Below are 85,096 nucleotides of genomic sequence, written 5' to 3' on the forward strand. Positions count from 1 at the left end.
CGGGTCCGCCACGGCCACCACCGCGACGGCCGGGGGCGCCGCGGGCACGGGTGCCCCCGCTGCGGGCTTGGGCCACCAGATGGTGATGCCCATGTCCTGCAGCATGGCGCGTTGGCGGGTGTCGAGGTTCAGGGCCATAGGGACATGCTCATCAAGATGGCGGTTTCACGTTCGCCATGGTGCACCGGATAGTACTTCTTGCGCGCCCCCACCTGGGCAAATCCATAGTGTTCATACAAACGGCGCGCGCGCTGGTTGCTTTCGCGCACCTCCAGCCACAGCCACTGGGCGTGGGCGGTGTGGCGGCTCCAGTCGCACAGGGCCCCCAGCAGCGTGCGGGCCAGGCCCTGGCCCTGGTGCAGCGGCGAGACCGTGAGGTTCAGCAGGTGCACCTCGTCCAGGATCTGCATGGCGACAAAGTAACCCAGCACGGTGTCCCCGTCCAGCAGCACCTGCGCGTGGTAGCCGCTGCGCAGCGCATCGGCAAAGTTGCCGCGGGACCACGGGTGGGTGAAGGCCACGTTCTCGATGGTCAGGATGCTGTCCAGCAGCTCCTCGGTCATGGGCTGCAGCGCGCAGGGCGGGGCCAGCGGCGGCACCGCAGGCGTGGGGAGCGGCGAGGGCTGGCGGTGCATCATGCGTGCGGGGCGGGTTGGCTGGCGGCCCGTGCGGCTTCGCGCTCGGCCGTGGTCAGGGCCACCTTATCGCGGATGTACAACGGCAGGGCGTAGGAAGCGTCCACCAAGTGACCGTCGGCTATCAGCCGTGGCGCCAGGCGCAGCAGGGCGGTGGCCGTGGGCAGGGCCACCCGGTGTGCCGACTGGGGTGCCAGGCGCTCGGCATAGGCGGCCTGGGCGTTGCCCACCACGCTCAGCCCTTCGGGCACCTGCAGGGCCTCGGGGGCGCACAGGCCCAGGGCGTGCGTGGCGTGCCAAAGGCCCTCGGCCCAGCGGTAGCCGGCGTGGTAAACCTCGGACATGCGCGCGTCCAGCACCGCCATGACGTCGGTCAGGCCATGCTGCTCGCGGGCCTCTTCGGCAACGGCCAGCAGGGTGTCGACGGGCAGCAGCGGCTTGCCGGCCCCCAGGGCCAGCCCCTGGGCAATCGCGCAGGCGGTGCGCAGGCCGGTGAAGGACCCCGGCCCACGGCCAAAGACGATGGCATCCAGGTCCGCGAACTGCAGGCCCAGTGCTTGCAGGCCTTGCTGGATGCTGGGCAGCAGGGTGGCCGAGGAGTTGGCGCCGCCGGCCGCCTGGTGCTGCCACAGCGCTGTCCCGCGCTGCAGGGCGATGAACAAGGTGTCGGTGCTGGTGTCGAAGGCAAGCAGATTCATGGGGTGGGCGGCCAGGGCAGAGGGCGCACGCGGTGGCGCCAAAGCTGCGAATTATCGGCCGGTGGCGGCGCGCGCGTGCGGGCCCTGGCGCAAACCCGCGTGGCGCACGCTGGCCGGTGCAGCCCCTACACTTTGCGGCTATGTCTGAACGTATGTGGTGGCGCAGCATGCGCCTGGGGGTGGCGGGCGGGGTGCTCGCCGCCGGTGGTGGGGCGCTGGCCCAGTCCTTGCCGGCGCCGGTCGAGGCCGCGCTGGCGCGGGCGCAGATTCCGCGCGAGGCCGTGTCCATCTATGCCGCGCCGGTGGAGGCGCAGCGGCCGGTGCGCCTGGCGTGGCAGACCCGCACGGCGATGAACCCGGCCTCGGTCATGAAGCTGGTGACCACCTATGCCGCCCTGGAGCAACTGGGCCCGGCCTATGTCTGGCGCACGCCGGTCTATCTGGACGGCGTGGTGGACCAGGGCGCATTCCGGGGCACGGTCTACATCCAGGGCGCTGGCGACCCCAAGCTGGTGTCCGAGCGGCTGTGGCTGCTGCTGGGGCGCCTGCAGGGCATGGGGGTCAAGGTCATCGTCGGCGATGTGGTGCTGGACCACAGCGCGTTCCAGGTGGCTGGCCACGATGCGGCGGCCTTTGACAATGAACCCTTTAGGCCCTACAACGCCGGGCCCGACGCCCTGCTGATCAACTACAAGACCCAGGTGCTGGGCTTCATCCCGGACCCGGCCGCGGGCGTGGCGCGCATCCATTACGAGCTGCCGATGGCGGGCGTGCAGGCGCCGGCCAGTGTGCCCCTGGCCCCGGCCGGCACGGCCTGCGGCGACTGGCGCGCCCAGTTGCAGGCCGACTGGAGCGACCCGCAGCGCATCCAGCTGCTGGGCCGCTACCCGGCCAGCTGTGGCGACAAAAATTGGCCCGTGGCCCTGGCTGGCCCCGAGCGCTTTGCCGCGCGGGCCATAGAGGGCATGTGGCGCAGCATGGGCGGGCAGATCACCGGCCGCGTGCGCGATGGCCAGGTGCCGCCGGGCCTGAAACCTGCCTGGGACAGCGTCTCGCCCGCGCTGGGTGAGGTGGTGCGCGACATCAACAAGTTCAGCAACAACGTGATGACGCAGCAGCTGCTGCTGACCCTGGGCAAGGAGCGCATGGGCGTGGGCAGCTTTGATGCCGGGCGCACGGCCCTGTCCCAGTGGTGGCAGCTGCGCTGGGCGGCGGCCGAGATGCCGGTGGTGGACAACGGCGCGGGCCTGAGCCGTGGCGCCCGCATCAGCGCCCAGGCCTTGGGGCGCATGCTGCAGGCGGCCTGGCATTCGGCGGTGATGCCGGAGTTTGTGGCCTCGCTGCCGATTTCCGGCACGGATGGCACCTTGCGCCGCAGCAAGGCCAGCGCCAACGCCCACCTGAAGACCGGCTCGTTGCGCGATGTGAACAGCCTGGCGGGCTATGTGCATGGCTACAGCGGCCAGCGCTATGTGCTGGTGGCCATGGTCAACCACCCGAATGCCGGGGCCGCCCGACCGGTGCTGGATGCCCTGGTGGACTGGGTGGCCCAGGACGGAGCGGCCGTGGCACAACGCTGAGCCGTGGACCCGGGATAGAAAAAAACGGCCCCAGGCCGGTTTTTTTGTGGCTCCACAGCCTTGGGGGGCGTCAGCCGGCCGCAGCGGCGCGCTGCAGGCGGTCGCGCACGCCTTCCCAGTCGGCGCTGTCGGGCGGGGTCTCGATCCAGATCAGCCGCACGCCCAGTTCGTCAAAGTCGCGCAGCGTGCCAAACAGCTCGCGTGCCGTGGCCAAGGCGTCGCCGGGCATGGCGCGCAGGTGGATGGCGCGGCTGGCGGACCGCAGCGGGCTGCGGTGGTAGACGGCGATGTGCCGGCCCTCGGGGCCCAGCAGGTCCAGGGCGGACTGCAACTGCCCGGCGTCCATCAGGCGCACCTTGGCATTCGGTGCGTAATGGGCCAAAAGTGTGCCTGACGCTCGTGGGGTCTGCGCAGGCAGCTCTTCTTTCGAGAGTGGCCGGGTGCCGCACGCACGTTCAATGTCGTCGCGCGTGATGGCGCCGGGGCGCAGCAGCACGGGCACGCCGCGCGTGCAGTCGACGATGGTCGATTCAATGCCGACCTCGCAGGCGCCACCGTCCAGCACCAGCAGCGCGTCGCCAAACTCGGCGGCCACGTGCTGGGCGGTGGTGGGGCTGACGCGGCCGAACTTGTTGGCGCTGGGGGCGGAGACGCCCCAGACCGGCGGATCCAGCTGCTGGCAGGCCTGCAGCACCGCATGCGCCACGGGGTGGCTGGGGCAGCGCAGGCCCACGCTGTCCTGGCCGCCGGTGGATGCCTTGGCTGCCTGCGGCAGGCGCGGCAGGATCAGGGTCAGTGGCCCCGGCCAGAACGCGTCGATCAGCTGCTGGGCAAACACCGGCACGGCCTGGGCATAGCGGGTGATGGCCGCAGCGTCGGCCACGTGCACGATCAGCGGATGGTTGGCCGGGCGCCCCTTGGCGGCAAAGATCTGCGCCACGGCGGCGTCGTTGTCGCTGTCGGCGGCCAGGCCGTAGACCGTTTCGGTGGGCAGGCCCAACAGCTGGCCTTGTTGCAGGGCCCGCGCGGCGGCTTGCACCGAGGCGTCCAGCGTTCCATCCAGAATCACGTCAGTTCCTTAAAACGCCGGGATGCCGAGGATGTCGGCGGCCTTCAGCGCAGTGGCGCGGGCCTGCTCGGGCGTGGCCGCGGTGATGTTCAGGTGGCCCATCTTGCGGGCGCGCTTGGCATCGACCTTGCCGTACAGGTGCAGGTGGGCGCCGGGCAGGGCCAGAATCTGCTCCCAGGCGGGCGTCTGGGGGCTGTCGCCGTGCTTGAACCACAGGTCGCCCAGCAGGTTCAGCATGACGGTGGCGCTGTGCTGGCGCGGCTGCACCAGGGGCAGGTTGGTCATGCAGCGCACCTGCAGCTCGAACTGCGACACATCCAGCGCGTTCTGGCTGTAGTGGCCGCTGTTGTGCGGGCGCGGGGCGATCTCGTTGACCACCAGCTGGCCGTTGTCCAGCACAAAGAATTCCACGCACAGCACGCCCACGTAGTCGAGGCCGATAGCTACGGATTTCGCAGCAGCTACCGCTTGCTCCGCCTGCGCTGCGGGCAGATTGCCTTCATACACCTCGGTCACGGCCAGGATGCCGTCGCGGTGCAGGTTGCGCTGCACGGGCAGGTGGACGATGTCCCCATGGCGGCCACGCGCCACGATGACCGAGCATTCGTGCGCCAGCGGCAGCATTTTCTCGAGCACGCAGGCCACCTGGCCCAGTTCGTTCCAGCCCGCCACCAGCTCGTCGCGGGTCTTGACGCGGATCTGGCCCTTGCCGTCGTAGCCCATGCGCGCGGTCTTCAGGATGCCGGGCAGCAGCGCGTCGTTGACGGCCGCCAGTTGCTCGGCCGTCTCGATCACGGCGTAGGGCGCGCAGGGCACGCCGCACTTCACGAAGTGGGCCTTCTCGGCCGCACGGTCCTGGGCGATCGCCACGGCCGCGCCGGCGGGCGACACGGGCAGGCGCTCGGCCAGCTGGTTCAGCGACCCCGCAGGCACGTTCTCGAATTCGGTGGTCACGGCGGCGCACAGCTGGGCCAGCTCGGCCAGGCCCTGCGCGTCTGCGTAGCCGGTGCGCACATGGTGGTGGCTGACCAGCCCGGCGGGGCTTGTGGCGTCGGGGTCCAGCACGGCGGTGAAGTAGCCCATGGCCTGGGCGGCGTGGGCAAACATGCGGCCCAGCTGGCCGCCGCCCAGCACGCCCAGCGTGGCACCGGGCAGGATCACGGCGCGATCGTCGGCGTGGCTCATGCGTTCACCGGCAGGGTCATGGCGCGCGCAGCGTCGGTCTGCTCGGCGCGGAAGGCGTTGAGCTGGGCGCGCAGCGCGGGGTCTTCGTTGGCCAGCAGGGCCACGGCAAACAGGGCCGCGTTGGCGGCACCGGCGTTGCCGATGGCAAACGTCGCCACGGGCACGCCCTTGGGCATCTGCACGATGGAGTGCAGCGAATCCACGCCCTGCAGGTGGCGGCTGGCCACGGGCACGCCCAGCACGGGCACGGGGGTCTTGGCGGCAATCATGCCGGGCAGGTGGGCGGCGCCGCCGGCCCCAGCGATGATGGCCTTCAGACCACGCTCGGCCGCAGCTTCGGCGTAGCGGAACATGTCATCCGGCATGCGGTGGGCGGAGACCACCTGCGCTTCGAAAGCGATACCGAACTGCTGGAGGATGGCTACTGCGTGCTGCATCGTGTCCCAGTCGCTGCTGGAACCCATGACGACGCCGATCTGGATGGGGTTCATGTTCTCTGTGGGGCGGCTGTGGCCCGGCCTAGTGGAACCCGCGATTTTACTTTTATGGGGGCGCCCGCGCGCGTGCAGGGTCGTGCGGGGGCGGTGCAGCCCGCCCAGGCTTGAAATTGCGCCGCCTCCCCCCACGTCTGAAGGCATCTGCACCCAGAGATGGCGGGGCCGTGATTTGCTGGAGAATCGACGGGTCCGCGCCATGGGTGCGCTAACACGGAGGGCGCTGGGCGCGCTCCGCCACAGGGTTGCCAACATGATTGACGTCACCATTGAGAATTTTGAAGCCGAGGTGGTCACCGCCTCCATGACCACCCCGGTGCTGGTGGACTTCTGGGCCACCTGGTGCGGCCCCTGCAAGACCCTGGTGCCGACGCTGGAGAAGCTGGAGACCGAGTACGCCGGCCGCTTCACGCTGGCCAAGGTGGATGTGGATGCCAACCAGCAGATCGCCGGCATGTTCGGTATCCGCAGCGTGCCCACCTGCGTGCTGATGGTCGGTGGACGTCCCGTGGACGGCTTCATGGGCGCCCAGACCGAAGGCCAGGTGCGCGAATTCCTGGACAAGCACCTGCCCAGCGCCGGTGAGCTGCAGGCCGAGGCCGAAGTGGACGAAGCCCAGCAGATGCTGGAGTCCGGCGACACCCAGGCCGCGCTGCAGAAGCTGGCCGAGGCCCTTGCGGCCGATCCCGCCAACGACGATGCACGCTTTGACTATGTGCGCCTGCTGATCGCCACCGGGGGCTACGAGGAAGCGGCCGGCCTGCTGGTCGAGCCGCTCAAGCGCATTCCCCAGGCGCTGCGCTTCGAGGCGCTGCACCAGTGGCTGCAGTGCATGCAGTTCGTGCAGCAGGACGAGCGCGGCAACTGGCCGCTGGAGCAGTTCGATGCGGCCATCGCCCAGAACAAGCGCGATTTCGACACCCGCTTTGCCAAGGCCCAGGTGCTGGCGGCCGAAGGCCAGTGGACCGCGTCCATGGACGAACTGCTGGAAATCATCCTGCGCGACAAGGAATGGAACGGCCAGGCGGCGCGCAAGCTGCTGGTCGGCATCCTGGAGCTGCTGACCCCGCCCAAGCCCAAGAAGCAGGACGCGGTGCCCGGCAAGAGCGCCGGCGGCATCGAGCTGCTGGGCAAAGGCGCGGGCGAGCAGGACGCGGCCACGGCCCTGGTCAACAGCTACCGCCGCAAGCTGAGCATGGCGCTGAACTGAGCGCCCTGGCGCCCGTTGGTCGAGGAGCCCTTGTGGCTCCTTTTTTGTGCCCGTTATGCTGGGCGCCGCAACAACAGCAGGAGGCGGGCATGGCGGCGATGTGGCAACAACTTCACGGCGTGATGGGGCTTTGGCTGCTGCTGGCCGTGGGCCTGGCGCTGTTGTCCGGCGTGCTGCGCTCCGCACGCTTCAAGGGCTGGCTGGGCGAGCGCCTGGTGCGCCGCTGGCTGGCGCAGGGGCTGGACCCGCAGCACTACCACGCGCTGCACGACATGACGCTGCGGCTGCCCGATGGCAGCACCACGCAGATCGACCATGTGGTGGTCTCGGTGCACGGCGTGTTTGTGCTGGAGACCAAGCACCTGCAGGGCTGGATCTTTGGTGCGGAACGGCAGCAGGAGTGGACGCAGACCTTTTATCGCCATCGCGTGCGCTTCCAAAACCCGCTGCGCCAGAACTGGCGCCACCTCAAGGCCCTGGAGACGCTGCTGGACGTGCCGCTGGCCCACCTGCATTCGGTGGTGGTGCTGACGGGCAGGCCCAGTTCAAGACCGCGATGCCGGCCCAGGTGGTGCAGGGCGCGGCGGTCGTGCCCTATGTGCGCAGCTTCAACGCCCAGCTGCTGGCGCCCGAGGCGGTGCAGCGCATCCTGCAGCAGCTGGACGCGCAGCGCCTGGCTCCGACCCGCGCCACGCACCGTGCCCATGTGGCGCACCTGCGCCAGCGCCACGCGCGGGCCGAGGGGGCGTCGCCGCTTCCACTCCCGTTCCGGCGACCGTGCCTGCAACGGCAACGGCAACGGCAACGGCAACGGCAACGGCGCCTGCGGTGGCCCCGCGGCCACCACGCCCGCTGGCGACGCGGTGGAGCCGCCATCCCGGGCGGACGGAGCCGGTGCTGCACCCGGAGCCTGTGCCCACAACACCGCAGGCCACCGAACCCTGCCCGCGCTGTGCGGCGCCCCTGGTGGCCCGCAGCGTGTCGCGCGACGACGGGGCCTGGCTGCACTTCTGGCGCTGCCAGCGCTTTCCCGAGTGCCGCCACATGCAGCCGCGCACGGTGGAGGTCTTGCCGCTGGAGGAATGAGAGCGCCCAGCGCTCACTGGATATGGACTAGAGGCCAAAAAGGCACTCAATGGCGCAGGGCCGCGGTAGGCACCGAGGCCTGCGCGCTGGGGCCCAGGCTGCGCACGGAGATGCTGCGGTCCTGCGGAATCTCGCCCGACAGCTGCAGCGCCAGATAGCGCGTGCAGCACACGCGCAGGAAGGAGGCGAAGTTGTCGATGGTGCCGCGCTCGGCCAGCAGTTCGTCGTAGAGCTTGGTGCACAGCTGCGGCACGGTGTAGCCGTCGCGGCTGGCGATCTCCTCCAGCACCTGCCAGAACAGGTTTTCCAGGCGGATGCTGGTGGCCACACCGTGCAGGCGCAGCGAGCGCGCGCGGTGGGCGTAGAGCTGCGGGTCCGCGCTGATGAAGACTTGGCACATGGTGGGGCTCCCGGAGGACGGTCAGGCCGCCATGGTGGGCGCGCGGGCGGTCCGCGTCAATGCGGGTTTGCCGTCGCAAAAAGAGAAGCTGCTGGCGCAGGCCAGCAGCGCCTTGCACGCATTTTTCACGCAGAACGTTCGCCAGACTCAGTGGCTGATGCGGGTGCCCAGCAGCGCCAGGAACTGCGCCAGCCAGGCCGGGTGGGCGGGCCAGGCCGGGGCGCTGACCAGGTTGCCCTCGGTGTGGGCCTGGTCCACGGGGATGTCGGCGTAGGTGCCGCCGGCCAGTTCGACCTCGGCGCGGCAGGCGGGTAGCCGAGCAGGTGCGCCCCGCAGCACGCCGGCGCCGGCCAGCAGCTGGGCGCCATGGCAGACCGCCGCCACGGGCTTGTGGGTGTCGAAGAAATGGCGCACGGCCGCGCAGACGGCGGGGTCGTTGCGCAGGTATTCGGGGCCGCGACCGCCGGGGATGACCAGGGCGTCGTACTGGGCGACCTGCAGGTCGGCAAAGCTGGCGTTCAGCGTGAAGTTGTGGCCCGGCTTCTCGCTGTAGGTCTGCGCCCCTTCGAAGTCGTGGATGGCGGTCTTGATGTGGTCGCCGGCCTGCTTGCCGGGGCAGACCGCGTGCACGGTGTGGCCCACGGCCAGCAGCGTCTGGAAGGGGACCATGGTTTCATAGTCCTCGCAGTAGTCGCCGCAGATCATCAGAATTTTCTTGGCTGCCATGGTGTCTCCTGGAATGGTTGTGGTGGCCATTCATTGTGGAAGTCACGGGCAGGTCGGGGGTATTAATGGGTTACTACAGCGGACCGCGGCGCACCCATCCCCCTGGGGTGCGCCACCGCTGCCGGGCCGTGCCGGTCTACAGGCGGGCCAGCAGGTCCTGGGTGTGTTCGGTGGGCTGGGGCACCGAGTAGATGCTGGGGTCGGCCTGGATCAGGCGGGCGTCGAAGCGCTGTCCCGCCAGGTAGTCGCGCACGGACTGCAGCACCACGGGGCTGCGGTGCAGGTGGGCCGTGGCCTGCAGCTCCTCCAGCGACAGCCACACGGTGCGCACGATGCCCTGGTCCAGCACGCGGTGGGCGTGGTGCTGGCCCAGCTCGCTGGTGAAGGCAAAGCGCATGTAGGTGATGTCCGAACCGGTGCGGGTGCGGATGAAGCGGTTCATGTAGATGCCGACCAGGGCCGTAGGCTCAAAGCTGTAGGCGGTCTCTTCCAGCACCTCGCGCGTGCAGGCCTGCAGCGGGGTCTCGGCGGGGTCCAGGTGACCGGCGGGGGTGTTCAGGCGCAGACCGTCGGCCGTGTTTTCTTCCACCAGCAAGAAGCGCTGGTCACGCTCGATCACGGCCGAGACCGTGACATTGGGTTTCCATCGGTTAGGCATGCGGGCATTATCGCGAGCCCGTCGGGCTGGCCTGTCAGCTAAATCCGCATCTGTCAGAAATCAGAGCGCTGCCGTCATGTACATGGCGCCCGGACCGTAGGTTTCGAGGTGCATGGACTGTTGTGCATCCAGCACGGGTTTTACAGAAAAACCTTGACGTTCCCAGTACGTCTGTGAGCCCTGGACCGACACCAGGGCCGCCTGCTGCACGCCGCGCTGGCGCGCCGCGGCAAACAGGTGCTGCACCAGATGGCGGGCCACGCCCTGGCCGCTCAGCTCCGGCAGGACCGACATGTCGTGCAGGTACAGCACGTGGGGGCCGGGTGCGGGGGCGCTGAAGTCGCCATCGAGCGGCGTGATCTTGCCGGGGTTGGACCAGTAGGCCGCCAGGTAGGCCAGCAGCGCGGTCTGGCCCGGGCGCACCACACCGATGGAGCACTGGTGGGGGCAGGCCAGCCGGCGTGCGAACACCGCCTGGCTTTCCAGGAAGCTGTCGCCGTAGCAGACCGTCTGCACGTGCAGCAGGCTGTCGATGTCGTGCGCGCCCAGCGGGCGCAGCGTCCAGGAGGCAGGCAGGGTGGGCGCGGTCATGGGGGCGATTATCAGAGACAGTCCTCGATGGCGGGCTTGGGCACCTCGTCTCGCCAGCGCTGGCGTATGGCTTCCAGTTCGTGGCGCAAGCCTATGAAGACCGGCACCAGGTCGGGGTCGAAATGCCGGCCCGACTGGTCCGCGATGTGTGCCAGGGCCTCGTCCACCGACCAGGCGCGCTTGTAGGGGCGGACCGAGGTCAGGGCATCGAACACATCGGCGATCGCCACCATGCGTGCGGCCAGCGGAATGGCCGTGCCGCGCAGGCCCAGCGGGTAACCGCTGCCGTCCCACTTCTCGTGGTGGGCCAGGGCGATGGTGCGTGCCAGCTGCAGGACGCCGTCCTCGTGCGCACCGATGATCTCGGCGCCAATCGCCGGGTGCTGGCGCATGATCTGCCATTCGCTGTCGTTCAGCGGCCCGGGCTTGAGCAGCACCGCATCGGGCACACCGATCTTGCCCACGTCGTGCATGGGGGCCGCGTGCAGCAGCTCGTCGGCCCATTCCGGGCTGCAGCCGATGGCCAGGGCCAGGGCCTGGGCAAAGTGGCTCATGCGCAGCACGTGCATGCCGGTCTCGTTGTCCTTGTACTCGGCCGCGCGGCCCAGGCACTGCACGATCTGCAGCCGCGACTGGCGCAGCGCCTCGGCACGCACCAGGGACAGGTGGGTGCGGATGCGTGCGCGCACCACGGGCGCGCGCACGGGTTTGATGATGTAGTCCACGCCACCGGCTTCGAAGCCCTCGGCCTCGTCGCCCATGTCGGACAGGGCCGAGACGAAGATCACCGGGATGCTGCGGGTCTCGGGCCGGGCCTTGAGCTGGCGGCAAACGTCGTAGCCGTTGAGCTGCGGCATCATGATGTCCAGCAGGATCAGGTCCGGGGGCTGCTGCCGTGCCAGCTGCAGCGCCCGGGTGCCGTCGGTGGCAAATTGCAGGCGGTAGTCATCGCCCAGGATCTGCCGCAGCACGTGCAGGTTGGTGGGCTCATCGTCGACCAGCAGCAGGCGGGGCCGGCGGTCGTCATGGCTGGGGGGTGAGGTGGGCATGGGGTTCGTCATCGGCACAGGTTTCCAGGCGGGTGGACAGGGTACGCACGCATTCCAGCGCCCGTTCAAATTCAAACAGATCCAGGGCCTCCAGCAGGGCCGCCAGTTCCGGCGCGGGCAGCAACTGCTGCAGGGTCTGCAGGGCCGGGCTGGCGATTTCGCCCTGCTGCAGGGCCTCGCCCAGCGCGCGCAGCGCGGTCAGGGCCTGGGATTGCTGCGCGGAAGACAGTGTGGCAGCAGCCCGTGCTGGTGCGGCGGGCGTGGCGGCCGGTGCGCTGGCGCGCAGCAAGGCCTCTACCTGGGCCAGGGCCGTGGCCAGTTGCGGCAGCTGGGGCTCCAGCGCGGCGCGGTCCTGGTGCTGGGCATCGTGCTCCATCTGGGCCAGCAGGGCCTGCAGGGGCTGCAGACCCAGGTTGCCGGCGGCGCCGCGCATGCGGTGCACGGTGCTGCGGATGGCGCCCCAGTCGCCCAGTTGCACCAGCTGGCGCAGCTCCTGGGTGCGGCCTTGTTGCTCGCCCAGAAAGCGGGTCCAGGCGGCGCGCAGGGGCTCGACCCCGCCCCAGAGCGCCAGCCCCGCGTCCCAGTCGGCCACGCTGCCGTCCAGCGGGTAGGCCGAGGCGGTCACGGGGGCAGCCGCCTGCAGGGCTGCGCCGGCAGGTGTGGCGGGGGGGTGTTCGGACAGCACGCGCGCCATTTCGGCCATCAGCTTGGGCAGCTCCAGCGGCTTGGTCGCAAAGCCGTCCATGCCGGCCGCGTCGGAGTTCTGCCGGTCCTGGGCCAGCACGCTGGCTGACAGGGCGATGATGGGTATGTGGCGCTGGCCGTGTGTGGCCTCCCAGTGGCGGATGCTGCGGGCGGCCTCCAGGCCATCCATGTGGGGCATCTGCAGGTCCATCAGGATCAGGTCGAAGTCCTGGGTCTGGCGCAGTCGCACGGCTTCGTGCCCGTCGTGGGCCAGGGCCACGCTGTGGCCGTAGCGCTGCATCACGACCTGCAGCAGCTCCAGGTTCTGCGGCACGTCGTCGACCGCCAGGATGCGCAGGGCGGGCAGCGTGGCGCTGTGGGCCGCGGGGAGGCGGCGCTCCGGCGCCTGCCCGGCCGGCAGCGGCAGCTGCACCAGGAATTCCGTGCCGGCGCCCAGCTGGCTGCGCACGCTGATCTGGCCGCCCATCAGCTGGGTCAGCTGGCGCGAGATGGTGGTTCCCAGGCCCGTGCCGCCGTAATGGCGGGTGGTGGACGCATCAGCCTGCGCAAACGGGTCGAAGATGTGCGACAGCTTTTCCTGGGCGATGCCGATGCCCGTGTCCTGCACGCGCAGCTGCAGCATGCCCTGGTGGTAGCCGACCTCCAGCAGCACGTTGCCGCGCTCGGTGAACTTCACGGCATTGCCCATCAGGTTGGTCAGCACCTGCTGGATGCGCATCGCATCGCCGCGCAGGTAGGCCGGCACCTGCGGCTGGATATCCAGCAGCAGGTGCAGCCCCTTCTTTTCCGCCTGGATGCGCAGGGTGCCGACCACCAGGTGGCAGACGTCGGCCACCACGAAGTCCTCTTCCTCCAATTGCACCGCGCCCTTGTCCAGCTTGGCGGTGTCCAGGATGTCGTTGAGCAGGCGCAGCATGGAGCGTGCCGAGCGGTAGACGGTCTCCACGTAACGCTGCTGGGTGGCGCCCAGCGGGGTGTCCAGCAGGGTCTCGGAGAAGCCGATGATGGCGTTCATCGGCGTGCGGATTTCGTGGCTCATGTTGGCCAGGAAGGTGCTGCGCGCGGCGGCGGCTGCCTCGGCCTTTTCCTTGGCTTGCAGCAAGGCCTCGGACAGGGTGCGGCTGGCGGTGATGTCGGTCAGCAGCTGGGTGATGCGCAAGGTCTTGCCACAGGCGTCCAGGATGGGGCTGAAGGTGGTCTGCACCCACAGCAGCTCGCCGTGCTTGACGCGCGCCTGGCATTCGAGGCTGACAAAGTCCCCGCGCTGCAGCTGTTGCCACATCAGGGAGGTCTCGGCGTGGCACTGCGGGGTGTCCAGGCAGAACAGGTGGTAATGCTCGCCCTGCACCTCGTCCAGGCTGTAGCCGAACATGTCGAGGAAGTTCTGGTTGGCGTGCAGCACGTGGCCGTCCAGGCTGTATTCGACGACCGCCACCGCACGGTTGATGGCGGTCACCGTGCCTTCGAATTCGGCGTTGCGCGCCTTGGCCTCGGTGTGGTCGATGAGCACGCCGTCGATCCAGCGCAGCTGCCCGTCCTCGTCGTACACACCGCGCCCGCTTTCGCGCACCCAGCGCACGCTGCCATCGCGGTGGCGCAGCCGGTACTCGTGGCTGTAGGCCAGGCCGGCATCGATGGCGCTGTACACGGCCTCGGTCAGCCCGGGGATGTCCTGGGGCAGCACCAGCGCCTCCATGCGCTGGGGCTGCGACAGCAGGGCCTCGGCGGGCCAGCCGGTGAGCGTTTCCACCGGCTTGCTCAGGAACATCGGCTGCCAGATGCCACCACCCGCGCGACGAAAGGTGACGCCGGGTATGTTGCTGATCAGGGTGCGGTGCTTTTCCTCGCTGTGGCGCAGCGAGGCCTCCATGGCGCGGCGCTGGCGGATGTCGGTCAGAAAGCCGACGAACAGGGGTGGCCCCTCGGTCTGCACGCGGCCCACGGCCAGGCGCACGGCGACCTGTTCGCCCTCCTTGTGCAGGGCGTGCACCTCACGCCCGGAGCCGATGATGCTGGTGGCCCCCGTGCGCAGGTGGCGCTGCAGGTAGCCGTCGTGCGCCTGCTGGTCGGGCGGCGGCATCAGCATGCTGACGTTGCGGCCCAGGACTTCCGCGGCGGACCAGCCCAGCAGGCGCTCGGCCGCCGGGTTGAAGGCGCAGATGCGGCCATCGCCCTCGATCATGATGATGCCGTCCACTGCGGTGTCGACCACGGCGCGCAGGCGTGCTTCGCTGCGGCGGATTTGGGCAAACAGCTGGTTTCTGCGCACACCCAGGTTGACCCCCAGCACCAGCAGGCACAGGGCCAGACAAACCGCGGCTGTGACGATGACCACCGGCCAGTAATTGGGGGCCGTGGGGTCGGGAGCCACCTCCAGTCCGGCGGGCAGGTAGATGGCGCCCATGGTGGCGTAGTGCATGCCTGCCGCCGACAGGCCTAGCAAGCTGCCACTGAGCAGGGTGGCGTAGAGGACGCGGGCGCCAGATTGCAGCAGCCGCTGATGGACTGCCAGCGCCAGGGTGGCCAGGCCGACTCCGACGACGATGGCCAACACCAAGCCTTGCGGGGCGTAGTAGGTGTAGCTGGCGGTGTCCGAAGCGGTCATGCCGCCGAAGTGCATGGCAGCGACGCCAATTGCAAACAGGCTGCCACCGCCCAACAGGCGCAGGCCACGGGTGGCGGGGCGCTGCAACTCGTGCATCACCCACCAGGCTCCCAGCAGGCTGGGCGTGACCGACAGGGCGCTGTACAAGGGCGAAAAAATGCCATTGGCACAAGGTGCAAACGCCAGCATGCCAATAAAGTGCATGCTCCAAATGCCACCGCCCAGAGAACAAGCCCCCGATGTCCGCGCCAGCACGCGTGTGAAGCGCTGGCTGGCACTGCGCGTCAGTGCGGACATGTGCAGTGCCATGAAGGCGCTGCAAATAGCGACTCCAACTGAAATGGCAACCAGCCAAGGGTTCATCCAGGCCCATTGCATGGGTACGTAGAGATCTGGGTCAGGCAGAAGGCGTATCCACATGGTTGCGCACGGTGAGAGCGTAAAGCGCACATCATGCCCGCTTTGGGCAAGCGGATGGAATTGACGCACAAACCGTCACGCTTTAGGGCGGCGTCCTGCCCACAGCCTGCGAGGTGTGGCATAGGGACGGTGTATGGCAGGCATTGAAACTATCGAATTCAATTTTTAATTGGTAACAGCTATCATTTCTGCATTGTGATCTGACCGAGGAGCCGCTATGTCCCCCCTGCACCACCTGCTGCGCCAGCACGCCACCGCCTTGTTGAAGGCGGGTAGCTACTACGGCGTGCACATCGTGGTGGCCGCCGCCGTGGCCTATGCCGTCACCGGCAACTGGCTGGCGGCCCTGACGCTGAGCCTGCTGGAGCCCTCGGTCCAGGTGGTAGCCTACTTCCTGCACGACAAGGCCTGGGCCCGGGTGCCGATGGCACGCTACCGCACCCTGCTGAAGACGGTCAGCTACTACGGGGTGCACCTGGTGGTGGCGGCGGGTGTGGCCTATGCGGTCACCGGCGACTGGGTGGCCGCCCTGACGCTGAGCCTGCTGGAGCCCACGGTGCAGATGCTGTTCTTCTACCTGCACGAGACGCTGTGGGAGCGCCAGGCGCAGCGCCGTCCGTCCGCGGCAGGGCCGTGCGCTGCGGCGGCAGCCGGCCCCCAGCTGCCGGTCTGCGGCCACCGCAGCGTGCTGCAGCACAGCGCTTGAACCCCCGGGAGCCCACGATGCCTATCTCAACATGGACCCGGTTTGCCCAATGGCTGGTGCAGCGGCTGGCCGGCCTGGCGCCTTGCCACGGCTAAAAAAGGAAGCGCGCAGCGCTTGATGAATCAGGCTTTACGATACAAAACTACCGCAAATCCTTTCAGATTGAGCGTAACCTGCTCATAAAAAAACCCTGCACACCAGGGCGTGCAGGGTGGATGGGCGCGCGGGCGGCGCAGCCTCAGTCCAGCGTGATCTTGGCGGTCTTGATCACTTCGCGCCACTTGCTGATTTCGCTGTTCAGGAACACCGCCGACTCCTTGGGCGACAGGCCCGAAGGCAGCACGCCCACGGCGTCCAGCTTGGCCTTCACATCCTCCTGGGGCAGGATCTTGGCGATCTCGCGGTACAGGCGGTCGATGATGGGCTGGGGGGTGCCGGCCGGCACGGCGGCCATGAACCAGGCGTCGGCGGTGAAGCCCTTGAGGCCGGCCTCATCCATGGTGGGCACCTCGGGCATGGCGGGCAGGCGCGTGTTGTGCGCCACGGCCAGGGCGCGCACATTGCCGGCCTTGAGCTGCGAGTTGATGGTCACGGCCGTCAGGAAACCGAAATCGGTTTCCCCCGCCACCAGCGACACCACGGACGGGGCGCTGCCCTTGTAGGGCACGTGCGTCACGTTGACCTGCGCCTGGATGGCGTACAGCGCCCCGCCCAGGTGGTTGGGGCCGCCCGTGCCGGACGAGGGGTAGTTCAGCTTGCCGGGGTTGGCCTTGGCCGTGCCGGTCAGGTCGGCCAGCGACTTCAGCGGGCTGTTGTGACCCACCGTCAGCACCAGTGGGCTGCGGCCCACCAGGCTGATGGGGGCCAGGTCCTTGAGCGGGTTGTAGGGCAGCTTGGGGTACAGGCCGGGGGCCATGGACATGCCGCCCACATCGCCCAGCACGATGGTGTAGCCATCGGGTGCGGACTTGGCCACGCGGTCCACGCCGATCGTGCCGTTGGCGCCGGGCTTGTTCTCCACCACCACCGAAGTGTTCAGGCTCTCGCTCAGCTTCTGCGCCAGCAGGCGGCCCAGGATGTCGGTCGACCCCCCGGGCGAGAACGGGATCACCAGCGTGATCGGTTTGCTGGGGTAGGCATCGGCCGCGTGGGCGGCGCCCGTCCAGGCGGTGGCCGCCAGTGCCACCGCGCCCAGGGCTGCGCGCCAGCCGCCCGCCAAAGAGTGAGCCAAGTGAGGCATTAGTTCTCCTAATTCGTGGTTAGTGTTGTTAATGGTGGCCAGCATATCGGCAAAACGCGCCGTGGCGGCCGGTCAGGCCGTCTGTTTGCACGCATGCGGGGCTGCTGGATTGGGCATGTTCTGGTTGCAGGTGTTTGACCCGCCCCCAGTACTGGATAAGCCGTGGTTTTGATAGCAACCACCTACAATGGATCGCTCAATTCCAAAGATTGAACACGGCCAGCCGCCGGAGTGCAATCAATTTATCAGCGTCCTGGGAGACGAGACGACATGTCCGAGAACACCACCCCCGCCCTGCCCGACAAGCGCGCGCTGCTGCGCCAGTCCGCCCTTGAGTACCACCAGTTCCCCAAGCCCGGCAAGGTCGCCATCGCGGCCACCAAGCCCATGGCCAACCAGCACGACCTGGCGCTGGCCTATTCGCCCGGTGTGGCGGCCCCCTGTGAAGAGATCGTCAAGGACCCTGCGGCCGCGTTCAAGTACACCAGCCGCGGCAACCTGGTGGCGGTGATCTCCAACGGCACAGCGGTGCTGGGCCTGGGCGACATCGGCGCGCTGGCGTCCAAGCCAGTGATGGAAGGCAAGGGCGTGCTGTTCAAGAAGTTCGCCGGCGTGGATGTGTTCGACATCGAGATCAACGAGAAAGACCCGCAAAAGCTGGTCGACGTGATCGCCGCGCTGGAGCCCACCTTCGGCGCCATCAACCTCGAAGACATCAAGGCGCCCGAGTGCTTCTTCGTGGAGCGCGAACTGCGCAAGCGCATGAACATCCCCGTCTTCCACGACGACCAGCACGGCACGGCCATCACCGTGGCGGCGGCCATGGTCAATGCACTGAAGGTCGCGGGCAAGAACATCGGCGAGATCAAGCTGGTGGCCTCGGGCGCCGGTGCGGCCGCCCTGGCTTGCCTGAACCTGCTGCTGGAAGTCGGCCTGAAGCGCGAGAACGTGTTCGTCACCGACATCGCCGGTGTGGTCTACGAAGGCCGTACCGAGCTGATGGACGAAGACAAGGCGCTGTTTGCGCAAAAGACCGACCTGCGTACCCTGTCAGAAGTGATCGCAGGCGCGGACGCCTTCCTGGGCCTGTCCGCCGGCAACGTGCTGAAGAAGGACATGGTCGCCAAGATGGCGGCCAGGCCCATCATCTTCGCCCTGGCCAACCCCAACCCCGAAATCCTGCCGGAAGACGTCAAGGCCGTGCGCGACGACGCCATCATCGCCACCGGCCGCACGGACTACCCCAACCAGGTCAACAACGTCCTGTGCTTCCCCTACATCTTCCGTGGGGCCCTGGATTGCGGCGCCACCACCATCACCACCGAGATGGAAATCGCCGCCGTGCACGCGATTGCCACCCTGGCCGAGGCCGAGCAGTCGGAAGAGGTGGCGGCTGCCTACGTCGGGCAGAGCCTGAGCTTTGGTGCCGAGTACCTGATTCCCAAGCCCTTCGATCCGCGCCTGATGCTGGTCGTGGCACCCGCCGTGGCCAAGGCCGCGGCCGAGTGCGGCGTGGCCCAGCGCCCGATCCAGGACATGGATGCCTACCGCGAGCACCTCAAGACCTTCGTTTATGCCTCCGGCACCGTGATGAAGCCCATCTTCACCGCCGCCAAGAAGGCCGCCAAGAAGCGCGTGGCCTACTCGGAAGGCGAAGAGGAGCGCGTGCTGCGCGCGGCCCAGATCGTGGTCGATGAACGCATCGCCCGCCCCACGCTGATCGGTCGCCCGGCCATCATTGCCCAGCGCATCGAGAAGTTCGGCCTGCGCCTGGAAGAAGGGCGCGATTACGACGTGGTGAACGTCGAGCACGACGAGCGCTACCGCGACTTCTGGCAGACCTACCACCGTATGACCGAGCGCAAAGGTATCACCGCCCCGATCGCCAAGATCGAGATGCGCCGCCGCCTGACGCTGATCGGCTCCATGCTGCTGCACAAGGGCGAGGTCGACGGCCTGATCTGCGGCACCTGGAACAACACTGCCATCCACCTGCACTACATCGACCAGGTGATCGGCAAGAAGGCCGGTGCCACCACCTACGCCTGCATGAACGGCCTGATGCTGCCCGAGCGCCAGGTGTTCCTGGTCGACACGCACGTCAACTACGACCCCTCGGCCGAGCAACTGGCCGAGATCACCGTGATGGCCGCCGAGGAAATGATGCGCTTCGGCATCAAGCCCAAGGTGGCGCTGCTGAGCCACTCCAACTTCGGCTCCAGCAACCAGCCCAGCGCCATCAAGATGCGCCAGACCCTGGAGCTCCTGCGCGTGCAGGCGCCCTGGTTGGAAGTGGATGGCGAGATGCACGGCGATGTGGCGCTGGACGGCGAGGCGCGCGCCAAGCTCATGCCCAACAGCTCGTTGACGGGTTCCGCCAACCTGTTGGTGCTGCCCAACATCGATGCCGCCAACATCTCCTACAACCTGCTCAAGCAGGCGGCCGGCGGTGGTATCGCCATCGGTCCGGTGCTGCTGGGTGCCAGCCAGCCCGTGCATGTGTTGACCCCCAGCACCACGGTGCGCCGCATCGTGAACATGACGGCGCTGACCGTTGCGGACGCGAACGCCGCACGCTGAGCCGGTCTGCATCAAGAAAGGGCTGATTGCTGGTGGCAATCGGCCCTTTTTTCTTGCAATTTGCAGGGGGCTGGGTCACACTTGCGGTCGATTTTCTGGGCGGAGCCAGGACTTCTGAAAGGTGTTGCGTAATGCGGGATGCGACCATCCGGCGCGTGTTGCGGGCCGTTGGGGCCATGGCGGTGGGTCTGGCGCTGGCCGGGGGGATGCCACTGGCGCAGGCCAGGGGGGCATTGCCCTTGGAGTCGGTGGCTCTGGCAGAGCTGCCTTCGCAAGCGCGCACCACCTATCGCTTGATTTTCCAGGGCGGCCCTTTTCCCTACGACAAGGATGGCTCGGTGTTTGGCAATCGGGAGCGCCTGCTGCCGGCCTCCCCGCGGGGGTATTACCGGGAATACACCGTCAAGACACCCTGGGCCCGCGACCGCGGCGCGCGGCGCATCGTCTGCGGTGGCACGCCCCCAAACCAGCCCGAAGCCTGCTACTACACCAGCGACCACTACAACAGTTTTCGGAAGATCACGCCATGAGTTCACTTGACTTGGACTGGAATCGCAGCCATCCCGCGTTGGGGAACTTGTGGGTTAGCGCGCTCTCCATCACACCTTCTGCCCCAACTTTGTGTGGGCACCTACGATCGATAGAAAGAACTCCGGAGATGGACACTTCGTCTTGTCCCGAACCTCAAAACCTCTTGCGTGGTGTGCGCAGCAACATCGTGCAGTCCATCCGTGCGTTCCGCATCAGCGACCTGCAGCAGGCCGCCCAGGCCACCGGCCAGCATTTCCTCTACGCCAACCTGGCCCACGCACAGACCAAGCAGGACGCCCTGGACCTGATTGCGGTGCAATTCCACTTTCCCGCCCACTTTGGCAAGAACTTTGACGCCCTGTACGACTGCCTGACCGATCCGCTGCACAAGGCTGGACCCCAGCCTGGGTTTGTGGTGGTGCTGGACCAGTTGCCGATCGCGCACAAGTTCGACAAGGAGGTGCGCGAGCAGTTTCTGGACTGCTTCCGCGATGCGGCGGATTACTGGGCTGAGCGCAAGATTGCCTTCCGCTGCTTCTACTCCTTCCTTTGAGGCGTGATGCCCACAAAAAAGCGCCCTTACGGGGCGCTTTTTTATGCCTCGCATCGGCCTTGGAGGCAGGTGGCGTATGCGTTGTCAGCTCTCTTTTTGAGAGAGCTGTGCGGCCAGCGCCTCGTACTCGGCCACGGGCACTTCTTCGGCGCGGCGCTGCAGGTCGAAGCTCCCGGCAAAGCCTTGGTCCTCCAGCCATTTGCCCAGCGTGTTGCGCAGGATCTTGCGGCGCTGGCTGAAGGCCACACGCACCAGCTCTTCCAGCAGCTGCGGGTTCAGCGCCGCAGGTTGGGCCCTGGGCACCATGCGCACCACGGCGCTGTTGACCTTGGGTGGCGGATCAAAGCTCTCGGGTGGCACGAACAGCACGTTCTCCATGGCGTAACGCCACTGCAGCATCACGGACAGGCGGCCGTAGTCCGAGGAACCGGCGTCGGCCACCATGCGGTCGATCACTTCCTTTTGCAGCATGAAGTGCTGGTCCTGCACCACGTCCACATGCTCGAGCAGGTGGAACAGGATGGGCGAGGAAATGTTGTAGGGCAGGTTGCCGGCGATGCGCAGCTTGGGCGCGCCCAGTTCGGCTGCCAGGGCGGTGAAATCCACCTTGAGCACGTCGGACTCGATCACGCGCAGCTGTGGCTTGCTGCGCAGGCGTGCGGCCAGGTCACGGTCCAGCTCGATCACGGTCAGCTGGCCAGTGCGCTCCACCAGGGGCTGGGTCAGCGCCATCAGGCCGGGCCCAATCTCGACCAGGGGCTGGCCGGGCTTGGGATCGATCGCGGCCACGATGGAGTCGATGATGCCGTGGTCGGTCAGGAAGTTCTGACCGAAGCGTTTACGGGGAATGTGTTTCACGCAGAGAAAAGTTTATTGCGGTGGCTCGCGGTATTCCACATAGGCCTGGCCGCGCAACTCCTGCAGCCAGGTGGCCTGCGCTTTCTCGAGCTTTTGTTCGCGCACCACGTCGCGCAGCATTTCGCGCTGCTCGCGTGGGGTCAATGTGGCTTGGCGACGTTCCACCAGTTGGATCAGGTGCACGCCAAAGCGTGACACCACCGGTTGGCTGACTTGTCCGGGCTGCAGGGCGTTCAGGGCTTGTTCAAACTCCGGAACATAGCGGCCTGGGCCTGCCCAGCCCAGGTCACCACCACTGGCCGCGCTGCCGTCTTCGGAGTATTGGCGGGCCAGGTCCTCGAAGCGGGCGCCACGGTCCAGGCGCTGGCGCAGCTCCAGCAGTTGCTGGGCAGCTTCACGTTCACCCAATTGTGGCGAAGTGCGCAGCAGGATGTGGCGTGCATGGTTTTGTGTCACCACGGCAGCCACGCCGTTGGCGCTCTTGTCCACGACCTTCAGGATGTGGAAGCCTGCGGCCGAGCGGATCGGGCCGACGACGCCACCCACGGGCGTGGTGCCCACGGCCTCGATGAACAGGCTGGGATAGCGGTTGGCCGGGCGCATGCCCAGGATGGCCTGCCCGCCCTCGGAGAAACGGCGCGCCACGGAGGCAAAGTCGGTTTCGCTGCGGGCGGCCTGCAGGGCCTGTTCGGCCAGGGCCTGGCGTTGTGCCACTTCGGACGGGCTGGCGCGCTCGGGCACGGTGATCAGGATGTGCCCCAGGTTGATGGTGCTGTTGGCCATGTCGGTCTGGCCGCCCTGGCTGCGTTGCTCGGCCATGTAGCGGTCGATGTCCTGCTCGGACACGCGCACGCGGCCATCCACTTCGCGTTCCTGCAGGCGCTGCATCAGCATCTGGTTGCGAATCTCGTCGCGGAACATCTTCTCGGTCACACCCTGACCGGCCATTTCGCGGCGCATGGCGTCGGCACTCATGCCATTTTGGCGGGCCAGGTTCTGGATGGCCTGGTCCACGGCGTAGTCGTCGACCTTGATGCCGGTTTCCTTGGCCGTCTGGATCTGGGCCTTCTCCACAATCAGGCGTTCGAGAACCTCACGGGCGAGTTCGTCCTGGTCCGGGGTCTGGCGGGCACCCTGGGCCTGCATGGCTTGCAGGACCCGGCGCATGCGGGCGCGGACCTCGTTGTTGGTCACAGGCTCCGAATTGACGATGGCCACGATGTAGTCGGCCGAGCGCAGCCCGGCTGCCTCGGGCGCGCGGGGAGCAGGCTGGATGGAGCTGGACAGGGCGCGGGACAGGTCCTGTGCACCAGGCTGGCGCATGCCTTGTGCATGGACTCCCCCCGCGGACACAGCGGCCGCACAGACAAGCCCAAGGGCGAAATGGCGTGGCATAGAAATCAGGTGACGCATGGGGGAAACAGGTTAGTCGTAATTGCTGAAACGGCTGGGGACCGGACCGGAGCGGTCGCGCAACGGGCGATAGCCAGGGACATTCTCTTGGAGGCTGCGCAGGGGGTCGGCACCCAGGCTCAGGCGCGAGAAACCGACAAACTCCAGCTGGAACAGCAAGCGGGTGTTGGAGTCGCTGCGGCTATTTTGCATGCGCTCGACCACCACGCGGCCGATCCAGCAGCAGCTGTCGTATTCGAAGCCGACGATGGCATCGACCAGCTTCTTATCGTACATGCTGTAGTTGAGGCGGCCGACGCTGTACCAGCGCCCGCCACTGGGGGCTGCACCGAACGTGTCCTTGCGGCCACCGCTCAGTGGCCATTGCCAGCCGAAGTCAATCTGCTCGCTGCCCTGGTTGGCGACCTGCAAGCTGTTTTCGCGCTGGTAGCGGTAAGCCGCGCTCAGGGTCTTGTAGGGCCCCGGGGTGTAGCGGCCACTGATGGCAGAGCGGGCGGTGCGCTGGGTGTCGCGGTTGTATTGCACCAGGGCATCGGTGCTCCACCTGGAGTTCCAGTTGACGCCTGCGCCGATCAGGATGTCGGACCAGCCCTTCTGACCCAGCGTGTCGTAGCCCAGGCCGACGCGCTGGTCGGCAAAGCGCAGGCGCTGGGCCACCCCGAAGCGGGCGACTTCGGCACCATCGGTTGGGTTCAGGTAGCGGGTGGTCAGGCCCAGCGTCACCATGTGGTTATCGGCAATCCGATCACGCCCGGTGTAGCTGTTCTCACTGTAGATGGAGCCAAAGTTGAAGTCCGCCAGTGCCGTGTCGTACAGCGGCAGCATGCTTTGGTCGCGGTAGGGTGTGTAGGTGTAGAACGCCCGGGGCTCCAGCGTCTGGACATAGTTCTGGCTCAGCGCGAGGGTGTCCCGTTCGAAGACCAGGCCGCTGTCCAGGCTGAACGTGGGGATGGCCAAGGATTTGTTGTTGGGGCGCGAGGCCGAAAAGTCGTCGAACTGGTAGTTGGCCGCATGCAGCTGGACTTTCGGGGTGATGAAGCCACCTGGCAGCAGGAAGGGCCGGCTGAGCGAGGTCAGGCTGTAGCTGCGCTGGCCGTTGTCGGGGTTGTTGCGCTGGTCCCAGGTGTCGGCTTCGAACCGCGTGGTCTCGGCCATCAGGGTGACGTCCCAGCCCTGAGCGGCCCAATCGTTGGTGTTGTAGTTCCAGCGCAACTGGGGCATGCGGTTGAAGGGCGGGGCAATGGGCGCATCCACGTCCTGCAGCACCTGCCAGCGCTTGGCTGACAAAGACAGCTCGTGGCGACCGGTTGTCCACGACAGCGCGGCATCGCTGCCGATCAGCCGTTGCTGGTAGCTGCTGCGGCTGCCGCTCAGGCTGGAAAAATCGCGCCAGTAGTTGTCGTCGCTGACGCGGTTCAGGTTCAGCTTCAGTCCCAGATCGCCGAGGGGTGCGTTCAGGCTGCCCTGGTGCTTGAAGCCATAGGCCCAGCGCGCGCGGTCGCGCAGCTTGTCATCGGGCATGTACTGCAGATCGAGCTCGCCGTTGTAGCCAGGCTCCAGGTAGCGGAACTGTGTCCCCAGGCTCACGCCGCGCTTGGTCATCAGCGTCGGGGTGATGGTGGCATCGCGGTTGGGGGCAATGTTCCAGTAGTAAGGCTGGCTGTACTCCACCCCGCTTTTGCTGTCGATGCCGATGGTCGGTGGCAGCAGCCCCGACTTGCGCTTGTCGGACAGCGGGAAGCTGATGGCGGGCACGGGCAGGATGGGCACGCCCTTGAACTCCAGTGCTCCCCCATAGGCGACCCCCACGTCTTCCACATGGTCCAGCTCGATGCGGTCGGCGCGGATCATCCAGTCGGGGGTCCAGCTGGCGCTGTCATCGCGCAGGCAGGTGGTGTAGGTGGCACGGTAGACCACGGAGTGGTCCCGGTCGAGGAACTGCACCCGGTCGGCGTCACCATGGCCCTGGGTGGCCAGGAACTGGTAGGTGGCGTTGTTGAAATCGCCCTGGAAAGCATCGACCTGCATTTTCAGTGCCGTGCCCTGGTAGACGTTGCCGGCGCGGTTGATATGGACGTTGCCCTGGGCATGCACGGTGTCGTCGGCCAGGGTGTATTCCACGCGGTCGGCGCGGATCACGGTGTCGGCGCGCCGCAGTTCGGCACCGCCTTCCAGCACGGCGTTGATGTCCGCCTGGCCCGTGATTTGTTCGGCCCGGATGTACGAGGGCAGCTGGCCGCGCAGCGTGGGGTCCACGGCTTCCTGCAGCTGGGCGCTGGGCTTGAGTTGCGGTGCGGGCAGGGCACTGTGCCACAGGCTGTGCCCGGTCTGGCCTTGCGCGTGGGCGGTCCAGGGGGTCGTGGCAGCCCAGACCAGCGCCAGGGACGCGGCCAGCGGGCGCAGACGGTGGGGCAAGGGCTGCGATGTCAAGGCGGGGGCGTGGGAACTCACAGGCGCATGTAGTCGGTGCGGGGATGGAGGGCAAGCCCAGAGGTCATCCGAGCCGTTTGTAGAATCGGATTATCCATGAGCGATCCTATCCTCCCTCCATCTTCCGTTGTTTGGACCGATGCCGGTCGTCAAACTTTGTTTGCACACTGGCTGTCCGGCTTGGTGCAGCCGCATGCGCTGCGCCCGGAAAGTCTACGCCCCGCCTCGGCCGATGCCAGCTTTCGCCGTTACCTGCGCATCGACACGCAGCAGGGCGACAGCCTGATCATCATGGATGCCCCACCGGACAAGGAGGACTGCCAGCCCTTCGTGCGCGTGCAGGCGCTGATGCAGGCGGCCGGCCTGCCCGTGCCCCAGGTGCTGGCCTGGGCGCAGACCGAAGGCTTCATGCTGCTGACCGACGTGGGCCAGCGCACGCTGATCGAGATCCTGCACCCGGACCAGCCCCGCGAGGCCGAGCCCTGGTACCGCGAGGCCACCGACCTGCTGCTGCGCTGGCAGCTGGCGTCCCAGCCCGGCGTGCTACCAGCCTACGACGAGGCCCTGCTGCGCCGCGAGTTGCAACTGTTTCCGGATTGGTACATCGGCCAGCACCGCCAGTGTGCGCTGGATGACAAGCAGCAGTCGGTATTGAGCAAAACCTTTGACACCATCGTGGCGCACAACCTTGCCGTGCCCAGCGTCTATGTGCACCGCGACTTCATGGCGCGCAACCTGATGCTGCCCACGCAGTCCGGTGGCGGCCTGTCGGTGCTGGACTTCCAGGACGCGGTGTACGGTCCGGTCACCTACGACATCGCCAGCCTGCTGCGCGATGCCTTCCTGACCTGGGAGGAAGACTTCGTCATCGACATCACCGTGCGCTACTGGGAAAAGGCGCGCAAGGCCGGCCTGGTCGGCGCCAAGAGCGCCAGCGGCTGGGGCGACGACTTCGGTGAGTTCTACCGCGCCGTGGAATGGATGGGCCTGCAGCGCCACCTCAAGGTGGCCGGCATCTTCGCGCGGCTGACGCTGCGCGACGGCAAGCCCAAGTACCTGGCCGACACGCCGCGCTTCATCCACTACCTGCGCTCCACCTGCAGCCGCTACCGTGAGCTGGGGCCGCTGCTGCGCCTGATCGACCAGATCGAGAACATCCAGCCCCAGGTGGGCTACGCCTACGGGCGCATGTAAAACCATAGCTGTTGGCGCTTGATGTTGCTGGTTTTCAAATTGAAAAGTATTTGAAACCTAGGCTTGTCGAGCGCAGGCAGCTTCTTTTTTTGAGGCTGCCATGCCACGCTTTCACTGCCCCTTGCCGCTGTCCGCGGGCCTGGACGTCGACCTGCCCGCCGGCGCGGCGCGCCATGTGCAGGTGCTGCGCCTGCAGCCCGGCGACACCATCACCCTGTTCGAAGGGGCGCAGGGCGGCCCCGGCGGTGAGTGGCAGGCCACCATCGTGCGCATGGGCCGCAGCGATGTGCAGGTGCGCGTGGACCAGCACCACCCCACCGAACGCGAAAACCCGCGCCCCGTGCACCTGCTGGCCGGCATCACCGCCAACGAACGCATGGACTGGCTGGTGGAAAAGGCCACGGAACTGGGTGTGACCAGCATCACCCCGCTGCTGGCCGAACGCAGCGTGCTCAAACTCAAGGGCGAGCGCGGTGACAAGAAGCGCGCCCACTGGCAGGCCGTGGCCGTGGCCGCCTGCGAGCAGTGCGGTCGCAACCGCGTGCCCGTGGTCCACGAGGCCGTGACGCTGGCGCAGTGGCTGCAGTCACAGCCGCAGGCCCACGGCGCCCTGCGTGCCGTGCTGTCGCTGGCCGACGGCACCCAGCCCCTGCCCAGCCTGCTGGGCGCGGCCGATGCCGGCCCCACCCAGCCGGTCTACTTCCTGTCCGGCCCGGAAGGCGGGCTGACGGCGGCGGAAGAGGCGTTGGCGCGCAGCCACGGATTCGCCCCGGTGACGTTGGGGTCACGCGTGCTGCGGGCCGAAACCGCCCCCCTGGCCGCCCTGGTGCTGGCCACGGCCTGAGTGGCGCCCACTGACCGGTGCCCGGCGGCGTCCGTTCAGCCGGTGGGGCAAAACAACATTTATTGAACATTGATAAGTAGAAACCCTGGGTTTCTCTTTTTAGACCCTGTCCAAAATGCTTGTAACTAATTTTTACAAACATTGAAGTCTGGCGGCACGACCCCTGGGCTTGGAAAGGGGTGCTGACTTGGGCAGCTTGGTGCGGCGGGGCGCAGACATACTCTTTTCGACCGACCCCATGCTGCGGGTGCGGGCCAGCATGGCCATGCTGGCTGTCTGGCTCATGGTCTGCAGCAGTGGCGTCATGCTGTGGCTGGCGCACGCCGGCTATGCCTCGGTGGCGGCCATGACCTGGTGGGCCCTGGTGGCCACGGGCGGGCTGGTGGTGATGGCCGCCCTGGTGCGCCTGGACCTCACGGCGACCTGGCGCGATCCGGCGCTGACCTTTCCGCAAATCCTCTGGGCCGTGACCAGCAGCGCCGTGGCCTATGTGCTGATCGGGGAGGTCAAGGGCGTGATCCACGGCCTGCTGGCGCTGACGCTGCTGTTCGCGGCGCTGAACCTCAAGGCCAAGCAGATCGTGGCCGTGTCGCTGTATGCGCTGGGCACCTTCTCGCTGGCGGTGCTGTTCTCCATCCACCTGAGCCACGAAAGTGCGCCGGAGATCGCCTATGCGGCCGTGCTGCTGATCATGCTGCTGGGCTGCATGCTGCTGAGCCTGCAGCTGTACCAGCTGCGCGTGCGGCTGCGCCGCCAGCGCCAGGAGCTGGTGCTGGCCCTGGCCGAGAATCGCGAACTGGCCTCGCGCGATCCGCTGACCGGCGTGCTCAACCGCCGCCACATGCTGGAGCTGATGCACCTGGAGCAGCGCCGCTGCCTGCGCGGGCAGCGCACCATGCTGCTGGCGCAGATGGACATCGACCACTTCAAGCAGATCAACGACACCCATGGCCATGGCGTGGGTGATCTGGCGCTGATGACCTTCACCCAGGTGGTGCGCGAGAACATCCGCAGCTCCGACGTGCTGGCGCGCTGGGGGGGCGAGGAGTTCGTGCTGCTGCTCAGCGACACCCACCTGGACGGCGCCCTGCTGACGCTGGAGCGGGTGCGTGCGGCGGTCGAGGCCGCCGAGGTCGAGGGCGGGCCGCCGGGCTTGCGCATGACCGTGTCCATGGGCCTGGCCGAGCACCAGCCCGGCGAGGCGGTGGAGCTGACGCTGGACCGGGCCGACAAGGCCTTGTATGCGGCCAAGCACGCCGGGCGCAACCGCGTGGCGCTGGGCGAGGGCATGCGGCCACCGCCTGCGACGCCGGCCGCTTCAGGGCCGGACCCTGCCCGTGTGCCGGCCGAGGTGCTGGAAGATATGTGAGCGGCCAGCGCGCGTCTGCCGGGCATTTCAGGTTTTTAATACGCTGAAAACAAGAAAGCACCTGCTCCAGGTGCTTTCTTTTTGGGAGTGCCTTGCGGGCGCTGCGCAGGGGTCAGTCGCTGCTGGCCGCCGCGGCCGGCATGGGCATGGCGGCGATCACCTGGGCCACGGCCGCCGTCAGCTTTTTGGCGTAGGGCACGTGCAGGAATTCGTTGGGGCCGTGGGCATTGCTCTTGGGGCCGAGCACGCCGCAGACCATCATCTGCGCCGTGGGGAAGCCCTGGCTGAGCATGTTCATCAGCGGGATGGTGCCGCCCTGGCCGATGTAGCCGCAGTCCGCGCCAAAGTGGGCGCGGCTGGCGGCGTTCAGCGCGTTCTCGAACCAGTGGGTCATGGGCGGCGCATTCCAGCCGCTGGAGCTGGACAGGCCTTCCCAGGTCACCTTGGCCTGGTAGGGGGCGTTGTCCTCCAGCAGTGTCTTCATCTCCTGCACGCAGGTGGCGGCATCCACCAGGGGCGGCAGGCGCAGGCTGAGCTTGAAGGCGGTGTAGGGCCGCAGCACGTTGCCGGCGTTCTGCAGCGTGGGGAAGCCTTCCGCGCCGGTGACGGACAGCGTGGGCTCCCAGGTGCGCTTGAGCAGGGCCTGCACCGGGTCGGTGGTGGTGGGCAGGGCCACCAGGGTGGAGCCGCCGCAGTCGTGGTGCGCCCAGGGGAAGCGCCGGTAAGTCTCGTCGCCCAGGATGGCGGCGGTGGCGCGGGCCTGGGCCAGGCGTTCGGCGGGCACCTCGCAGTGGAAGCTGGCGGGCAGCATGCGGCCGGTGGCGCTGTCTTCCAGGCGGTCCAGCACCTGGCGCATGATGCGGAAGGACGAGGGCACCAGGCCCGAGGCGTCGCCCGAGTGGATGCCTTCGGTCAGGATCTCCACCTTCAGCGTGCCGCTGGCCATGCCGCGCAGGCTGGTGGTCAGCCACAGCTGGTCGTAGTTGCCCGCGCCGCTGTCCAGGCAGATCACCAGTTCCACCTCGCCCAGGCGGGGGCGCAGGGCGTCGATGTAGGGCAGCAGATCGCGCGAGCCGCTTTCCTCGGCCGTCTCGATCAGACCGACGATGCGCGGGTGGGGCACGTTCTGGCTCTTGAGCGCCTGCACGGCGGCCACGCTGGCGTAGACCGCGTAGCCATCGTCGGCCCCGCCGCGGCCATACAGCTTGCCGTCCTCGTACTTCGGCGTCCAGGGGCCCAGGTCGCTGCGCCAGCCTTCGAATTCGGGCTGCTTGTCCAGGTGGCCGTACATCAGCACCGTGGGCGCACCGGGGGCGTTGGCGCCGGGCTGGGTGCCTTCCACTTCAAAGAACAGCACCGGGGTGCGGCCTTCCAGGCGCACGATCTCCAGCTTCAGGCCGGCCACCTTCTGCGCGTCCACCCAGGTGGCGGCGTTGCGCAGCACCGTGTCCAGCAGGCCCTGGGCCGCCCAGTCGGGGGCGAACATGGGCGACTTGGCGGGGATGGCGATGTAGTCCTTGAGCTGGGTGACGATGTCGCGGTCCCACTGCTGGCTGACCTGCGCCAGCGCCTGGGTGGTGTCCAGCGCGGTGGGGGGAATGCGTGCGTTCATGGCGGTCTCCTGAAAGGCGTGGCGGCGCGGGGCCGCTGAGGGCTCCGATTGTGCGCCAACCACCGCGGTGGCCGGGCGATGGCGCACGGGTTGTGGGTCAACCGCGGGGCAGCAGGGCCTGCGGGGCTGCCGGGCTGTCGCCGGAGAGCTTGAACACGGCCACCGAGGCTTCCAGCCCCTGGGCCTGCTGGCGCATGCTTTGCGAGGCGGCGGCCGACTCTTCCACCAGCGCGGCGTTCTGCTGGGTCATCTGGTCCAGCGCCATGACGTCCTGGTTCACCTGGCTGATGCGTGTGGACTGCTCGGAGGCCGAGGCCGCGATGTCGCCGATGATGTCCCCCACGCGCTGCACGGAGCCCACGATCTCGTCCATGGTCTGGCCCGCGTCCTGCACCAGGCGGGCCCCGGAGGCCACCTTGTCGACCGAGGTGTGGATCAGCGCCTTGATCTCCCGCGCCGCTTCGGCGCTGCGCTGGGCCAGGGTGCGCACCTCGCCAGCCACCACGGCGAAGCCGCGGCCCTGTTCGCCGGCGCGCGCGGCTTCCACCGCCGCATTCAGCGCCAGGATGTTGGTCTGGAAGGCGATGCTGTCGATCACCCCGATGATGTCGCCGATCTTGCGGCTGCTGGCATCGATCTCGCCCATGGTGGCCACCACGTCGCCCACCACCTGGCCGCCGCGCGCCGCAATTTCGGCCGCCGAGGTGGACAGCGTGTGCGCTTGGCGTGCCGCATCGGCCGACTGGTGCACCCCCTGGGTGACGTCCTCGATGCTCTGCACGGTGCGCGCCAGGCTCTGGGCCGTGTGCTCGGTGCGCTCGGACAGGTCGGCATTGCCCTGGGCAATCTGGCTGCTGGCGCTGGCAATGCTGTGCGCGGCCGTGTCCACCTGCCGCAGCATGGCCACGTAGCGCTGGCGCATGCCTTCGACCTCGTGCACCAGGGCGCCCACCTCATCGCGGCGCCGGCTGTGGAAGGGCTGGGTCAGGTCGCCCTGGGCAATGCGGGTGATGGCCTGGGTCAGCTCGCGCAGCGGGGCGGTGATGCCGCGCTGCAGGGTCCACAGCAGCCCCAGGGCGAGCACGATCAGGGCGGCGCCCATGGCGGCCCACAGGCCCCACAGCGCCTGGCGCTGGGTGGCCATGGCTTCGCGGTCGGAGACTTCGGTGATCACCCACCAGCCATTTTGGGCGGGGCGCATGATGGCCCAGGGGGCCTGGCCCTGGTCGGGCAACAGGGGCGTTACCTGGGGCAAGAAGCCATCGCTGTCGCTGGCCATCTTTTCCAGCGAGGCCCGGGCCTGGGGGAAGACGTCCAGCACCTTGCGGCCGGTGTGGCTGCTGTGCGCCACGAACACGGCCTCGTCCAGGCGCTTGCCGGGGGCGATCACCATGGCCCCGCCGTGTTCGAACAGGCGGGTGCTGGTCACCTGCTGCTGCATCGCGGCCTGGAAGGCGCTCAGGTCCGTGCCCACAAACAGGATGCCGACCACTTGGCCGGCCGCGTCGCGCAGCGGCACATAGGCCGTCATATAGGGTTTGCCGAACAGGTTGGCGCGGCCCACGTACGACTGGCCGGCACGCACCAGCGCATAGGCCGGGTGCTGGTGGTCCAGCAGGGTGTGCATCACGCGTTCGCCCTGGGCGTTGCGCAAGGACGTGGCGATGCGCACAAAGTCCTCCCCCCGTCGGGCAAACACCGTGGCCACGCCGCCGGTGTCGTTGCTGAACTTGTCGACGGTGGCAAAGTTGTCGTGCAGCGAGTGGCCATCCAGGCTGAGGGTGCCCGTCGCAGCGTCCAGTGCGACCGTGCCGCGGTAGTACTGGCCAAAGGCCTGCGAGGCGCGCTCCACCATCTGCCGGTTGGCCTGCTCCACGGTGTCGATGGAGGCCACCAGCCCCTGGGTGGCGTGCTGAGCGCTGTTGCGCAGCTGGGTGCGTGCGGTGTCGGTGCTGAGGTGGGTGATCACGCCGCCCAGCACCAGCAGCACGAGGGCGAGCATGCCGATGCCCAGGGCAGTCACCTGGCGGGCGAGGGAGCGGTGGTAGGTCGGGGCAGAGGGGGCCTGGGGTTGCATGACTTCGGAGGGCAAAGACGGTGGGGGCATCACAAAGAAAAGCGCCAAGCCTCGATACAAATCAATGGCTTGGCGCATGTTCGGATTGTAGGGATGCCACCCGGTCAGTCAGTGATTACACCTAGATACCTTCCGGAGATGGGGCGTGTGACGTTGCAGGCGGGCTACAGGCGGGCGTGTGCGAGCAGGTGGTCCACCATGTGCAGGGCGTAGCGGCTGGCGATGCGCTCCACGAACGCGGGGAAGTCCACGTGGGCGCTGTCGTCGGCCCGGTCGGAAATGGTGCGGATGGCGGCAAATGGCAGGCCGTAGTCGGCGCAGACCTGGGCGATGGCCGCGCCTTCCATTTCCACGGCCAGCGGGGCGTGCGCGGCCGTCTGCAGATCGTCCACGATGCGCTGCGAGGCTTCGGCCGTGGCGATGAACTGGTCGCCACTGACCACCAGGCCCGCGTGGGCGCGCGGTGCGCGTGTGCCCAGCAGGGGATCTTGCCAGGTCGCGGCCTGGGCCGTGCAGGCCTGCGCGGCCTGCTGCAGGCGCTGCACCAGGGCCGGGTCGCAGCCAAAGGCCGCCGCCCCATAGCCCGGCACCTGCCAGCGCGGGAACAGGGGGCGCACATCCATGTCGTGCTGCAAGAATGCCTGGGCCACGACCACGTCGCCTACCTGCACCCCGGCGCCAATGCCGCCGGCCACGCCGGTGAAGACCAGCTGCTGCACGTCCAGGTGCTCGATCAGTGTGGTGGTGGTGGTGGCCGCCGCCACCTTGCCGATACCGGTCAGGCCCAGCACCAGGGGCTGACCGTGCAGGTGGCCGCGCACAAAGCGCCGGCCGGCGCGGGCCACGACCTGGGTGTCTTCCAGCAGGGCGGCCAGGCCGTGTTGTTCTTCGGGAAGGGCGCTCAGGATGGCGAGGGTCATGGCACGGCTTTCGGGCATGCAAAACGGCCCCGCAGGGCCGTTGGGGGGGACACAAAGGTCCGCCAGTGTACGGGCAGCGCTCAGCGTAGCTCGCGGCGCAGGATTTTGCCCACCGGGGTCTTGGGCAGCTCGGTGCGGAACTCGATCACGCGCGGCTGCTTGTAGCCGGTGAGGTTGTCGCGGCAGAACTTGCGCAGCGTCTCTTCGGTCAGGCCGGCGTCCTTCTTGACGACCACCAGCTTCACCGCCTCGCCGGTCTTCTCATCGGGCACGCCGACCACGGCGCACTCCAGCACGCCGGGGCACATGGCCACCACTTCCTCCACCTCGTTGGGGTAGACGTTGAAGCCGCTGACCAGCACCATGTCCTTCTTGCGGTCCACGATCTTGATGTAGCCGCGCTCGTCCATGGTGCCGATGTCCCCGGTCAGGAAGAAACCGTCGGTGGTGGTGACCTTGGCGGTCTCGTCGGGGCGCTGCCAGTAACCAGCCATCACCTGCGGGCCCTTGACCGCGATCTCGCCGGTCTTGCCCAGCTCGGTCACGGTCTGGCCGTCCTCGCCGACCAGCTTCACCTCGGTGCTGGGCACGGGCATGCCGATGGTGCCGGTGAATTCCTTGGCGGTCACCGGGTTGCAGCTGACCACGGGGCTGGTTTCGGACAGGCCGTAGCCTTCCACGACCGGGCAGCCGGTCTTTTCCAGCCACAGCTTGGCCACGGCGCCCTGCACGGCCATCCCGCCGCCCACCGAGACCTTCAGGTGGCTCCAGTCCACGCTGTTGAAATCCGGGTGGTGGGCCAGGCCGTTGAACAAGGTGTTCACCGCCGGGAAGTTGTGGAACTGGTGTCGCGACAGTTCCTTGAGCGTGCCCGCCAGGTCGCGCGGATTGGTGATTAGGATGTTCTTGCCGCCGGTGTGCATGGCCAGCATCATGTTCACCGTGAACGCGAAGATGTGGTACAGCGGCAGGGCGCAGACGCTGGTCACCTGCTCGCCGCTCTTGCGGATGTTCTGCAGCACGGGGTTGAACCAGGCTTCGCACTGCAAGGTGTTGGCGATGATGTTGCGGTGCAGCAGCACGGCCCCCTTGCTCACGCCGGTGGTGCCACCGGTGTACTGCAGCACGGCGATGTCGTTGGGCCCGATGGCGGGGCGCTTGAAGGGCGCGCGCGTGCCCTGGCGCAGGGCGTCCTTGTAGCGCACGGCCTTGGGCAGGTCGAAGGCGGGCACCAGCTTCTTGACGTTGCGCACCACGTAGTTGACCAGGGCGCCCTTGAGCGTGCCCAGCGTGTCGCCCATGGCGCACAGCACCACATGCTCGACGGCGGTCTTGGCGATGCACTGCTGCAGGGTGTGGGCGAAGTTCTCGATGATGACGATGGCCTTGGCGCCGGAGTCCTTGAGCTGGTGCTCCAGCTCGCGGGCGGTGTACAGCGGGTTCACGTTCACCACCACGTAGCCGGCGCGCAGGATGGCCGCCACCGCCACGGGGTACTGGGTCACGTTGGGCATCATGATGGCGATGCGCTCGCCCTGCTGCAGCCCCAGCGACTGGAAGTAGTTGGCCAGGGATTGGCTTTGCCGGTCAATCTCGCCGAAGCTGCTGTCCTTGCCCATGAAGGAATACGCAGCGCGCGGGGCATAGGCCTTGAAAGCCTGCTCCATCAACTCTACGAGAGAGTGGTAGCTGCTGGGATCAATTTCGGTGGGTACGCCTTCGGGATAGGCCGCCAGCCAAGGACGCTCGCTCATGCTGTTGTCTCCGCTCATTGTTGTGATGCCGAATCGGCAGACATGGCGGTGTATGGCACCCTCCCCATGCCCAGGGTCCAGGCCCTTTGTCAGGATTGTGGTGGGAGGATTTCCGGGGGCATCTCTGTGCTAACCCTAGGTTTTTAGCGTATCGAATATCTTCTACGTAAAAAAACGAACGACAGTGCGTTTTTTGCGACAACGGTTGATCTCCATCAGCCGCGGCAGCCATGAAAAAAGCCCGCGCTGCGGGCAAGCAGGGCGGGCGGTGCGGGGTGCCGGTGGGGCGTCGCGTCAGGCGGCCTGGGCCGCGCGGTTCAGCGTGTCCCGGGTGTCCAGGGCGGCTTGGCGTGCGGCAGCGGCAAAGTCATCCCCGGAAGAGGCGTACAGGATGGCGCGCGAGGAATTGATGATGATGGGGCCGCCGCCGATGCGGGCAGCCTTCACGGTGGCCACGGCATCGCCGCCCTGCGCACCCACGCCGGGGATCAGCAGGGGCAGGCTGGGGGCCACGGCGCGCACGCGCTCAATCTCGTGCGGGCGGGTGGCGCCCACCACCAGACCGAGCTGGCCGTTGGTGTTCCAGGGGCCCTGGGCCAGCTTGGCCACGTGCTCGAACATCTGGGGCTGGCCGGGCAGGTCGGCCAGGGTCTGGGCCTGCAGATCGTCACCGCCGGGGTTGGAGGTGCGGCACAGCAGGAAGGCGCCCTTGCCCGCGTACTTCAGGTAGGGCGTGATGGAGTCGAAGCCCATGAAGGGCGACAGGGTCACGGCATCGGCGCCGTAGCGCTCGAAGGCTTCCTTGGCGTACTGCTCGGCGGTCGAGCCGATATCGCCGCGCTTGGCGTCCAGGATCACGGGTACGTGCGGCGCCACCTTGCGCATGTGGTCCATCAGCTTTTCCAGCTGGTCTTCGGCGCGGTGGGCGGCAAAGTAGGCGATCTGGGGCTTGAAGCTGTTCACCAGATCGGCGGTGGCATCGACAATCGCGGCGCAGAAGTCGTAGATCTTGGAAGCGTCGCCACGCAGGGCGGCGGGGAACTTGGAGGGCTCTGGGTCCAGTCCCACGCACAGCATGGAGTTGTTGCGCGTGGACGCGTCGCGCAGCATGTCGAGAAAAGTCATGAGCAGCAATTGTAGGTGGCGGGCACAATCTACGCCCTATGCCTGCCTTTACCCCCCGACAACTGACTCTTCTGGTGCTCTTGACGCTGATCTGGGGGGTGAACTGGCCCGTCATGAAGCTGGGCGTGATGCACTTTCCTCCGCTGAGCTTCCGCGCCCTGTCCATGTGGATCGGCGTGGCCGTGGTGCTGGTGGTGCTGCGCCTGCAGAACCAGCCGCTGGGCATTGCCCGGGCGCACTGGGGCACGCTGGCGCGGCTGACGCTGTTCAACATGGTGATCTGGCACTGCCTGGTGATCGTGGCCATGCCCATGGTGTCCAGCGGGCGCGCGGCCATCCTGGGCTACACCATGCCGATCTTCTCCGCCGTGCTCGGCAGCCTGGTCTGGCGCGACCGCCTGGCGGGCCGTGCCTGGTGCGGGGTGGGGGCGGCCTTCCTGGGGGTGTTGCTGCTGCTGTGGCACGAGTTCGGTGCCCTGGGCAGCCGGCCCACGGGCGCGCTCATGATCCTGTTTGCCGCGTTCTGCTGGGCCATCGGCACGCAGATGATGCGCCGCGCCGCCATGCCCGTGCCGGTGCTGACCATGGCCTTCTGGATGATGCTGGTCACCGCGCTGGTGCTGTCGCTGGGGGCCTTCACGCTGGAGCGGGCGCAGTGGCAGAGGCCGGACGACGTGGCCCTGGGCACCATCCTGTTCAACGGTCTGCTGGTCGTGGGTTTTGCCCAGGTGGTGTGGTTTGTGCTGGCGCGCAGCCTGCCGCCCGTGGCGTCGACGCTGAGCGTGATGTTCATCCCGGTGCTGGGCGTGTTCAGCGGCGCCTGGTGGCTGGGCGAGGTGCTGCACTGGCAGGACTGGACGGCCGTGGGCCTGATGGTGCTGGCAATCGCCTCGGTGCTGTGGCCGGCGCGCAAAGCGGGCTGAGGCGACGCGGGCCTGCCAACACCCGCGGCCGCAGGGCCTGCATCGACGGTGCTGCATGCGGGCGGCCGCATTTTGTGTGACCATGCCGGCGCAGCCTGCGGTCGGGTGCAACTTTTGCCGTCCGGCGCACTCCCACTGCGCTCGGCCGGCACCGCCGCCCGGGTTGGACTTTTTCAGGCTTTACAAAGGATTCCATGCTGAGCCACCTGCTCACCTCCATCATCAACGACATCCACGGCGACACCATCACGCTGCGCAAGCTGCTGGAGCGCTGCGGCCGTGAAGGCATGCTGCTGGTCTGCGCCATCGCCTGCCTGCCGTTCCTGATTCCCGTCTCCATCCCCGGCGTGTCCACGGTGTTCGGCGCGGCCATCGTGCTGCTGTCGACGGCGCTGTTCCTGGACCGCCTGCCGTGGCTGCCGCAGCGCATCCTGGACAAGGACCTGGACGCCAACAAGCTCAAACCCGTGCTGCACAAGGGTGTGGGCATGGTCGGCAAGCTGGACCGCTGGCTGCAGCCGCGTTGGTCGGGCCTGACCACATCGCCCATGCAGCGCGTCAACAGCGCCGTGCTGGTGTTTGGCGGCCTGCTGCTGATGGCGCCGCTGGGGCTGATTCCGTTCTCCAACACCGTGCCGGCCGTGGGCATCCTGCTGCTGACCGTGGGCATGATGCAGCGCGATGGCGTGTTCGTGCTGCTGGGCTACCTGGGCCACGTGCTCACGGTGGTGTACTTTGGCGTGCTGGCCTACCTGGCCTGGGTGGGCGGCAATTTCGTGCTCAGTTGAAGCGGCACGGTCGTATCGATTGCCCCCATGCAAAAAGCCACCGCAAGGTGGCTTTTGCATAGCTGCCAGCGCAGGCAGGGCAAGCGCTGGAGGCCAATTTGGCCATGAACGGGTTTAGCCGTTGGCGCGCTTTTCCAGGATTTCGAAGGCCGGCAGGGTCTTGCCTTCCAGCACTTCCAGGAAGGCGCCGCCGCCGGTGGAGATGTAGCCCACCTTGTCCTCGATGCCGTACTTGGCGATCGCGGCCAGGGTGTCGCCGCCACCGGCAATGCTGAAGGCGGGGGATTCGGCAATCGCCTGGGCCACGACCTTGGTGCCGTTGGCGAACTGGTCGAACTCGAACACGCCCACAGGGCCGTTCCAGACGATGGTGCCGGCGCTCTTGAGCATCCCGGCCAGCTTGGCGGCGGTTTCGGGGCCAATGTCCAGGATCATGTCGTCGTCGGCGACTTCGGTGGCTTTCTTGACGGTGGCCACGGCGTCGGGCGCGAAGGCCTTGGCGGTCACCACGTCGGTGGGCACGGGCACGGCGGCGCCGCGCGCGGCCATGGCGTCGATCACGGCCTTGGCTTCACCGACCAGGTCGGGCTCGGCCAGCGACTTGCCGATCTTCAGGCCGGCGGCCAGCATGAAGGTGTTGGCGATGCCGCCGCCGACGATCAGCTGGTCCACGTTCTTGGCCAGGGACTGCAGGATGGTCAGCTTGGTCGACACCTTGGATCCGGCCACGATGGCGGCCAGGGGGCGTGCAGGTGCGGCCAGGGCCTTGCTGATGGCGTCGATCTCGGCCGACAGCAGCGGGCCGGCGCAGGCCACGGGTGCGAACTGGGCGATGCCGTAGGTCGTGCCTTCGGCGCGGTGGGCGGTGCCGAACGCGTCGTGCACGAAGATGTCGCACAGGGCGGCCAGCTTGCGGGCCAGTTCTTCCTTGTTCTTCTTCTCGCCCACGTTCACGCGGCAGTTCTCCAGCAGCACCACCTGGCCGGGCGCCACCTGCACGCCGTCCACCCAGTTGGCGACCAGGGGCACGTCGCGGCCCAGCAGCTCGGACAGGCGCTTGGCGACGGGGGCCAGCGAATCGGCGGGCTTGAATTCGCCTTCGGTGGGGCGGCCCAGGTGGCTGGTCACCATCACGGCGGCGCCGGCCTTCAGGGCCATCTCGATGGCGGGCACCGAGGCGCGCACGCGGGTGTCTTCGGTGATGTCACCGGCGTCGTTCAGGGGCACGTTCAGGTCGGCGCGGATGAAAACGCGCTGGCCCTGGACTTTGCCTTGGGCGCACAGGTCGGAGAAGCGAAGGATGTTCATGGCAGCAACCGTGGAAGTCTTGTAGAAGAGTGGAATACGAACTGGGGCGCATTGTAGGTGCGCGCCCCTCGAAAACGCCTTATTTCCAGCGTTCGGGCTCGACAAACACCGTGCCCTTGTCGCTGGACAGGGTCAGCTGGCCTTCCTGGATGGTGGCCTGCAGCTGCATGCTGCGCTCGGCCAGGTTGCCCAACTCTTGCGCCACCTCGGAGGGGATGAAGTGCACCTGCAGCTTGCTCTGGCGGCCCACCTTGCCCTCCAGGCCCTTCCACCAGACGTTGGCCGCGTGGTTGAAGGGGTAGACGATGACGTGGTCCGACTTGTTGCAGGCCTTGGTGATGGGCTTTTCCTCGGGCTGGCCGACTTCGATCCACAGGCGCTTGGCGCCGGTGAAGTCGGTGATGTGCACGTCCGGATCGTCCGGGTCGGACAGGCCCACGCCAAAGCCCAGGGTGCCGTCGCCGTTGCACAGGTCTTGCAGCTGCCAGGCATTGATGGCCAGCGCGACCAGGCGGATCATCATGCGGTCGTCGGTCTCGCTGGGGTGGCGCGCCAGGGTCAGGTTGTGGTCGGCGTAGTAGTTGTGGTCGATGTCGGCGATCGACAGGTTGGCTTTGTAAACCGTGGATTTCAGGGCCATGGCGGGCGTTCTCGCTGTGCGTGCCCGCGGGCGGGCTGAAAAGATTTTTTCAAAAACAAGAGCTGCCTGCGCAGGTGTTTCCTCGCTTTGGCAGCTCTTGAAGGCTGAAACGCTTGTTTGGCAAGCGCTGTCAGCTATGGTTTTGCGTTACACGCGGCGGGCCAGCTCGGCCGCCTTGCCGATGTAGGAGGCCGGTGTCATGGCCAGCAGGCGGTCCTTGTCGGCCTGGGGAATGTCCAGGCTGCGGATCAGGTGGTGCAGATCGGCCGCCTGCACGGTCTTGCCGCGCGTGACTTCCTTGAGCTTTTCGTAGGCACCGGCCACACCGTAACGGCGCATCACGGTCTGGATGGGCTCGGCCAGCACTTCCCAGGCGTGGTCCAGGTCTTCCTGCAGGCGCTCCTCGTTCAGTTCCAGCTTGTTCAGGCCGGTCATCAGCGAGGTGTAGGCCAGGGTGGCGTAACCCAGGGCCACGCCGATGTTGCGCAGCACGGTGGAGTCGGTCAGGTCGCGCTGCCAGCGGCTGACGGGCAGCTTTTCCGACAGGTGCTTGAGCAGTGCGTTGGCCAGGCCCAGGTTGCCTTCGGCGTTCTCGAAGTCGATGGGGTTGACCTTGTGCGGCATGGTGGACGAGCCGATTTCGCCCGCCTTCAGCTTTTGCTTGAAGTAGCCCAGCGAGACATAGCCCCAGACGTCGCGCGAGAAGTCCACCAGGATGGTGTTGGCGCGGGCCACGGCGTCGAAGAACTCGGCCATGTAGTCGTGGGGTTCGATCTGGATCGAATAGGGCTGGAAGTTCAGGCCCAGGCCCTGGGGTTCGGGCGTCTCGATGACCTTCTTGGCGAAGGCTTCCCAGTCGAAGTCGGGCCAGGCCGACAGGTGGGCGTTGTAGTTGCCCACGGCGCCGTTCATCTTGCCCAGCACCTTGACGTTGGCGATCTGCTCCGTGGCCTTTTGCAGGCGCACCAGCACGTTGGCGATTTCCTTGCCCACGGTGGTGGGGCTGGCGGTCTGGCCGTGCGTGCGGCTGAGCATGGGCACATCGGCGAACTGGTGCGCCATCTCGCGCAGCTTCAGCGTGATGCGGTCCAGCGCCGGCAGCACCACCATGTCACGGCCCACGCGGATCTGCAGGGCGTGGCTGGTGTTGTTGATGTCCTCGCTGGTGCAGGCAAAGTGCACGAATTCCGCAGCCTTCTGCAGCTCGGGGCGGCCATCGAACTTGCCCTTGATCCAGTACTCCACGGCCTTCACGTCGTGGTTGGTCGTCTTCTCGATCTCCTTGATCGCCGCTGCGTCGGCTTCGGAGAAGTTGCTCACCAGACCGTGCAGGTAGGTGCGTGCACCTTCCGACAGCGGGGCAAACTCCGCAAAGCCAGCATCCGACAGCGCGATGAACCAGGTGATTTCCACCTGCACGCGGCGGTGCATGTAACCCTGCTCGCTCATGATGGGGCGCAGGGCAGAAAGTTTGGCGGCGTAGCGGCCGTCGAGCGGGGAGAGGGCGGAGATGGTGGACAGACTCATGGGGCGTGATTGTAGGTGGCCCGGCTTTGATCTGCACTGCCGGGTCTCCACATCCCATGGACGCGGCCCCGGAAAAAACAAGGGCACCGCGGCGGGTGCCCTTCGTCGAAATAAAAAGGTTGCGAAGCGTCCTGAAGCGAATTAAGAGAGGGAGGGAGGAGATGCACCCCAAGACGGACAGCCACCGCTCAAGTCGGGGCAGGCTTCGCAACACTAAAACTGGCAGGATCCAATCCCTGTCAAGCAGTCAGAGCAGGCAGTTCGGGGAAAGTTCCCAAAATTTTTCTGCCTGGGTCTTGCTTCAGGCCATCATAGAGCCAGCAGTTTTTCCAGTGGTAGGCGAACACGCACTTCTTTGTGTGCGACGGGGCTGACAATCTTCCAGGCCGCCTGGGCGGTATCGCGCGGGATCGGTTCTCCGGTGGCCATGCCATCGCGATTGAGCAGCACCGCCACGCGCGGCGTGGCCGCCGAGGCACCGCGGCGGATGACCACGCCGGTCTCCCCGCTGGCCAGCCGGACCCAGGCGCCGGGTGGGTAGATGCCCAGGGCCTTGACCAGGGCGGCGCCGGCTTCGTCCATGGACTTGGTCTCGTCGTAGTAGCTGGCCTGCATGGCCGAGGTGACGGACATGGGGTCGCGGTTGGCGCGCGGGGCGATCCGGGCGCCGAAGATGTCGGCGCGCTGGATCAGCCGGGCCATCTGCTGCCCCAGGGTCTTTTCCGCCAGCTTGCCGGGCGCGCGGTGGTGGTGGGCGCGGATGGCGTCCAGCCACAGCGGGTCGCTGATGCCCATGCGGCGCAGGATGGCGACCGAGCTGTCCGAGTGGGTGTCGATCTCCTGGGCCTGCTGCGGGCTCAGCGGCGCGGTCTGCTGCGCCAGGTCATCCTGCAACTGGGCCATGCCGATGTTCATGCTCAGGGCGGCACGCCCCAACGGCAGCACCCGGTTGTCCGGCCAGCGCAGGGTTTCGCGGGCGGCCGTCATGCAGACCACGGCCGTCAGCATGGCATGCGTGGCGCTGTAGTAGCGCGTTTCCTCGGCCGACATCTGCATCAGGGCCAGCAAGGTGCCGTCCGTGGTTTTGAGCAGGTACTGGTTCAGTGCGCTGAACAGGTCTTCAAAGCGCTGGGCAAAGTCGCCGGGCTGGGGGTTGCGCAGCAGCTGGGTCAGGCCCAGCTGCCACTCACGCCAGGCCGGAGGCCCGGAATCACGCAGACTTTCCACGGGGGCCGCGGTGGTCTGCATGGTCATGTTGGCGATCTGGTTCAGCGGCTTGTCCGACAGCAGCAGCGACTGGATCTGGGCCAGAAAGGCACGGTAGCTGTCGCCGGACTCGTCGGTGTCGACGAACAAGGTTTGCCCGCGGGCCAGCAGGATGCGCAGATCCTCGGCCGAGCGGATGACGAAGCCCTTGTTGGCCAGCAGGCTGCCGCCAACGCCCCGCAGTGCGAACGGGATGGGCTGACCAAAAGGAATGGTCGCTAAATTGAGTTCAACGAGTTTCATTGCAACAACAAACAGGGTTGAACATATTTTTACATTTTTGGCCGGGTGTCTTTAGCGGACAGACCCCGCAATGCCAGGTTTCAACGCTGGAAGACGGCATGCCACAGCGCCAGGATGGCGTCACGGTGCTGGGCCACGGTGGCCTCGGGGACCTGGCCATTGCCCTCATCCAGGCGCGATTTGTGCTGGATGCGGCGCAGTTCGCGGTATGCGGTGGCGGCGTGCTGGCCCACCCCTTCGGGCAGCAGCCCGGCTGCTTCGGCGCGCTGCAACAAGGCAATATTGCCGACGTTGCCGATCAATTCAGGGTGTTGGCACGACTGGGACAGCACCAAGTATTGCACGGCAAATTCCGCATCCACCATGCCACCCGGGCTGTGCTTGACATCGAACAGGGCGCTGCGCACCGGGTGGGCACCGCGCACGCGTTCGCGCATGCTGACAATTTCTTCCTGCAGCGACTGGGGGTCGCGAGGGGCCGTGATCACGGCCTCGCGCACGGCATCGAAGCGCTGGCGCAGGTCATCGCTGCCCAGCACGAAACGCGCGCGGGTCATGGCCTGGTGCTCCCAGGTCCAGGCGGTGTTGCTGCCGCGCTGCTGCTGGTAGTCGGAATAGGACTGGAAGCTGCTGACCAGCAGGCCGGAATTGCCGTTGGGGCGCAGCGCCGTGTCGATCTCGAACAGGTCGCCCTCGCCGGTCTTGACGGTCAGCCAGTTGATCAGCTTGCGCACCCAGGCGGTGTAGATCTCGGGGGCGTTCTCATCGGCATCATCGAAGATGAAGACGATGTCCAGGTCGCTGCCGTAGCCCAGCTCCTTGCCGCCCAGCTTGCCGTAGCCCACGATGGCGAAGTTGGGGCTGTCGCGGTGGCGCTGCTTGAGGCGCTTCCAGCACCACTGGGCGGTCACGCGCAGCACGCTGTCGGCCAGGGCGCTGAGGTCGTCGGCCACCTGCTCCACCGTGATGGCGCCTTCCACGTCGCGGGCCAGGGTGCGGAAGGTTTCCGCATGGTGGGCGCGGCGCAGCAGGTTCAGCAGGTTCTCGTCGTCGTCCTCGCCGGTGCTCTCCAGGGCGGCCAGGCGCAGCGCCATCTCGTGCTCGAAGTCGGCGGCGACAAAGCGTTCGGTGAACAGCTGCTCGCTGGCCAGCTCGTCGATCACCCCGGGGTGCTGCAGCAGGTAGCGCGCCGGCCATTTGGCGGCCCCCAGCAGGTGCAGCAGCCGGTCGATGACGGACGGGCGCTCGAGCAGCAGTGCCAGGTAGCTTTCGCGGCGCAGCAAGGGCTCCAGCCAGTTGATGAAGCGGATGGCGGACGTTTCCTCCAGCTGCCCCTGGGTGACGCGCTGGGCGGTTTGTTGCACCAGGCGGAACAGGCGGCTGCGGGCTTCGTCACGCAGGCCCCGCACCTTGGGGTGCTCGCGCCATTCGGCCACGCGCGCGGCCATCAGCGGCGGAATCTGTTCGATCAGGGTGTCCAGCTCGGGGGCAGGGGTCTTCTGTGGCGCGCGCGGCCCGCCGCACATGCCGCTGCTGCAGCCGTCGGACTGGTTGCTGCCCAGCAGGGTGTCGAACTCCTGGGCCACCAGTTCCCGGTGGGCATCCAGCTGCAGCAGGAAGCTGCGGGTGTCGGCATAGCCCATGGTGTGGGCGATCCATTCCAGGTCTTCGTCCCGCGTCGGCAGCACGTGGGTCTGCTGGTCGTCCAGGTACTGGATGCGGTGCTCCACGTTGCGCAGGAAGGTGTAGGCCTGGGCCAACTGGTCGGCGGTGTCCTGCGGCATCAGGTTGGCGCGGGCCAGGCGCTGCAGCGCTTCAAGGGTGGGGCGGCAGCGCAGTTCCGGGAACTGTCCGCCGCGCACTACCTGCAGCAGCTGGACCGTGAATTCGATCTCCCGGATGCCTCCGCGCGAAAGCTTGACGTCGTTGGCACGCTCCGGGTGTCCGGCACTGCGGCGGGCCGCATGTTCGCGGATCTGGCGGTGCAGGCTGCGCAGCGCGTCAAAGACGTTGTAGTCCAGGTAGCGGCGGAACACGAAGGGCAGGACCACGGAGCGCAGGGCCTGGACATTGGGTGCCTTGATGCTGGCGGTCGGCGCCACGACGCGGCTCTTGAGCCAGGCAAAGCGCTCCCACTCGCGGCCATGGACCTGGAGGTAGTCTTCCAGGGCCGACAGGCTGATGGCGGCTGGGCCGGAGTTGCCGTGGGGCCGCAGTGCCAAGTCCACACGGAAGACGAAGCCATGTTCCGTGGTGTCGCCGATCAGGCTGTAGATCGCCTTGACGGCCTTGCCGAAGTATTCATGGCTGCTGATCTTGCCGCGCCCATCGGGCTGGCCCTGGGTCTCGCCTTCGTGCTCGTAGACGTAGATCAGGTCGATGTCGCTGGAGACATTCAGCTCGCGGGCGCCAAACTTGCCCATGCCGATGATCCAAAGGGGCACGGCCTGGCCGTCGGCGCCCAGCAGCGGGCCATGGCGTTCGTCGAGTTCCTGGCGCGTCTGCTGGCAGGCGTGGTCCAGCGCCAGTTCGGCCAGGGCGGTGACCCCCTGGGTGATGGTGGCCAGGTCGGCCTGCTGGCTGCAGTCCAGTTCCATGAGACGTTCCATCGCCAGTTGTCGCAGCATGCGCAGGGCCGCTGACAATGGGTGTCCCTGGGCTTGCAGGGCCTGGAGCGCCTGTTCCAGGGTCTGCCGTGTGGGCGGTCCGGGGGGCAGCAACGCCAGGACGTCGCCATAGCGGCGGTGGAGGCGCTGCCAGAAGCGCGAATGGGCGGCGGGGCTTGTCGCGGGCGTCGGAATAGGGTCTGCGATCTGCATGCTTGGCGCTGGTTGTGCGAGTTCACGGCGTCCTGTGGACGTTACCCGGGATGTCGTGCCCTGGTCTGAGCAAGCGGGCGATAATTCCAGCCACTGGTGAACCCACGAATGATCGATCTGAGCCCTCCCCCTCCTTCAAGAAAGCTGCATCTCGTGGCCCGCGTGGCGCGTTGGACCTTGGGACTGGTGCTGGCGTTCTGGTTGGTGCTGATGGGCGTATGGGGGGCTCTGCACGGATTCATTGTGCCGCGAATTGGGGAGTGGCGCGTGCAAGTGGAGCGTTTGGCGACGCAGGCCCTGGGGGCTCCGGTGCGCATTGATGCCCTCACGGCGCGCTCGGAAGGCCTGTTCCCGACCATAGAGCTGTCCGGTGTGTCCATCCTGGACCCGCAGCAACGCCAGGCTTTGATGTTGCAAAGGGTGGTGGTGACGGTGTCGGCGCGCTCGGTGCTGCGCCTGGGGCTGGAGCAGCTGTATATCGATGCCCCCGAGCTGGATGTGCGCCGTCTGCAGGACGGGCGCTGGCAGGTCGCGGGCCTGGACGTGGTGTCCAGCGACGCCACGCAGGACAACCGGGCCCTGGAGTGGCTGCTGGAGCAGCCCGAGCTGGTGATCCAGCGTGGCGTGGTGCAGTTCACCGATGAACAGCAGTCCCCCGAGGCCACGCAATGGCGCGATGTGGAGGTGGTGGTGCGCAACCGCCACTGGCACCACGTGCTGCGCATGGACGCCACTCCCGTCGCAGGCGAGGGTGAGCGCATGCAGGTGGTGGGCGAATTCCGCCAGCCGCTGCTGCCTTCGTCCCTGCCCCCGTGGCAGCGCTGGAATGGCCAGTGGTATGCCGCCTTGCAGATGCGCCAGGTACCGGCCTTGCCCTGGCCCCAGGCCTGGGGCATCCAGGCGATCGAGGCCCGCGGCGCGGTGCGCGTCTGGGTCGATGTGGCCCGCGGGCAACCGGTGGGCGTGTCGGCCGACGTGGCCCTGCCACAGGCCGAGATCCAGTGGCACGACCGCCAGGTGCCGGCCTTGCAGCTGCAGCAGTTGCACGGCCGGCTGCAGGCCGACTGGCAGGACCAGGCCTGGCGGCTGTCCGGCCAGAACTTCAGCTTTGTCCAGGTGGATGGCCAGCACTGGCCCAGCAGCAACTGGGAGGTGCGCACTTCGGGGCCTGCGGCACAACCGCGCACCCAGGTGTCCCTGGACTACGCCGACATCGCCATGGCCGCGCAGGTGGTCCAGGCCTTGCCGGTGCCGGCCGAGGTGCTGGCCCCTTTGCAGCGCTGGAAGCCCGAAGGCGCCGTGCGGCAACTGCAGCTGGAATGGGCCTCGCCCACCGACTACCAGGCGCGTGGACGTGTCAGCGGCCTGGTGGTCCAGCCGCAGCCGGCCGAGCACGGGACCGGATTGCCCGGGGTCGAGGGCTTGAATGCCACCTTTGAGCTGGACGAGCGCGGTGGCAAGGCCAGTCTGGATCTGCAATCCGGGGTGTTGCACTTCCCCGGGGTGTTTGAGGAGCCGGCGATCCCGATGGACACGCTGCAGGCGCAGGTGCGCTGGCGGGTGGACCGTGGCCACCTCCGGCTGGATGTGCCCACCCTCCGCTTTGCGAATGCCGATGCCCAGGGCCAGGCGCAAGGCAGCTGGCGCATGGGCGAGACGTCGGAAGACCGCCTGCCCGGCTACCTGCAGCTGAATGGGGAGTTGGAGCGGGCCGACGGCGCGCGCGTGCACCGCTATCTGCCGCTGGAGGTGCCGGAGCTGGCGCGCCACTATGTGCGCGACAGCGTGCGCCAGGGCGAGGGCCGCAAGGTCCAGTTCGAGGTGCGCGGCAACCTGCACGACATGCCGTTCGAGCAGCCGGGCAGCGGGCGCTTCTACATCCAGGCGCCGGTGCGCAACGTGGTCTACGACTTCGCCCCGCAGCGGCTGCTGGGGGCTGGCCACCTTCCGTGGCCGGTGCTGCAGGACCTGAGCGGCACGCTGGTGTTCGAGGGCAACAGCATGGTGGTGCAACAGGCGCGCACCGGCTTCCAGGGGCAGGGCGCCTTGCGCATGGACAGCATCGAGGCGCGCATTCCCGATCTGAACCACCCGCACCTGACGCTCAAGGTCGCGGGCCAGGCACCGCTGCAGGCGCTGCTGGGGGTGGTGCAGACCTCGCCCCTGGCCGCCATGACCGAGCATGCGCTGGACACGGCCAAGGCCCAGGGTCCGGCCAGCCTGGCGTTTGAGCTGGACCTGCCGATTGACCACCTGGAGCGCACCCGGGTGCAGGGGCGCCTGGGCTTGCGCGGCAACAGCCTGCAATTGACCGCCTCCACGCCGCTGTTGCAGCAGTTGGGGGGCGAGGTGCGCTTCAGCGACCAGGGCTTTGCCCTGGCCGGGGTGCAGGGGCAGTCATTGGGTGGACCGATCAAGCTGGACGGCGGCATGGCCTCCGTGAAGGATGGGGTGCGCATCCAGGCCCAGGGGCAGGCCACGGCCCTGGGACTGAAGAAGGATGGCAGCTTGCCGGTGGCCACGCAGCTGGCGGAGCATGCCGAGGGCCGGGCCGCCTACAGCGTCAGCGTGGTGGCCAGGCAGGGGCAGCAGACGGTGGTGGTGCGTTCGGACCTGCGCGGCCTGGCCCTGCGCCTGCCGGCCCCGCTGAACAAGCCTGCCGAGGACAGCCTGGGGCTGGAAGTGACGCAGACGCTGGATGCCGCCCATCGCCATGAGTTGCGGGTGGAGGTGGCCGGGCGCGGCCAGGTGGTGTATGCCCAGGATGTGTCCGTCGAACCGGCGCGGGTGCTTGCCGGGCGCATCGTGCTGGGCGACTGGCCCAAGCAGGGCCTGCCCGACAGCGGGGTGGTGGCGCAGGTGCAGTGGCCCACGCTGGATGCCGATGCCTGGCTGGCGGTGCTGGACGCGGGCGGCGGCAGTGGCGCCAGCGCCGTGCCGGCGCAGGTCCAGAGCTACCTGCCCCAGCGCCTGGAGCTGCGCGTGCCGCGCCTGCTGCTGCGCCAGCGCGAGCTGGTCGGTGTTCAGGCCGACCTGGTGCACAGCGGCGACACCTGGCGCGGTCAATTGCAGGCCCAGCAGTTTGGCGGCTATGTCGAATACCGCTCCGCCAGTGCGGGCGGCAGCACGGGGCGCCTGTTTGCGCGCCTGTCCCACTTGTCGATCCCCAAGGCCGAGGCGCAGCGCCTGGACCAGGCACCGCCCGACGATGTGGACCCGGACAGCCTGCCGGCCCTGGACATCCAGGTGGAGCGCCTGGAGATTGCGGGCAAGGCGCTGGGGCAGTTGTCGCTGCAGGCCCGCAACCGCGCCGGCGAGGCGGGGCGGGAGTGGTTGCTGGAGCAATTCCAGCTCACCACCAAGGAGGCCCGCTGGAAGGCGAATGGCTATTGGGGCGCAGCACGCCCGGGTGCTGCGCGTACCACGCACCTGAGTTTCCTGCTGGACATGGACAGCGCCGGGCAACTGCTGGACCGCTTCGGCATGGAGGGCGTGATCCGCGATGGCCGTGGCCAGTTGAGTGGCCATATCGCCTGGCGCGGCTCGCCCATCACGCCGCATTGGCCGAGCATGGACGGGGCGGTGCACCTGCAGGTGGACAAGGGGCAGTTCCTGAAGGCGGAGCCCGGCATGGGCAAGCTGCTCAGCGTGCTCAGCCTGCAGTCGCTGTCGCGCCGGGTGACCCTGGATTTCCGCGATGTCTTCAGCCAGGGCTTTGCCTTTGACTTCATCCGCGGCGACGTGAACGTGGTCCAGGGCGTGGCGCGCACCAACAACCTGCAGATGAAGGGCTTGAACGCCGCCGTGCTGATGGAAGGCCAGGCCAGCCTGGTGGACGAGACGCAGGACGTGACCGTGGTGGTGGTGCCCGAGATCAACGCCATGACGGCGTCGCTGGCGGCCACGGCCATCAACCCGGTGATCGGTCTGGGCAGCTTCCTGGCCCAGGTCTTCTTGCGCGGGCCGCTGATGGAGGCGGCCACGCGCACCTTCCACCTGCACGGCACCTGGAGCGACCCCGTGGTCGATCCCGTGCGCAAACGCCCGGCCGCCGCCCCGGCGGCCAGTGAGGCCCCTACCACCCCACCCGGAGGACGCCCATGAAAGTCGCGGTCTTGCAAATGGTCTCCACTCCCGACGTCGCGGAGAACCTGCGTGCTGCGCAGCAACTGGTGGCCCAGGCCAGCAGCGAAGGGGCCGAGCTGCTGGTGCTGCCCGAGTATTTTTGCGGCATGGGCTGGCGCGACACCGACAAGCTGGCATGGGCCGAGCCGCTGGGCACCGGGCCGGTCCAGCAGGCGCTGGGGCAGATGGCCGCCACGCACGGCGTGTGGCTGGTGGCCGGCACGGTGCCGATCCGCGGCGCGGACGCCCGCAAGGTACGCAACACCAGCCTGCTGTACGACCCGCAAGGCCGGCAGGTGGCGCATTACGACAAGATCCACCTGTTCCGCTTTGCGACGGACAGCGAGCGCTACGACGAGACCGCCGTGATCGAGCCCGGGGCCACGCCCGTGGTGGCGGCGATCACGGACCGCAGCGGCCAGACCTGGAAGCTGGGGCTGAGCGTGTGCTACGACCTGCGCTTCCCCGAGCTGTACCGCCAGCATGCGGCCCTGGGGGCCGACATTCTGCTGGTGCCGGCGGCCTTCACCCACACCACGGGCCAGGCGCACTGGGAGGTGCTGCTGCGCGCGCGCGCGATTGAAAACCAGTGCTGGCTGCTGGCGGCCGCCCAGGGCGGCAAGCACCCGAACGGGCGCCAGACCTGGGGCCAGAGCATGGTGGTCGACCCCTGGGGGCAGATCGTGGCCCAGCAGGAACAAGCCGGGCCGGGCATCAGCTACGCTGTCCTGGAACTCTCATTTTTGCAGCAGGTGCGCCAGCGCCTGCCTGCCCTGGAGCACCGTTGTTTGTAAATCCGCTGCAACCTTGGCCCTGGCAGCGCTGGCACAGCGCCTGGCGCCGCTGGTCCCTGTGGACCCTGTTGGTCGTGCTGGTGGCCGGCATGCTCATCATCATGGTCTGGCTGGCCGGGCGCTACGAAGCCTCGCAGGTGCAGGACAAGCTGGAGCGCGATGCCGCGCAGGCGGTGGTCGAGATCCGCTCCGCGCTGGGGCGCAACCTGCAGGACCTTCAGGCGGTGAACGCCCTGCACGTCACGCCCGAGCAGTGGAGTGTGCGTGTGGCCGAGATGCTGCAGGTGCGCCGTGAACTGCTGCGCGTGGAGTGGCGCGGCGAGGACATGGACATCCGCCAGGTGGCGGAAACACCCTACCGCTCGGTGGTGTGGGACACCGACCTGCGCGAGGAATCCTTCAGCCACGCGGTGACGGCCTGCGCCAACGCCAAGCGCACCAGCAGCCCGTCGTATTCGCCCAGCTACTTCCAGATCCTGGGCGAGGCCATGGGCGCCGAGCTGATGGAGGTGTGTCTGCCGCAGATGGAGGCCGGCCATATCAAGGGCTACATGGTGGGCACCTATTCGCTGCAGAACATCCTGACCACCCAGGTCAGCAAGAACCTCACGCAGAGCCAGGAAGTCTCGTTCACCGAGCCCGACGGCACGCGCCTGGCCCTGGTCGGCGCGGCCTGGCGCGGCTCGCGCGTGTTCACGGCCCAGCACCTGCTGGACCTGCCGGGCAACACCATGGTGCTGCGCATGGACAGCTGGCACCGCGCGCCCAGCGTGTTCCCGAACGTGCTGACGGCCCTGGTCACCGGCATGGCGATTGCGCTGGGCTCGGTGCTGGTGGTGCTGGTGCGCGACAACCGCCGCCGCCTGCGCGCCGAGCGCGACCTGGGCGACGCCCTGGCCTTCCGCAAGGCGATGGAGGACTCGCTCATCACCGGGCTGCGCGCGCGCGACCTGCAGGGCCGCATCAGCTACGTCAACCCGGCGTTCTGCGCCATGGTGGGCTTCAGCGCTGAAGAGCTGCTGGGGCAAAGCTTTGCCCCCTACTGGCCGCCCGAGCTGGCTGAGGAATACGTGCGCCGGCAGGCGCGGCGCCTGGCCGGGGCCATTCCGGCGGCGCGCGAAGGCCATGAGTCGGTGTTCATGCGCAAGGATGGCACGCGTTTTCCGGTACTGATCTTCGAAGCCCCGCTGATCAATGCCCAGGGCCAGCAGACCGGCTGGATGAGTGCCTTCATCGACATCACCGAGCAGCGCCGCATGGAGGAGCTGACCCGGGCCTCGCACGAACGCCTGCAGGCCACGGCGCGCCTGGCCACGGTGGGGGAAATGGCCTCCCTGCTCAGCCACGAGCTGACCCAGCCGCTGATGGCCATGTCCAGCTACGCCAATGGTTCGCTGAACCTGCTGGCGCAGGATGGCGACCTGGAGCGGCTGGAGGCTGGGGCCCTGCGCCAGCGCCTGCACGAGCTGCGCTCGGCCATGCAGCGCATCGCCTTCCAGGCCGACCGTGCGGGCAAGGTCATCAAGAGCGTGCGCGACTTTGTGCGCCGCCGCAGCCAGACGCACGAAGGCATCACCGCCACCGAGCTGCTGGATGCCGTCATGCCCCTGGTGCGCATGCAGGCCAGCAAGCTGGGCGTGCAGGTGCAGGTGGACATCGAGCCGCGCCTGCCCCCCGTGGTCTGCGACGCCACCATGATCGAGCAGGTGCTGCTGAACCTGGCGCGCAACGCCATGCAGGCCATGGAGCAGGCGCCGCCGGCGCACAAGGCGCTGCACATGCGCGCCTTGTGGGACGACGCCGCGCAGCGCGTGGTGTTCGCGGTCGAGGACCAGGGCTGCGGCATTCCGCCCGAGGTGGCCGAGCAGCTGTTCACCCCCTTCTTCACCACCAAGGACGAGGGCATGGGCCTGGGGTTGAGCATGTGCCGCACCGTGCTGGAGCAGCACGGTGGAGAATTGCGCCATGCCGCGAATGCCCCACGGGGCACGGTGTTTACCTTCAGCCTGCCGGTGGCGGGCCTTCAAGACCAGTTAAGCTGATTCCCATGGAACCTGTGACCAATGCCACGGTGTATATCGTGGATGACGATGCGGATGTGCGTGACGCCCTGGCGTGGCTGCTGCGTTCGCGGCGCCTGTACAGCGAGAGCTTTGCCAGCGCCGAAGACTTTCTGTCCATGCTGGCTGAGCGCCCTGTGCCCCGCCATCCCCAGTGCCTGCTGCTGGACGTGCGCATGACGGGCATGACCGGCCTGTCGCTGTTCGACCTGCTCAAGCAGCGCGAGGGCCTGATCCAGACCGTGCCCGTGATCTTTCTGACCGGCCACGCCGATGTGCCGACCGCTGTACAGACCGTCAAGCAGGGCGCCTTCGACTTCTGTGAAAAACCGTTTTCGGACAATGTGCTGGTCGACCGCATCGAGCAGGCGCTGCAGCAGTCGGCCCAGTACCTGGAGGCCACGGCCCTGCGCCATGTGCTGCTCAGCCGTCTGGGCGAGCTGACCGACCGCGAGCGCGGCGTGATGCAGCTGGTGGTCGAGGGCGTGCCCAACAAGCTGATTGCCGACCAGCTGGACATCAGCGTGCGCACGGTGGAAGTGCACCGCGCCCGCGTGTTCGACAAGATGCAGGTCAAATCGGCCGTGGAACTGGCCAACCTGCTGCGTGCGCACGGCCAGCTGTAACGCGGCCCGGAGGCGCCCCTGCGCACCTCGCGTGCGGAGAGGTGCCCCTGGCGTCAGGCGGGGGTGATTGTGCACCCCGCCATCAAAAAAGGCTCTGAATAAATTCAGAGCCTTTTTGCTGTCAGGCGCTTGTCTGTCAAGCGCCAATAGCTATGCTTTTTGGTGTGTTACTGCGCGCGCTCGCCGACAAAGATTTCCACGCGGCGGTTGCGGGCGCGGCCTTCGTTCGTGCTGTTGGAGGCAATCGGCTGGTAGGAGCCGCGGCCCTCGGTGTGGATGCGGCTGCCGCTGACGCCACGCATCATCAGGTAGTCGCGCGTGCTGTTGGCACGGTTGAGGGACAGCGGGTTGTTGATGGCGTCCGAGCCGGTGCTGTCGGTGTGGCCGACGATGCGCACTTCGGCATTCGGGCTGGTGCGCAGGCCTTCGGCAAAGCGGTCCAGGATGGGGGCGAAGTTGGTCTTGATGTCGTAGCGGCCGGTGTCGAACGAGATGTCGCTGGGGATTTCCAGCTTCAGCTGGTTATCCGCGGTCTGCACCACATTCACGCCGGTGCCCTGGGTGGCCGCTTGCATTTCCTGCTTGCGCTTTTCCTGGTTCTGCGACCAGATGTAGGTGCCGATACCACCCACGGCGGCACCAGCCACGGCGCCGACACCGGCCTTGCCCCCGGTGGCCGCGCTGATGGCAGCGCCGGCGAGTGCGCCCACCCCGGTGCCGATGGCGGTGCGTTTCTGGGTGTCACTCATGCCCGAGGTGCCGTCCGCGGCACAGCCGGAGAGGATGAGGGCGGCCGCCACGGTGGCGGCCAGGGTCAGATTCTTGCGCATGGTTGTATTCCTTTTCATGGTGGCACGGCGGTGTCGCGCCGTGCGTGGGACCATTGTGTGAATCGCCACGACCAGGTCTATCGGTCACGCCAGATGCCGGGCGTAGGAATTTGCCTTTGCGGCGCGGCCTCAGTGCGGGTCGCGGGGTTCGTCCTGGGGGGGGAGTTCCCCCTTGCTGCGACCCTGGAACATGGTCCACCAGACAATGCCCAGCAAAATCACCAAAGCCAGCAAAGCTTCAAGCAAAATCAGGCCCATGACCGTATCTCTCCTGCTTCGTGTGTCGATGGCGCTGATTGTAGGCACCCTCGCCGCCTGCTCCTCCGGCCCCCGGGTTCCCCCTGCCACCTCCTCCCAAGACGGTCCGAGCACCAGTTTCCCCACGGGGGCGGTCATTGATACGGCCCCGCTGGGCCCGCCCTCGCTGCGCGCCAAGAGCCGTTGGCTGCCGGTGCGCTGGGCCGAGCTGCCAGGCTTTGACGACGACGCCCTGCACGAAGCCTGGAACGCCTGGCTGCGCAACTGCGAGCGGCCCCACGCCGCCCTGGCGGGCCTGTGCAAGGACGTGCGCCGCCTGAGCATTGCCAGCCCGGCCGAGCAGCGCCACTGGCTGCAGACGCAGCTGCAGCCGTACCGCGTGGAGTCGCTGGATGGCCGCTCGGAAGGCATGCTGACCTCGTACTACGAGCCCGAGATGGTCGGCTCGCGCGTGCGCACGGCCGAGTTCAATATCCCGCTGTACCGCACGCCGCAGAGCTTGGGCACACGCAAGCCCTGGTACACGCGCCAGCAGATCGAGACGTTGCCGGAGGCCCAGGCCGCGCTGGCCGGGCGCGAGATCGCCTGGCTGAATGACCCGGTCGAGGCCCTGGTGCTGCACATCCAGGGCTCGGGCCGGCTGCGCATCACCGAGCCCGATGGCAGCGTGCGCCAGATCCGTCTGGCGTATGCGGGCACCAACGACCAGCCCTACAAGAGCGTGGGCCGCTGGCTGCTGGACCGGGGCCTGATCACCGACGCCAGCTGGCCCGGCATCAGTGCCTGGATTGCTGCGAACCCGGGGCGGGTGCAGGAAATGCTGTGGAGCAACCCGCGCTATGTGTTCTTCAAGGAAGAGCCGCTGGAAGGCCTGGACGCGGCCTTCGGCCCCAAGGGCGCGCAGGGCGTGCCGCTGACGCCGGGGCGCTCCATCGCGGTGGACCGCGGCAGCATCCCCTATGGCACGCCGGTGTGGCTGTATTCCAAGGGCATGGAGGTGGAATACAAGCGCCTGGTGATGGCGCAGGACACGGGCAGCGCCATCGTGGGCGCGGTGCGGGCCGACTATTTCATGGGTTGGGGCAAGAGCGCCGGGGATCTGGCCGGGCGCATCAAGCAGCCGCTGCGGCTGTGGGCGCTGTGGCCCAAGGGCCTGCCGGTGCCGCAGCAATAAACAGAGCGGCTGGTGCTCGTCTGCTGACGCTTTCAAGGTGTTTTTTCGGGATTGCGCATGAGGTATGGAGATGGCGCCAAGCGCTATATTCCCTGCCTTTTACGTTTCGCCATGCAATGCCCTCGCTGCAATCACCATCACACACAAAAGATTGGCCTGAGCCGCCACAAACGACAAAGATGGATGTGCATGGGATGTCGCCGAACCTTTGGTGACAAGGACTTGCGCCTCATCGATCCAAAGACCAAAGCTCTGGCCTTGGCGATGTATGCCGAAGGTATTGCCGCAAGAAAAATCGAACGTCTATTGCACGTGAGCCACAACGCAGTGTTGGGTTGGGTGCGCAAAGAAGTTGCTGGCAAAGCACTTCAAGCGCCAACAGCCAAAGATCTAGCGGTCATTGAGGCCGATGAGATGTGGAGTTATGTGGGCTCAAAAAACAGCCCATCTGGCTGTGGTGGGCAATAGACAGGGCAAGTCACCAGATCGTCGGTTTCGCACTTGGGGAGCGAGGAGCGAAAACAGCCAAAGTGCTGCAGCCTCAACTACCTATGGATGCGCATATCCATTACTGCACGGATGCACATCGGCCTTATAAGGCCATCATCAAGGTTGAGCAGCACACGGTAGGCAAGGCTCATACCCATCACATTGAGAGTCTGAACAATAAGTTGCGTTGGTACTTGGCTCGGCTTGGGAGAAAGACGCATGCATATAGCAAGAGCGCTACCGCGCTCTTGCATTCGCTGCTATTTGTCTGGCAGCGCAAGTTTGGGGCATCGTTGAAGCCCCAAACAGGGTACTTGCTGAGCAAACGATTGTGGGATCACGATATTCAAATACCTATTTAGCAATCCCGTTTTTTCTTTGAAAGCATGGTGGGATGAGCGCTGCCAGCTCTCATTTCTGCGAATCTTTCCTCCTCCGCACCCAGGCTGCTTCGGCAGCCTTTTTTTGTGCCGCGCCAGCGTGGCGCATGGTCGCGTACACCGCAGGACGGTGGTCACGATGGCGCCGCAAGCCGCAAGCCGCAAGCCGCAAGCCGCAAGCCGCAAGCCGCAAGCCGCAAGCCGTATGCCGTATGCCGTATGCCGTATGCAGGCGGGGCCGTACGAGCCGGCGGTCCAGCCACGCAGCGCGGGGGCGTCTTGCAGGCCCCTTCAGCGCTTCCCGGGCCGCCACGCGCGACCGGGTGCGCTTCAGTCGGTTTCGAAAAAGCGGCTCACGCGCGGCGGCTGGTCCAGCACATGGAAGGCCAGCTTGCGTTCGCGCAGGGCCACGTCGGCGGCCGTGACGCGTTCGAAGCGGCGCAGGTGCTCGGTCCAGGATTCGTCCACGATCTGTTCCACATAGCGCTCGGGCTGCTCCATGCTGTGCAGCAGGCTCCAGCCCACGGCGCCCTGGCGCAGGCGGCTGCGGCGGCTTTCCTGCATCAGCGTGCGAAAGCGTTTGGCCTTGGCCGGGTTGATGCGGTATTCGATCTGCACCACCACGCGGCCGCTTTCGGGTTGGTCGTGCGTGGGCGGTGTCCAGGCCTTGGAGGGGCTCAGGTCTTCCAGCGCCTGGCGCTCGGTCACCAGGCGCTGCACCAGCAGCATCACCAGCACGCCGGTGGCCGCGGCGCACAGCAGGCTGGTGGGCACGCTGGTCAGCGAGGCCACCTTGCCCCACAGTGCCGCGCCGATGGCCGTGCCGCCCATGATGGACATCTGGTAGGCGGCCATGCCGCGCGCCCGCACCCAGTTGGGCAGGGCCATCTGGGCCTTCACGCCCAGGCTGTTGGCGGTGGAGATCAGCGCCATGCCCGCGACCATCATGCAGGCGATGGCCAGCAGCAGGTGCGGCACCAGGGCGATGCCCACGGTGGCCAGCGCCATGGTGCAGGTGCCGACGATGACCAGCTTCTCGCCCAGCGCCTGGCGCAGGCGCGGCAGGAACATGGCGCTGACGATGGCCCCCGCGCCCATGGAGGCCAGCAGGATGGTGAAGGTACCGGCGCCGCCGACGAAGTGCCCCTCGAAGCGCTGGGCCGTCAACGGCAGCAGCGCCATGATGGCCGTAGACATGAAGAAGAAGGCCACGGTGCGCGCGATCACGGCGCGCATGCGCGGCGATTCCTTGACGAACTGCAGGCCCACGCGCATCGCGCTGTGCAGGCGCTCGCGGCCCAGCGGGTTCTCGGGCTGGTGGCGCTTCCAGCGCACCAGCACGATGCCCGAGATGATGGACAGCACGGCATTCAGCACAAACACCCAGGCGCTGCCCAGGCTGGCGATGATGCCGCCGGCCACCAGCGGGCCGATGATGCGCGAGGCGTTCATGGCCACGCCGTTGAGGGCCATGGCCGAGGGCAGGTGGGACTTGCTGACCATCTCCGGCAGCAGGGCCGAGAACACCGGCCAGCGCATGGCCGTACCAATGCCGTTGGCAAACGTGAGGGCCAGCAGCAGCGGCGCCGTCATCCAGCCCATGGCCACGGTGATGCACAGCAGCACCGCCACCGTGGCCACCAGGAACTGCGTGGCAATCACGTAGCGGCGGCGGTCCAGGATGTCGGCCAGCGCGCCGCTGGGCAGGCCCAGCAAAAAGACCGGCAGGGTGGACGCCGTCTGCACCAGGGCCACCAGCACCGGCGAGGTGGTCAGTGAGGTCATCATCCAGGCTGCGGCCACATCGTTCATCCACATGCAGATGTTGGCGGCCAGCGTGACGCCCCAGAGCATGCGGAAGCTGGGCGAGGCCGCCAGCGGTGCCCAGGTAGACACGGGCTTGGCAGCCTGCGTGCTGGGCGTGGCACCCGGTTCTTCAAGAATCCGCCCCGGCTGGGGCGTGTGTGACGGGGGGGCTTGGTGGTCTGGCATCACCGGCGATTGTCGCGGCAGCGGCATTTTCTTGCAGTCCAGGTTTGGACAGGGTCCAAGCCCTGGGGCGCTATAGCCCGGAGGGCACGGGGGGCATTGGCCAGACGGGGCTGGCCTTGACCTCGCCCAGCGAAAAGCTGGTGTGCATGTCCTTCACGTTCGGCAGGTTCAGCAGCACGCGGCGCGTGAACTGCGAAAAGCTCTCCAGGTCCTTGGCCACCACCTGCAGCTCGAACATGCCCTTGCCGCTGATGTAGTGGCAGGTCACCACCTCCGGGATGGCGCGGATGGCCTCTTCCATTTCACGCGTGCGGGCGCCGGAGCTGATTTCCGCATCGATGCGCACAAAGGCCAGCACGCCCAGGCCGATCTTGTGGCGATCGATGGCAGCGTGGTAGCCCAGGATGTAGCCGGCCGCCTCCAGCGCCCGCACACGGCGCCAGCAGGGGGCGGCGGACAGGCCGACGCGCTGCGCCAGCTCGGCGTTGGTGAGGCGTCCGTCGGCCTGCAGGTGGGTCAGGATGGCCAGGTCAAATTTGTCCAATTGATTCACGTTAACCCTTGTTTGAGCAAGATTCTTGCTCAATAGTGGATTTGAAGGGCAAAAAAAGCAATCACTTACCCGAACGGGACTTCTACACTTGATTCACGTCATCGACACAGACACAAGAAGAGGCCGGTCATGAGCCAGGCCTCACACCAGGAGACACAAGATGAAGGCCCCACGCAATGACGTCGCGCTGTGCGCGCACGCCCCCGCCAGTTTTGGCGACCTATGGCACCACGGTGCACACCCCTGCGCAGGAGGTGTGCAATGAACGCCCCGCTGGACGACGTCACCCGCCGCGCGCTGGAAAGCATCACGCTCGATGACAAATACACCCTGGAGCGCGGCCGCGCCTTCATGAGCGGCGTGCAGGCCCTGGTGCGCCTGCCCATGCTGCAGCGCCAGCGTGATGCCAAGCACGGCCTGAACACCGCCGGTTTCATCAGCGGCTACCGGGGCTCGCCCCTGGGCACCTACGACCAGTCGCTGTGGGCGGCCAAAAAGCACCTGGAGGCCCAGCACATCGTCTTCCAGCCCGGCGTCAACGAGGAACTGGCCGCCACGGCCGTCTGGGGCACGCAGCAGCTGGACCTGTACCCGCAGACCAAGAAATACGACGGCGTGTTCGGCATCTGGTACGGCAAGGGTCCGGGCGTGGACCGCTGCTCCGACGTGTTCAAGCACGCCAACATGGCTGGCACAGCCCAGCATGGCGGCGTGATCGCGATTGCGGGCGACGACCACATCAGCAAATCGTCCACCGCCGCCCACCAGAGCGACCACATCTTCAAGGCCTGCGGCACGCCGGTGTTCTTCCCCAGCAATGTGCAGGACATCCTGGACATGGGGCTGCACGCCTTCGCCATGAGCCGCTTCTCGGGCCTGTGGTCGGGCATGAAGACCATCCAGGAGGTGGTGGAGTCCTCGGCCAGCATTGCTGTCGATCCGGACCGCGTGAACATCGTCCTGCCCGAAGACTTCCAGATGCCACCCGGCGGCCTGCACATCCGCTGGCCCGATGCGCCGCTGGAGCAGGAAGCGCGGCTCATGGACTACAAGTGGTACGCCGCGCTGGCCTATGTGCGCGCCAACAAGCTGAACTACAACGTGGTGCAGGGCGCCAACGACCGCTTTGGCCTGATCGCCAGCGGCAAGGCCTACAACGACATGCGCCAGGCCCTGGTCGACCTGGGGCTGGACGATGCGGTCTGCCGCCAGCTGGGCATCCGCGTGCACAAGGTGAACGTGGTCTGGCCGCTGGAGGCGTCGATCACCCGCGACTTCGCCCAGGGCCTGCAGGAAATCCTGGTGGTCGAGGAAAAGCGCCAGGTCATTGAATACCAGCTCAAGGAAGAGCTCTACAACTGGCGGCCCGACGTGCGCCCCAACGTGCTGGGCAAGTTCGACGAGCAGCCCGGCGACGACTCCGGCGGCGAATGGAGCATGCCCAACCCCAGCCAGAACTGGCTGCTGCGCCCCAAGGCCGACCTGACGCCGGCCATCATTGCCCAGGCCATTGCCAAGCGCCTGAAGAAGCTGGGCGTGCCGGCCGACATCGAGGCGCGCATGGAGCAACGCCTGGCCGTGATCGCCGCGCGCGAGCGGGCCCTGGCCGAGCTGCCTGCCGGCGGCAATGACCGCACGCCCTGGTTCTGCAGCGGCTGCCCGCACAACACCAGCACCCGCGTGCCCGAAGGCTCGCGCGCCGTGGCCGGCATTGGCTGCCACTACATGACCACCTGGATGCCCGACCGCAACACCAGCACCTTCACGCAGATGGGCGGCGAGGGCGTGACCTGGGTCGGCCAGTCGCCCTTCACCCAGGAAGCCCATGTGTTTGCCAACCTGGGCGACGGCACCTACTTCCACAGCGGGTTGCTGGCCATCCGCCAGAGCATTGCGGCCGGGGTGAACATCACCTACAAGATCCTGTACAACGACGCCGTGGCCATGACCGGCGGCCAGACCGTGGGCGAGCGGCCCGAGGGCCACTCCGTGGCGCAGATCGCGCACAGTCTGCGCGCCGAGGGTGTGGTCAAGCTGGTGGTGGTGACCGACGACCCCAGCAAATACCATGGCCGCACGCACCACATCGACGCCAACCCGGCGCGTGCCCAGCACCAGGAGCTGATCAACGACCTGCCCGCCGGCATCGAGGTGTTCCACCGCGACGAGCTGGACCGCATCCAGCGTGAGTTCCGCGCCATCCCCGGGTGCGCGGCCATCATCTACGACCAGACCTGCGCCACCGAAAAGCGCCGCCGCCGCAAGCGCGGCACGCTGGCCACGCCGGACAAGACCGTGGTCATCAACGAGCTGGTGTGCGAGGGCTGCGGCGACTGCTCGGTGCAGTCCAACTGCCTGTCGGTGGAGCCCGTGGAAACCCCGTTCGGGCGCAAGCGCCGCATCAACCAGAACACCTGCAACAAGGACTATTCCTGCGTCAACGGCTTCTGCCCCAGCTTTGTCACCGTCGAAGGCGGCACGCTGAAGAAGCCTAAGAAGGAGAAGAAGGGCGATCTGTCGTCCCTGCCCGCCATCCCAGAACCCCAGCTGCCCAGGGCCGACACCGCCTGGGGCATCGTGGTCGGCGGTGTGGGTGGCACCGGCGTGATCACCATCGGCTCCCTGCTGGGCATGGCCGCGCACCTGGAGGGCAAGGGCGTGATCACGCAGGACGCCGGGGGGCTGGCACAAAAGGGCGGCGCCACCTGGAGCCACATCCAGATCGCCAACCGGCCCGAGGCCATCTACACCACCAAGGTCGACATGGCCAAGGCCGACCTAGTGATCGGCTGCGACCCCATCGTGGCGGCCAACAAGGCCTCGCTGGCGGTCATGCAGAACGGCCGCACCTTCGTGGCGCTCAACAGCCACGGCACGCCCACAGCGGCGTTCGTGCACAACCCCGACTGGCAGTTCCCCGGTGGCAGCTGCGAGGCGGCGATCGCCGGGGCCGTGGGCCCGGGTCTGGTCGGCTGCTTTGACGCCGAGCAGGCCGCTGTGCAGCTGCTGGGCGACAGCATCTACACCAACCCGCTGATGCTGGGCTATGCCTGGCAAAAGGGCCGGGTGCCACTGACCCGCGCCGCACTGATGCGCGCCATGGAGCTCAACGGCGTGCAGGTGGCCAACAACCAGGCCGCTTTCGAGTGGGGGCGCCGCTGCGCCCACAATCTGGCCGAGGTCGAGGCCCTGTACCGCACGGCCCAGGTCATCCAGTTCGTGAAGAAGACCGGCCTGCAGGAGCTGGTGGCCCAGCGCGAGCAGTTCCTGACGGGCTACCAGAACGCGGCCTATGCGGCGCAGTACCGCAGCTTCGTGGACCAGGTGCAGGCGGCGGAAGGGCGGCTGGGCAGCTCGACCCGGCTGACCGAGGCCGTGGCCCGCTACCTGTTCAAGCTGATGGCGTACAAGGACGAGTACGAGGTGGCACGCCTGCACACCGACCCGGCCTTCACCGCCAAGATCGCCGACATGTTCGACGGTGACTACAAGCTGGTGCACCACCTGGCGCCCCCGCTGTCGGCCGACAAAGACGCTCAGGGCCATCTGGTGAAAAAGTCCTACCAGCCCTGGATCCGCAGCGCGTTCGGTGTGCTGGCCAAGCTCAAGGGCCTGCGCGGCACCCCGCTGGACCTGTTTGGCCGCACGGCCGAGCGCCAGACCGAGCGGGCGCTGATCGTTGAGTACCGCGACTGCATCACGCAGCTGCTGCCGCAGTTGACGGCCGACAAGCTGGAGCTGGCGGTGCAGATTGCGCGCATCCCCGAGGACATCCGCGGCTACGGCCACGTGAAGGAGCGCCACCTGGCGGCGGCGCGCAGCAAATGGCAGGGCCTGATGCAGCAGTGGCAGGCCCCGCAGCCCGGCGCCCAGCACCGGGCCTGAAACGGGTGGGGCGCGGGGGGGGCACCGTGCCCCGTCCGGCGGACGGCGGCGTGGCCGTGCCGGCTGAAAATATTTAAACCATAGCTGCTCACGCATGCTGGATGCGCGTCAGAGCACGATTTGGCTTGAAAAACCCGGGCCGGCAAACACCGGCCCGGACTCAGGTTTAGCCCCGGCGGCTCCCAAGGCGCACGCATACAATGCTTCGTTGACTTGTGCTCGGCTATGCTGTAGCGCTTGGCAGGCCGGATGGCCTGTTCTTTTTTTGACCCATTCCGCTTTGGAGTTCGTCCGTGTTTATTTCTTCTGCCTTTGCCCAAACCGCTCCTGCTGCTGCCGCTGGTGGCGGTGACATGATGTCCTCGCTGACCGGCATGCTGCCCCTGGTGCTGATGTTCGTGGTGCTGTACTTCGTGATGATTCGTCCCCAGATGAAGCGCCAGAAGGAACACCGCTCCATGGTGGAAGCCTTGGCCAAGGGCGACGAAGTGGCCACCGCCGGTGGCATCCTGGGCCGCGTGGTGGACCTGGACGAGCAGTTCCTGTTCATCGAGATCGCGTCCGGCGTGAAGGTGCAGATCCAGCGCAGCGCCGTGGTGCAAGTGCTGCCCAAGGGCTCCGTCAAGTAATCAGCCGCATTCGCTGATCGAGTGGGCCGGTGGGCTTTCCCAGGCATGCCGCGCCCTGTTTCCTGCGTGAGAGATAGAGCGCGATCATGAACCGATACCCGGTCTGGAAGTACGCGATCCTTGTGGTCGCGCTACTCATTGGGGTGATCTACACCCTGCCCAATTTCTTCGGCGAGGCCCCTGCGGTGCAGGTGTCCTCGGCCAAATCCACCGTCAAGGTCGACGAGGGCGTGCTGGCCCGCGTGCAAAGCGCGCTGCAGGCGGCCTCGCTGTCGCCCGACATCCTGAGCCTGGAAGGCTCGTCCGTGCGCGCGCGCTTCAACACGCCGGACGAACAGCTCAAGGCCAAGGACGTGATCGAGCGTGCGCTGATCACCGACGCCTCGGACCCCGCCTACATCGTGGCGCTGAACCTGGTGTCGCGCTCGCCGCAGTGGCTGTCGTCCCTGGGCGCACATCCCATGTACCTGGGCCTGGACTTGCGCGGTGGCGTGCACTTCATGCTGCAGGTGGACATGCAGGCGGCGCTGACCAAGCGTGCCGATTCGCTGGCCGGTGACCTGCGCACCATGATGCGCGACAAGAACATCCGCCACGGCGGCATCAACCGCGATGGCCAGGCGATCGAGATCCGCCTGCGCGACGACGCCAGCATGACGGCGACCCGCAATCTGATCACGGACCAGTTCCCGGACCTGCAAGTGGCCGAAGCCAGCACCGGCGCCGATGGCCGCCTGCGCGCCACCATCAAGCCCGAATCCCTGCGCAAGGTGCAGGAGCAGGCGCTCAAGCAGAACATCACCACGCTGCACAACCGGATCAACGAGCTGGGCGTGGCCGAGCCCGTGATCCAGCAGCAGGGCCTGGACCGCATCGTGGTCCAGCTGCCGGGCGTGCAGGACACGGCCAAGGCCAAGGACATCCTGGGTCGCACCGCCACGCTGGAGCTGCGTCTGGTCGACGAATCCACCGAAGGCCGCGCCGCCGAGATGGGTTCGGGCAACGTGCCCTTTGGTTCCGAGCGCTACCTGGACCGCAACGGCAACGCCGTGATCGTCAAGAAGCAGGTCATCCTGACCGGCGAGAACCTGACCGACGCCCAGCCTGGCTTCGACAGCCAGACCCAGGAGCCCACCGTGAACCTGGTGCTGGACGCCAAGGGCGCCCGCATCTTCAAGGACATCACGCGCGAGAACATCAACAAGCGCATGGCCATCATCCTGTTCGAAAAGGGCAAGGGCGAGGTCGTGACGGCACCGGTGATCCGCTCGGAAATCGGTGGCGGCCGCGTGCAGATCTCGGGTCGCATGACCACCGTGGAAGCCAATGACACCTCGCTGCTGCTGCGTGCGGGTTCGCTGGCAGCGCCCATGGAGATCATCGAGGAATACACCATCGGCCCCAGCCTGGGTGCCGAGAACATCGACCGTGGCATCAACTCGGTGGTCTGGGGCTTCATCGCCATCGCCATCTTCATGTGCATCTACTACCACCTGTTCGGGGTGTTCTCCACCGTGGCGCTGGGGGTGAACGTGTTGCTGCTGATGGCCATCCTGTCCATGCTGCAGGCCACGCTGACGCTGCCCGGCATTGCCGCGATGGCGCTGGCGATTGGTGTGGCGATCGACTCCAACGTGCTGATCAACGAACGCATCCGCGAAGAGCTGCGCTCGGGCATGTCGCCGCAGGCGGCGATCCACGCTGGCTATGACCGCGCCTGGGCCACCATCCTGGACTCGAACCTGACCACCCTGATCGTGGGCCTGGCCCTGCTGGCCTTCGGCTCCGGCGCGGTGCGCGGCTTTGCCGTGGTGCATTGCATCGGCATCGCCACCAGCATGTTCTCGGCCGTGTTCTTCTCGCGCGGGCTGGTGAACCTCTGGTACGGCCGCCAGAAGAAGCTCAAGAGCGTGTCCATCGGCACCATCTGGCGCCCTGACGGCTCGGCCGTCGAAGAAGCGAAGTAAAGGAGGAAGACATGGAACTCTTCCGTATCCGCAAAGACATTCCGTTCATGAAGCACGCGTTGGTGCTCAACGCGATCTCCATCATCACCTTCGTGCTGGCGGTGTTCTTCCTGGTGACCAAGGGGCTGCACCTGTCCGTGGAATTCACCGGGGGCACGGTCATGGAGGTGGCGTACAGCCAGCCTGCCGACCTGGAGAAGGTGCGCAACACCATCCAGGCCAAGGGCTACACCGACGTGACGGTGCAGAACTTCGGGACGGCGCGCGACGTGATGATCCGCATGCCCGTGCAAAAGGACGTGACCTCGGCCCAGCAGAGCGAGCAGGTGATGGTGGCGCTGAAGGCCGAGGACCCCGAGGTGACCCTGCGTCGCACCGAGTTCGTCGGCCCCTCCGTGGGCGAGGAACTGGTGACCAACGGTTTGCTGGCCCTGGGCGTGGTGATGCTGGGCATCATCGTCTACTTGGCCTTCCGTTTCGAGTGGAAGTTCGGCGTGGCCGCCGCCTTCGCTAACTTCCACGACGTGGTGATCATCCTGGGCTTCTTCGCGTTCTTCCAGTGGGAGTTCTCGCTGCCCGTGCTGGCCGGCGTGCTGGCGGTGCTGGGCTACTCGGTCAACGAGTCGGTGGTGGTGTTTGACCGGATCCGCGAAACCTTCCGCAAGCAGCGCAAGATGGACACCAAGGCCGTGATCAACCACGCCATCACCTCCACCATGAGCCGGACCATCATCACCCACGCGTCGACCGAAGCCATGGTGCTGGCCATGTTCTTCTTTGGGGGGCCCAGCCTGCACTACTTCTCGCTGGCGCTGACCATCGGCATCTTGTTCGGCATTTATTCGTCCATCTTCGTGGGCGCCGCCATCGTGATGTGGCTGGGCGTCAAGCGCGAAGACCTGGTCAAGCCGACCAAGCAGGAGCAGGACCCGAACGATCCCAACGCCGGGGCCGTGGTCTAAGGTCACTGTGGCCACGACGCTGTTCACACCAAAAGGCACCTTCGGGTGCCTTTTTTCATGGCCGTGTCAGCCGTGCGCCGTGCGCTGGAACAGCCCGCCAGGCAGGCGGGACAGCCAGCCCTCCAGCTCCAGCTCCAGCAACTGGGCCTGCAACTCGGCCGCCCCCCAGCCGGTGCGGGCGGACAAGGCATCCAGTCCGATGGGGTCGTAGCCCATGGCCTGCAGCAGCTGGTGCTCGGCGGCAGCGGGGGCGCTGGTCGTGGCATCGCTCGCTGCTGGGGGCCGCTGGCTGCTGGGGCCCTGCAGTTCCTCCAGGATGTCCTGCGCGCAAGTGACCAACTTGGCGCCCTGCTGGATCAGGGCATGGCAGCCGCGGGACTGTGGGGCGTGGATGGAGCCCGGAATGGCAAACACCTCCCGCCCTTGCTCGGAGGCGGTGCGAGCCGTGATCAGCGAGCCGGATGCCAGCGCCGCCTCAACCACCAGGGTGCCGCAGGACAGCCCCGAGATGATGCGGTTGCGCTTGGGGAAGTTGCTGGCAATCGGCGGTGTCCCCAGCGGGAACTCGCTGAGCATGAGTCCGTGCGCGGCAATCTGGTGGGCCAGCTGCTTGTGCTGGCGCGGGTAGACCCGGTCCACCCCGGTGCCGACGACGGCGATGGTTGGCACTTCCGTGGTGTCCGCGGCGAGGGCGCCGGCGTGTGCGGCGGCGTCGATGCCCAGGGCCATGCCCGAGACGATGCACCAGCCCATGTCGGCCAGGCTGTGGGCAAACTGCCGGGCGTTGTCAGCGCCCTGGGGCGTGGGGTTGCGGGAGCCAACCATCGCCAGGCTGCGGGCACTGTGTGTCAATGGCTGCGGACGCTGCAGCCAGCGTGCCTGCCCGGTCACATACAGCATCAACGGGGGATCGGGGATGTGCAGCAGGCTGTCCGGGTAGCGGACGTCGCCCAGTGTGACCAGGGCGTGGCTGCAACCTTCGGCGGCCCCTTGCAGCCACTGCCCGGTGGTGGACAGGGCCTGGGCAAATCCTTCGGGCGCGTGGCGCAGCTGGGCCGCCTGGGCCAGGCTGACGCAGTCCTGCAGCTCGGTGACCGAGGCCTGGAAGATGGCGGGGGCGGAGCCGAAACGTGCCAGCAGGCGGCGTGCGGCCGCGTTGCCCACGCCGGGCGTGAGGGACAGGCGCAGCCAGGCTTCCAGCTCCGGGTGTTCCAGGGGCGGAAGCGCGGTGGCCATGGGCGTCACTGCGGAGAGATCAGTCGATCACCGATTTGAACGCCGTGCTGGATGTCCATGATGAGGACGTAGGACACACGGTCGAAGCTGCGGAACACCATGGCCAGCCCGTTCTCCTCGTCGGGCAGCTTGACGGTGGCGCGTTGCGGGTCGGTCTTGTCGACCATGGTCTGGCCCTGGGTCATCAGCGACAGCACCATGCCGGGAACCACCCCGTCCTGGGTGCCCTTGTTGATGGCCACCACCTGGTGCTGGGTGCCGTAGCGCACGGCGGTGCTGCTGTACAGCGAGGCCACATGGGCGGTCACCGGCTCCTTGGGGGCGTGTGGGACGAAGCTGAGGTACTGGCGAGGCGGCTCGGGCAGCAGGCGGTCACCGGCCAGGATTTCTTCCTTGATTCTGGTGATGTGCACGCTGGCCGGCAGGGTGGGGCTGCGCTGGGCCTTGTCGGGTGCCGGGGGGGCCGGGGTTTCGCTGCGCTCCAGCTCGGCCTGGCCCAGGTACTGGGCCTCGTAGCCCAGGATTTCCTTGGTGATCGGGTCGCGCACGGGCGTGGCTTGGCGGAACAGGCGGTAGCTGCGCGACGTGCCAGGGCTGTGCAACAGGGGTGCATCGACCGGGCCGCGCGCATAGGCCCGATCCCCGGGCGAGAGCATGATGCGTTCGTTGTCGCCGGCGATGATGCGGGGCGCGCGCTGCAGCGTGTCGGTATTGATGACCAGGGGCTCGGTCAGGAACGGCTCGATCAGGTGCATCTGCAGCGTGGGCAGGGCCAGGTCCGACAGGCTCTCGCTGCGCACGCGCGGAGTCAGCTTCACGGTGGGGGTGCCGGTGCCGCGCGTGCTGCTCAGGCGGGCATAGCCCCCGGATTTCTCCAGGTACAGCACCTGGCCGGGGTAGATCAGGTGCGGGTTGGCAATCGCCTGCAGGTTCATGCCCCACAGCTCCGGCCAGCGCCAGGGCTGGCGCAGGTACAGCCCGGCAATGCGCCACAGCGTGTCGCCGGACTGCACGGTGTAGCTGTCTGGTGCGTTGGGGTTCAGCGCGGCCAGGGGCACGCCTTGCTGCGCCACTTGCTGGGCGGTGGCGCGCTGCGCCGCGGTGACCGGAAAGGAGGGCTGGGCCTGTGCCGCAGCCGTGGTACCGCAAAGCAGGGTACCGATGGCCCAGACCCAAGTGGTGGCAGTTCCCTTCATGTTTCTTCCCTCTCCTTGGTGCAGGCTTTTGGCTGCTGTGCAACGAATCATCCTGGCAGATTCTCATTCCAAGGCCTTGATTGGGCAATGCATATCGGCCCCAGGGGCTGCGTCATTTCGTGAAAGTGGCGAAAATAGCGACAAATTTTCTGAACTTGCCATGGCCTTACTTCCGATTCTTTGCTTCCCCGATCCCCGCCTGCACAAGGTCGCCCAACCTGTGAAGCAGGTGGACGCGCGCATCCGCAAGCAGATCGAGGACATGTTTGAGACCATGTATGACGCCAACGGCATCGGCTTGGCGGCCACGCAGGTGGATTTCCACGAGCGCCTGATCGTCATCGATGTCTCGCAGGACCGCGACCAGCCCCTGGTGCTGATCAATCCGGAGCTGGTTTGGGCCAGTGACGAAAAGCAGGTGGGCGAGGAAGGCTGTCTGTCCGTGCCCGGCATTTACGACGGTGTGGAGCGCTCCACGGCCGTCAAGGTGAGGGCCCTGGACGAAAACGGCAACAGCCGCGAGATCGAGGCCGAAGGCCTGCTGGCGATCTGCATCCAGCACGAGATGGACCACCTGATGGGCAAGGTGTTCGTGGAATACCTGTCGCCCCTCAAGCGCAACCGCATCAAGACCAAGCTGGTCAAGATGCAGAAGCAGGCGGCCCACTGATGGCGGTGCGCCCAGGGCAGGCCCAAGGGTGGCGCTGGGCGTGGGTGGTGGCCGGCTGCATGGCCTTGTCCGCCTGCATGGTGCCGCAGTGGCAAAAGCCCGGCACACCGGCCGCGCAGATTGCGCAGGGCATGGGGGCGCCGCAGGTCAAGGTGGCCCTGGCCGACGGCAGTGAGCGCTGGGTCTACAGCTTCCAGCCGGCGGGCCAGCAGGTCTACCACATGGTGATGGATGGGCAGCAGCGCCTGCTGCGCGTGGAGCAGGTGCTGCAGGAGGCCTATTTCCAGCGCTTGCGCGTGGGGGTGGACGACCGCCAGAGCGTGCTGGATTTCTTCGGACGCCCTGCGCTGGTCGAGGGTGTCGCCAACTTCAAAGGCGATATCTGGACCTACCGGATTCGCGAAAATGGCATCGACCGCCAGGCGCACGTGTTCCTCGATCCGCAGGGCGTGGTGCGCCGTGTGATGTTCACCGACGAACGGCGCCTGGACGACGATACGCGCCCTTGAAGACTCCGCCTGCGGCACCGGTGGTCGGCCCGGCAGCGCGGCAACTGGCAGTTTTGCCTTGGATGGAACGCATGAGAGTGATTTTTGCTGGCACGCCCGATTTTGCGCGGGTGGCGCTGGAACGCCTGCTGCAGGCAGGTTTTGAGGTCCCGCTGGTGCTGACCCAGCCCGATCGCCCCGCAGGCCGCGGCATGAAGCTGCAGGCCTCGCCCGTCAAGCAGTGCGCCCAGGCGCACGGCATCCCGGTGGCGCAGCCCCTGAGTCTGCGCCTGGACGGCAAATACCCCGAGGACGCCACTGCCGCGCGCCAGGCCCTGCTGGAGGCCCGCGCCGATGTGATGGTGGTGGCCGCCTATGGCCTGATCCTCCCGCAATGGGTGCTGGACCTGCCACCGCGCGGCTGCCTGAACATCCACGCCTCACTGCTGCCGCGCTGGCGCGGCGCGGCGCCCATCCACCGCGCCATCGAGGCCGGCGACGCCGAGACCGGGGTGACCATCATGCAGATGGACATCGGCCTGGACACCGGCGACATGTGCCTGATCGAGCGCCTGCCGATCACCGCCAGCGACACCACGGCCAGCCTGCACGACAAGCTGGCCGACCTGGGGGGGCGCATGATCGTCGAGGCGCTGGAGATGAGCGCCTGCGGCGGCCTGCCGCGCACCCCCCAGCCGGCCGAGGGCGTGACCTATGCCCACAAGATCGAGAAAGCCGAAAGCTGGATGGACTGGCGCCTGTCGGCCGACGCACTGGACCGCCGCCTGCGTGCCTTCAACCCCTTCCCCGGGGGCGCCACGCAAGCGGGCGACGAGGTCATCAAGCTGTGGGCGGCCGTGCCCCAGGCCTATGCCGGCTCGGCCCTGCCGGGCACCGTGCTGGCCGCGGACGCCGATGGCGTGGTGGTCGCCTGTGGCCAGGGGGCGCTGTGCCTGACGCAACTGCAGCGCGCGGGCGGCAAGCGCTTGCCGGCGGCGGATTTCCTGCGCGGCTTTGAGCTGCCCGTGGGCGCGGTGCTGACCCAGCCTGCCGACGCCTGAACATGTCGGTGCATTCCATGAGACAGCGCGCGCAGGGGATTGCGCGCGATCCGGTCTATCGCCAGGGCGTGCAGGCCGTGCTGGCCACCATGCTGGGGATTGCCGCCTGGGGCCTGGTGACGGGTGTGGCGATGGTCAAGAGTGGCATGTCGGTGCCGCTGGCGCTTTTCATGTCGCTGATCGTCTATGCCGGCAGCGCCCAGCTGGCGGTGCTGCCGCTGATGGTGGTGGGCGCGCCGCTGTGGGTGGTGTGGTTCACAGCCATCTGCGTGAACCTGCGCTTCGTCATCCTGAGCAGCATGTGGCGCCACTATTTCAGCCACCTGCGCCGCCCGCACCGCCTGGCGCTGGGCTATTTCAGCGGGGACGTGATCTTCGTGGCCTTCAGCCAGCGGTTCAGCACCCCGGAGAAAACGCCGGAACAGCTGCCCTTCTTCTGGGGCGCGGCCACGGTCAACTGGCTGTCGTGGCAGATCGCCTCGATTGCCGGCATCCTGCTGGCGCACGCCATCCCGCTGGAGTGGGGCCTGGGCTTTGCCGGCGTGCTGGCGCTGCTGGGCGTGCTGTACTCCATGCTCAAGGATGCGGCCACCTGGATGGCCTGCGTGGTGGCCTGCGGTGCGGCCGTGGCGGCGTTTGCGCTGCCACTGAAGCTCAACATCCTGGTGGCGATTGCCGCGGCCGTGACGGCCGGGCTGTTGATGGAGGCGGCCGAGCGCCGCGCCCAGCGCCTGCGCCCGCAGCCGGCCATCCGCCCGCCCGACCCCGCCCGGGGCGAAAAGCACCCGGTCATGCCCTTGCCCGGGCATGCCGACACCAAGGAGCCGCGATGAGCACCCCTGTGATGACGGGCTGGGAGCCCTGGGTGGCCTCCGTCGGCCTGGCGCTGGTGACCCTGGTCACGCGCGCCTTCTTCATGATTCCCGAGCGCGAAGTGCCCATGCCCGAATGGTTCAAGCGCGGGCTCAAGTACGCGCCACTGGCGGCGCTGGCGGCGGTGATCGCGCCCGAGCTGGTGATGCAGCAGGGCGCCCTCATCACCAGCCTGGCCGATGCCCGCCTGCCGGCCGCGCTGTGCGCCACCGCCTACTTCTGGTGGCAGCGCGGCATCCTGGGCACCATCGTGATCGGCATGGCCGTGTACCTGCCGCTGCACATTGGCTGGGGCTGGTAGCCGTCGCTTTTAAAAAAAGAGCTGTCAGCGCGCGTCCATCCATCGTTTCGATGTTGAAAGCCTTGCAAATGACTGCAGGGCGAGCGCAGGCAGCTATACCTTTTAAGACCGCACCTCGACGGCACGCTCGGCATAGCGCGTGAAGCGCCAGGCCTGGCCTTCGTCGGTGATGCGCCGCCACACGGCGCGCTTGGCGTACGGGCTCAGCCCGGGCCACAGCTGCACCTCGGCAAAGCTGCGGCCACAGCCCTTGCACTGGTCGTCGCCCTGGCTGGTCGAGCAGATCGCGATGCAGGGCGTGTCGGGTTGCGTGTCGTACCAGGCCAGCCAGGCCTGCAGCGCGGCGTCGGGCAGGTCCTCAATGGCAATCGCTGTGGTTTTGGCGCAAATCATGCCGGCATACACCTCGGCCAGGTGGGTGGTGGCCGGCGCCAGTGCCGAGCCGGTGCCCGCAGGGCTGCGATCGCGCCAGTAATTGATGGCGGCTTCCAGATCCGTGATGTGAATGCTTTCCATGACGGCGACAGCGTACGCCATGCACAGGCCGTCCGCTGGCGGCATCCGCAAAATCCACATGCACATTTGTGCCCACAGGACTTTGACTTGTGTTTAAATTGCGGGCTTCAAAGGGGAGTAGCTCCCTGCTGGGTGGCGCAATTCAGCCGCCCCCCGGCAGATTGACAGGTCGTCAGTACGAAGCTTATGGCTTCCGGCTTGTCAGGCAAGGTTCTGCGGGAACTTGCGGGCAAGACCTTTGGGCGACTGACTACATGTGGTCTCCCAAGAAGCTCCCACAGTGCCCGGGCATTCCGCCGGGGTGACTCCCGCTTCTCTTTGGTGAGCCATGCGTAACAACTGCCGCATGGCGCTTGCGCTCGTGCGGTCTTCTACAGAGGTTTTATATGGATTTGGATTTCCTGACCCATGCCCCTTTCTGGATTGCGCTGGGGCAAATCATCATCATCGACATCCTGCTGGGTGGCGACAACGCGGTCGTGATCGCGCTGGCCTGCCGCAAGTTGCCGGCTGAGCAGCGCCGCAAGGGCATCATCTATGGCACGGCCGGTGCCATCGTGCTGCGCGTCATCCTGATCGCGTTCGCCATGGTGCTGCTGCAGCTGCCGTTCCTGAAGATCGTCGGCGCGCTGCTGCTGGTGTGGATCGGTATGAAGCTGATTGCCCCCGAAGAGGAAAGCCACGACAACATTGAAGGCAGCGACAAGCTGTTCGCCGCCATCAAGACCATCATCGTGGCCGACCTGGTGATGTCCGTGGACAACGTGATCGCCATCGCCGGCGCAGCCCAGAGTTCGGGCGAGCACCAGCTGTTGCTGATCATCCTGGGTCTGCTGATCTCCATCCCGATCATCGTGTGGGGTTCGCAGCTGGTCATCAAGCTGATGGAACGTTACCCTCTGATCATCGTCGCCGGCGGCATGCTGCTGGGCTGGATTGCCGGTGGCATGCTGGTGACCGACCCGCTGTTCGTGAACCCCGACCAGTGGACCTGGGCGCCCAAGCTGCTGGACTACAACGCTGAAACCAAGATGGCCGTGTTCAACGCGTCCATGCCCATCTACTGGGTGGCCCACGTGGTGGTGCACTGCTGGTGCTGGCCATCGGCAAGATGGTGGCGGCCAAGCAGAAGAAGTCTGAAGCGGCCCACTAAGCCCTGTGATCGGCCGGCAGCCCCAGCGTGCGGGCTGCTGGGCTGATCCCCCGCAGCCCTGCTGGTGGCGGCAAATGGAACCTCAGGCCCATTTGTGAGTCACAGCAGGGTTGTTTTTTCTTGACGAAGTCACCAAGGAGGGGTGCATGGACACCATCATCGTCTACGTAGATGACGCAGAGTACGCCAAACCATTGCTGCAGACCATGGCCCAGGCACCGGGTGCGGACCGCCGCCACTGCGTGCTGGTGGCATGCGCGCCCCGCATCACGCACCGCGTCAGCCGCTTTGTCAGCAACCGCGCGCGCGAGAACTGGCGCAACAAGTGGGCCGACAAGCTGTTCGAAGCCTGTGCGCCCGCGCTGGCCCAGGGTGGTGGCCTGCAGGTCAGCACGATGCTGGCGCGTGGACCGCTGCCGGACGTGCTGGCCCAGCTGCAAGCCGAGCATGGCACGGCCGCACAGGTGGTGGACCTGCGCCGTCCCAAGCTGGAAGTGGCCGCCCCCAAGGCCGAGGCGCCGATGCTGCGCAAACTGGCCGGCACCCTGGCCGGCATTGGCGCGCTGTGGAGCGTGCTGATCGGCGAGACACTGGCGGCTTAAGCCCCTGTGCCCAGTTTCTGGCCCGGGATGCCGTGACGGCATCGCCGGGCTTTTTTGTCGCCGGGCCGAGCACCGTCAAAGCGGCCGCTTGGGGCCTGGGATCGCGCGCCAACACCTGCGCGGGGTGGTGGGCGCATGCCCAGGGTCCAGGCCTTGTGCGCGCACCATGCTGCTATGCTGTGGCGCATGAAACTCTTGCTCAAATGGTTGTTGAATGCCGGGGCCCTGCTCCTGGTGGCAGCGGTGTTCAGTGGCGTGCAAGTGGAAAGCTATGCCTCCGCCCTGTGGGCCGTGGTGGTGATCAGCCTGCTGAACACCCTGGTGCGGCCCTTGCTGGTGTTGCTGACCTTGCCGGTGACCTTGCTGACCGTGGGCCTGTTCCTCTTCGTCATCAACGGGCTGATGCTGTGGGCGGCCTCGGGCTTGCTGGGCGGGCTGCACGTGGCAGGCTTCTGGGCTGCTGTCTGGGGGGCGATTCTCTACTCCCTGCTGGGCATGGCCATCGACTCACTTCTCGCGCGCCTGTTCCCGCAATAAGGCTTCCACGGCACGCAGGCGCGTGTCGATGATCGAGACCTCGATGTAGTCGGCGGCGCCCTGGCTGCGCCGTGCGGCATCCTGGCCGGCCTTGAAGCGGTCCACGGCCGCCGCGTAGTCGTAATGCGCCGCATGGGCTTCGGCTTCCGCACGGATGGCGCGCAGCGTCTGGTGCTGCGCCTGCCAGGCCTGCGACAGCAGGCGCCAGGCTGCGGCATCGTGCGGGTGTGTGACCACCCAGGTCTGCAGGCGTTCCGCCACGGGCTGGGCCTGCCCGGTGGCCAGTAATGCCTGGCCGGCCAGCAGCAGTTGAGGGCGTGGCACATCGCCCCGCAGGTTGGTATCACCCAGGGCGTGCAGGGCCGCCTGGGGCTGCTGTGCGGCCAGTTCCAGCTCGGCACCCAGCCATCGCACCTGTTGCTGCGCCGCACGGTCACCCTGGGCTTGCGCATGGCGACTCAGCTGGGCCCAGGCCTGGCGCGCGGACTCCCAGTTTTTGAGCTGGATCTGGCTCAGGGCCGCCGCGTACAGCTGTCCGGCTTGGTCAATCGCCGACAGCTGGGTGAATTCCGGCATCTGGGGCTGGCGGCTCCATTGGCGCAGCTTGTCCGTGCCCGGGCGGCTGAGCACCCGTGCGCGCGCCGCCATCATGGCGTGTTCCATGGTCGGCTGCGCCGCCTGCTGCTGGCCGTGCGGGATGCGCGCCTGCATGTCGGCAATGCGCTCGGTGGTCAGGGGGTGGCTGCGCAGATAGGGCCAGCTGCCGTTGTCGTTCAGGCGGCTGGCGTGCTGCAGCTTCTCGAACATGCTGACAGCCCCCTGGGGGGCAAATCCGGCAGGTGCCAGCAGGCTGGAGCCAATGCGGTCGGCCTCGCGCTCCATGTCGCGGGAGAAGCCCAACTGGTTCTGGATGGCGGCCGCCTGGCCGCCGACGATCATCGCATTGGCCGCGTCGGGGCTTTTGCTGGCGGCCAGGGCGCCCAGGATCATGCCGGCAATCAACAGGGGCGTGCTCTTCTTTTCCTCGCCGATCATGCGTGCAATGTGGCGCTGGGTGACGTGCGTCAACTCGTGTGCCATGACCGAGGCCAGTTCATCGCGGCTGGTTACGGCGCCAATCAAGCCCAGGTGCACCCCCAGGTAGCCGCCGGGCAGCGCAAAGGCGTTGATGCTTTTGTCCCGGCCCAGCAAGACCTGCCAGGCAAAGCGCTCCTGCAGCTCCTGCGACATGTCGCCGCGGTCTTTGGAGGCCTGTACCAGGGGCAGCCAGATGTCCATCACATAGGCGTGCAGCTGGAGGTCGTCGATGTAGTCCGGGTCACGGTACAGCGAGCGAATGATGCGATCGCCCAGGCGACGCTCCTCGCTGGTGGTGATGTCGGCGCCATCGCCCATGTTGGGGAGCGCCAATTGGGCGTACGCTGCGGGAAAGTGCAGCAAAGGGGTGGCAAGGGCCAGCACCAGCAGGGCATGGCGCAGGGCAGGCGTTGCCCGGCGAGAAAACGAAGGTGTCATTGGCGATGTAAAGGCACAAGGCCGTCTGAGGCGAGGACAGACTCTTATGATGCCTGCATTGCGCCACCGTTCCCAGCTTTACATGCCAATCCGGCATGGGCGCGCGTGGACTTCCTGCGCGGTGCAGGCATGGCGATGCGTTGGCACCCAAGATCCTTCCTCGCCTTCAGCGCCTGCCTGTAGGCGTCGCTCCCGCGTGAGGATGGTTTTTCTGAACCCTGGACCACTCCGAAAGATGAACACCGACCAGCACCCCAACCAAGGCCTGACCCACTTTGATGCCCATGGCCAGGCACACATGGTGGACGTGGGCGGAAAAAGCACGACCCACCGCATTGCCGTGGCCGAAGGGCGCATCGTGATGCAGCCCGCCACCTTGGCCATCATCCAGAGCGGCACCGCCAAGAAAGGGGATGTGCTGGGCATCGCCCGGATTGCCGGCATCATGGCCGCCAAGCAGACCAGCAACCTCATCCCGCTGTGCCACCCCCTGGCCCTGACCCGCGTGGCGGTGGATTTTGAACTGCTGGCCGATGCGAACGCCGTGCGCTGTACCGCCACCGTGGAAACCCACGGCCAGACCGGCGTGGAGATGGAAGCCTTGACGGCCGTCCAGATCGCCTTGCTCACGATTTACGACATGTGCAAGGCGGTGGACAAGGGAATGGTGATGGAGGGGGTCAAGGTGCTGGAGAAGCGGGGAGGGAAGTCAGATCTTATGGGTAAGGCTTGATTAGACGAATCAATAAAAAAGAGCGCTGGTAGCGCTCTTTTTTTATATCAAGCCAAGCTTTAATTGCTTGCCCATGTGGTGCCCATAGCAGGCAATGTTCCAATACTGCAGCTGCCAGGAAGCAGTTTCTTCAACTGTGGACTTGCAGTGCTGGCGGCGAAGCATTTCATGCCACCGACCTGCTTTCCTGCCAAGTTAGCGTCGCCAGCCGCAGTGAGAGCAGCTGTTGTAATTGCTGTGCCATCAGTCAGGGTTGGAATGAAGTACAAGAATTCGCCATCAGGCAGGCCGCCAAGTTCATCCTTCACATCCTGGATGCTCAGGCGTACGGCACCAACGTCATTTGTTGCGATCTCTGTGACGTACTTGCCTGCCACTGCTGGCGATGGATCTCCAGCAGCTGCTGGTGTTCCAGGCGCTTTTTCGCAACCCCAGCCACCTGGGCCTGGATTTGTTGCAGATAGAGGATCCATCGATGTTTGATATTTGGCAGCTACGTCAGCACGGCATGACGAGCCTTGCAAAACTACTTCAGAAAAGCGAGCTTTCTGCGTGTAGCTTTGGTAAGCAGGCAGCGCCACGGCCGCCAAAATACCGATGATCGCCACCACGATCATCAGTTCGATCAGGGTGAAACCCTGTTGCATCGTACGCTTCATGAAAAGCTCCTTGGAGTGAGAAAAAATGGAATCCGCAGGTCTTGTTGCAAATGGCGTGCCAGCAAGCGGTGGCCGAGAAATGGGGGGTTGGCCGCTGTTTTGCAAAGATTGCTTGCAATTCGACGAGAAATGTCACTTTTCAAGGGCGTGGTCGTCTGGGTGGTGACGTTTTTGTCATGTGATCGTGCAGCTATTGAAAACATAGTTGCCTGCGCAAGTGGGCCAAGCTTTCAAAGCGCAAATCACATCGCATTGCTTTTGGCGTAAGCGGAGCCAGCTTCTGTTTTTGAGTCATTCAGAGGCTGCTGCTGCCTGGGAGATGGCGCCATCGCCGGCGCGTACGTAGCACGCATCCATGAAAAAAGCGCCCGAAGGCGCTTGGCGGTGTGCAGGGGTCGGATGGGCACTCAGGCGGCTTGGCCGCTTTGGCGGGTTGGCATCCACTTGCCCACGGCGACGACCAGCAGTGCGCCGGCGGCGGCGGCGACGTAATGCAGCCAGGGGTGGGCCAGGGCGTAGCCGTGCAGCAGGTTGTCGTTGACGATGGTCTCGCCGCCGACCCAGCCGATCAGGGCGGCGCCCAGGGTGATGATCACGGGGAAGCGTTCCATCAGCTTGATCATCAGGGTGGAGCCGAAGATCACCAACGGGATGGAAATGGCCAGGCCGAGGACCAGCAGCACCATGTTGCCCTGGGCGGTGGCGGCGACGGCGATCACGTTGTCCAGGCTCATGACCAAGTCGGCGATCAGGATGGTACGGATGGCGGCCACCATGGAGCCATGGCCCTTGGCTTCGCCTTCTTCGTCTTCATCGCCGGTCAGCAGCTGGTAGCCGATCCACAGCAGCAGCACGCCGCCGATGACCTGCAGGAACGACAGCTCCAGCAGCTTGGCGGCCACGATGGTCAGCACGATGCGCAGCACCACGGCGGCGCCGGAGCCGAACATGATGGCTTTCTTCTGTTGGGCGGGAGGCAGCGAGCGGGCAGCCAGGGCGATGACGACGGCGTTGTCGCCGGAGAGGATGATGTTGATCCAGACGATCTTCACCAGGCCGATCCAGAAGTCGGCGCTATTGAGAAACTCCATTTTTACTCCACTGTTATGAATTGAAAACGCCAGCCTGCGTGCGCAGACCGGCGTTTCTTGTTGGAAGTGGGCAGTTTACGCCCGGGTGGGGGGCGTGGCGTGCGTAGTTTTGCGTAACCACAGGCGCGGGGGTATCGCCAAATCCATGGGGGCATCACGCGCCTTCAGCACGCTGTGGGCGTGCAGCCAGGCCAGTGTGTGCCGGCCGCGATCAGCATTTCCTGCAGGGCAAGATACGGCCAGAGCACCTTGGTGGCCTGCGGACCGCACAAAAAAAGCCGCCCCGACAGGATCGGGGCGGCTGGGGGTCAGCAGGGTGCGCTGTGGCTTACTTCTTCAGCAGGCCTTGCAGCAGGCGGCCCATTTCGGAAGGATTGCGGGTGATGGTGAAACCGCACTCCTCCATGATGGCCAGCTTGGCGTCGGCCGTGTCGGCACCGCCAGAGATCAGCGCACCAGCGTGGCCCATGCGCTTGCCGGGAGGGGCGGTCACGCCAGCGATGAAGCCGACCACGGGCTTCTTCATATTGGCCTTGCACCACATGGCGGCTTCGGCTTCGTCGGGGCCGCCGATTTCGCCGATCATGATCACAGCGTCGGTGTCAGGATCGTCGTTGAAGGCGCGCATCACGTCGATGTGCTTCAGGCCGTTGATGGGGTCGCCACCGATGCCGACGGCCGACGACTGGCCAATGCCCAGTTCGGTCAGCTGGGCCACGGCTTCGTAGGTCAGCGTGCCTGAGCGCGAGACCACGCCGATGCGGCCCTTCTTGTGGATGTGACCGGGCATGATGCCGATCTTGATTTCGTCGGGCGTGATCAGGCCGGGGCAGTTGGGGCCCAGCAGCAGGGTCTTCTTGCCGCCGGCGGCTTCCTTGGCCTTCATCTTGTTGCGCACTTCCAGCATGTCGCGCACAGGGATGCCTTCGGTGATGCAGATGGCCAGGTCCAGGTCGGCTTCAACGGCTTCCCAGATGGCAGCGGCAGCGCCTGCTGGGGGCACGTAGATCACGGACACGGTGGCGCCGGTTTCCTTGGCAGCGTCCTTGACGGAGCCGAAGATCGGGATGTCAAAAATGCGCTCGCCGGCCTTCTTGGGGTTCACACCGGCCACGAAGCAGTTCTTGCCGTTCGCGTATTCCTGGCACTTTTCGGTGTGGAACTGACCGGTCTTGCCGGTAATGCCCTGGGTGATGACCTTGGTGTCTTTGTTGATAAAGATCGACATGTTTTTATCTCCGGGGGCGTTTACTTGACGGCGGCAACGATCTTGGTGGCGGCTTCGGCCATGGTGTCGGCCGAGATGATGGGCAGACCGGAATCAGCCAGGATCTGCTTGCCCAGCTGTTCATTGGTGCCCTTCATGCGCACGACCAGTGGCACGCTCAGGTTCACGGCCTTGCAGGCGGTGACCACGCCGTTGGCGATGGTGTCGCACTTCATGATGCCGCCGAAGATGTTGACCAAGATGCCCTTGACTTCAGGGTTCTTGAGCATGATCTTGAAGGCTTCGGTGACCTTCTCGGCCGTGGCGCCACCGCCCACGTCCAGGAAGTTGGCGGGCTCGCCGCCGAACAGCTTGATGGTGTCCATGGTGGCCATGGCCAGACCGGCACCGTTCACCAGGCAGCCGATGTTGCCTTCCAGGGAGATGTAGGCCAGGTCGAACTTGGAGGCTTCGATTTCGGCAGCGTCTTCTTCGTCCAGATCGCGGAAGGCCACGATTTCAGGGTGACGGAACAGCGCGTTGGGGTCGAAGTTGAACTTGGCGTCCAGGGCCATCAGGTCGCCCTTGGAGTCGCAGTTCAGGGGGTTGATTTCCACCAGCGACGCGTCGGTGTCCATGTAGCACTTGTAGATCTTGGCGAAGATGTCTACGGCTTGGTCGATGGACTTGCCTTCCAGACCGATGGCAGCTGCCACCTTGCGCGATTGCGCTTCGGTGATGCCGGTCAGGGGGTCGATCATCTCGGTGATGATCTTTTCGGGGGTGGAGTGGGCCACTTCCTCGATGTCCATGCCGCCTTCGCTGGAAGCGATCAGGGCCACCTTCTGGGTCGCGCGGTCGGTGACCAGCGACACATACAGTTCGTTCTTGATGTCGGCGCCATCTTCGATGTACAGGCGACGCACCTTCTGGCCTTCGGGGCCGGTCTGGTGCGTGATCAGCTGCATGCCGAGGATTTGCTGGGCCAGCTTTTGCACATCTTCGATGGACTTGGCCACCTTGACGCCGCCGCCTTTACCGCGGCCGCCGGCATGGATCTGCGCCTTCACCACCCACACGGGGCCGCCAAGCTTTTGCGCTGCCTCTACAGCTTCCTGGACGGTGAATGCCGGAATGCCACGGGGGACTGGCACGCCGAATTGACGCAAGATTTCCTTGCCTTGGTATTCATGAATCTTCATGAGTTTTGTCTCTCTGAAACGGAGGGGAAATGCCCGTTTTCCTGCTGCCTAAACATGCGGAGCCGGGCTCGTATGACATGGCAATCGAAGAATGTACCATGGTGCAGTGCAACCAAAAAGTGCTTTGTCAAGCGTGATCTACGTATTTATGTACGTAGGTTAATACGTAGAAAACCTGTGCGCCTAGCGCAATTGCGCGCCATTTGCCGATGAGTGCGCGCACACCGCGAATGCAGTGGACAATCGGCGTTTTTCAGCAGATGGCGCCGCGGCATGTGGCCCAGACACAGATATGCGCCAGAGGGCGCGGGAGCGTTGAGATGTCCAAAGTCTTTATTGATGGCGAAGCCGGCACCACGGGTCTGCAGATTCGTGACCGCTTGCAGGGTATGGCTAGTGTGGAGCTGGTCAGCATTGCGCCCGAGCTGCGCAAGGACCCTGCCGCCAAGCGCGCGCTGATCGCCGGCGTGGATCTGGTGATCCTGTGCCTGCACGACGATGCCGCGCGCGAGACGGCGGCCATGGTGGACGGCATCACCGCCGAGACCGGTCGTGCCATCAAGATCATCGATGCATCGACCGCGCACCGCGTGGCGCCGGGCTGGGTCTATGGCTTCCCCGAGCTGTGCGCCGGCCAGCTGGACGCCGTGAAGACGGCCACCCGCGTGTCCAACCCCGGCTGCTACGCCACGGGCGCGATCGCGCTGCTGCGCCCGCTGGTGGACGCGGGCCTGATCCCGGCCGACTACGGCCTGAGCCTGCCCTCCGTGTCCGGCTACAGCGGCGGTGGCCGCAGCATGATCGAGGCCTATGAGGCGGGCGGCGCCGCGCCCTACGAAGCCTACGCCCTGGGCCTGTCGCACAAGCACATCCCCGAAATCCTGGAGTACACCGGCCTGACCCGTCGCCCCGTGTTCATCCCCGCCGTGGGCAACTACGCGCAGGGCATGCTGGTGCAGTTGCCTCTGCACCTGGACCTGCTGCCCGGCGCGCCCAAGGCCGCCGACCTGCACGATGCCCTGGCCAGCCACTACGCCCAGACCAATGCGCCCGCGCAGTGGGTCAAGGTGCTGCCGCCCACGGAGGACAACAAGCTGGCCGCCGACACCCTGGCGGGCACCAACCAGCTGGAGCTGCGCGTGTTCGCCAACGAGCAGTACCGCCAGGCCGTGCTGATTGCCCGCCTGGACAACCTGGGCAAGGGCGCCAGCGGCGCGGCCGTGCAGAACCTGCAGCTGATGCTGGGGCTCTGAGCGGGTCGTTGTGCCCTGCACACCAGCGGCCTGCGGGCCGCTTTTTTGCACCCGGTGCCTTGGCATCTGTATAGCGGCTGGCGCAGCACTGGCAAGGGTTGCAGGTAGTTATCGACCTGAAGCCCTTGATGAAACAGCGCAAGCTGCTCCTTTTATTGATTCATCCATGTCTGCACCGTCTGCCCGTTCTGCCGAAATCCGCCGTGCCACCCTGATCGGCCTGGTGGCCGTGTTGTGCTGGAGCGGCACCGTCGGCCTGATGCGCTCGGTGTCCGAAGCCCTGGGCGCCCTGGGCGGCGCGGCCGTGCTGTTCAGCGTCAGCACCGCCTTCGTGCTGCTGGTCCGCGGTCTGCCCACGCGCGCCCAGTTGCGCAGCGTCTCGCGCGTGTACCTGGTGGCCTGCGGCCTGCTGTTCGCCTGCTACGAGATCAGTCTGTCCGTGGCCATCGGCCTGGCGCACGGCCGCCAGCAGGCCATGGAGTTGGGCATGATCAACTACCTCTGGCCCAGCCTGACCATCGTGCTGGCCGTGCTGTCCCGCCAGCAGGCCGCCCGCTGGTGGCTGTGGCCTGGCGCCGCGCTGTGCCTGTGGGGACTGGGCCTGGTGATGGGCGATGGCGCCCCGGCGGGCGATGCCCCTGGCTGGCAGAGCCTGGCGGCGCACATGGCGGCCAACCCCCTGGCCTATGCCCTGGCCTTTGGCGCGGCGCTGATGTGGCCCGCGTACTCGGTGCTGTCGCGCGTGCATGGCGGCGGCTTCAATGGGGTCGGGCTGTTCCTGCTGTTCACCTCCGGCCTGCTGTGGGCGCAGTGGCTGGCCCTGCCGACCGTGCCCATGCAGTGGAGCTGGGGCGTCGCCGCCCAGGTGCTGGCCGTGGGCGGCTGCACGGCCCTGGCCTACAGCTGCTGGGAGCATGGCATCCAGCGCGGCAACCTGGCGGTGCTGGCCGCGGGCTCGTACTTCACGCCGGTGCTGTCCGCGCTGTGGGCCAGCGTCTGGCTGGCGGTGCGGCCTGGGCTGCCGTTCTGGCAGGGCGTGGTGCTGGTCACGCTGGGCTCCCTGGTCTGCTGGGGCGCCACGCGCGGGCGTTGATCCAGCGCAGCCCCGGTCGTTTGCCCGGCGGCCTGCGCTGCTCTAAGCTGCGGGCTCCTTCTTCCCTTGCTTTGGACCCCCTGGTTTATGGATTGGAATGCCACCAGCCTGGCCCTGCTGACCGCCCTGGGCGTCGGGCTCATGATCGGTGTGGTGCGCGAGCGCACCCAGCCCCCCCACCTGCTGCCGGCCGGTACGCGCACGCACGCGCTGGTGGCCTTGCTGGGCTGCATCACCTGGCTGCTGGGGCCCTGGGTGTTCATCGCGGCGCTGCTGGCGCTGGCGGCGCTGACCCTGGCCGCCTACCTGCAGTCGGCCCACGAGGACCCCGGGCTCACCGGCGAGGTGGCCCTACTGCTGGCGGCCGTGCTGGGCGCCCTGGCCGCGCACGAGGCGGCACTGTCCGGCGCCCTGGGGGTGCTGGTGGCCATCCTGCTGCAGGCCAAGGCGCCGCTGCAAAAGATCAGCCGCGAATGGATCAGTGAGCGGGAAATCCAGGATGCCCTGCTGCTGGGTGCGGCGGCCCTGGTGGTGATGCCGCTGCTGCCGCGCGAGCCGATTGACCCCTGGGGCGCCATCCGCCCCATGCTGGTCTGGCGCATCGTGGTGCTGGTGATGGCGGTGGGGGTGTTCGGCCATTTCGCGCAGCGCATCCTGGGTGCGCGCTGGGGGCTGGCCATCGCCGGCTTCTTCTCGGGCTTTGCCTCGTCCACCGCCGCGGTCAGCAGCCTGGGGCAGCAGGCGCGTGCCGATGCCGCCCTGGTCGTGCCCAGCGCGGCGGCGGCGCTGCTGGCCAACCTGGCCTCGCTGCTGCTGTTCGTGGCGGTGGTGGCGGCGGTGTCGCCCAGCCTGCTGCAGGCCACGCTGTGGAGCTGGGTGGCAGCCGTGCTGGGCTTGCTGGCGGCGATTGCCGCGCTGTGGTGGCTGGGCGGGGTGACGGCGCCGGCGGTGCAGGCCCCGCAGGAAGACCGGGCCTTCAAGCTCTCGCATGCCTTGCTGATTGCCGGCTTGATCGCCGGCGTCTCCTTGCTGGCGGCGTGGCTGGAGCAACTGTTCGGCCACACCGGGGCCCTGGCTGCCGCGGCCATGGTGGCGCTGGCGGAGGTGCAGGCCGCGGCGCGGGCGTGGCCCAGCTGGTGGCCAAGGGCGGCATGC

Annotated in this window: 70 protein-coding genes and 4 pseudogenes; 38 read left to right on the forward strand and 36 right to left on the reverse strand. The window is 66.8% G+C overall.

What is annotated here, in order from left to right; genetic code table 11:
• Positions 1 to 128: 128 nt before the first annotated feature.
• Positions 129 to 635 carry a ribosomal protein S18-alanine N-acetyltransferase gene (rimI, locus tag SJH88_RS01620; protein ID WP_420921708.1) on the reverse strand — a complete coding sequence of 169 codons (507 nt, stop codon included), beginning with the start codon at positions 633 to 635 and terminating at the stop codon, positions 129 to 131.
• A complete protein-coding gene (gene tsaB, locus SJH88_RS01625; RefSeq protein ID WP_274753434.1) occupies positions 635 to 1,333 on the reverse strand; it encodes a tRNA (adenosine(37)-N6)-threonylcarbamoyltransferase complex dimerization subunit type 1 TsaB in 699 nt (232 codons plus the stop codon). Before tsaB ends, rimI begins: the two co-directional genes overlap by 1 nt.
• Before the next feature lie 167 nt (positions 1,334 to 1,500).
• On the opposite strand from tsaB, the gene dacB reads away from it, so the two are divergent.
• On the forward strand, positions 1,501 to 2,913 hold the full coding sequence (gene dacB, locus SJH88_RS01630; RefSeq protein ID WP_274753476.1) for a D-alanyl-D-alanine carboxypeptidase/D-alanyl-D-alanine endopeptidase: 1,413 nt from the start codon (positions 1,501 to 1,503) through the stop codon (positions 2,911 to 2,913).
• Positions 2,914 to 2,983: 70 nt separating this feature from the next.
• Here dacB and SJH88_RS01635 read toward each other — a convergent pair whose 3' ends face one another.
• The 3 genes from SJH88_RS01635 to purE are packed head-to-tail and all read right to left on the reverse strand — an operon-like array spanning position 2,984 to position 5,658.
• Positions 2,984 to 3,982, reverse strand: a complete 999-nt coding sequence (locus tag SJH88_RS01635; RefSeq protein ID WP_274753435.1) for an L-threonylcarbamoyladenylate synthase — start codon at positions 3,980 to 3,982, stop codon at positions 2,984 to 2,986.
• A 9-nt stretch (positions 3,983 to 3,991) separates the two neighbouring features.
• The gene (locus SJH88_RS01640; RefSeq protein ID WP_274753436.1) at positions 3,992 to 5,167 is read right to left on the reverse strand and encodes a 5-(carboxyamino)imidazole ribonucleotide synthase; all 1,176 of its coding nucleotides are present in this window, start codon (positions 5,165 to 5,167) and stop codon (positions 3,992 to 3,994) included.
• Positions 5,164 to 5,658 carry a 5-(carboxyamino)imidazole ribonucleotide mutase gene (gene purE / locus SJH88_RS01645; RefSeq protein WP_042416303.1) on the reverse strand — a complete coding sequence of 165 codons (495 nt, stop codon included), beginning with the start codon at positions 5,656 to 5,658 and terminating at the stop codon, positions 5,164 to 5,166. The genes SJH88_RS01640 and purE overlap by 4 nt, the downstream gene beginning before the upstream one ends.
• A 256-nt stretch (positions 5,659 to 5,914) precedes the next feature.
• On the opposite strand from purE, the gene trxA reads away from it, so the two are divergent.
• The 3 genes and pseudogenes from trxA to SJH88_RS01660 all read left to right on the forward strand — a co-directional run bounded on the left by trxA (position 5,915) and on the right by SJH88_RS01660 (position 7,957).
• Complete coding sequence (gene trxA, locus SJH88_RS01650; RefSeq protein ID WP_043378462.1) at positions 5,915 to 6,871, forward strand: thioredoxin; 957 nt, start codon at positions 5,915 to 5,917, stop codon at positions 6,869 to 6,871.
• Between the two features lie 122 nt (positions 6,872 to 6,993).
• Positions 6,994 to 7,344: pseudogene (locus SJH88_RS19740) on the forward strand (nuclease-related domain-containing protein); the annotation flags it as partial.
• 439 nt (positions 7,345 to 7,783) lie between these two features.
• Complete coding sequence (locus SJH88_RS01660; protein WP_274753438.1) at positions 7,784 to 7,957, forward strand: hypothetical protein; 174 nt, start codon at positions 7,784 to 7,786, stop codon at positions 7,955 to 7,957.
• 46 nt (positions 7,958 to 8,003) lie between these two features.
• Here SJH88_RS01660 and SJH88_RS01665 read toward each other — a convergent pair whose 3' ends face one another.
• From SJH88_RS01665 to SJH88_RS01690, 6 genes are all read right to left on the reverse strand, one after another.
• Positions 8,004 to 8,357 carry a ribbon-helix-helix domain-containing protein gene (locus SJH88_RS01665; protein ID WP_274753439.1) on the reverse strand — a complete coding sequence of 118 codons (354 nt, stop codon included), beginning with the start codon at positions 8,355 to 8,357 and terminating at the stop codon, positions 8,004 to 8,006.
• Positions 8,358 to 8,504: 147 nt separating this feature from the next.
• Complete coding sequence (locus tag SJH88_RS01670) at positions 8,505 to 9,083, reverse strand: DJ-1/PfpI family protein (protein WP_274753440.1); 579 nt, start codon at positions 9,081 to 9,083, stop codon at positions 8,505 to 8,507.
• Between the two features lie 136 nt (positions 9,084 to 9,219).
• The gene (locus SJH88_RS01675) at positions 9,220 to 9,741 is read right to left on the reverse strand and encodes an NUDIX hydrolase (RefSeq protein WP_274753441.1); all 522 of its coding nucleotides are present in this window, start codon (positions 9,739 to 9,741) and stop codon (positions 9,220 to 9,222) included.
• 60 nt (positions 9,742 to 9,801) lie between these two features.
• A complete protein-coding gene (locus tag SJH88_RS01680; protein WP_274753442.1) occupies positions 9,802 to 10,332 on the reverse strand; it encodes a GNAT family N-acetyltransferase in 531 nt (176 codons plus the stop codon).
• An 11-nt stretch (positions 10,333 to 10,343) separates the two neighbouring features.
• The gene (locus tag SJH88_RS01685; protein ID WP_274753443.1) at positions 10,344 to 11,381 is read right to left on the reverse strand and encodes a response regulator; all 1,038 of its coding nucleotides are present in this window, start codon (positions 11,379 to 11,381) and stop codon (positions 10,344 to 10,346) included.
• Positions 11,356 to 15,000: a PAS domain S-box protein gene (locus SJH88_RS01690; protein ID WP_274753444.1), complete on the reverse strand. Its 3,645-nt coding sequence runs from the start codon at positions 14,998 to 15,000 to the stop codon at positions 11,356 to 11,358. Before SJH88_RS01690 ends, SJH88_RS01685 begins: the two co-directional genes overlap by 26 nt.
• 328 nt (positions 15,001 to 15,328) lie before the next feature.
• Between SJH88_RS01690 and SJH88_RS01695 the strand changes: the two are divergent.
• Positions 15,329 to 15,529 (forward strand): annotated as a pseudogene (locus SJH88_RS01695) (DUF2061 domain-containing protein); the annotation flags it as partial.
• 6 nt (positions 15,530 to 15,535) lie between these two features.
• Positions 15,536 to 15,817, forward strand: a complete 282-nt coding sequence (locus tag SJH88_RS01700) for a DUF2061 domain-containing protein (RefSeq protein ID WP_083215372.1) — start codon at positions 15,536 to 15,538, stop codon at positions 15,815 to 15,817.
• A gap of 238 nt (positions 15,818 to 16,055) precedes the next feature.
• On the opposite strand, the gene SJH88_RS01705 is transcribed toward SJH88_RS01700, so the two are convergent.
• Complete coding sequence (locus SJH88_RS01705) at positions 16,056 to 17,057, reverse strand: Bug family tripartite tricarboxylate transporter substrate binding protein (RefSeq protein ID WP_274753445.1); 1,002 nt, start codon at positions 17,055 to 17,057, stop codon at positions 16,056 to 16,058.
• A gap of 270 nt (positions 17,058 to 17,327) precedes the next feature.
• Here SJH88_RS01705 and SJH88_RS01710 point away from each other — a divergent pair, with 270 nt between their 5' ends.
• The 3 genes from SJH88_RS01710 to SJH88_RS01720 all read left to right on the forward strand — a co-directional run bounded on the left by SJH88_RS01710 (position 17,328) and on the right by SJH88_RS01720 (position 20,721).
• Complete coding sequence (locus SJH88_RS01710) at positions 17,328 to 19,637, forward strand: NADP-dependent malic enzyme (protein WP_154163086.1); 2,310 nt, start codon at positions 17,328 to 17,330, stop codon at positions 19,635 to 19,637.
• A gap of 131 nt (positions 19,638 to 19,768) precedes the next feature.
• On the forward strand, positions 19,769 to 20,167 hold the full coding sequence (locus SJH88_RS01715) for a guanyl-specific ribonuclease (protein WP_420921709.1): 399 nt from the start codon (positions 19,769 to 19,771) through the stop codon (positions 20,165 to 20,167).
• A 128-nt stretch (positions 20,168 to 20,295) separates the two neighbouring features.
• Positions 20,296 to 20,721, forward strand: a complete 426-nt coding sequence (locus SJH88_RS01720; protein WP_042416336.1) for a barstar family protein — start codon at positions 20,296 to 20,298, stop codon at positions 20,719 to 20,721.
• 84 nt (positions 20,722 to 20,805) lie between these two features.
• Here the strand turns inward: SJH88_RS01720 and rsmA are convergent, their stop codons facing one another.
• The 3 genes from rsmA to SJH88_RS01735 are packed head-to-tail and all read right to left on the reverse strand — an operon-like array spanning position 20,806 to position 25,443.
• Positions 20,806 to 21,579 carry a 16S rRNA (adenine(1518)-N(6)/adenine(1519)-N(6))-dimethyltransferase RsmA gene (gene rsmA, locus SJH88_RS01725; RefSeq protein WP_210929834.1) on the reverse strand — a complete coding sequence of 258 codons (774 nt, stop codon included), beginning with the start codon at positions 21,577 to 21,579 and terminating at the stop codon, positions 20,806 to 20,808.
• A 12-nt stretch (positions 21,580 to 21,591) separates the two neighbouring features.
• A complete protein-coding gene (locus tag SJH88_RS01730; RefSeq protein ID WP_420921705.1) occupies positions 21,592 to 22,992 on the reverse strand; it encodes a peptidylprolyl isomerase in 1,401 nt (466 codons plus the stop codon).
• Positions 22,993 to 23,004: 12 nt separating this feature from the next.
• Positions 23,005 to 25,443, reverse strand: a complete 2,439-nt coding sequence (locus SJH88_RS01735) for an LPS-assembly protein LptD (protein ID WP_420921706.1) — start codon at positions 25,441 to 25,443, stop codon at positions 23,005 to 23,007.
• 75 nt (positions 25,444 to 25,518) lie between these two features.
• On the opposite strand from SJH88_RS01735, the gene SJH88_RS01740 reads away from it, so the two are divergent.
• The 3 genes from SJH88_RS01740 to SJH88_RS01750 all read left to right on the forward strand — a co-directional run bounded on the left by SJH88_RS01740 (position 25,519) and on the right by SJH88_RS01750 (position 28,829).
• The gene (locus SJH88_RS01740; RefSeq protein ID WP_274753448.1) at positions 25,519 to 26,616 is read left to right on the forward strand and encodes an aminoglycoside phosphotransferase family protein; all 1,098 of its coding nucleotides are present in this window, start codon (positions 25,519 to 25,521) and stop codon (positions 26,614 to 26,616) included.
• Positions 26,617 to 26,716: 100 nt separating this feature from the next.
• Positions 26,717 to 27,460: a 16S rRNA (uracil(1498)-N(3))-methyltransferase gene (locus SJH88_RS01745; RefSeq protein ID WP_274753449.1), complete on the forward strand. Its 744-nt coding sequence runs from the start codon at positions 26,717 to 26,719 to the stop codon at positions 27,458 to 27,460.
• A 238-nt stretch (positions 27,461 to 27,698) separates the two neighbouring features.
• Positions 27,699 to 28,829, forward strand: coding sequence for a diguanylate cyclase (locus SJH88_RS01750; protein WP_274753450.1), 1,131 nt, complete (start codon positions 27,699 to 27,701; stop codon positions 28,827 to 28,829).
• Between the two features lie 112 nt (positions 28,830 to 28,941).
• On the opposite strand, the gene SJH88_RS01755 is transcribed toward SJH88_RS01750, so the two are convergent.
• The 5 genes from SJH88_RS01755 to pyrF form a co-directional block, all read right to left on the reverse strand.
• Entirely contained in the window at positions 28,942 to 30,441 is a 1,500-nt protein-coding gene (locus tag SJH88_RS01755; RefSeq protein WP_274753451.1) for a M20 family metallopeptidase, read from the reverse strand.
• A gap of 97 nt (positions 30,442 to 30,538) precedes the next feature.
• Positions 30,539 to 32,518 carry a methyl-accepting chemotaxis protein gene (locus SJH88_RS01760; RefSeq protein ID WP_274753452.1) on the reverse strand — a complete coding sequence of 660 codons (1,980 nt, stop codon included), beginning with the start codon at positions 32,516 to 32,518 and terminating at the stop codon, positions 30,539 to 30,541.
• Between the two features lie 164 nt (positions 32,519 to 32,682).
• A complete protein-coding gene (locus tag SJH88_RS01765) occupies positions 32,683 to 33,438 on the reverse strand; it encodes a 5'-methylthioadenosine/adenosylhomocysteine nucleosidase (protein WP_274753453.1) in 756 nt (251 codons plus the stop codon).
• An 80-nt stretch (positions 33,439 to 33,518) separates the two neighbouring features.
• Positions 33,519 to 35,192 carry a long-chain-fatty-acid--CoA ligase gene (locus SJH88_RS01770; protein ID WP_274753454.1) on the reverse strand — a complete coding sequence of 558 codons (1,674 nt, stop codon included), beginning with the start codon at positions 35,190 to 35,192 and terminating at the stop codon, positions 33,519 to 33,521.
• 294 nt (positions 35,193 to 35,486) lie between these two features.
• The gene (pyrF, locus tag SJH88_RS01775) at positions 35,487 to 36,317 is read right to left on the reverse strand and encodes an orotidine-5'-phosphate decarboxylase (RefSeq protein ID WP_043378507.1); all 831 of its coding nucleotides are present in this window, start codon (positions 36,315 to 36,317) and stop codon (positions 35,487 to 35,489) included.
• Between the two features lie 38 nt (positions 36,318 to 36,355).
• On the opposite strand from pyrF, the gene SJH88_RS01780 reads away from it, so the two are divergent.
• A complete protein-coding gene (locus SJH88_RS01780; protein WP_042416358.1) occupies positions 36,356 to 37,240 on the forward strand; it encodes a DMT family transporter in 885 nt (294 codons plus the stop codon).
• 194 nt (positions 37,241 to 37,434) lie between these two features.
• Complete coding sequence (locus tag SJH88_RS01785) at positions 37,435 to 38,028, forward strand: exopolysaccharide biosynthesis protein (RefSeq protein ID WP_045265835.1); 594 nt, start codon at positions 37,435 to 37,437, stop codon at positions 38,026 to 38,028.
• A 114-nt stretch (positions 38,029 to 38,142) separates the two neighbouring features.
• On the opposite strand, the gene SJH88_RS01790 is transcribed toward SJH88_RS01785, so the two are convergent.
• The 5 genes from SJH88_RS01790 to glnE all read right to left on the reverse strand — a co-directional run bounded on the left by SJH88_RS01790 (position 38,143) and on the right by glnE (position 45,831).
• Positions 38,143 to 39,336 carry a phosphoglycerate kinase gene (locus tag SJH88_RS01790; RefSeq protein ID WP_274753455.1) on the reverse strand — a complete coding sequence of 398 codons (1,194 nt, stop codon included), beginning with the start codon at positions 39,334 to 39,336 and terminating at the stop codon, positions 38,143 to 38,145.
• A 79-nt stretch (positions 39,337 to 39,415) separates the two neighbouring features.
• Positions 39,416 to 39,976, reverse strand: coding sequence for a YaeQ family protein (locus tag SJH88_RS01795; RefSeq protein WP_183302650.1), 561 nt, complete (start codon positions 39,974 to 39,976; stop codon positions 39,416 to 39,418).
• A 147-nt stretch (positions 39,977 to 40,123) separates the two neighbouring features.
• Positions 40,124 to 41,503, reverse strand: coding sequence for an adenylosuccinate lyase (gene purB / locus SJH88_RS01800; protein WP_042416369.1), 1,380 nt, complete (start codon positions 41,501 to 41,503; stop codon positions 40,124 to 40,126).
• Between the two features lie 309 nt (positions 41,504 to 41,812).
• Positions 41,813 to 43,012, reverse strand: coding sequence for an HD-GYP domain-containing protein (locus tag SJH88_RS01805; protein WP_045265838.1), 1,200 nt, complete (start codon positions 43,010 to 43,012; stop codon positions 41,813 to 41,815).
• A gap of 80 nt (positions 43,013 to 43,092) precedes the next feature.
• Entirely contained in the window at positions 43,093 to 45,831 is a 2,739-nt protein-coding gene (gene glnE, locus SJH88_RS01810) for a bifunctional [glutamate--ammonia ligase]-adenylyl-L-tyrosine phosphorylase/[glutamate--ammonia-ligase] adenylyltransferase (protein WP_274753456.1), read from the reverse strand.
• Positions 45,832 to 45,993: 162 nt separating this feature from the next.
• Between glnE and SJH88_RS01815 the strand changes: the two genes are divergently transcribed.
• The 4 genes from SJH88_RS01815 (at position 45,994) to SJH88_RS01830 (ending at position 53,436) form a co-directional block, all read left to right on the forward strand.
• Positions 45,994 to 49,935 (forward strand): YhdP family protein, encoded by a 3,942-nt coding sequence (locus SJH88_RS01815; protein WP_274753457.1) that lies wholly within the window; start codon positions 45,994 to 45,996, stop codon positions 49,933 to 49,935.
• The gene (locus SJH88_RS01820; protein WP_274753458.1) at positions 49,932 to 50,750 is read left to right on the forward strand and encodes a carbon-nitrogen hydrolase family protein; all 819 of its coding nucleotides are present in this window, start codon (positions 49,932 to 49,934) and stop codon (positions 50,748 to 50,750) included. Before SJH88_RS01815 ends, SJH88_RS01820 begins: the two co-directional genes overlap by 4 nt.
• 89 nt (positions 50,751 to 50,839) lie before the next feature.
• Positions 50,840 to 52,792: a two-component system sensor histidine kinase NtrB gene (locus SJH88_RS01825; RefSeq protein ID WP_154163190.1), complete on the forward strand. Its 1,953-nt coding sequence runs from the start codon at positions 50,840 to 50,842 to the stop codon at positions 52,790 to 52,792.
• A gap of 5 nt (positions 52,793 to 52,797) precedes the next feature.
• Positions 52,798 to 53,436 carry a response regulator transcription factor gene (locus SJH88_RS01830; RefSeq protein ID WP_042418598.1) on the forward strand — a complete coding sequence of 213 codons (639 nt, stop codon included), beginning with the start codon at positions 52,798 to 52,800 and terminating at the stop codon, positions 53,434 to 53,436.
• 167 nt (positions 53,437 to 53,603) lie between these two features.
• Here SJH88_RS01830 and SJH88_RS01835 read toward each other — a convergent pair whose 3' ends face one another.
• On the reverse strand, positions 53,604 to 54,266 hold the full coding sequence (locus SJH88_RS01835) for a YiaD family glycine zipper/OmpA-like lipoprotein (RefSeq protein WP_043378535.1): 663 nt from the start codon (positions 54,264 to 54,266) through the stop codon (positions 53,604 to 53,606).
• Between the two features lie 190 nt (positions 54,267 to 54,456).
• Between SJH88_RS01835 and mltA the strand changes: the two genes are divergently transcribed.
• The 4 genes and pseudogenes from mltA (at position 54,457) to SJH88_RS19750 (ending at position 56,549) form a co-directional block, all read left to right on the forward strand.
• Entirely contained in the window at positions 54,457 to 55,698 is a 1,242-nt protein-coding gene (gene mltA, locus SJH88_RS01840) for a murein transglycosylase A (protein ID WP_420921707.1), read from the forward strand.
• A gap of 111 nt (positions 55,699 to 55,809) precedes the next feature.
• Positions 55,810 to 55,902, forward strand: a pseudogene (locus SJH88_RS19745) (transposase-like zinc-binding domain-containing protein); the annotation flags it as partial.
• An 18-nt stretch (positions 55,903 to 55,920) separates the two neighbouring features.
• Positions 55,921 to 56,166, forward strand: a complete 246-nt coding sequence (locus tag SJH88_RS01845) for a hypothetical protein (RefSeq protein WP_274753460.1) — start codon at positions 55,921 to 55,923, stop codon at positions 56,164 to 56,166.
• On the forward strand, positions 56,115 to 56,549 hold the full coding sequence (locus tag SJH88_RS19750) for an IS1 family transposase (protein ID WP_083215153.1): 435 nt from the start codon (positions 56,115 to 56,117) through the stop codon (positions 56,547 to 56,549). Before SJH88_RS01845 ends, SJH88_RS19750 begins: the two co-directional genes overlap by 52 nt.
• 348 nt (positions 56,550 to 56,897) lie before the next feature.
• Here SJH88_RS19750 and SJH88_RS01850 read toward each other — a convergent pair whose 3' ends face one another.
• Both SJH88_RS01850 and SJH88_RS01855 read right to left on the reverse strand, forming a co-directional pair.
• Positions 56,898 to 58,559: an MFS transporter gene (locus tag SJH88_RS01850; protein ID WP_042418633.1), complete on the reverse strand. Its 1,662-nt coding sequence runs from the start codon at positions 58,557 to 58,559 to the stop codon at positions 56,898 to 56,900.
• 70 nt (positions 58,560 to 58,629) lie between these two features.
• Positions 58,630 to 59,112: an Lrp/AsnC family transcriptional regulator gene (locus SJH88_RS01855; protein WP_042418590.1), complete on the reverse strand. Its 483-nt coding sequence runs from the start codon at positions 59,110 to 59,112 to the stop codon at positions 58,630 to 58,632.
• 261 nt (positions 59,113 to 59,373) lie between these two features.
• Between SJH88_RS01855 and SJH88_RS01860 the strand changes: the two genes are divergently transcribed.
• From SJH88_RS01860 to secF, 4 genes are all read left to right on the forward strand, one after another.
• Positions 59,374 to 62,997 (forward strand): indolepyruvate ferredoxin oxidoreductase family protein, encoded by a 3,624-nt coding sequence (locus tag SJH88_RS01860; RefSeq protein WP_274753461.1) that lies wholly within the window; start codon positions 59,374 to 59,376, stop codon positions 62,995 to 62,997.
• A gap of 293 nt (positions 62,998 to 63,290) precedes the next feature.
• On the forward strand, positions 63,291 to 63,626 hold the full coding sequence (gene yajC / locus SJH88_RS01865) for a preprotein translocase subunit YajC (protein WP_042418583.1): 336 nt from the start codon (positions 63,291 to 63,293) through the stop codon (positions 63,624 to 63,626).
• An 86-nt stretch (positions 63,627 to 63,712) separates the two neighbouring features.
• Positions 63,713 to 65,593: a protein translocase subunit SecD gene (secD, locus tag SJH88_RS01870; RefSeq protein ID WP_274753462.1), complete on the forward strand. Its 1,881-nt coding sequence runs from the start codon at positions 63,713 to 63,715 to the stop codon at positions 65,591 to 65,593.
• Positions 65,594 to 65,604: 11 nt separating this feature from the next.
• Entirely contained in the window at positions 65,605 to 66,555 is a 951-nt protein-coding gene (secF, locus tag SJH88_RS01875) for a protein translocase subunit SecF (protein ID WP_045265847.1), read from the forward strand.
• A 66-nt stretch (positions 66,556 to 66,621) separates the two neighbouring features.
• Here the strand turns inward: secF and dprA are convergent, their stop codons facing one another.
• Together dprA and SJH88_RS01885 are read right to left on the reverse strand one after the other, a co-directional pair.
• Positions 66,622 to 67,770 (reverse strand): DNA-processing protein DprA, encoded by a 1,149-nt coding sequence (gene dprA, locus SJH88_RS01880; protein WP_274753478.1) that lies wholly within the window; start codon positions 67,768 to 67,770, stop codon positions 66,622 to 66,624.
• A 26-nt stretch (positions 67,771 to 67,796) separates the two neighbouring features.
• Positions 67,797 to 68,987: a LysM peptidoglycan-binding domain-containing protein gene (locus SJH88_RS01885; protein ID WP_274753463.1), complete on the reverse strand. Its 1,191-nt coding sequence runs from the start codon at positions 68,985 to 68,987 to the stop codon at positions 67,797 to 67,799.
• Positions 68,988 to 69,147: 160 nt separating this feature from the next.
• Here SJH88_RS01885 and def point away from each other — a divergent pair, with 160 nt between their 5' ends.
• The 5 genes from def (at position 69,148) to SJH88_RS01910 (ending at position 72,380) form a co-directional block, all read left to right on the forward strand.
• On the forward strand, positions 69,148 to 69,657 hold the full coding sequence (gene def, locus SJH88_RS01890) for a peptide deformylase (protein ID WP_274753464.1): 510 nt from the start codon (positions 69,148 to 69,150) through the stop codon (positions 69,655 to 69,657).
• Complete coding sequence (locus SJH88_RS01895) at positions 69,657 to 70,166, forward strand: hypothetical protein (protein WP_274753465.1); 510 nt, start codon at positions 69,657 to 69,659, stop codon at positions 70,164 to 70,166. The genes def and SJH88_RS01895 overlap by 1 nt, the downstream gene beginning before the upstream one ends.
• Positions 70,167 to 70,237: 71 nt before the next feature.
• Positions 70,238 to 71,206 (forward strand): methionyl-tRNA formyltransferase, encoded by a 969-nt coding sequence (fmt, locus tag SJH88_RS01900; RefSeq protein ID WP_042418628.1) that lies wholly within the window; start codon positions 70,238 to 70,240, stop codon positions 71,204 to 71,206.
• A 2-nt stretch (positions 71,207 to 71,208) separates the two neighbouring features.
• Entirely contained in the window at positions 71,209 to 72,039 is an 831-nt protein-coding gene (locus SJH88_RS01905) for an AzlC family ABC transporter permease (protein ID WP_274753466.1), read from the forward strand.
• Positions 72,036 to 72,380 (forward strand): AzlD domain-containing protein, encoded by a 345-nt coding sequence (locus tag SJH88_RS01910; RefSeq protein ID WP_274753467.1) that lies wholly within the window; start codon positions 72,036 to 72,038, stop codon positions 72,378 to 72,380. The genes SJH88_RS01905 and SJH88_RS01910 overlap by 4 nt, the downstream gene beginning before the upstream one ends.
• Before the next feature lie 102 nt (positions 72,381 to 72,482).
• On the opposite strand, the gene SJH88_RS01915 is transcribed toward SJH88_RS01910, so the two are convergent.
• Complete coding sequence (locus SJH88_RS01915) at positions 72,483 to 72,896, reverse strand: DUF3717 domain-containing protein (protein ID WP_274753479.1); 414 nt, start codon at positions 72,894 to 72,896, stop codon at positions 72,483 to 72,485.
• Positions 72,897 to 73,282: 386 nt separating this feature from the next.
• Between SJH88_RS01915 and SJH88_RS01920 the strand changes: the two are divergent.
• The 3 genes and pseudogenes from SJH88_RS01920 (at position 73,283) to SJH88_RS01930 (ending at position 75,188) form a co-directional block, all read left to right on the forward strand.
• Positions 73,283 to 74,049: pseudogene (locus tag SJH88_RS01920) on the forward strand (TerC family protein).
• A 146-nt stretch (positions 74,050 to 74,195) separates the two neighbouring features.
• Positions 74,196 to 74,651: a hypothetical protein gene (locus tag SJH88_RS01925; protein ID WP_274753468.1), complete on the forward strand. Its 456-nt coding sequence runs from the start codon at positions 74,196 to 74,198 to the stop codon at positions 74,649 to 74,651.
• A gap of 186 nt (positions 74,652 to 74,837) precedes the next feature.
• Entirely contained in the window at positions 74,838 to 75,188 is a 351-nt protein-coding gene (locus tag SJH88_RS01930) for a phage holin family protein (RefSeq protein ID WP_043378824.1), read from the forward strand.
• On the opposite strand, the gene SJH88_RS01935 is transcribed toward SJH88_RS01930, so the two are convergent.
• Positions 75,159 to 76,703, reverse strand: coding sequence for a M48 family metalloprotease (locus SJH88_RS01935; RefSeq protein ID WP_274753469.1), 1,545 nt, complete (start codon positions 76,701 to 76,703; stop codon positions 75,159 to 75,161). The genes SJH88_RS01930 and SJH88_RS01935 overlap by 30 nt on opposite strands.
• Positions 76,704 to 76,938: 235 nt before the next feature.
• On the opposite strand from SJH88_RS01935, the gene moaC reads away from it, so the two are divergent.
• Entirely contained in the window at positions 76,939 to 77,436 is a 498-nt protein-coding gene (moaC, locus tag SJH88_RS01940) for a cyclic pyranopterin monophosphate synthase MoaC (RefSeq protein WP_274753470.1), read from the forward strand.
• A 59-nt stretch (positions 77,437 to 77,495) separates the two neighbouring features.
• Here the strand turns inward: moaC and SJH88_RS01945 are convergent, their stop codons facing one another.
• The 4 genes from SJH88_RS01945 to sucC form a co-directional block, all read right to left on the reverse strand.
• Positions 77,496 to 78,095, reverse strand: a complete 600-nt coding sequence (locus tag SJH88_RS01945; protein ID WP_331698752.1) for a pilin — start codon at positions 78,093 to 78,095, stop codon at positions 77,496 to 77,498.
• A 407-nt stretch (positions 78,096 to 78,502) separates the two neighbouring features.
• The gene (locus tag SJH88_RS01950) at positions 78,503 to 79,186 is read right to left on the reverse strand and encodes a TerC family protein (protein ID WP_274753471.1); all 684 of its coding nucleotides are present in this window, start codon (positions 79,184 to 79,186) and stop codon (positions 78,503 to 78,505) included.
• Positions 79,187 to 79,514: 328 nt separating this feature from the next.
• Positions 79,515 to 80,414, reverse strand: a complete 900-nt coding sequence (gene sucD, locus SJH88_RS01955) for a succinate--CoA ligase subunit alpha (RefSeq protein WP_042415991.1) — start codon at positions 80,412 to 80,414, stop codon at positions 79,515 to 79,517.
• A gap of 20 nt (positions 80,415 to 80,434) precedes the next feature.
• A complete protein-coding gene (sucC, locus tag SJH88_RS01960; RefSeq protein WP_274753472.1) occupies positions 80,435 to 81,595 on the reverse strand; it encodes an ADP-forming succinate--CoA ligase subunit beta in 1,161 nt (386 codons plus the stop codon).
• A 320-nt stretch (positions 81,596 to 81,915) separates the two neighbouring features.
• Between sucC and argC the strand changes: the two genes are divergently transcribed.
• The 3 genes from argC to SJH88_RS01975 all read left to right on the forward strand — a co-directional run.
• Positions 81,916 to 82,848, forward strand: coding sequence for an N-acetyl-gamma-glutamyl-phosphate reductase (argC, locus tag SJH88_RS01965; protein ID WP_274753473.1), 933 nt, complete (start codon positions 81,916 to 81,918; stop codon positions 82,846 to 82,848).
• A gap of 166 nt (positions 82,849 to 83,014) precedes the next feature.
• Entirely contained in the window at positions 83,015 to 83,941 is a 927-nt protein-coding gene (gene yddG / locus SJH88_RS01970) for an aromatic amino acid DMT transporter YddG (RefSeq protein WP_274753474.1), read from the forward strand.
• 87 nt (positions 83,942 to 84,028) lie between these two features.
• The coding region (locus SJH88_RS01975) for an MgtC/SapB family protein (RefSeq protein WP_274753475.1) at positions 84,029 to 85,096 on the forward strand (1,068 nt) is incomplete at its 3' end.

The organism is Comamonas sp. GCA5 (genome assembly GCF_036541385.1).
Lineage (GTDB): Bacteria > Pseudomonadota > Gammaproteobacteria > Burkholderiales > Burkholderiaceae_C > Comamonas > Comamonas aquatica.

Bases quoted from the DNA above. Each gene is read 5' to 3' on its own strand.
- rimI (WP_420921708.1), bottom strand. From the start codon at position 635: ATGCACCGCCAGCCCTCGCCGCTCCCCACGCCTGCGGTGCCGCCGCTG.
- tsaB (WP_274753434.1), bottom strand. From the start codon at position 1,333: ATGAATCTGCTTGCCTTCGACACCAGCACCGACACCTTGTTCATCGCC.
- dacB (WP_274753476.1), top strand. From the start codon at position 1,501: ATGCGCCTGGGGGTGGCGGGCGGGGTGCTCGCCGCCGGTGGTGGGGCG.
- SJH88_RS01640 (WP_274753436.1), bottom strand. From the start codon at position 5,167: ATGAGCCACGCCGACGATCGCGCCGTGATCCTGCCCGGTGCCACGCTG.
- purE (WP_042416303.1), bottom strand. From the start codon at position 5,658: ATGAACCCCATCCAGATCGGCGTCGTCATGGGTTCCAGCAGCGACTGG.
- trxA (WP_043378462.1), top strand. From the start codon at position 5,915: ATGATTGACGTCACCATTGAGAATTTTGAAGCCGAGGTGGTCACCGCC.
- SJH88_RS01665 (WP_274753439.1), bottom strand. From the start codon at position 8,357: ATGTGCCAAGTCTTCATCAGCGCGGACCCGCAGCTCTACGCCCACCGC.
- SJH88_RS01670 (WP_274753440.1), bottom strand. From the start codon at position 9,083: ATGGCAGCCAAGAAAATTCTGATGATCTGCGGCGACTACTGCGAGGAC.
- SJH88_RS01675 (WP_274753441.1), bottom strand. From the start codon at position 9,741: ATGCCTAACCGATGGAAACCCAATGTCACGGTCTCGGCCGTGATCGAG.
- SJH88_RS01680 (WP_274753442.1), bottom strand. From the start codon at position 10,332: ATGACCGCGCCCACCCTGCCTGCCTCCTGGACGCTGCGCCCGCTGGGC.
- SJH88_RS01685 (WP_274753443.1), bottom strand. From the start codon at position 11,381: ATGCCCACCTCACCCCCCAGCCATGACGACCGCCGGCCCCGCCTGCTG.
- SJH88_RS01690 (WP_274753444.1), bottom strand. From the start codon at position 15,000: ATGGCACTGCACATGTCCGCACTGACGCGCAGTGCCAGCCAGCGCTTC.
- SJH88_RS01700 (WP_083215372.1), top strand. From the start codon at position 15,536: ATGGCACGCTACCGCACCCTGCTGAAGACGGTCAGCTACTACGGGGTG.
- SJH88_RS01705 (WP_274753445.1), bottom strand. From the start codon at position 17,057: ATGCCTCACTTGGCTCACTCTTTGGCGGGCGGCTGGCGCGCAGCCCTG.
- SJH88_RS01710 (WP_154163086.1), top strand. From the start codon at position 17,328: ATGTCCGAGAACACCACCCCCGCCCTGCCCGACAAGCGCGCGCTGCTG.
- SJH88_RS01715 (WP_420921709.1), top strand. From the start codon at position 19,769: ATGCGGGATGCGACCATCCGGCGCGTGTTGCGGGCCGTTGGGGCCATG.
- SJH88_RS01720 (WP_042416336.1), top strand. From the start codon at position 20,296: ATGGACACTTCGTCTTGTCCCGAACCTCAAAACCTCTTGCGTGGTGTG.
- SJH88_RS01730 (WP_420921705.1), bottom strand. From the start codon at position 22,992: ATGCGTCACCTGATTTCTATGCCACGCCATTTCGCCCTTGGGCTTGTC.
- SJH88_RS01740 (WP_274753448.1), top strand. From the start codon at position 25,519: ATGAGCGATCCTATCCTCCCTCCATCTTCCGTTGTTTGGACCGATGCC.
- SJH88_RS01745 (WP_274753449.1), top strand. From the start codon at position 26,717: ATGCCACGCTTTCACTGCCCCTTGCCGCTGTCCGCGGGCCTGGACGTC.
- SJH88_RS01750 (WP_274753450.1), top strand. From the start codon at position 27,699: ATGCTGCGGGTGCGGGCCAGCATGGCCATGCTGGCTGTCTGGCTCATG.
- SJH88_RS01755 (WP_274753451.1), bottom strand. From the start codon at position 30,441: ATGAACGCACGCATTCCCCCCACCGCGCTGGACACCACCCAGGCGCTG.
- SJH88_RS01760 (WP_274753452.1), bottom strand. From the start codon at position 32,518: ATGCAACCCCAGGCCCCCTCTGCCCCGACCTACCACCGCTCCCTCGCC.
- SJH88_RS01765 (WP_274753453.1), bottom strand. From the start codon at position 33,438: ATGACCCTCGCCATCCTGAGCGCCCTTCCCGAAGAACAACACGGCCTG.
- SJH88_RS01770 (WP_274753454.1), bottom strand. From the start codon at position 35,192: ATGAGCGAGCGTCCTTGGCTGGCGGCCTATCCCGAAGGCGTACCCACC.
- pyrF (WP_043378507.1), bottom strand. From the start codon at position 36,317: ATGACTTTTCTCGACATGCTGCGCGACGCGTCCACGCGCAACAACTCC.
- SJH88_RS01780 (WP_042416358.1), top strand. From the start codon at position 36,356: ATGCCTGCCTTTACCCCCCGACAACTGACTCTTCTGGTGCTCTTGACG.
- SJH88_RS01785 (WP_045265835.1), top strand. From the start codon at position 37,435: ATGCTGAGCCACCTGCTCACCTCCATCATCAACGACATCCACGGCGAC.
- SJH88_RS01790 (WP_274753455.1), bottom strand. From the start codon at position 39,336: ATGAACATCCTTCGCTTCTCCGACCTGTGCGCCCAAGGCAAAGTCCAG.
- SJH88_RS01795 (WP_183302650.1), bottom strand. From the start codon at position 39,976: ATGGCCCTGAAATCCACGGTTTACAAAGCCAACCTGTCGATCGCCGAC.
- purB (WP_042416369.1), bottom strand. From the start codon at position 41,503: ATGAGTCTGTCCACCATCTCCGCCCTCTCCCCGCTCGACGGCCGCTAC.
- SJH88_RS01805 (WP_045265838.1), bottom strand. From the start codon at position 43,012: ATGAAACTCGTTGAACTCAATTTAGCGACCATTCCTTTTGGTCAGCCC.
- glnE (WP_274753456.1), bottom strand. From the start codon at position 45,831: ATGCAGATCGCAGACCCTATTCCGACGCCCGCGACAAGCCCCGCCGCC.
- SJH88_RS01820 (WP_274753458.1), top strand. From the start codon at position 49,932: ATGAAAGTCGCGGTCTTGCAAATGGTCTCCACTCCCGACGTCGCGGAG.
- SJH88_RS01825 (WP_154163190.1), top strand. From the start codon at position 50,840: ATGCTCATCATCATGGTCTGGCTGGCCGGGCGCTACGAAGCCTCGCAG.
- SJH88_RS01830 (WP_042418598.1), top strand. From the start codon at position 52,798: ATGGAACCTGTGACCAATGCCACGGTGTATATCGTGGATGACGATGCG.
- SJH88_RS01835 (WP_043378535.1), bottom strand. From the start codon at position 54,266: ATGCGCAAGAATCTGACCCTGGCCGCCACCGTGGCGGCCGCCCTCATC.
- mltA (WP_420921707.1), top strand. From the start codon at position 54,457: ATGGTCCACCAGACAATGCCCAGCAAAATCACCAAAGCCAGCAAAGCT.
- SJH88_RS01850 (WP_042418633.1), bottom strand. From the start codon at position 58,559: ATGCCAGACCACCAAGCCCCCCCGTCACACACGCCCCAGCCGGGGCGG.
- SJH88_RS01860 (WP_274753461.1), top strand. From the start codon at position 59,374: ATGAACGCCCCGCTGGACGACGTCACCCGCCGCGCGCTGGAAAGCATC.
- secD (WP_274753462.1), top strand. From the start codon at position 63,713: ATGAACCGATACCCGGTCTGGAAGTACGCGATCCTTGTGGTCGCGCTA.
- secF (WP_045265847.1), top strand. From the start codon at position 65,605: ATGGAACTCTTCCGTATCCGCAAAGACATTCCGTTCATGAAGCACGCG.
- SJH88_RS01885 (WP_274753463.1), bottom strand. From the start codon at position 68,987: ATGAAGGGAACTGCCACCACTTGGGTCTGGGCCATCGGTACCCTGCTT.
- def (WP_274753464.1), top strand. From the start codon at position 69,148: ATGGCCTTACTTCCGATTCTTTGCTTCCCCGATCCCCGCCTGCACAAG.
- SJH88_RS01895 (WP_274753465.1), top strand. From the start codon at position 69,657: ATGGCGGTGCGCCCAGGGCAGGCCCAAGGGTGGCGCTGGGCGTGGGTG.
- fmt (WP_042418628.1), top strand. From the start codon at position 70,238: ATGAGAGTGATTTTTGCTGGCACGCCCGATTTTGCGCGGGTGGCGCTG.
- SJH88_RS01905 (WP_274753466.1), top strand. From the start codon at position 71,209: ATGTCGGTGCATTCCATGAGACAGCGCGCGCAGGGGATTGCGCGCGAT.
- SJH88_RS01910 (WP_274753467.1), top strand. From the start codon at position 72,036: ATGAGCACCCCTGTGATGACGGGCTGGGAGCCCTGGGTGGCCTCCGTC.
- SJH88_RS01915 (WP_274753479.1), bottom strand. From the start codon at position 72,896: ATGGAAAGCATTCACATCACGGATCTGGAAGCCGCCATCAATTACTGG.
- SJH88_RS01925 (WP_274753468.1), top strand. From the start codon at position 74,196: ATGGACACCATCATCGTCTACGTAGATGACGCAGAGTACGCCAAACCA.
- SJH88_RS01930 (WP_043378824.1), top strand. From the start codon at position 74,838: ATGAAACTCTTGCTCAAATGGTTGTTGAATGCCGGGGCCCTGCTCCTG.
- SJH88_RS01935 (WP_274753469.1), bottom strand. From the start codon at position 76,703: ATGACACCTTCGTTTTCTCGCCGGGCAACGCCTGCCCTGCGCCATGCC.
- moaC (WP_274753470.1), top strand. From the start codon at position 76,939: ATGAACACCGACCAGCACCCCAACCAAGGCCTGACCCACTTTGATGCC.
- SJH88_RS01945 (WP_331698752.1), bottom strand. From the start codon at position 78,095: ATGAAGCGTACGATGCAACAGGGTTTCACCCTGATCGAACTGATGATC.
- SJH88_RS01950 (WP_274753471.1), bottom strand. From the start codon at position 79,186: ATGGAGTTTCTCAATAGCGCCGACTTCTGGATCGGCCTGGTGAAGATC.
- sucD (WP_042415991.1), bottom strand. From the start codon at position 80,414: ATGTCGATCTTTATCAACAAAGACACCAAGGTCATCACCCAGGGCATT.
- sucC (WP_274753472.1), bottom strand. From the start codon at position 81,595: ATGAAGATTCATGAATACCAAGGCAAGGAAATCTTGCGTCAATTCGGC.
- argC (WP_274753473.1), top strand. From the start codon at position 81,916: ATGTCCAAAGTCTTTATTGATGGCGAAGCCGGCACCACGGGTCTGCAG.
- yddG (WP_274753474.1), top strand. From the start codon at position 83,015: ATGTCTGCACCGTCTGCCCGTTCTGCCGAAATCCGCCGTGCCACCCTG.